We start from the raw sequence: 115,343 nt of genomic DNA, 5'->3' as shown, positions 1-115,343 counted from the left end.
CTAGCATTTGGTGCTAGCTTCCTACTTATCCGTCTCTTTCAAGTACAACGAAAATATACAACAGAAAACAGCCGCTAACGATAAAGCGGCTGTTTTCTTTATGCATATTTTTTCTTGTAACGTATAACATAATGAAAAAGAAAGGTGGATACATATGGACGAAAAAGACAAAAAGCAATCCTTTGACGAAGAATTCGCCCCTGAAATTTCACCTGGATATCGGCAAGATGTACATAAGCCGCCTAAATATAAAAACACTTCTTTTTTAATGGGTATAACCATTTTCGCTGCTGTATTACTTGTGCTTATCATTTTCGTTTATTTTTGATGGAAGGTGGTTTATTAATATGAAGAAACAAGATTCCAATCGTTCAAAAAGAACTGTGAAAACTGAAAAAGGATATGCAGGAGATTCTGTTCATACACTGAAACAAGTCGAGCAAGGGAATTTATACATTGCTCAAAAAGAACTTGGACAACAAAATGAAAATCTTTAAAATCCCTCAAAGAACTGAGGGATTTTTTATCCCACTATTTGCGAACAGTAAGAATCCCACTCATTAAAACTTCACTTTATTGTACATATTGTCTTTGTTCTAACACCATAAATATATTATTAACCTTTACAATATTCATATCATAATTTAATTTCACTTCTCTCACCTTCTTCAGTGCCAGCAACATACACTACAGCATGATAGCGAAAACTCTCACCTGTCTCTTCACGTATCTCCTCGCTTTTAAATTTATACTCTAAATCCCGAAAACGATTTGGGTAATAATTTTGTATTAATTGTTCATACCCTCTATTTACAAATAGTGCTTCACTCTTTTTCTTCACATCTTCTTTATTATTAAACTCAAACACTGACAGCTGGGCTGTCACAAAGTACTCTCCTACCTTTTTCATTTCCCTATGAGTTAAAGTTTCTATACTTTTGTTCTTTAATTCCTGATCTAACTGATAGTGATCTATCGGTTTAAAGGTAACAAAAACTATTTTTTTATATGACCAAAACAAACAAAAAATAATAAATAACGAAGTGATTACTATTCTTTTCCTCACAATACACCTCATCCCTATTCATAATAATAGTTATATCTTAACATTTAGAAAGAAAATTCTGATATTATTAAGTGGAATAATTTAACTTAGAAACGAGGTAAAATTATGGACTCTTACAAACAATATATAAAAGAAGCTTTGCCTAATCTTTCTATACATTCATATAAGCAAAATGAAGAAGGATGGGATAATATAGCAGTTATTATAAATGATGAACTACTGTTTCGTTTTCCGAGAAAGGTTGAATATGCAACGCGAATTCCGTTAGAAAAGGAACTATGCGCGCTTCTCTCTCATTCACTAAAAGAAATTGAGGTTCCACAGTATCACCTATTATATAGAAAGGATGCTGATGCGATTCCGCTTTGTAGTTACTATACTCTCATTCATGGTGAACCATTAAAAACAGAAACAGTTATCAAGCTTGACGATAAAGAACGGAAAGCAATTATTACACAATTAGCTACTTTCCTTGCAACCCTACATAGTATTCCTTTAAAACAAGGTACAACGTTAGGATTCCCTCTTGAAAAAACACTTACCTATTGGAAAGAGCTACAAACAAAATTAAATCAGTATGTTACTAACAACCTTACTTCATTACAGAAATTAGCCTTAAATCGTTTATTCGAAAATTTCTTTGCGTGCATTGCTACATCCGCATTTCAAAATACAATCATTCATGCTGACCTTACACACCATCACATTTTATTTAATAAGCAGCATACAACCATTTCAGGTGTTATCGATTTTGGCGATGCTCAAATTGGAGATCCTGCTTTTGATTTCGCTGGGCTATATCATGACTTCGGACATGAATTTACTACATCTGTATATGAGCAATACAGTACTCTTATTTCTCACCATGATCCATTACTCATTCACCGCGTCACGACCTTTTATCAATACAGCCCTTTATTACATAATATTATTTATAACTTTGAGACAGAGAATGAACTAGCATTCATTACGGGTACAGAACAGCTGAAAACGATATTACAGGGATGAGATTACATTCTCTCCCTACATTCTTTCTCCTCATACATCATTAACTTTTTATCCATTTCAACAATAACTTTATATAATTGAAACGCCTGTAAAATTTGTAGTTGCATTCCAAAAGGAGCATTTTGTTCTTTTAACCATTGAAATACTTTCGTTTCGTCTTTCATTGATTATTCCTCCTCGTATTAAAATCTGCTACAAATACACCGTAAATGATGAAAAGCTTTTCATGTCAATAACAAAAAAAGATGCAAATTTGCATCCTTTAATGTACGATATTTTTCCGCTGCTTCGCTTCTTCCTTTACTTCTTCCCCTTGGCATTCACTACGAAAAGCACAACTCATACACTCAGAACGAAAATGCCGCTCTGTGTAGTGCTCAGGTTGTTGCAACATTTCTTTCATTCTAGATAAATCAGCCATTCCAATTATAATATCTTCCTGTTTCGGAATGTACTCATACTTAGTTCCTTCTATTAAATTAATAACTTCAACTTTTCCTGGAAGAATACCGAAAGCTTTATAACTGAATACTGTCATTAACTTTTGACAAAGAGCAAGCATTTCCTCATCTGCATCGACAACATACTTTTTAATTACAAACGACCCAGTACGCCACTCACCAACTTCTAATGTCAATGACATGTGGACACCTAACTCTTCCATATATATTTGAAATTTTTCAAATAAAAATAACGGCGGCGTCTCGCTATCATCTCTTTCAACAAACTGTAATAAGTGATCCGTTAGCTTCGCTAACACAATATAGTACTCCGTCTTCGAAGCAAACATATTAATCCTTACTTTTTCCCAATACTTTTCTATTAATATTAAAAGTACAATTTTCGTTTGTTGACCCGCAGGTAGTGTGTAATACTCGTTAATAATTTGATTCACAATCATCTGTGCTATTTGTTGCCATTCAAAAGAAGAAGGTTCTCTTCTTTTTATATGACGAAAGTAAAATTTATGCGGACAACGCATAAAATCATACAAATGGTAATCTGTCATCGTTTTAATGGCGATTTTCTCATGCACTTGCTCTTCATCTCCCTTCTGCCATTAAGAAAGATGTTTTACAAATTCAGCTCCAAACTGTAAACATTTTTCTACATCTTCATCTTCTGGCGTTAATTCTACTTTTAGTCCTTCTAACATAACTGCTGCCCCACGTTCCTGCAGCTTTTCTATTAAAATGTCAACAGCCACGCCGTATTTCGGATAAGCCGAATCACATGACCCGAATACTGCCGCTTTTTTTCCAGATAAATCAATAGAATCCATTGCGTCATAAAAGTCTAAGAAATCATCAGGAAGGTCTCCGTCTCCCCAAGTGTAAGCGCCTAAAATAATCCCATCATACTGATCTAATATAGAAGCTTCTGGTGAATCCATAATATCAATAACTTCAATTTCATTTTCTGTTTCACGAATTGCCCCTGCAATATGATCGGCCATTTCCTCTGTATTTCCACTCATACTTGCAAAAATCATTACTAACTTACTCAACTTTATCTCTCCCTTTACTTTGTATCTCTTTTTCTGTTTGAATTGCACTCTTCTCTTCTACATATTCCGAACGAATTACATTTCGTTGCCATTCTATATGCTGATCAACATCTTTATTTTTATCTTTTAATCCCCTACGCAGAAGGTGATATTTTTTTCTCATTAACATGTCGCATCCATCCTATTGATAATAATTATCAATTCTAACTACACTTAGATTAATTGAAATTGATTATCAATGTCAATAACTATTTTTAAAAAAATAGTTAAAATGTACAAGCTTGTCCGTTAGCTATTCATATACTATAAATGAGCATAGTTCTTTCTCAGCCCTCTCTGACGGAAAGAAATAAAAGCAACTGCAATAGAGTGCAGTTGCCTTTTTTTATGCTTTTCTATGATTTCAGTAACCTCATCGTTGTTTCTAAAAATAATTCCACTCCATAAATTAAAGCGGATTCATCTACATCAAATCTTGGATGATGATGCGGGTAACATGTATCTATTTTTTCATTCCCCGTCCCCAACTTAATGAAGCAACCCGGTGCTTTTCTTAAATATGCTGAAAAATCTTCTCCTCCCATAGAAGGTTCCAGCTTCACAACACGCTCATGCCCGAATAAATATATCGCACTTTCTTCTACTACTTTCGTGATAGATTCATCATTAATAACTGGATCATATCCATATCGATACGTATATGTGTATGATCCTCCATGTGCTTTTGTAATTCCTTTCACGACTTGCTCAATTCTCTCTTCTGCTTCTTTCCTTAATGTTTGATTAAAAGAGCGAACCGTTCCCATTAAAGTTGCTACATTTGGAATAATATTATCCGCCATCCCCCCATGAAACTGCGTAACCGAAACTACCCTTTGCATAAAAGCGTTTGTATTTCTTGATACGATATGTTGTAAGTTTGTAATAATTTGTGCTCCGATAGCAATAGGATCTACCGTTTCTTCTGGCCGCGCCGCATGCCCTCCTTTTCCATGAATTTCAACTGTAAATACGTCTGGTGCTGCCATCATCGCCCCATACACAATCCCAATCTTCCCGCTTTCTAATCCAGACATAACATGTAAACCTATTACATAATCAACGCCATCCATAACACCTGCCGCAACCATTTCTTGTCCGCCGCCAGGATATACTTCTTCTGCATGCTGAAAGAATAGACGAATTTCACCTACAAACTCTTCCTTTATATTTGCTAGCGTCTCTGCAACACTTAACAAAATAGCAGCATGTGCATCATGTCCACATGCATGCATCATTCCTTTATTTACAGACGTATAAGATTTCCTTGTCTCCTCTTGAATTGGTAGAGCATCTATATCAGCTCGAATTGCAACTACTTTCCCTTGTTCCGTTCCTCTTTTAATTGCTAGTACACTATACTTCGTTGGCCTCGTTACTTCCAAAGTAGAAAATGAGCATAATGTATCATATATAAATTGAGAAGTTTCTTTTTCAGCAAACGATAGTTCTGGATATTTATGAAAATGCCGTCTCCATTTCATAATATTTTTTTCTGAAATAATATCCTTCCACACGCTCTTCATCAAAAATCCCTCCTGTTAAGAAACTTTAGCGATTCATAAATTAACTATGACAAACGCAAAGATACAAACAAATATTGCATTTCTACCCATTCTCTCAGTCCACTTTTATACATTCACACAATCCACTTTCTATTTGCATGTCAAACCCATTACAAATTCATGCTGAATGTAATATAATTGCTAAGTTAGGGATTTTCTTTTTTAGTATTTAGTGCTAATATCAGAAAAGAGCCTTTTGACTTATTTTTACCTAAAATGTGGGATTTTGTTTTTTTCACAATAATGTAGGACATGATACCTACAAAGAGCTATTATTTCATTAAGAGAGGGAAAGACATGGAAAGATTAAAAGAGATATGGTCTCGACCACTCACACAATGGGTTGCAAAGACGGTTTATTACCTTGCAATTTTATTTGCATTACTTTGGTTGTATGGATTCCATGATACAAACACAAGTACATTTATTTACAACGAATTTTAGGGTGGGAACGTTATGAAGTTATTAGAACAAATTGAAAAGTGGGCTGCAGAAACGCCTGATCAAACCGCTTTTGTTTGGCGAGATGCGAAAATTACGTACAAACAATTAAAGGAAGATTCTGATGCGTTAGCACATTGGATTTCTTCTGAGTATCCAGATGATCGTTCACCAATTATGGTGTATGGCCATATGCAACCTGAAATGATCATTAACTTTTTAGGTTGTGTAAAAGCTGGACATGCTTACATTCCTGTAGATTTATCTATCCCAGCTGATCGTGTACAACGTATCGCTGAAAATTCTGGTGCGAAATTACTTTTATCGGCAGCTGAAGTAACTGTAACTGATTTACCAGTTCGCATTGTAAGTGAAAACAACTTAAAAGATATTTTCTTTACTCATAAAGGGAACACTCCAAATCCTGAACATGCGGTAAAAGGTGATGAGAACTTCTACATTATTTACACATCAGGAAGTACAGGTAATCCGAAAGGGGTTCAGATTACTTATAACTGCCTTGTTAGCTTTACAAAATGGGCTGTAGAAGATTTCAACTTACAAGCAGGGCAAGTATTCTTAAACCAAGCACCTTTCTCATTCGATTTATCTGTAATGGATATTTACCCATCATTAGTAACAGGTGGTACACTTTGGGCAATCGATAAAGATATGATTGCACGTCCAAAAGACTTGTTTGCTTCTTTAGAGCAATCGGATATTCAAGTATGGACTTCAACACCATCTTTCGCTGAAATGTGTTTAATGGAAGCATCTTTCTCTGAGAGTATGCTACCGAACATGAAAACATTCTTATTCTGCGGTGAAGTGTTACCAAATGAAGTAGCCAGAAAATTAATTGAGCGGTTCCCGAAAGCCACAATTATGAATACGTACGGTCCAACAGAAGCTACAGTTGCTGTAACAGGTATTCACGTTACAACAGAAGTGCTGGATCAATATAAATCACTTCCAGTTGGCTACTGTAAATCAGATTGTCGCCTTCTTATTATGAAAGAAGATGGCACAATTGCACCTGATGGTGAAAAAGGTGAAATCGTAATTGTTGGTCCTAGCGTAAGCGTTGGGTATTTAGGAAGCCCTGAATTAACAGAAAAAGCATTTACTATAATTGACGGCGAGCGTGCCTATAAAACAGGCGATGCTGGCTATGTAGAAAATGGTCTTCTATTCTATAATGGTCGTCTTGATTTCCAAATTAAGCTTCATGGTTATCGAATGGAATTAGAAGAAATCGAACATCATCTTCGTGCGTGTTCTTACGTAGAAGGGGCAGTTATTGTTCCTATTAAAAAAGGTGAAAAATACGATTATTTATTAGCGGTTGTTGTTCCTGGAGAGCATTCGTTTGAAAAAGAATTCAAATTAACATCTGCAATCAAAAAAGAACTCAATGAGCGTTTACCAAACTACATGATTCCACGTAAATTCATGTATCAATCTTCTATTCCAATGACACCAAATGGAAAGGTAGATCGCAAAAAATTATTGAGTGAGGTTACAGCATGACCGCATATGGATCATTTTATTTTTTCGCTATAGTGGGCATTTTATTAATACCTACTATCATAGCTGGATTAAAAGGTAAAATGTTGCGTAAATATAATGCCGTTTTAACATTAGTCATGCTTGCTATTATATTCTCGGATAAACCGAAGCAAGCAATTATGTTAGCCGCATTTATTATTTGGCAATATGCCCTTATTAAAGGCTATTTACTTTTAAGAAAACAAAATAATAGTACATTCACATTTTGTATAGCTGTTATTTTATCAATTTTGCCACTTATTTTGGCAAAAATCGCACCGTTTGTACCTGAACTAAAGTTTGTTGTATTTTTAGGAATGTCTTATGTAACATTTAGAGCAGTACAAATGGTATTTGAAGTTCGTGATGGCTTAATTAAAGAACTTTCCTTCTTCAATTTTTGGGAATTCGTTTTATTCTTCCCAGCTATCTCAACGGGACCTATCGATCGTTACCGAAGATTCCAAAAAGATATTCAAAAGCCACCTAGTGCAGAAGAATATCAAAACTTACTATATATAGGACTAAACCGTATTTTCCAAGGTTTCTTATATAAATTTATTATCGCTTACTTAATAAAGCAATATTTTATGGATCCAGCATTCGCGCAACACGACACAATCCTTTCAAATATGATTTACATGTATAGCTATAGCTTATATTTATTCTTCGATTTTGCTGGTTATAGCTCATTTGTAATCGGTGTAAGTTATATGATGGGGATTAAAACGCCAGAAAACTTTAATAAACCATTCCTTAGTCGTAATATTAAAGACTTCTGGAACCGCTGGCACATGAGTTTATCATTCTGGTTCCGTGACTTTATTTACATGCGTTTCGTCTTTTTTGCAACGAAGAAAAAGTTAATTAAAAACCGCTACACAATTTCGTATATCGGTGCATTTTTAAACTTCTTCATCATGGGAATATGGCATATTACTGGTGAGCATGTGTATCAATACATTATTTATGGTCTTTATCACGCTGCTTTGTTCATCCTATTCGATATTTTCGAACGAAAAAACAAGAAGCATAAGTTTTGGCCAAATAATAAATTTACGCACGTCCTTGCGATTGTAATTACGTTCCACGTTGTATGTTTCGGTTTCCTAATTTTCTCTGGACACCTTAACAGATACTTTTAATGCACCCTTCTTATTCCAATAAGAAGTTGCACATATAATATATTCGGATATAAAGGAGATTTTAAAAATGGCAGAATTCAAAGAGCAAGTATTAGATATTTTAGAAGAAGTATGTGAAAACGATATTGTAAAAGAAAACTTAGATGTTCAATTATTTGAAGAAGGTATTCTTGATTCTTTCGCTGTAGTATCTTTATTAGTTGAATTCCAAGAGCGTTTAGATATTGAAGTTTCTATTTCTGATTTTGACCGTGACGAGTGGGCTACACCAAACATGGTTATTAAGAAGTTGGAAGAAATCCGATGAACAAAGCAAAATTTGGTCCGATGCTTTTAGCATTGGCCCTTTTTGCTGTATTCTTACTTATTCCAACGCGCTTCCTACTTCCACTTTTAAGTGATGAAAAAGTAGAACAAGCTGCCACTTCTTTAAAAGAAGAAAAGATTCAAAGTATGATTTTACAGCAAAAAATGTTAGCAGACCCGAAATACCTTCCGATGTACGGTTCATCGGAATTCGCACGTATGGATGCTTTCCATCCATCAAATTATTTCAAAGTAAAGCCTGAAGGATTTACACCATTCCTACTTGGACGCGGCGGAACACAAGACCTTGTACATGTATTAAACTTTGCATCTACAATGGACCAATTGAAAGATAAGAAGATGGTATTCGTTCTTTCTCCGCAATGGTTTGTACCACAAGGTATTGATGAAACACACTTTGCACCTAACTTTTCAAAACAACAAGGTTATCACTTCATTTTCAACGATGATTTAAAACCTGAAATGAAACAACAAATTGCAAAACGTTTATTAAACTTTGAGATTGTTAAGAAAGAAACTTTATTAAAAATTTCACTTGAAGGTATCGCTTATGATGATACGAAGCATAAAGTAAAAGCACTTGCTGCTAAACCTTTTGCTTATATTTATCGTAACATTTTAGATCGTAAAGATTTATTTACAGTAATGTTTGATATTAAACCGCATAAAGAAAACCTTGATCCTTCATTAAAACAAATGAACTGGGATGAAGCTCGTAAACATGCAGATCAAACAGGTGCAGCAGAATCAGGGTCTAACGAATACGGTATTGAAGATGATTACTTCAATAACAAAATTAAGAAGAAATTAAAACAGCGTGAAGGCTACTTAAAAAATGATTCTTATGACGAATCACCAGAATATGAAGACTTACAAATGGTACTTGATTTATTAAAACAATCTGGTGCAAAACCACTCTTCATTTCTGTTCCTGTGAAAGGTCCTTGGTACGATTACGCTGGATTCCCGAAAGAACGCCGCGAAGCGTACTATAAGAAAGTTCATGAGCAAATTACGAAAGCTGGCTATCCAATTGCTGACTTCTCAAATCATGAATATGATAAGTACTTCTTAAAAGATCATATGCATTTAGGTTGGAAGGGCTGGGTTTACATCGACGAAGCTATCCAACAATTTTATAAAGCAAACTAATGAAAAGACCGCTTGAATTATTCAAGTGGTCTTTTTCTATATACATTTTGTAATTGTTCGATTACGTTATCCGCTTCTTCCATGACACGCTTCACTACACGCTGCGCTGATTCTATTCGTGCCAATGATGACGCTTGTCCCGCCCAAAGTGACATGTATTCACCCTTATTTTGCTTTGCTGCTTCTTGCCGTATTTTAGAAGTTAATACGTTTTGCACTGGATACATCGGGAGCCTTTCTTCTTCTCCTTCATGTTTCTCTATAAATTCATTACGGATACCCCGCGCATATTTCCCGGAAAACGCACGAGTTACAGTTGTACTCGTATCTGTACTTTGTAATACGAGCTCTTTATATGTATCATGTGTAATACTTTCTTCACTCGTTAAAAAAGCTGATCCCATTTGAACTGCTTCTGCCCCTAACGCAAATGCCGCAACAAGCCCTTGTCCGTTCATTACACCACCAGCTGCAATAATCGGGATATGCGGTACTGCTGCTACTAACTGCGGAATTAATGCAAACGTACCAATCATGGCGTCTTTTTCTTTCCCGATAAAAGTTCCTCTATGCCCACCTGCCTCGCTACCTTGCCCGACAATAATATCTACCCCTAGCTCGGCAAGTACTTTCGCTTCTGCTACATGAGTTGCTGTTCCAATGACCTTTATTCCGCTTCTTTTTAATTCATCTATTTCTTCTTGTTCTAACGTTTGAAATGCAAAACTAACGACCGGTACCTTTTCTTCTAATAATACTTGTAATTGTTCTTTATAACTTTTTGGAAGCTGTAATACATCCTCTTCCTCTATTCCTAACTCTCTATTCACTCCACTAAGTAACTCTTTCGCCCCGTTTACCTTCTCTTCTTCTATCTGTACCTCTTTTGTTAAAAGTAAATTAACACCAAAAGGTTTATCGGTTAGTTTCCTTATTTTATAAATCGCTTCACGAATTTGTTTTGGGCTCATATATCCTGCTCCAAGCGTTCCTAACCCTCCGCTATTACTTACAGCTGCAACGAGTTCTGGCGTCGTAATCGCACCTGCCATACCAGCTTGAATGATGGGATACTTAATTTGCAATCTATCTATTACTCGACTTGTAAACATCATTTCCCTCCTATCCCCCTTATATCTTCTTTATGTGATAAGCTTTCCCCTTCTTTTACAAGGGGTGAACTTCATATGAAGCGAATATATTGAAAGAGAAGGAGGCTGAGAATAATGATTTATCCAAATGCGTTAAAACAAGGTGATACAGTAATGATTATTGCTCCGTCTGGGCCACCAACACTTGAAAACGTATTAAAAGGTGTGAAGGTATTACAAGAGATGGGGTTATCCGTACTAATTGGGAAGAGTGTTTATGAAAAGTATGGCTATTTGGCTGGAAGAGACCAAGTTCGTCTTGATGATATACATGAAGCTTTTACAAATACTGAAGTAAAAGCAATTTTCTGTGCACGAGGTGGTTATGGCAGCGCTCGTCTCCTCCCTTACATTCAATATGAAATCATTAGGCAAAACCCTAAAATCTTTTGGGGATATAGCGATATTACAGCTTTACATACCGCGTTTTCACGCTATGCAAAGCTTGTTACATTTCACGGTCCAATGATTGAAGAATTAGGAAAAGGTATAGATTCTCTCTCTTTATCTTCTTTCAATCAACTATTCCATCCGTGTTCAATCAATTTATCTGCATCAGAATGTATCTTATCCACCTCTGCATGTTCAGTTACAGGGACATTGGTTGGAGGGAATTTAACTGTTTTAACGAGTATAGTTGGCTCACCCTATGAAATAAATACGGCCAATACACTTTTATTACTTGAAGATATCGGGGAAGAACCGTATCGCATTGACCGCATGTTAAATCAACTACTTTTATCTGGACAGTTTAATGAATGCAGCGGTGTTATTTTTACAAGTTGTCACGACTGCACTCCTTCAAAACCATCCCAGTCATTGCAAACAATACTATCTGAATATTTCACGCCATATGATATACCTGTACTATTCGGTTTACCGATTGGACATATAAGCCCAAACGTCGGTATTCCGCTTGGAGCTACAGCGACAATCCATACAAACAATAAAACACTCTCTATTTCTTCCGGCGTGGCCACTCCATATTCAAACTAAAAAGGAAAAGCTATTAAGCTTTTCCTTTTACTTATAATAATTAAAAATTCGTCCAGATGCGATATCCGCAATTTCTTCTGGAACAAATGTTTTACTTATATCCGTACCAACATTTAATACCGCTGTTGCATCTTTCTCGATACTACCAAACAATTCTTTTCCACGTATCGTAACAAGGGGCGTACCTTCTGGCAACACATCTTTTACAAATTCCAATTGTGTAAAGAACGGCACGATCCATCTACCCTCTCCTTGGAAATGACGCAAACGAAGTGTTCCTTCTGTTGCTCCGTCTTCTGCTTCTAGTGAACCGGCAACATAAAACTCTGTTGATAAGAGCAATTCATAAAATTCTTTTTGCTTTTGTTTATTATCTCCTGCTAAAACAACTACTTCTTCTATTTTCTTTACTGGAATTTGCTTCATATGATGCCACCCCTATTTTCAAAATGATTATACTTAGATTATACGAAATATTCTTATTTTTTTCTACATAATTCCGCAATTATTTTCTCAAAATAATTTTAACACTTCTTTTGTCGTCATAATTGTTGCAAATTCATCATGCAAATTGACAAGTGTCATATTATGAATAGACTCTGCACTATACTCTATGCCGTCTGGGCCTATACGATTAAAAGTAGCTGTCGCATCATTCACTAAATACGTAGTAAATCCTAAATTACCTGCCATCCGTGTCGTAGTTTCCACGCAATGATTTGTCGTTAATCCCACAATTACTACCGTATCACATTGTTTCGATCTTAATTGTTCTTCTAAATTTGTCCCAATGAACGCACTATTAACAGACTTTTGAATAATTACTTCACCTGGCAGTGGTTTCACTTCTTCTTTAAAGTTTACTGTTTCCGCATGTTGATAAAACATCGACTGAACATTTTCTTTATTTACATGTTGAATATGAAAAACTGGTCGCTTCCTCTTTCTCCATTCTTCTACTAAACTTTTCATATTTTCTTCGGCAAAAAGATTATTTCTCTCGCCCCAGTATGGTAATTGGAACGCCTTTTGTACATCAATTATGATAAGTGCTGTTTGATTTGTCATCATTCTCCCCTTAATTAGGCTGTAATTGAAACAGAAAACCAAGTTGCTGCGACGCAGTAATAAAACAAATATAAGCACAAAGCTCTACAATTTCTTTTTCCGTCCAATATTGTTTTAATACACGAAACATATTATCATCGATCGCCTTTTTATCATGAACAAATGTATGCGCAAAAGTAACAGCTACACTAATTTCTTCTACCTTTTGCATATCATCTGGTCTTCCCTTTGCCATGCAGTACGAGCATTCATTCCCGTACGCCAATGTTCTTCTTACTTGTTCCTTCAACTCCGCTGAAAGAGTTCCTTTATTATACAGTGTATTTTCTAACGTACTCCACGAATGTAATATATCCCGATTATGGCCTAATAATTTTTGAAACTTTGTATCTCCTACATTTGATAATGAAATTCTCTCCATCATTTCCCCTCCTATTTCTTTCTGTTTTATTGTAAAATAAATAAAGTTCTCTTTACATTTCATATGAATCTTAATTTTTTTTTTCACTTTACAAAAATTATCATTTTACTGGAGGTATATTTACAAATGCAATTAGATCGTGTTGATCGTAAAATTTTAAATGAATTATATAATGATAGTCGCCTTTCGATGCGCGAATTAGCCAAACGAGTAAATTTATCTGCTCCGTCTACTGCAGAACGTGTTCGTAAACTTGAAAGTGAAGGAGTTATTCAAAAATACACAATCGATATTGATTATAAAAAAGCTGGACTTGTTTTAGATTGTATTTTAGAAATCACTTTAAAAAATGGTGACACAACACGTATGCAACAGTTTATTCAGTCTTATCCATCTGCAAGTTTTTGTTACCGAGTAACAGGAAGCTTATGCTACATTGTAAAAATTTCCGTCCCTTCACTCGTTGAACTTGAAGAATTTATCAATGATGTTTCTTCATATGCGACGACAGTTTCTCATATCGTATTATCAGAAGTATCTCTTACTCCGGACATTGAACATATCTTCCCAGAACACTAATTAATATTTATTCAAAAAAATATTAAAAACCCCTTACATTAAGAATAAAAATAATATATTATGTATTAAAATACATAAAGTTCGAGAAAGGGGCTTTACATTGAAAATCTGGTTTTATGAAAAAACGGCACAATTAGACGACTTGCTTGGTATTTGGGATAATGTTCCGACCATCCCTCGAATTGGTGAGAAAGTGGAGCTTTTAAAAACAGTCCGTACTGTTACAGATATTAAATATGTAAAGAACGGTAATAATTTTCGTGTAGAAATTATTACGAATTAAAAAACATCTCTCCTTTTATATATAGGAGAGATGTTTTTTAATTATTTATCATGTGCTTTCTTTATAACAATTGTATCTTCTTCTACGAATACTTTTACATAATCATTTTCTTCTAATCGAAGCTTATTTACAGCTTCATCTGGTAGTTCTACAGCCATCAATCTATCTGTTATAATGACTTGACTATACACTTCATTTTCTTGTGATACATTCACTACTTTTTCTTCATTTATAAAGCGGATCGGTGGCACACCAACTTCTTTTACTATACGCCATTGTTTCCATATGTAAGGAATTAACCAAAGTAATCCAACAGCCGCAAGACCAATGCCAATCCATAAATTACTTTGCGCTTGTAATTCAGGAATTGAGATTGCCCCACTCTCTTCTCCACCTACAAATTGCATACTTGTTGCAATCAAATTATTTAAAGCATGCACCGCAATATTCGTCCATATATTTTTCGTCTTTATGTATAAAAAGCACATAATGACACCAAACATGAAAGCACCGATCACGTCAAAATGTCCGAAACCAAAAATTAGTGAAGATATAATTACAGCTCGTTTAATCCCCCATTTATAAGCCATTCGCTGTAAAAAGAAACCCCTAAAAATAACTTCTTCCATAATAGGCGCTAATACACATGCTGAAATGAAAGTAAATATTGTCATATATATGTTACTCGTATTAATTACATTTCCGTCTTCTAACATACTCACTAAAAAATTAGGTAACGTGTGTGCCAATATGTAAAATTGAATATGAGATATACCGACTGAAAAAATCATTCCCATTATCGTCGCTAATAAAATTAATCCCCACGGTAAACGACTTGGCTTATCAAAAAAACTTTGAAACACAACATTGTTTTTATTTGTTTTTACGTATAACCAAAATAACGGAAATACAAAAAATATAGTTATTTGTGAAATAACCTCTAACGTATTATCTGAAACATTTGATAAACCTAATGGGATCATCGTAAGGAACAACCCTATAATCATCCATCCGAAAAAACTACGTAGCCTTATACGTGAAAATGCATATTGCATATCAATCACCTCCAAAGATAGTAAAAAGTAAAGCATTAATCAATGTTTTATGGGCAATCCATCTCCTACAAATGGTGGAATAACTAAATTATAATATGAATATAGTTGAAAATCTTCCTATTTCTCTCATATACTTTCAAACAGCATATCTCTTAACATATATAGTAATCATTTTATTTAATATACCGTATCACCGTTTTTCAAGTTAAAAGACAGAAGAAAGTTATGTAATAAAAATCCCCGTTTTTACAAGCTGGGATTTCTTTTATCCCGCTTTAATGGGCAGTAAGACCCCCACCTCAAAATTCAGCGAAAGCAAAGAATTCAGGTGGGGGTCGGGCTGCCCATTAAAGTCCGATTGGTGAGGGCTGATAATCAGTGGGGGATGAAGAAAACCCCCACTGATTAAAGTTTCACTTTATTATAATACGTCACGTTTTTGGAATAATGCACTTGATGCTGCAAGCCTGCAATCATTTTTAATAACGTCGTTTTCTCGCTCCCGTTATCTCCAACAAGCCCAACAAATTTCCCTTCTGTAATCTCTATGTTTAATTCACGGATTACTGCTTTTAACCCATATCTCTTCCATAAATTTTCTATTTTCAATAGCTCTGTCATTCTCTCGCTAATTCACGGACAGAGGGAATTTTATCGCCAGGTAATAAATGACCCGTTACGATTTCTTTTTTTATGTATTCCATTACCTGAATGTAAATTGGTGTATTTGGAGAAAAATATATTTTCATTTCTTCCCTCCTTTTGTATCGGTGTACTNNAGTACACCGATACAAAAGGATTGTAAATACCCATTTAATTACAAAAAAATTCTATCCATTAATGAGATAGAACTCTTTAAACAGCAATCACTATATAAAAATAATAGTGTTATGTAAACAAAATCATAAAGAAAAGCTGTCTNNAGACAGCTTTTCTTTATGATCGTATATTAAAAATTAAACACGAAGTCATCGTCAGATAACTTTTCAACGTTCGTTGCTTTTACGTAACCATTTCCTTTTACAGAGAAGAAATCATGGTTTTTCGTATCTGTACGTAAACCATTTAAAACGATTGGGTTAATTTCTTCTTCTTCAAACTTCGGCTCAAGTCCTAAGTTCATAAGTCCTTTATTCGCATTGTAACGAACGAAACGATTTACATCTTCTACAAGACCGATAGAAGTGTAAATTTCTTCTGTATATGCCATTTCAATTTCATATAGTTTCATTAATAACTCTTGCGTTTCTTTTTGCACTTCTTGTTGATCTTCTGCAGAAAGTTCCGCGAAGATTTGTTGTGCTAAAATACCGACGAATACGCCGTGAATTGACTCATCACGAATTATCAAGTTAATAATCTCACCACTTGCCGTCAGTTTACCTTGACCAGCTAAGTAAAGTGGGTAGAAGAATCCACTATAGAATAAGTAACTTTCTAAGAACACACTTGCGACCATTGCCATGTATAACTCTTTTTTCGTTACTTCAGGCTTTAATAAACGACGATAATAACTAGTAACAATACCAGCCTTTTTCTCAAGTAATGGATGGTTGTCTACCCATTCAAAAATATCATCAATTTCTTCTTCTGTAGCTAATGTTGTGAAGATATGACTGTAACTCTTCGCATGTACTTCTTCCATAGCTCCCATGAAAGCTAATACACTTTTCGCTTGTAAATTTTCAAGATGAACAAGTACAAGTGGCATCCCTTCGCCGCCTTGTTTCGTATCTAAAAGTGTTAAACCACCTAATACGCGCTTATAAGCAACCTGCTCTTCTTTTGATAATTGTGCCCAAGTATTTTTGTCAGACGAAACCGCAATTTCTTCTTCTGTCCAAAACTGAGCGATGTTTTGCTTCCAAAACATTAAACTAAAATCATCTTCTTTTTTGTTCCAGTTTACCGCACGCATTCAATCGCCCCTTCTCTAAATAAACATGAAAAATTGATAACTAAGCATGAGCAGGGTTCAGAAAACCCTGCTCATCATGTCTCACTTTTATATTAAACGGTACAAGCCACGCACTCTTCCACGCTTAATTTACGTGTTCTCGTATAATACAGACTCTTTAAGCCTTTTTTATGTGCATAGATGTAGTAACGTGCTAATTCACGTGTTGAAATATCACTATTAACGTAAAGAATTGTACTAATTCCTTGGTCAATATGTTCTTGAATTTCTGCGATTAAATCAATTAGTTTAAACTGATTCATATCGTAAGAAGATTTATAGTACCAGAACGTATCTTTTGATAAATACGGCATTGGATAATATGTTGTCGCATTCGCATACGTTCTTGATTCGATTTGACTTACGATCGGCATTACGCTTGAAGTTGCATTTTGAACGTAGCTGATTGATTGTGTAGGAGCGATTGCAAGACGATATGAGTTGTATAAACCATTCTTCTGCACTTGCTCTTTTAAACTTGTCCAATCTTCTTTTGTTGGAATATGAATTCCTTCAAATAGTTGTTGAACTTTTTCAGTTACTGGGCTGTAATCTGTCGTTTCATACTTTTCAAAGTATGTGCCGTTCGCATAATCAGATTTATCGAAGTCTTTAAATGTCTCGCCTTTTTCTTTAGCAATTTCCATACTTTTCTCAATAGAGTAGTAATTTAACATCATAAAGAATGTACGCGCGAACTCTTTCGCTTCTGCACTTTCATAAGCGATTTTATTTTTTGCTAAATATCCGTGTAAGTTCATTGCGCCAAGTCCAACTGAATGAAGCTCATCATTTGCTTTTTTCACAGTTGGTGCATTCGGAATGATTGTCATATCAGAAACAGCTGTTAAAGCTTCCATTCCTGCATGAACTGCTTCACGAATCTCTTTATTTTCCATTACGTTTACGATATTTAACGATCCTAAGTTACAGTTAATATCACGACGGATAATGTCATCTGTACCGTAATCATTTATTTCAGAAGTTTCTTGAAGCTGGAAGATTTCTGTACACAAGTTCGACATCTTCACAGTTCCAATATCCTTCAGTGGATGTTGGTTATTTGCATTTGATTTAAACATTAAGTATGGGTAACCAGATTCAAGCTGAATCATAGCAATTTTAATAAGCATATCACGTGCACTAATATCTAGCGGCTTCTTCTTCACTTTCGGATTGCTCATTAATTCATCATACATTTCATCGATATCAATATCATCTAAATGCTTTCCATATTCTTTATACACCGTATAAGGCGCGAAAACATGGAAAGGTTCGTTTTTCTCAGCAAGCTCAAAGAACTTACTTGGAACGATAATTCCGATTGATAGAGACTGAATACGGCTCTTCTCATCGGCATTTATTTTTTTTGTATCAAGGAATTCAATAATATCCCAATGGAAAATGTTTAAGTATACTGCGCCGGCACCTTTTCGTTGGCCAAGTTGATTCGCATATGAAAACGAATCTTCAAGCAATTTCATAACAGGTACTACACCACTTGCAGCGTTTTCGATACCTTTAATTTGCTCGCCACGTGCGCGTAGCTTAGATAAGTTTAAAGCTACTCCCCCGCCGATTTTCGATAATTGCATTGCAGTATTAATGTTAAAACCGATTGAATTTAAGCTGTCGTCCATCTCTAACAAGAAACAAGACACCATTTCTCCTCTTCTGCTTCTTCCCGCATTTAAAAAGGTTGGTGTCGCTGGTTGATAGTTTTGTTTGACGATCATGCTTGCGAATTGTTTTGCTTTCGCAACATCACCGCGTCCTAAGTATAATGAAACAATTGCTACACGATCTTCATAGCTTTCTAAGTATTGTTTTTGATCATTTGTTTTTAACGCATAATCTTTGTAGAACTTAGATGCTGCCATATAAGATTGGAACTCGAAGTTTTCACCATAAGCGATGTTATATACCTCTTCTACTTCCTCCAAGCTATACTCGTCCAGAACGTTGTAATAGTAATCATGTTCTTTCATATACTCCATTCGCTCTGCCACGCTATTAAAAGGAACGGTATTTTCTCTAGCTTCTTCCATAAAGACTTCTAATGCCTCTTTATCTTTATGAAGCTGATAAAAACCGTCCTGCATTTGCGTGATTTCGTTATTCAGTTCAATGTGTCGCAATCTCCCGCACCCTTTCCTTAAAATATTCTACATCGTTATTTGTTCCTGATAACTCAAATTTTGATACAATAGGCACTTCATATTTAGCAGAAATTTTGTCAGCACTTGCACCGAACATGTCTCCCCAGTTACGATTGCCGCTTGCAGATACGCCTTTTAATTTGTCATTATTGCGCTCTAAAAATTCTAAAACACGTTCTGGTACATTGCCAAAACCTGTTGTATACGTAATTAAAATAAAGTCTTCATCTATTACTAGATCTTCACCAATTTGAACGGCCGGCATATTTAATTTGTGAATGAAACGCTTCACGTTTCCTGTCATAGAATCATATGCAACTAACATTTCCGACCCTCCCTCTCCAATCTATACTCTCTGTATGTTGTTTCTTGATTTCTCTATATATTGTATTACGTTTCAAAATAAGACACAAGATATATGTATAAATTCTTTCTTTTTTTAACTTTTACTTTTCGACATGACAGTCGTTTTTTTTCAATACAATGACTATGAAACAACATTCTAAAACTCATGTCAATAAAGTGCTTTTCAAAAAAGTTGTCAACGAATTTAACCTTATTTTTAAAAAAGTTACCAATATATTTTGTCATAAAACGGCAAATGCTGGAGGAATATATTTCTCCAGCATCACGCAAAAAAGAACAGACATTAAACGATAATCTGCTCTAAAAAACGATTACATTTATCAATTTTACTTTATTAAATATTATACATATACTTTCAGTTCTCGTTACATACTAAAAGATAACTATTATAGAAAAAGATTATTATTATGGAATTTCAATTTATTTATGAAAAGATTATTCAGAGTGCTCAATACGCAAAATATCTTTTACAAAAATGTGATGTGGATTCTCATCTTTATCAATCATTGTACATACAGGAGCTTCTTCATCAAAGTATACAATCATTCCTTCTACGTACTGATATGTATGTTGAACTTGTACGGTTACCTTAATTTCTATCGCTTCTTCATATGCTCTTTTTATTTTCTGCAGCATTTTCGCTGAACATTTTCGTCTCTCTGGATACATAACCATTCCCATAAACCTATTTCCAGATCGATCTTTCCACATATAATCCCAATGCGGTAATATCCCTTGTTTAAAATCGCCCATAAGTCTCCTCCCCTATATCTTCTAGTTACGAACGTGGCGTTTCTGAATATGTATAAATGACCTGTCCGCCGCGCTGTGCATTCCCAATAATATGTTTAAAATCTTCCCGACTTACTACAACTTTCCTGAACGTATAAAATACATCTTTCGTTGCAACATACTCCTTTATCTCACCATTTTTCAGCTGATCCAAAATTGCATTTGCTAATTGTTCATCCATGTATTTCACCTCTATGCAATATTTTATTCTATCGTATATTCTATAGGTCAACAACTGTAAATTTATCCCGTTGCTATGTCGGCATTTTACTTTCATTATTTTTCAAAAGAGATCTCTTTATTGTATGTCCACTAAATATCATATACTAACATAGCCACTTCTCTATATCAAACATTTTGACATTCAATTATGCAAAGTTCCATACCATTATGCTACAATATATAAATAGAACTAGGAGGGATACTATGATTCGGAAAGCAAAAAAGACAGATGCAAAGGCTATAGCTCCTTTATTGTATAACGCTCTGCACGAAATTGCTGAAAAAATCACAGGTAGCACAGTTGAAACAGAAGTATTACTAGGACTAGAAACATGGTTCTCAAAAGAGAAAAATCGACTGAGCTATGAAAATTGTCTTGTATATGAACAAGACGGGACTGCAGTCGGAATTATCGTCGCTTATCACGGTAGTGAAGCAACAATAATTGACGCACCAATTGTACGTCAATTAAGAGAATTACATAAAGATAACTCTATTACGTTAGAAAAAGAAGCTGAGCTTGATGAGTATTACATTGATACGTTATCAGTTTCAAGTGCATACGGCGGAAAAGGCATAGGTTCTCAATTAATTAAAGCTGCTGAAATCCATGCAACTGAACAAGCGCATGAAAAAATCGCCTTACTTGTTAATTTAGAAAACACACGTGCTTTTTCATTATATGAAAAGCTAGGTTACAAAAAAGATCAAATCGTTATGCTTGTGGGTGAACCTTACGCCCATTTAGTAAAACCATTAAATACAAAGGTTTCTGTATCTTAAAAGGAAAGCACACGATTTATATAAATCGTGTGCTTTTATGTTAAATTCGTATTTAATACATTTCCATCCATCGCCTCGTGGAATGTATATGTTGTACATCCCCATGGCTTCCTATGAAAAATAGGCGAACCAGACCACCCCATTGCCCTCAGTTCAGTCCCAATCATCGTATTAAAATAACTATGACCTACAAGAGCAACACTTCCATAAACGAGAGCATAACGGTACAATAGATGAGCCGCTTGCCTTGCTCTCTCTCTTACTTCCTTATAAGACTCTACATCTTTATGGTAGCCAAGTATCCATAATGTTCGGCCGATAACCATCCATACCTTAGGTTTGCATTTCAACCATTTTGGAAAAAAAAAGCTTGAAGAAACCTCAGCCTCTCTAAAAAGAGAGTTTTGTATAAAAGATAAAGAATCCGTTAATTCAGCTGCTGACTGTACAGCACGCCTTTGATCACTCGTTACGACCAATTTTGCTGCTTCCATCACTTCAATTGTTTCCATTGGTATAGGAGCTTTTGTTGTTATAGTATGTAAGTCATATCGTTTCATCCACTCATGAAATGAAGTAACTGTCATTGGTTCCATAGTACGATTTAAGCGACCATGACGAATAAAAGAAATCCTCATTCTTTTCACTCCCCATTCATCACTTACGAACTCTATTATGCACTATTTCTTATTGCCATCATACCATGCGTAAAAAGAAAGTTATACATTATTACATATCCCCGCCACTATCATGTGTTATCGATGCATGCATACCATCCAATCCGTCAAAATATGCAGTTGTTTCATGGTGCCGAATTTTCTTTAGCTGTATATAAGAAAATAAAAATAATAAAATCGCTATAAAGCTCCCCACAATTTCAAACATCATTTTACCGCCCCTAGTTTCCCCCACTTTAGTAGGTCATTGTACCTTTTCATTATACTCTCATATAAAAATATTCGCATTTCTCTCATTTATCTCCTAACAACATGTTTTTTCATATATTTTCTTACAAAAAGTGAATATTTTTCGAATTTTTACTTTGAAAACATTTACAAAACAGGTAACATAGTTCAAAATAAAGGAAAATAAAAAATCCCAAATTATTCTTTTTTGGAAAAACTGTAACAAGGAGAGTTGCTTATGCAGATCGCAGAAACTGGAGATATCATCGAATTTAAAGGTGGCATGCAAGGCCGTGTTCAAAAAGTAAATCAAAACTCTGTTATTGTTGATATAACAATTATGGAGAATTTTAGAGAACTAGATATGGAACCTCTTACAGTTGTAAGTCATAAAAACTATACTGTCATTAACCAAAATGCATAATATAATAGAAAGAAAGGGCCTGTATAGTATACAGGCCCTTTCTTTCTATTAACGATTATCAATTGTTTCTGGATATAGATCGTGGTTCATCATGCGGTAGTCTGCCATTTGTTCATACTTCGTTCCTGGGCGACCATAGTTGCAGTACGGATCAATTGAAATGCCACCACGTGGTGTAAATTTCCCCCATACTTCAATGTAACGTGGATCCATTAATTTAATTAAATCATTCATAATTACGTTCATGCAATCTTCGTGGAAATCACCATGATTACGGAAACTAAATAAATATAACTTTAAAGATTTACTCTCTACCATTCTTTGCTCTGGAATGTAGCTAATATAAATTGTTGCAAAGTCTGGTTGTCCTGTTTTCGGACATAAGCTTGTAAATTCAGGACAGTTGAATTTTACAAAATAATCACGATTTGGATGATTATTATCAAATACCTCTAAAATTTCTGGGCTATATTCAAATAAATATTTTGTATTTTGATTTCCTAGTAATGTTACATCTTTTAAATCTTCATCTAATCTTCCTGCCATGTTAAACATCCCTTCTCGTTATACGCCGCGTTTATTTCCCCATACTAACGCATGAAGCTGCGGCAATACTTTTGCATCATTCATTGCTTTACAATTTACAGCTTTCTCAATCAACCACTCATACTTATCTAATAATTTTTTAATAAGCATTGCATCATCCACTGTTTTCGTATCATCGTTCCCTACTTGCAAGAAGAATGGTACGTCTGGATAACGTTCGTGCATCTTAACTGCATACTCAAAGTCATAATCATCAAATACGACTACTTTTAAGCTAATATCTTTTCCTGCCAGTTTCTGAATAACAGCATCTAACTTCTGAAAATCTGTTTGCATCGTCGAACTTGGTGGTTTGGGAGAAATCGTTACCTCATCAATTTGAAGTAACCAGTCTTGCCATTTACTCCCTTGCGTTTCGATTGCCGTTCGCATTCCATTCTCTTTTAGTATAGAAAGAAGAAACTTAATATTTTTCAGCAATACCGGATTTCCGCCTGAAATCGTAACATGAGAAAAATTTTCTCCTCCAATTGCAATAAGCTCATTCCAAATATCTTCCGCTGTCATCTGTTTAATTTGATCTTTAGCAGATCCATCCCACGTAAAAGCAGAATCACACCAAGCGCAGCTATAATCACAGCCAGCTGTACGGATAAACATTGTCTTTTGTCCTACAACCATTCCTTCACCTTGAATAGTTGGACCAAATATTTCTAAGACAGGGATTTTACTCATCGAGCATCCACTCCCGTCTTACTTCCGCATAACTAGTCGGCGTCTCAAATAGACGAACAAATTCAACACGAGCTCCTTTATATTCGTTCGCACGATTATCTTTTGTTAATGCTTCTGCCATCTTTTCATAAATCCAAACGACCATATTTTCAGCAGTCGTATTCATTGCAGGTAACGTTTCGTTTAAATAACGATGATCTAAATAAATTTCTATTTCATTTTTCCAAATCTCTTTTATATCTCCAAAGTCAATCGCAAGGCCTATTTCATTTACATATCCACTAATCCCAAATACAACTTTATATGTGTGACCATGTAAGTTTTTACATTTTCCTTCATAACAGTGTAAATGGTGTGCTGCATCAAATGTAAATTCCTTGCTGACCATTACTCTTTTATTATGATATTTAAGTTGTTTACGCTGAATATCCTTGTCCATTTTTTGCAAATTTTCTACGATGCGAAATCCAAAGAAATTATCCATTAATTGCTCGCTCCTTCGCGTTCTTGTAAGTACGTATCTAATCCTGCTTTACGAAGTTGACATGCTGGACATTCACCGCAACCATCACCAATGATTCCGTTATAACATGTTAATGTTTTTTCTCTAACAAACTCAAATGCACCAAGTTCATCAGATAATTTCCATGTCTCCGCTTTATCAATCCACATAAGTGGTGTATGAATGACAAACGGATAATCCATAGATAAATTTAATGTAACGTTTAATGATTTCACAAATACGTCACGACAATCTGGATACCCACTAAAATCAGTTTCACATACGCCTGTTACAATATGACGCGCTCCAACTTGTTTCGCTAATACAGCAGCGAATGATAAGAATAGTAAATTTCGTCCATCCACAAATGTTGATGGTAATTCACCTTCTTCATGTGTAATCTCCATATCCGTTCTCGTTAATGCATTTGGAGCAAGTTGATTTAATAGACTCATATCTAGTACTGTATGTTTAATTCCTAGCTCTTTCGCAATTTCCGCTGCACAATCAATTTCTAACTTATGACGCTGATTGTAATTAAACGTTACAGCTTCTACTTCTGCAAACTGCTCTATCGCCCAAAATAAACATGTTGTACTATCTTGTCCACCACTAAAAACAACAACCGCTTTTTCTTTTTTCATTTCACTCATTCTCCTTCTCTACTACGAATAAGAAGAAAGAACGTTCTTGAACTGTCGCAATAAAAAAACAAAACAATACCTAGAGATATTGTTGTTTCCATAGTTTTTTATAGAGGGAGTTCACGAACCTCTCCCGTGCAGTGCACGGAATTTCTTCTTTCATTGACAAAGCTTATTGTAACATATTGTATACTACCATAAAAAATTTCTGATTTTTCCGCTATTTTTATTTCATTTTTTTCATTTTATAGTATGATTAATCTAATATTAGAAGGGAGGGGGCATCCTACTGAAACTCTTTATTATTTACCTCTTTTTAAATATATTATCCATTCTCGTTACGATGCTTATCTATCACTTATTTTGGAATCAAAAAGGCAAACGATCTCCTAAATTAAATTCAGCTATATTTATTGTATTGTGTTGCCTCGCTACCATACTATGTATCACATTTGGTGCAAAAACAAATTATGGATTTCAATTTGATATGCGTCATATCGTATTAATTGTCGGCACATTAACAGGGGGGCCTATTGCTGGTGCTTCCATCTTAACTGTATTAAACATATACCGCTTTTTATTAGGAGGAGTTGGTGTTTTCCCATCCCTTATCGCTTCGGTTCTCTTGTTTATTGTTCTACTATTAACATACAAACTGTTTAACCGAAGTTCTAACCGTATAAAAATAGCACTTGCTGTCTTTTACAGTCTCATATTCGGATTTGGCTGGATACCATTTTTCCTTGCAGAGGTTACAAATAAGGCTGATTATATACCGCATATTATCGTATACGAAATATGTACAATGATTGGCACAATCCTTATTTTATATTTGCTACACATATTACAAACGCAAGTTCGACTTCAAAATGAACTTATGAATGCTGAAAAATTTCATTTAATCGGTGAAATGGCAGCTTCTATCTCTCATGAAATTCGTAATCCTTTAACTTCAACGAAAGGATTTTTGCAACTTTTACAGTCAGATACATGTTCTGAAAAGGAACGAAAATTATATATCGACATAGCCATTAATGGGATCGAACAAGCAAATCATGTTCTTACGGATTACTTAACTTTTGCAAAACCAAGTATTGAAAAAGAACAACAATTACAAGTAGAGGAAGAATTACTTCATGCGCTATCTTTAATTACACCTCTCGCCAATTTAACAAATGTTCGTATACACTATATAAAACAAAGTACATCTTTTTTTATAGCTGGTGAAAAGCAAAAACTGAACCAATGCTTATTAAATATTTTTAAAAACTGTATTGAGGCAATGCCTAACGGCGGTGACCTTATTCTTACATTAGTTCCAGACCATAAACATATACAACTGTATATAAAAGACACAGGAGTTGGTATGGATCAAGAACAAGTAAAGCGGCTCGGATCACCTTTCTACTCAACGAAAGAAAAAGGTACTGGACTCGGAATGATGGTCGTCTTTAGCGTCATCCAAGCAATGGATGGAAAAGTTGATATTATAAGCGAAAAAGGTACAGGTACAACCTTCTTGTTAACTTTCCCGCTCATAAAAAAAACGTGATGGAATTCATCACGTTTTTTCTGTTCCTTCCACTAATTCAGCAAAAGCTTTCACTTTTCCATGTGGTTTTTGATTCTCTTTACGAGCTTTCCAAGCACGCTCTTCTTCTCTCTTCTTCTTCGCCATACACTGTTCACTCCTTCTGACTCTTTCACAAAGTATTATTCCAAAGTGAGATAGGAAACTATGCATAGTTTTTTCTATCCCTTTTGATTATGTAACATACAGCCCCCAGCTTTTGAAGTGAGGCTATAACTACGCACAAAAAAAGAAACGGGCAGATCACCCGTCTCTCTCTTCTTACCGTTGTAGTATTGCATGTTTCGCCTCTTTTAACTGCGTAAGATGCCTTTGTTCATGCAAATCAAGAAATTGAACCCACTGATACAAATTTAAATCATTAAAAATAGGATGCTTTAATCCATTTTCAAATAATTCATTTTCATCTATAACACTATGAAGCGCATGTAATAGTTCTTGTCGTGAATGTTCTAGTAATTGAATTCCTTGTTGTTTTTTCATTAAAGTTTCTGTTGGTTTCATTTGCTGAGGAGCTTCTCGTTTATGTGTGCGATCAAGCGTAAGTTGGAGGTCTTTAAATGGAGCCAGTTTTCTTTCTTTTTTTTGTAAAGCATATACAAGGGCAGATGTGACAGATTGTTCAACTAAATGCAAGTGATGTAAAATTTGAATAATACTCCATTTATCACGACGTGGCTTTACATTCACTTCTGTATCATTTAACATTTCAATTTCTGATAATAGTGTGCCTCGGGTAGAGTGTAATGAGTTCACCAAACCTTCTAAACTTACATCCATATTAGAGTGGAGCATACTTCTTTCCCCCTTTTTGTTGGTGAAAAGAGGTGCTCCTTATCCGAAACACCCCTTTTAATAATTCTGAATTTTCTTTTATTATCTCATTATTTTCCCATTATGTCGATGTTAAACATGTGAAAAAAAGCGCATGTTTTTTACAATTTTGTGTCGTCAATCGCGTGTAGCCATGCTTCAATTTCTGTAATGACACTTTTCACACAGCCTTCAGCAAATGGCGATGTTAAATTCGCAACTTCCACTAATTCTAAGAATGATTTACTTCCACCTTGTTGGCACAGATTCACATAATCTTCCCACGCCTCTTGTCTATTATCTCTTGCACGTTTCCAAAATTGCAGCGCACAAATTTGCGCTAACGTGTAGTCAATATAGTAGAACGGCGAGCTATAAATATGTCCTTGACGTTGCCAGAAACCACCGCGCTCTAAATACTCATTATCTTCGTAGTCACGATGTGGCAAATACTTCTTCTCTATGTTACGCCATGCTGTCTTACGCTCCTCGGGTGATGCTTCTGGGTTTTCATACACAAAATGTTGATATTCATCAACAGATACACCATATGGTAAAAACAGAAGTGCTGAACTTAAGTGAGAGAAGTAATATTTATCTGCATCTTCTTCAAAGAATAGCTTCATCCATGGCCATGTAAAGAATTCCATACTCATAGAATGGATTTCACACGCTTCATATGTTGGCCAATTATATTCTGGAATTTCAAATTTACGGCTTTCATATACTTGGAAAGCATGACCAGCTTCATGCGTTAATACGTCAATGTCACCAGATGTTCCATTAAAGTTCGAGAAAATAAATGGCGCTTTATAATTCTCGATATATGTACAATATCCACCGCCAGCTTTTCCTTTTTTTGCAACTAAATCTAATAAATCATTATCTAACATGAAATTGAAAAATTCATCTGTTTCAGCCGATAACTCTTTATACATCGTTTTCCCATGATTAATAATCCAATCTGCATCTCCTTTTGGAGTCGGATTGCCTGTAGCAAACTCAAAGTTTTCATCATAATATGCTAACTTTTCTACACCAATACGCGCTTGTTGTCTCTTTCTTAATTCCGTTGTAACTGGAACGATATAATCAAGCACTTGCTGACGATAATTCGCCACCATCTCCGCATTATAATCTGTACGGTACATTCTTGCATATCCGAGTTCAACAAAGTTTTTGAAACCTAAAGATTTCGCGATTTTCGTTCTCACTTTAACAAGCTCATCATAAATACGATCTAGTTCTTCCTCATTCTCCGCTAAAAATCCGTAGTATGCTTCACTTGCTGCTTTACGTTCGCTTCTTTCTTTTCCTTGCATAAACGGAATCAGTTGTGATAACGTTCTTTCTTCTCCAGCAAAGTCAATTTTTGCAGATGCTAATAATTGTGTATATTGTGAAGACAGTTTATTCTCTACTTGTAAATCTTTCACGACTTCATCTGAATATGTTTTTAAATCGCATTCTGCTAGAGCAAATAATTGTTTTCCATAATACGCCTCTAATTCTTCACGGAATGGAGAATTGATTAATGCCTTATAATATTTTGTTCCATATCCTTGTACAACTGGAGAGTATTCATCAAAGAAATCTTGCTCTTCCTTATAAAAAGCATCTGTCGTATCAACAGAATGACGAATGTAACAAAGGTTCCCCATTGTACCAAAATCATTACGAATTTCATTAATCGAATTGATTACTTGTTTTTGTTCTTCAACCGTTTTTGTATTATCAAACTTTTCTAAAGCAACAGTAAACTTCTCTTTTAATTCTTCAATATTTGGCCGCTTATATTCATAGTCTTTAAATGACATGAACGAGCCTCCTCTCCGTTATATGCATCATTACTATAATTCAATGCCTACTTACATATTCCCTTTTATTCTTCAATAAAAAGCGGCAGTAGCTGTCATAATTACATATAAACAAAGAGGCTTTGGATTTATTTATCCAAAGCCTCTTTGGAACATATTATTATTTTTCATACTTTCCAATTTTTTTTAGTAGATCAAGTAATTCATCCTTTTCATCTTTCGTTAACATTTCAAAAGACTGATGTATAACTTGCTCATGACCTGGAAAAATAGAAGCAATAAAGGTTTCTCCAGACTCAGTTAATTGTGCATAAATAACACGTCTATCATTCGGACATGGAATTCTCTTTACTAGCCCTTTTTTTTCTAGCTTATCTACAACATATGTAATGCTGCCACTAGCTATTAAAATACGCTCACCAATTTGCTGCAGTGGTTGACCACCTTTATGATATAGCAGTTCTAACACAGCAAATTCAGTTGGATTTAACCCATTACTTTGTATGGACTTATTTGTAGTATCCATAACAGAACGATGTACACGAGATAATGCAATAAATACTTTTAAAGATTGAGAAATATTTTCTCGTTCATTATTTGATGTCATACAACTTTCAACCCTTCACTTAAATTCTCAGCAATAAAAAGAAAAACCAGCTTCATACTTCATGTAATTTCCGAATGAGTACTCACTCATTTCCTCTCCCCTAACGTACCCCGAATGATTCTTGAATAAAAACATGACAATTTTAACATAGTTTATATATAATGATAATAAAAAAAGGAGTACCAAATTTGAAATTCAAATTCCAAAGCATAATTTTATATATATTGCTTGTTATCCTACCAACAATAGGGATTGGTGCTACATTTTATTCGTATCATACGTATAAAATGGAACAGGAAAACAAACTAGCTGCTCACACTGTCCTCTTTTTATATAGAGACTATTTAGACCATCATCTTGGTGAAGCTATCTCAGCCTTAGAAATGCTCGCAAAGGTCGTAGGGACCGAAACCGGAAACACTAATGGGATTAAGCAGATTGTACATGATACGGATGGTAATGATGAACGTTTTTCTGGTATCTATTACACTACGACAGACGGCATGATTACAATCGCATCCGAAGGCGAACCAAGTCCTGTTGACGTCTCAGACCGCCAGTATATTCAAGACGCATTACAGACTAAGAAAACAACTGTATCATCAGTTATTACAGATCGCGTTCTTGGACATCAAGCTATTATGATTGCCTCTCCAATATTTAGTAAACAAAAGGAGCTCTCAGGCTTATTATTAGCTAGTTTACGCTTTGACTACATTTCCTCTTCTTTAAATGCTATTAAACCACAATACCATTTCGAAGTAACGGATAAACATGGTGTAGTGTTTCTAACTGATGATAATAATGACACAACTGATAAGCATTCTAATATGCTTATTACCCCACTACAAAAATTAAATTGGACGGTCTCTGTTTCTCCGTTACCTATTCACAAACAAACTTTACACCAGCTAGTTTCAATAGAGTGCGTGGCTACTTTATTTTTAATGTCTATTTTATTTTTACTTGCCCAATATATGTTATTAAAACGTCAAACAAAACTGGAAAGACAACAAAATGAACTGCAAAAAATTGAATTGGTTGGAACTTTTGCAGCTAGTACAGCGCATGAGATACGTAATCCTCTTACTGGAATTAAAGGACTCGTCGCTCTATTAAAAGAGAAATATAAAGGTGAACAGGATCAGTTCTACTTTTCCATAATCGAACAAGAAATAGAACGAATTAATGAAATTGTAAGCGAATTTCTTATTCTTGGAAAGCCAACTGCTATCATCGAACAAACATATGACGTAAGAACAATTCTAAATGAGGTAGCATTAATTATTCAATCTGAGGCGAATCTACATAACATTGTATTCCATTTACATTTGCCAGACCATCCTGTTTATATTCGGTGCTCAAAAGACCATATGAAACAAGTGGTTTTAAACATTACAAAAAATGCAATTGAAGCCATGACTTCTAGTGATACATTAACAATTATCGTAACAAACAATAAGACACACGCACAATTGCAAATTATAGATACCGGAAAAGGGATTCCGAAACATATTCAAAAACACCTCTTTCATCCGTTCTTTACTAATAAAGATACTGGAACAGGTCTTGGACTTGTCATATGTAAACGAATTGTAGAGATGTACAATGGGCATATTTTTATTGACAGTATAGAAAACGAAGGAACAACAGTTCATATCGAGATTCCGTTACACATAGTATAATTATCCTTATCCCGAAAGGATAATTATACTTATTTCATAAAACCAGCCACAAGCATTCGCCAAAAATTATTTGATTTCCCTTCATACCCAATTTGAAAAATAGGTACCTTTATAATTGAAAACCATTTCGGTGTTTGTTTTTCTTTATAACGCTGGTACTGTAAAATAAGCTTGTCCAACTCTTGACTAACTTGAATTGTCTCCATACTATTTAACCCACTTGTTAATCCTAATTGAATCATTTCTTCACGTTTCATATGAATATCACGTGAAAGCTTTTCTAATGTGTACTTCCTTTTTACAGTAAACATCCATATCCCCCTTAGTATACTTCCATGCTCTTCACTTCTCCATTGACCTTTTAGCCGCTTAACCATATGTAAATTTGAAGAATCAGAAAATTTAACATTTTCTCCCTTTAATTTACAAATCTTTACCCTCACTTTGAGAATTATTACAAATTATTCTATCTTTGTAAATACATTCGCAATAATAGACATTTTTTTCATCTTCTTTTTTTACAAATACCAATTAAATAGCTGATTCTTTATTTTCGCCACCCTTTTCTTCGACATTTTTTGTTTAATTTATATAAAAAAGCAAAACATAATGATGATTGATAAAGTGAAACTTTAATCAGTGAGGTTTTCTTCATCCCCCACTGATTATCAACCCACACCAATCGGGCGTTTGCGGGCAGTTTTCCTACCTAATGTCTTTGCTCCAGCAGAATTTTGAGGTAAGAACCTTACCGCCTGCAAATAGCGGAATAAAATAGAAAGGAAATATTTATATGCGCAAATATACGATTGCAGTACTCATTTTCACTATGTTCTTACCGTCCTTTTTGTTTCCGATTCAAGCAAATGCTCATACGAATAAAGTAGCCATTGTCATTGATGACTTCGGCAATAATATGAAGGGGACCGATAAAATGTTATCACTTCCCATCCCACTGACTGTTGCTGTTATGCCTTTTCTTCCTTCCACAAAAGAAGATGCGATAGCAGCCCATAAAAAAGGACACGAAGTTATTATACATATGCCAATGGAACCTATTAAAGGTAAGAAAGAATGGCTTGGACCAAAAGCAATTACAACTGATTTAAGTGATGAAGAAATAAATAATCGCCTCGAACAAGCGATTCAAGAAGTACCGCATGCAATTGGAATGAACAATCATATGGGGTCAAAAGTAACAGCAGACGAAAGAATTGTACGACTTATACTTGCAGCTTGTAAAAAGCACGGTTTATTTTATTTAGATAGCAAAACAAACCCTAATAGCGTCGTCCCAAAAATCGGAAAAGAATTAGGAGTGCCTATAATTGAAAACCAACTATTTTTTGATGATGTGTATACAGCAGGACATATTTCAAAACAAGCCCAATTACTCATCAAAAAAATTCAAGAAAAACCTATAATGGTAGCTATCGGACATGTTGGGCCTCCAGGTGAAATTACGTCACGCGTTATAGAAACTTCTATTCCTAAAATTCGTGAACATGCAGACTTTATTTTTTTATCTGATTTAGCATTATCTCCACCTCCTGTTTCAAAATAAAATTCATTCTCATACTAAAAAAGGTACCAATCGATATGTAGCAGATAGGTACCTTTTTTAACTTAAATATAATCTACATGACTCACCCTAAAACCTTTTTTCTCTATTTTTTCGATTAATAGCTTTAATCTTTTTTCATTTAACTCATCTGTTATATTTACAATAACACGACGAATATATTGATCACCGTTATCTAGCGTAAACAGTCCACCGATATTATATGCTTTTAACAACGTTCCAAGTTCTTTAATCGTTCCTTTACAATCTTGTGTTGCAATTGTTAATATATACCCACCTGTCTGCATACCGAATGAATCTTCAATAACATCAAATACATTGGAATGTGTTAAAATACCGACAAACTCATTATAATCATTTAAAACCGATAAAAATGGTAAACGACGAATAACATAAAATGCTCTGAAGAATGAATCCTTCTCGAAAATAAATGCAGAGGAGTCTTCCAGCATATCTCCTGTACTTAATTTCTCTAAACCGTTATTACACTTCTTTTCTAATAGATCTACTTTATAAATAATCCCCATGAATTTCTTCTCATCTTCTGCTAATACAGGGATTGCTCGAAATCCCGTTTCATTCATAATTTGCAAAGCCTCTTCACCGGAATCGTTTATTTTGCAAAAGGTTACTTGCTGTTTTGGCAGAAAATGATATTTAACTCGCAAAATATGTTCCTCCTTACATGTCAACATGTAATCTATATATAATAAGGAGACCTATATTTTATGAGTAAAATTATTTTTAAAACGCTTTCATTTGTTTGTTGACTTGTAACAACATTACAAACGTTCTTATATAACCGAACTTTTCGCACCTTTAATCATTAACAACTTTACGTGATAGTTCATTAAATACTCTATACCCTCTAGCCATTTTTTCGCTTCTTCTGGCGTTTTTCCCCACACGATCATACCATAATTATGAACAAGGACTACTCCGCCGCCTTCAATAAAATTTGGAACATTACTTTCTAATAAATCAGCGAATTTTTTTTCATCTTCTACAATCGGAATTGTCATTTCTGTTATGCCTTCTTTTCCGAAGACACGTTCCACACTACGTTTATCGAATGTTACTTCTCCTTCTTTTCCATACAACTCTGATATTAAATGACTATCTACAGTCTGTACTTGTAAAATGCATTCTGCACTACTTTTTTTATAAATATCCGCATGCATAAATGATTCGGCAGCTGGTTTCTCTTCATTTTCAAAGACTGGCTCACACATACAATTTACGACAATAAAATCTTCTTCTGAAAATAACCCTTTATCTCTTCCCTCGACATTCACTAAAAATGTTAATGGCTCTTTTGACGTACATAACGATAAACTAATTTTTGTGCCATAAAACCAATCACGAAGTGCCAATTCCGACTTTACACCTTTTAATTCATTCCATTTCTTCAGAAAAAATAACATCTCGTCACCCCCGGCGTAATATTCATATAAGGTTCGAATCCTTTTTATGTAAAAGGAATATTTTTTGATTATTCTAAAAATTTAATTGAATTATCACATGAGAATGCTTTTTTGTCAATATGGTTTCACGGCTCTTCTATAAAAAGGGCTATTCATATACTTATTATCCTCTTCATTTCGTACATGAAAAAATACGTTATTCTTCTTATTTAAAGAATAACGTATTTTTCTCTTTTTTATTTCATTATTGCGTTATATAAAAACTGCGCATACTCTTCGCGTGTTACGAAGTCATCACCTAAAAAGTTTCCTTTCCCATCACCTTTTGATATATTATTGTCCGCTAAAGCTTTCACATATCCTTCTGCCCAATGACCCTTTGGTACATCTTTAAAGCTCTCTACAATATTTCCATTTTCCTTCAACTTGAATACTTTTTGTAGTACTACTGACATTTCATATCGAGTTAATACTCCATCTGGACGGAACTTACCATTGCCATCGCCCGTCATAATTCCGGCTTGTGCAACTGTCTCAATAGCCCCTTCATACGCATTTCCTTTCGTATCTGTGAACTTCGTTTTCTGTTCTACATTTTGCTCCAACTTCAAGTACTTTTGTATTAAAACTGCTACTTGACCACGAGTAATGTTATCACTAAATCCAAATTGTCCATTTCCATAACCTACAAATATCTTTTCTTTCGCTAAATGATTAATTGCTTTCTCTGACCAATGGCCCTTTGGTACATCTTTAAATGCTATTACTTCTTCGGATACTTTTTCATTTACAACATTTTGAATCACAGAACCAGTGAAGAAAATGCCTGTGTCCGCAAATGGGTCCTTCACACCAAATTCATATACTTTCTCACCTGGTGTACTCCACTTCACCGCATCGTTACTATACGTACCCCCTTCACTCTTCAAACGAATTTTTGTAGAGATTTTACCATCTTTTTCGTATACAGGTACTTTCACTTCTTTATTTACTTCTGTTTCCTCTAAAAATACTTTTTGATTTTGAACATTAATGTAAGCTGTTTTACTTAGTTCTACAACTGGTCGAACATCACGGATTTCATTTGCAACAAAACTTAGAAATACTAACTTTTTCAAATTGCTAGCTGGTGTTAAGTCTGAAATATAATTTGCTTCTAAATCAAGTTTTTGCAAGTTTACTAGACTTGATAATGGAGTAATATCCTTTAACTCATTGTTAGGTAAGTTTAATACTTTCAGCTGTGTCATCTTACTTAGAGGGGTAACATCTTTTATTTCATTTTTCCCAATCCATAACTCTTGTAATTGATTCAATTGATCTATACCTGATAAATCTTTCACCTTATTACGTGTTAATACTAAATCTTTTAACGGCAACGTATAAAGCGGTGTAATATCTTCAATTTGATTTCCTGCTAAAGATAAGTATGTTACATTTTTCAACTTACTTAACGGAGCAACATTTGAAATTTTATTGTTTGCCACATTCAAGTAATCTAATTGTTCCATTTTCGCTAATGGTGCCACATCCTCAATTTGATTTCCTGCTAAATATAAACTTGTTACATTTTTCATTTCCGTTAGTGGTGCAACGTTCGTAATTTTATTATTACTTAAATCAAGAGATTCCAAATTATCCATCTTAACAAGTGGTGTTACATCTACAATTTCATTAGCGCGTAAAGCCAAATGTTTCAATTGCTTTAAGTTCGTAAAGAATGACGGATCTTTTATCTTTGCATTTGCAACTGTTAAAGATTTTAAATTTGGCATATATTTTAATGCACTATAATCAAGAATCTCATTCGTATTTAAAAACAAGTCTTTTACTTGTAATAATTCCTCTTTCGTAATTGGTGTATCTACATCTTTTCTATTAAATACCTTTTTATTAACAAGTTCTCTTAACTTTTTATCTGTTATCATATTTTGACTGTCGACTTGATCATCTGTTTCCGTATTACCTGAATTAGAATTATCATCTGGGTTTTCAGTTTCTTTGTTGCCTAAAGTCGGATCTACAATTTTAAACTGAACTTGATATTTATGGTCATATCCAATAGCCGGAATAAGTATATGCATTTGCATATTATGCTTCTTCTCAAACTCGCCAATTTCAAATTGAACTACTTTCGTTCCATTTTTCCTCTTATCTTCTGACAAAACTTTCACATCATGAAATACACCAGGTTGGTTTTTATCTTCTATTCTAAGATATTGAAAATAATCGCTATCTTGCATTGTTACAGTAACAATTTTTTTCCCGTCTTCAATCGCTACTTTAGGATTTTTTATGTATTGAGAAACCATAGATGGCTCGTCTTTTTGATCCTTATAAATTTTAATCTCAGTATCATACGTGCGATCACTCGCTGCTACCGACTGGTTTGCTTCAATTTTTATTGCTGCTAATGCTGGAGTAGAATACGCAGCAAATGGAATTGCTAATGTTGTTGCTACTACTAGTGCCTTAATATAATTTTTTTTCAAAATAATATCTCCTATCGTATATAATTATTTAATTGATAAAAATTATCAATTATCCACGAATAAATGATAATGAATCTCATTATCATTGTCAACGGTAATGTTACATTAAATTTATATTTATAAAGATAAAAATAAAAAACCCTTTATTCAAAGGGATTTTTTACTTAACGTATGAAGAATTTCACTTTTTTCCTTCTCATTAATTACACCGATTTTTTGTAAGATATTTGTATACAATACAAGTTTGTTATAAATTCGTTCTGACATATTACCCCTTCTTTCCTCCGACCAACTTTTTTTATATTGGTAAATTATATGAAGGAAATAAGAAAATGTGTCCATTTTTTTGCATAAATGCAAATCTTTTATTCCTTTATTTGTGGACAGTAAGACTCCCATCTAAAAATTAGGTAGGAGTCTTACTGTCACTTTATTTAGCAAACTATCCATTGAATATTATGCCTTTTGACTTCTTCTTCAAAACTATGTGGCATTTTTTTATCACAAATAACATGCTGAATACGAGAAAATGCTGCTATTCGATAATTCCCTTTTACGCCTACCTTTGTATGATCACATAGAATATATGTTTTTTCCGCTAATTTCATCATCGCTTCTGACAGTTTCGCCTTTTCTAATTCAAAGCTGGAAACTCCAAAACTAGGTAATAACCCATCCATCGAAACAAACGCTTTATGAAAATGAAATTGATGAATGACTTGCTGAGAGATAGATCCTGATACGCGCGAATGCTTTGGAGATACTTTTCCACCAATAAATAAAACTTCACCGTGAAACATCTTTTTATTAATGGAAGAGATTAATTGTGTTGCAACTGGAAAAGAGCTTGTCACAATCGTTAAATTTTTACGATGAACAAGATATGGTACCATTTGAAGTGGTGTACTCCCATCATCAATCGCAATAACATCTCCATCTTCCACAAACGTTGCTGCTTTATAACCAATTCTTTTCTTCTCTTCTATATGCAACATTTCTCTTTCTAACATCGGTGCCTCTATCCCAGCACCAGGCAGTTGAACAGCTCCACCATACACTTTCTTTAGCTTCTTTTCACGATCTAATTCTTCTAAATATCGACGAATTGTTTCTGTTGATACAGCAAATTCTCTCGCTAATTCTGAAACTTTCACTTTCCCTTTAAACTCTACCTTTTCAAGAATGGTACGCTTTCTTTCTTCTCCTACTACAGACATAGCTTCACCCCATTTATATCTACCTCATAAACTTCCTTGCCTATACAAAGTTATAATTTTCTTTGCAAGTAAAAACCTCTTCATGAATATGAATACCACGCTTTTCTAGCTCATCAAAAATCATTTGTGGATTTTCAAAAGCGAATTCAGGAGTAATAACACCAACTTTATTAACTACTCCTTTTGCAATTAACTCTGTAGCGATTCCAAATGGGATCCCAACATTTCTTGTATAAGCTCTTAACTTCTCCCAGCCTCCTACAGAACCATCAGATAACGGATGTGTATGATATAACACACGTCGCTGTTTTTGATTATTTTTCATACCTACTACTTCTACATGAAGAGCATAACCATAAAGCTCTGTTTCTTGTCCTTCTTTCGATTTTAGTAAATACTTCGAAATGCAATCCATAATCCCAATCTCTTTACCATTTATTTCAATCTGATCATTACGCAATATGCCGTAATCATATAAAGCGCGTACGAGCTGCATGTTTTGCTTTGGCCAAGTTCCTCTCGTCTCTATTAATTTGACACCTTTATTTTCTAACGCCTTTGCTAACGTAAACGTTTCAGAATGCGGGATTATATACTGCGTTGCCTTACCATAAGGCGCTGGCAATTCAATTTCTCTCGGGCGCGCAAACGGGGGTACCTGCTTAAACTCACCATCTTCATACACTGTACGCGATGGTAAATGTGGGTCATATTCATACGTCGTTGTTTCTGTAATGGATGCAGAAAAAGCAATTGGACGATACGAGCCGTGGCTTACACGAACAGACTCTACCGTATCTAACTGATTTGCTGCATGCATCGCCATCATTTGCGTTACACCTGGCGTCATACCAAACCCAGGTAAACACGTTTTGTCATTTTGAACAAATATAGAATGCGAGTCATTTTCTTCACCAAACCCATTCAAGTTCACACCATGACACCCAGCTTCCGCAATGGCGCGCGTAGACAATCCATTTAACTTAATCGTCGTACCGTCCATTACAATGTCATAACCTTTCATTTTTGCAACTGTATCCTCATGATTTGTAACATCTACTTTCACAAAATTAACACGAGGATCGTTGAGCCATTCTACTACTTCAAGTCCCTCTTCTTCGTTAAAATCTGCTACTGTAATCGTCTCAAAAGATGAAAATTGAACTAAATCCAAAATTGCTTCACGACAAATTTTACCTGCCCCACCTAAGCAAAATACTTTCACCCTATAACAGCCCCTTTAGCAATACTATCAACTAAACGATTTATGTCTTCCTCATGTACATCACCAATATTTCCAATGCGGAACGTATCTACCTTCGAAATTTTCCCAGGATAAATAACAAATCCATAACGTTTTAACTCGTTATATAACTGTTGAAACTCGAAGTCCTCTTCTGGATAAATGAAAGATGTAATGATAGGCGATTGATATTTTTCATCTACTATTGACTTAAAGCCGATTTCTTTCATTCTATTCACTAATAGTTTTTGATTGTTGTAATATCGATTGTAACGCGCTCTTACTCCGCCTTCTTTTTCTAGTTCAAGTAGCGCTTGGTAAAAAGCGTGTACAACATGTGTAGGTGAAGTAAAACGCCACTTCCCATTTTGCTCTTCCATCGTTTCCCATTGATCATATAAATCCAGAGATAAAGAACGAGCTTGTCCTTTACACTTCAGTAATTCAGCACGCTTTGCGATTACAAATCCGAATCCTGGAACACCTTGAATGCACTTATTCGCACTACTAATTAAAAAGTCAATTTGCAACTCAGCAATATCTATTTCAATACCACCAAAACTACTCATTGCATCAACGATTGTAACTTTCTCGTACTGTTTTCCTAATTTACATACATCTGCAATTGGATTTATAATGCCAGTCGTTGTTTCGCAATGAACGACTGCAACATGCGTAATCTCTTTATCTTCTTGCAATAAGTTTTCTACCTCTACAATATTAGTAGGTTCCCACTCTTCTGTTTGACTGACCACCACATCTATACGTAACATCTCTGCCATTTGCACAATGCGCTTACCGTAAGCACCATTTGTGCAAACAAGAAGCTTTCCGTCTGTAGGAATAACAGAACCCAACACTGCTTCAACTGAAAACGTACCGCTTCCTTGCATTAAAACCGTTGTATATTTCTCTTCTTCCTTCGTTGCTAATGATACAAGTTTAGCTCTTACATCTTGCACCATTGTGTTATATTCCGCATCCCACGTACACCAATCGTATAGCATAACTTCTTTTACTGTTTTTGTTGTCGTTAATGGTCCTGGCGTTAATAATAAGTAATGATTTTCATTCATGATCCTATGCCCCTTTTATGAAATAATAAGTTCTTGTTTCTCGATATGTTCAATTACGCTCTCGAGTTCTTGCATCGTTTCAATCGTAAAATGAGCCCCGTTTTCAACAAAACGATTACGAACTACTTCCATCTTTTCACGAAGTTCTACCGGGTCCATAGTTTCAACTTCCTCTTTCGTTAAACCAAGCTCACTACTGCCAAGGATTACACCGACTGTCCACATTCCAGCATTTCTGCCCTCTTTCATATCTGACACCGTGTCTCCCACTTTTACCATATGACTCATCGGATACACACCAAGTTCCATCGCATTTTTATAGCACATCCAAGGGTACGGACGGCCTGCTGGAACATCATCTGGCGTCACAAGAAAATCAGGTTTATATCCTTGTATTTCTGCTTCTTTTGCAACAATGTCCATCATTTCTCTCGTATAACCAGTTGTTGAGCCAATTTTAATGCCTCTTGCACGTAATGAAGCAACCACTTCTTTCACCTCATCAATTGGCGTGGCATATTGTGGCAAAATAGTAAAGAGAATTTCTTCAAATTCTTCATACATCTCATGAATGTCTGCTTCAGTTGGTAAATGTCCGAAAACACGCTCCCACTCATTCGCAATACGAGGCATCTCTGTTAGTGCCCTTACATGATCTATTTTCAATAATCCCATTGGCTTACGTGCTTCTTCTGCTGTAATTTCAACTCCACGTTTATAGAAAATCTTCATGAATACTTCGAGTGGTGCAAAACATCCATAATCAACTGTCGTACCTGCCCAATCAAAAATAACTGCTTCCATTTTCATTCACTCCATCACCCTTCTTATTTATCTTTTTTGCCATTGTGACGTTCGGTTACGAAGTGCTTTCGTTCCCCATTCATATACAACTCTTACTACAATATTGGTAACGACAATGAGTACACTCATCGCAGCTGCTGGTGCTACATTTCCTGCATCATCCATATTTACAATTGATACAGCAGCTAGTTTAAAATCTGCCGCATACAAGAACACGACTGCTGAGACAGTTACCATTGAATTCACGAAGTAGTACATAACCATTTCTAAAATGGCTGGTAAACACATTGGTACGGTTACTCGAAAGAATGTTTTATAAAATGGAATACCCATTGACTGTGAAACGAGTTCAAACTCTCGATCTAGTTTCTTTAAAGCAGTCGTTGCGGTAACAAACGTTACAGAGTAAAAATGAATGATATTTACTAACACTAAAACAGCAATTGTGCCATATAAGGAATGAAACGGATTCGTTACTGAAAATCCTAGTATTTGTATTGTTGGTTGGCTGAAGAAAAAGACATATCCTAATCCAAGTACTAATCCAGGAATCGCTAACGGTACGATAGAGAAAAAATAACCTACTTTTCTGAAAAAATGTAACTGTTCTATTTTTTCAATCGCATAAGCAAACACAAATGTTAAAATCGCTCCAATCACCGCTGTAACGGCTGAAACAATTACGCTATTTTTAAACGCTTCAAGTCCATCTCCTGTTAAACTCGAAAAGTTAAAATGCTCAAATGTAAAACTCATATTATATGGCCACACTTTCACACTTGCAGCAATACCAACTGCCACGAATAAAAGAATGATCATAAGCGTTATTACGCTACAATACATAAACGAAATAACATCTCTTTTCTTATTATTTTTGATTCTGTAAGGTACTGCTTTTGAAGATAAAAGATTCGCCTGTTTCCTTTGCGTAATACGATCAACTGCAAAAGCAAAGATAGCTGGGATTAATAAAATCATTCCGACAGTTGCACCCATGGACATGTTTTGCTGTCCAATTACTTGCTTATATACGTCGGTAGCAAGTACATTGTATTGTCCACCAACAATTTTTGGGGCTCCAAAATCAGTGAAACTAAGCGTAAATACAACGAACATCGCGCTAATTAATCCGTACTTTACACTAGGTAAAGTAACCGTGAAAAATTGCTTTGTCTTACTCGCTCCTAACATATTAGAAGCTTCATATAAACGATAATCGGAACCTTGGAAAGCAATTAATAATATAAGAAATGCTTGTGGAAATGTATACATAACTTCAGCCATTACAATTCCTACCGGTCCGTATAACGGTATTTGTATTCCTTCAAATAACCCGAACATCCCTTTCGTTATTAACCCTTGATTACCAAATAAATATGTAAGCGCAATACCATGCATCATCGTCGGTGCGAATAATGGTAATAACGCTACGTATTGAAATACGCGCTTTCCAAAAACATTTGTACGAGCAATCGCATAGGCGTAAGCGAATGCGAGTGTAACTGAAATAATTGTTGTAGCGCCCGAAATCCATATCGTATTTTGTAATGATTGTACTAGCGTTGGTGTTGTAAAATATTTACTGAAATTCGCAATACCAACGAAAGCTCCATCTTTATCGTAAAAGGCTTGTGTAAACAGTTGTAATAGAGGCAATACAAGCATGATAAAAAATGAAAGAAGCATACCAATAATTAATAGTCTCTGTATCCACTCTTCTTTACCGATACGTCTCTTAATCTTTTTTTTTGTACTTTCTACCTTAAAATTTTCTAACATCTCCATCTATACAATGACCTTCTTTCCATATGACAACACATGATTTTCTGAGAAAGAGATTTGAATTGGCTTTCCTTTTCTAATAGTATTTGCCTCTACTTCTGATGCCAATATATCCACTACAATTCTTTCATTATATAGGTTTGTCTTCTCTTCTACGATTCGTACTTCCGTCCGGTATACAGATCCTCGAAATTCCATGCTCTCTACAACTGTTTTCATACCATTATTTTGTACAACTGCTACATGTTCAGGACGAATTGCATGTTCCTCGTTATTTTTCGAAAAGAAATTAATAGAACCAATAAAATCTGCCACAAACGGATTGGCTGGTCTTTGATAAATCTCCTCTGGTGTTCCAATCTGCATAATTTCCGCATGATTCATTACAACAATTTTATCAGCCATCGTTAATGCCTCTTCTTGATCATGCGTGACCATAATAGTTGTTACTCCCACTTTTTCTTGCAAATCACGCAGTTCTCTACGCAACTTTCCACGCACTTTTGCATCTAAAGCAGATAATGGCTCATCAAGTAACAAAATATCAGGAGACAGAGCGAGCGCACGTGCAAGTGCTACTCGCTGCTGTTGTCCACCAGACATTTGAGCAGGATATTTATCTTTTACATTCATCAAATCTACAAGTTCTAACGCATCCAGCGCTTTCTCTTTTACTTCTGCTTTTCCATATTTTTTTGTCTTTAAGCCGTATTCAATGTTTTCAAGTGCAGTTAAATTCGGAAATAATGCGTACGATTGAAAAACCATTCCGAAGTTCCTCTTTCCAGGTGGTAAAGCTGTAATATCATTTCCATTCACAGCAATACTACCTGTTGTTGCCTCTTCTAGCCCCGCTAAAATTCGGAGCAACGTCGTTTTCCCACAACCACTTGGGCCTAATAAACAAACAAACTCATTTTTTTTCACAGTAAAAGAAATATCTTTTAGCGCTGTAAATGCATCAAACTGTTTTTGAATGTGTTGAATTGATAAATATTCGCTCATTTTTCTCTCTCCCACTCACTTACTTTTTCGGTTCTGCTTTTTGACCAAACTCTTTTTCCCATTTTTCTAAAATTTTGTCACGATTTTCTGCTGCCCATTTAAAGTCATTCTGTTTGTATAACTTTTCTGTCACATCTTTCGGGAATCCATCTGGAAGTTTATAATCATTTTTAATTGTCGCAAATCCGTTTTTCTCGAAGTATAACTTCATTACATCATCTGTAATGGCCCAATCTAAAAATGCTTGTGCTAATTTATCATTCTTTGCATTATCTTTCTTAATAAGTGCGTTCGCTTCTACTTCCCAACCTAATCCTTCTTTCGGCAGTACAACTTCAACCGGTGCACCTTTTTGTTTCTCTTTTAAAGCGCTATAAACCATTGATACACCAACTGGATATTCACCTGCTCCCGCTAATTTCGCTGGTTTTGAACCTGAATGCGTATAAGATGCCATATTATCATGAAGTTTCTTCATGTAATCCCAGCCTTTATCTTCACCCATAATTTGTAGCCATGCAGAAACTGTTAAAAATCCCGTTCCAGAAGAAGCTGGATGTGGCATAACAAGCGTTCCTTTATATTCTGGTTTCGTTAAATCTTCATATGATTCTGGCATCGGTAAGTTTTTCTTTTTTAATTCTTCTTTATTCACAGCAATTCCCGTCATAAATGCCGTATTGCCTACCCATTTTTCAGGTTTCTTATCATCTTTAAATTGCGGAAGAACGCGATCTGCTCCTTTTGGAGAGTATTCTTTTAACATATCTTTTTTCTCTAAAGCTAATAGACTAGACGCCGCAGTTCCCCATACAACATCTGCTTGTGTATTTTTTCCTTCAGCTAGTAATTTCGCTGTAATAACCCCTGTTGAATCACGAACAATGTTCAACTTCACATCTGGGTACTTCTTTTTGAAAGAATCAAGATAAATTGGTACAAGCTCTTCTTCAATCGCTGTGTACACAGTTAATGATCCAGATAATTTATCATCTTTCACTTTTGCTCCAGCACTTTCTTCTTTCTTTGCACCACACCCCATTAATAACGAAAATACCATTCCAGTTGCTACAGCTTTAAAGATTGTTTTTTTCACTGTTTCTCTCTCCTTTTACAAATCTTATGTACTACTCAAATATAAACAACTAGTGTAAAAGCAGTATTAAACCAACATTAATCTTTCGTTTGTTGGTTGTTTTTGTGTAATACGTTGCTACTTCTATGTTTTTTTGCATTTTTCTGCTAATAATAAACGCTAAATTTACAAATAATTAAAAAAACCTTTATAATCCCACAAAAAAATGAGGCGTTTGTAAAAAACGCCTCATTTTTGTTTACCTTTTTTTGAATTACGATTTGCATACTTCGCACTATTTTCTCCTTCATACTCTAATGCAAATTCTGCATCTGGTAAGCTTTCTTTCGGAGTTTTATTATTGTTGATTGCCGCATTTTGTTTCACTTTTCTTTTTACCAATACATTCACCTGCTCTCAAGAAATCACTTTCTACTCTAGTTTGGAGCAACCTGAAATAATTATTACTGGCAAGTGTTAACAAGTACATAAGAGCCGCTAGATGGAAATACTACATATGAACAAATGATTAAAAAGGAGCGATAATTTTGAAGAAGAAAGAAAAGATTCAGTCACCAATCTTAGACGAAACGCTCCCACATCAAATGAACTTTCCTTCTTTTAAAGGTACAGGAAAACAAATGCAACAACCTTTTATAAATCAATATGATGTTGTAATCGGAGACAGTAAATATGATTCCGAAAACAGTCCGCTTAACAATTGGAGTGATGAAGTAGATCCTGCCATCATGGCTGGAGAAGAATGGATTCATCCTACAAATGATATTGGGTGGATCTCAGAAGAAAATCAAGAGTTGCTAAAAAAAGAAGTGGACAATAAGAATGAGGCTTTTATGCACCCTCAATTTGGCATTAACGACTAAAAAACCATTCTACCTAAGTTAGGTAGAATGGTTTCATATGCTATCCAATAATAATTCGCTCTTTCGGATATTTATAGCGAGGCGGCTGTTCCCTTCCACCACTAGCTAAAATAAATGTTAAAATACCGACACGTCCAATAAACATAAGTACAATGAGTACAAGTTTACCGACAGTTGTTAAATCTGGCGTAATCCCCGTTGATAGCCCTGTCGTTCCGAAGGCAGAACAAACTTCAACGATTAAACTCATAAGTGGCACATTTTCCGTAATAGATAAAATGAATAACGCTGTGGCACATAATAAAATCCCCATCGTCATAACGACTGATGCTTTCAGTACATCTTCTTCATGTATCTGACGTTTGAAGACTCGGACTGTTCTCCCGCCCCTTGCAAATGTATATAAAGATAATATATTAACAGCAAATGTTGTTGTACGGATCCCGCCCCCAACCGAACTTGGTGATGCCCCGATAAACATTAATATACTCATAAACAAAAGCGTTGGTTGTGACAGTTCACGTATATCCATTGTAGCGAGTCCACCACTTCGCGTCGTCACAGATTGGAATAATGTATAAAATACTGTTTCATGCCATGACTTTCCTACTAAAAAATGATTTCGTTCTAGTAAAAAAATCATAATAGTTCCAACAACAACGAGTGCAAAAAATGTTGTTGTCGTCAATTTTGTAAATAATGAAAAACGAAATAGTTGCTGTCGCCTTTTACTAAAGAATTGCTTTACTTCCATTAATACAGGGAAACCGATAGCTCCTAAAATAATAAGTAACATATGAATCATTTGAACAATATAATCTTTTTTGTACGGAATTAATGATTGCCCGGTTAAATCAAATCCTCCGTTCGTCGTTGCACTAACAGCCGCAAAGAAACCGTGAAAATAAGCTTCTTGCCAAGTCGGAAAGTAAAGTAGAAATCTAGTCCCTAACAGTATTGCTCCAATGAGCTCTATCGAAATAATTACAATTAAAATAGAACGCATCAATTCTACAAGACCTGATAGATTTCCTTGATTATGGTCTGCCATAATTAATCTTCTTCGCTGTAAACCAATCTTTTTCCCCGTTATGATCCAAACGAACGTACCAAGCGCCATAATCCCTAAGCCGCCTAATTGTAAAATTAGGGCAAGAACAATAATTCCTGCCGTAGTAAATGTATCTGAAATCGTAACAACAGACAATCCCGTCACACTTACCGCACTAACAGATGTAAATAAGGCGTCGATAAACGTCCATTTCACACCATCCTTCGTAACAAACGGTAAACTAAGTAATATCACTGATACAACTACTGCTAATAAATAAAACAAAACAATAAGTTGTACAGGACGTAATTTTTGTAAAAACTTTTTTATATCTCTCATTCCATCACTTCGCTACCTTTTTTCTATCGATTAAATAAAGAAAAATCTTCACTTTCTTTATTTGTAAATAACTGCTCAAATAATTTGGCAAACACCATTCCATATACAGTTCCATTACCTCCATACGGCAATGCATAAAACAAATTATGTATCTGTTTATCCTCTTTTAAAATAGGAAGACCATCGTGACTACCACCAAATGCTGCTGCCCAATAGTACTCTGCCTGTATATTTTTATATTGTGGGAACATTTCTTTTACAAGATTAATAAGGATATTACGCTTATGCAATAATTTCGTATCACCGATTGCTTGAATTTGCATCGCCTCATCTAATCCACCTATAATAATGCGATTTTGATACGTTCGAAAATATAAATAAGGTCTTGCTGTTTCCCAAATTAAGGATTGCTCATACCATCCCTCAAAATGATCTACCTCATTTGTCACAACTGCATAAGATGTCTCTACTGTTGTATTTTTTTCTTTCTTTCCAAAAAGTGCTTCATAACCTGTAGCCATAATAATATTCTTTGCTACAATTTGATTTCCCATTTTCGTATAACATATCAAATCATCTTGAAGTTTTTTTATATGTATTGCCTCTGTATGTTCATGTATAGTGGCTCCCATTTGGCTTGCTTTATGCAAGAGACTATGCGCTAATAAATATGGATTCACCTCAGCATCGCCATGCGTATATAGCGCCGCTTTTTTTATAAAAGAATAACGCTTTTTAATATCAGATTCTGCAAAGTATTCAACTGGAAACCCATACTCATGTAACGTATTATATTCCTCTTGTAAAAATGAAACATCTTCACTTTTACTTGCATAATATAAACTATTTCGAGGAATAAAATGGGGATTCATATCAAGAGTCGGCACAACTTCCTCCATTGTTCTTAACGCTTCATAACAGAGTCTATATGCTCGTACCCCTTTTTCTCTACCAAATGTATGAATTAGGGAGGTTAATGATTTATCATGAAGAAATTGCAATAAACCTGTATTGGCAGCTGTGCTACCACATGCGATTGCCCTTTTTTCAATGAGCGTAACACTCATTCCAATTTTCGCTAACGAATACGCTATATGAGCACCTGCTTCTCCACTTCCAACTACGAGCACATCACATATCATATCACTTTCTAACGGTGGATAACAAGGTACAGAAACACCTGTATTCCAAAACAACTTACCGGTCATAAGCTTCATAATTATACTCCTATAATGTAAATTTCTCCTTTCTATGTTTTGTTATTTCCCATAAAAAAATCCAACTAACGTGCGCTAGTTGGATTTTTTTATTTTTAATTAGAACGCTCTTCAAGCCAATTTCCAATCGTCGGATATGTTTGTTTTACAGCTGTTCCACCGTAAACGATAGACATATGTCCTGTTGGTAAACATACATATTGTTTATCTGTACTAGAAATATGATCAAGTAACGCTTCTACTTGACATGGCAGAGCAATATGATCACGTTTTGCGGAAATATTTAAGACATTCGCCTTAATATTTGCAAGGTCTACCTTTTGTCCGCGAATAACGAGTTCACCCTTAACCAATTTATTATTTTGATAAAAATCACGAATCCACTGTCTATATGATTCACCTGGGAACGGAATACCATCGCCAACCCACTTTTGAACTAATTTCCAACTTTCGACGAAGCGCTCATTTTCTGAGCGATCGACTAAAGCAACGTACGGACCAACAAAGTTTGTAATTGGCTTTAACATCTTGTTTCCGAAATCAATCATTTCTGGTGGAATGTTTCCGAATGTATCAACCGCTTTATCTAAATTGAAATATTTTTCATCTAGTAAAGGACCATATAATCCTGTTTCAGAAAAGTCAAAAGGACTTGTCATGAAAATTAAATTACGAATTGGCATGTGCGGATGAAGTGCTGCATAAATGGATGTTAATGTTCCACCCATGCAATAACCAAGTAAAGAAATCTCGTCCGATTTTGCAGTTCTCATTACTTTTTTGACTGCTTTCGCAATATAATCGAACACGAAATCATCAAATTTCAAATGACTATCTTCTAAACCAAATGTGCCCCAATCAAGCATATATACATCAAAACCACGATCTACTAAATATTCCACTAAACTATTTCCTGGAGTTAAATCCATAATATATGGCTTATTAATAAGAGCATATATTAATAAGATTGGTACTCTCTGTGTTTTTTCTTGTTTTGGAATGTAACGATAAAGCTTCGTTTTATTCTTCGTCCAAATAACCTCTTTCGGTGTTAAACCAACTTGTGGTTCTGGTTCGCGTAATAAAATTTCACTCGCTCTTTTCACACGACGATATGCTTTGCGATATTCTTCTGGGTACAACTCTAATTGCTTTTCCCATTCTGTTACGAATGTAGTCATTTTTCTATCTCCTTTTCGGTCGATTTCTTTCTAAAAAAAGAAGTGCATTCCTGATATGGATATGCACTTTTTTCTTACTTCATTACATGTATAATCCGCCGTTAATATTTAATTGCTGACCTGTGATATACGCACCGTCACGGCATAGATATACTACACCTTTTGCAATTTCATCAGCTTGACCAAAACGTTTTTTCGGGATTTTCGCAACGATTTTTTGACGTACTTCTTCCGGTACTTCTGCTACCATTTCAGTATCAATAAATCCTGGGCAAATTGCGTTTACAGTTACATTTGTTTTTGCAAGTTCTAACGCTAATGATTTTGTGAATCCTAGCATACCTGCTTTCGCTGCTGAATAGTTTGTTTGTCCAAATCCACCAGCTTGACCGATAATAGAAGAAATACTAATAATTCTTCCTTCTTCTGCTTCCGTTATGTATGGAAGTACCGCACTTGTTGTATTAAATACACTGCTTAAGTTCACGTCAATTACGCGCTCCCAATCTTCACGATTTAACTTTTTGAATGTACGATCTCTTGTAATACCGGCATTGTTAACAAGAATATCAACTTTACCAAAATGATTCACAGCTTCTTCTACAAGACGATTTGCATCTTCTACTTTAGAAACATCCGCTTGCACTGCATAAACGTCATGTCCTTCTTTTCCTAATTCATTTACTAAATTTTCAGCTGCTTCTTTACTGCTGTTATAATTAATAACAACTTTAGCGCCCTCTTGTGCTAATGCTACTGTAATTGCTTTTCCAATTCCTTTTGCCCCACCTGTTACGATTGCTACTTTGCCATTTAATTGAACCATTTCTTTTCCCCCTTAAATGAATTTGTGAACGAATGTTATGAATCATTTTGGTACTCATACTATTGAGTCCCTATATAATTATGTTTCACTGTTTATACACGAAAAGAGATTCTCCCTCTCTCTTTTACCTGTTATAAACAAGCGCTTTTATCATTTTTTATTTTCCGGCTTATTCGTAGGTTTTACTTCTTCTTTTACAGGTTCTTGTAGTTTCGCTAGCACTGCATTTTGCTTTTCTAGCAATTCTAAAATTTGATCAACTTTCGTTTCTAACGTCCGAATATCTTGTTTTACTTTCGTAACATCACGCTTTAATGTAGGAGCTTGTCCTAAAGAATCTACTTTCTCCTCTAGAAACTCCTCGATGTTATCTACTTTATTTTCCAAGTTAATAACAAGCGTAGCCACTCTTGCAATATCCTCTTTTGTCGGTACGTTTACTTGTTCTAAATAGCTTTTTGTCGTATCATTTAATGCTTTTTGATAAAACAAATTCAAATCTAGAACGCTACCCATCCAAGCAGAATATTCTTCTGTTTTAATTGTTTCATTGAGCGCTTTTCCCCAAAATGTTTCGGTTTGTTCATAAGCATTTTTCCATGCTTGTAGTGGATCGAATTTTTGATCAATCACTTTACCTACACTCCCTTTTTCGTTTTTGAAACAATTCAACCTATTCACTATTTTCTAATATTCTGAATAAAACTTCAACCCTATATTTTATTTTTCTTTATTTTCCAACAAATGTATTGACATTAAAAACAGATAGGTGTAAATTGCACTTATAAGCAAAAAATTCCATCTAACTGATTCATGAGGTGATGCACAATCATGCTACATAATGAACCAGAACACCCAGAAAGTTTGGAAAAAAACCAAGCGAAACAACCAAACTCCATGCCAAAAAACTTCTTAGTTCCTTTCTTACTTCTCTGTCTAAAAGACTGGAGTCTTCACGGTTACAAACTTATTCAAATGCTAATGGATATCGGCTTTTCTTCTGTTGACCAAGGTAATGTGTATCGAACACTACGCAAATTAGAAAAAGAAAACCTTATTTCTTCTACTTGGGATACAAGCGACGGAGGGCCAGCAAAAAGAATTTATTCTTTAACTGAATATGGAGAGCAATATTTAACAACATGTGCGACTTCTTTTGAACATTATCAAAATATGTTGCGAACGTTTTTCACGTTATACACCAATGCATTCTTTCCATTTTCTACTTCTCCAGAAAAGGATGAAAAGGATTCTTCATCTTCACCTGGTGGTACAGCAGAGTAATCTGCGTTCACAATATGCAAAAAAACATTTGGGGGTCAAACAATGGAAACTAAGCCATACGAATTAGTCGATGCATTTTGGAAAAACTGGTCTCAATCTCTTTCCCTTTTCTCTTCAGCTGGGAAACAATTAGAGCAACTTACTTTAGAAACGTTAAAACAACAACAAGACGCTTTGCATAAATTAACATCAGGAGTAGATGAACTAGAAAAAGAACTACAACAATTTACTGCTCAGTTCAATAACCAATACACGGATTACGTGAAGCAATTAACTGGAAACTCCTTAAACGATCAAATTAACGAGTGGCAAGAAAAATGGAATGAGCTTTCTACTCAAATGCACCAACTTACTGTTTCTCCTACGAAAACATCTTTGTCTATTCTTACTCAAACTAGCGGTCAATTTGAAGAAACAACAAAGCACTTTATCGAACAACAACAAACGCAACGTGAAGAGGTTCAAAAACAGTTAGAAGTTTTTTTGGGAGAGTTCAAGTCCAAACAACTAGAACTCGCAAAGCAGTTCGAGGAAAACTCAAAAAATCTATTTACTTCCATCAAGTAAGAAAAATGTGGCAACTAACCGCAGCACAAACAAAACTCTTTCTTCCTCCTACTACATCAAGATGGCTGGCATTTTTCGATATGGAAAAGAAGGAGGACAAAATGAATCCATTTCAAGAAGCACAAACTGTTCCGGAGCTTCGTTATGATGAGATTCAAGTCGGTGATCAAGCATCTTTAACAAAACAAATTACGGATGAGGACGTTATCAATTTTGCAAAATTGACTGGAGATGTCAATCCCATTCATATTTTAGATTCGTTTGCAAAAACGACAATGTTTAAAGAACGTATTGCTCATGGCATGCTCGTTTCCAGTTTTATTTCCACCATTCTTGGAACGAAACTTCCGGGCAAAAATACGATTTATTTGTCTCAAAACGTTTCATTCCGCGCTCCTGTCAAAATCGGCGATACACTTCGTGTAGTGGCAGAAGTTATTAAAAAACGGGATGATAAAAAAATCATTACATTACAAACAAACATCTATAATCAATCGGGTGATATTGTCGTGGAAGGTACAGCGACAATACTGAAAAAAGAGTAGCAAATTTGCTACTCTTTTTTCTATCCAAGAACTTCTAATCACACCGATTACTTCCGGGTATGAGTACATCGTTTCCACATAAAATAACGGTACCAGTTTAGATAGTACTTAACTAAACTGGACTACTCATAAGGATGTGTATCAACATGGTGAAAACAAACAAATTACTAGTTCCAGGTGCAGAACAAGCGCTTGAACAATTTAAATATGAAATTGCACAAGAATTCGGTGTTAGCTTAGGGTCTAATACAGCTTCTCGCTCTAACGGTTCAGTTGGCGGTGAAGTAACAAAACGTCTTGTCGCTTTAGCTCAACAACAATTACGTGGATAATACTATAACATATGGCTTAGAGGCAGATATTCTCTGCCTCTTTCTATTTTTAACATACATAATCGTGCTTTTTCACATACTAGTAAAAGCAAAACGAAAGGAGTGATATGTGACATGAAACGGATTAATATTAGCATGAGTCCTCCCCGCGTTCTTACTTTATCTTTTATTGTGTTATCAATTGTTGGCACATGCTTATTAAAATTACCAATTGCTACAACAACGTCTATTTCATGGCTCGATGCCTTATTTACAACCGTTTCTGCTTGTACTGTTACTGGGCTTGGTGTTGTGGATACTGGAAAAGTATTTACTTTATTTGGACAGTGTGTCATTTTAACGCTTATACAAGTGGGTGGGCTTGGCATTATGAGCTTTGCTGTTTTAATTGCGATTATGCTCGGTAGAAAAATCGGGCTTCAAAACCGAATTTTACTGCAACAAGCATTAAATCAAACGAATATCGGCGGGGTCATTCGTCTTGCCAAATCATTATTTTTATTCTCTTTTACAGTTGAATGTATCGCTACTTTGTTTCTCTCTTTTGAATGGGTACCCAAATACGGGATTGCGAAAGGGATATATTATAGTTTTTTTCATTCGATCTCAGCCTTTAATAACGCTGGTTTTTCTGTGTGGAGTGATAATTTAATGTCCCATTCCCATAGCATTCTTGTCAATCTTGTTATTTCCTCCCTCATCATTTTAGGTGGGATTGGTTTTACAGTCATCATAGATATCAAAAGAAAGAAAAATTTTAAAAACCTTACTTTACACTCAAAACTTATGCTCTCTTCTACTCTAATCGTAAATATTATTGCTACCGTTTTAATTTTTATATTCGAGTTCCATAACTCCCTTTCTATGAGAGGATTTACCCCTTTTGAAGAAGGAATGGCCGCTTATTTCCAAGCAATTTCAACGCGAACTGCCGGGTTTAATACAGTTGATATTTCTGCATTATCCAAACCTTCCCTACTATTAATGATGCTCCTTATGTTTATTGGCGCTGGTAGTGCTTCAACTGGTGGTGGAATTAAGTTAACAACCTTTTTAATTATGCTTTTTGGCGTATTTAAATTTTTACAAGAACAAGATGATATTGTCGTGTTTAAAAAATCCATTAAAGATACTCTCATTGTCAAATCATTAACCATTACTATTATTTCCATTTCATTTATCTTTTTTGCTATTTTAATTTTGAGTATTACTGAGCGTGTTCCTCTATTGATGAGTGCTTTCGAAGTATTTTCAGCATTCGGTACTGTCGGCCTCAGCATGAATTTAACACCCCACTTAACTATGATCGGAAAAACTATTATTATCTTTATGATGTTCTTTGGCAAAATGGGACCTTTAACATTGGCCTTTTCATTTGCACGTAAAAAGAACCGAAAAATAAAATATCCGAATGAAGATATTTTAACAGGTTGACAACCGTATAAATTATCCATATAATGAGAATACAATAGCATATCTCCAAAGGGGAGTAGCGTCCAAGAATTATTTCTTGGAAACAAAGTCGTCATTACGTAGAACTTAGTTCTTCCGGCTTTGTTGGCATTTTCATTACATATGTCTAGCAAGACCTTTGCCTATTAACGGCAGAGGTCTTTTTTGTATTCATTACCAAATTATTCCAAAGTTAATAGGCAGGAGTATGGGGAAACTAAATAGTGGGGAAATTCTTCACTTATTTAGTACTTATAGAAATGAGAGGAGAATGTACATGGATGTATCATTATTATTGGAGTATGGTTGGGTATTACTCATCCTAATTGCACTAGAGGGGATTTTAGCGGCTGATAACGCTCTCGTTCTGGCAATTATGGTAAAACATTTACCAGAAGAAAAACGAAAGAAAGCACTATTTTATGGATTAGCAGGGGCATTTGTTTTCCGCTTCGGATCACTATTTATGATTTCATTTCTAGTCGATGTATGGCAAGTGCAAGCAATTGGTGCCATTTATCTTATGTTTATCGCTGGTAATCACTTATTTAAAACGTATGTTAAAAAGAACGCACCTGAAGAAACAGAAGAAAAAGAAACAGAGAAAAAGCAAGAGAACTTTTGGTGGACTGTCTTTAAAGTCGAAGTTGCAGATATTGCCTTCGCAGTTGATTCTATTTTAGCTGCCGTTGCATTAGCAATGACTTTACCAAAAACAGGGTTAGGTACGATTGGTAGTCTTGATACAGGGCAATTTATCGTTATCTTTACAGGTGGACTTATCGGATTAGTTATTATGCGATTTGCAGCATCTGCTTTCGTACAAATATTAAAACGTAAACCAGGACTTGAAACTGCAGCATTTTTAATTGTAGGTTGGGTTGGTGTGAAATTAGCAGTGTATACGTTAGCACACCCTGCTTTAGGTGTCCTTCCACACTCATTCCCAGAATCTACTCCGTGGAAGCTTACATTCTGGGGTGTATTAGTTGGAATCGCAGTTTGTGGTTGGTTCTTCTCAAAAGAAGTAGAAGTAAAAGTAGAAAAGAATTTAGACGAAAAAGCGCTGTAATTACAGCGCTTTTTCTTTTCCCTTTCTATTTTCAGAAAAAATTCCATTATACTACCTTTTGTAAACGCTTCCCTTCTGTATGTATGTCCTTTTTGTGAAATATTGAACAAACTTATTGAAAACGAGAACAAATCCATGTACTTTATTCATATAAAGAGTATTTAGAGACGATGTATTAAAGGAGCGTATTATTCATGCTAGAACAAGGATTAGATTATGTTGTCAAACTGGCTAAGAGCAAGAAGCAGATGCTAGATACAAATCCAATGCAATATTTCATCCGTGCTGCACTTGCTGGCGTTTATATCGGTTTTGTTATTGTACTATGTTTTAAATTAGGTAACTTTTTTCACATTGCAGATTCACCAGCAACCTATTTAGCTGAGTCCATGTTTTTCGGAATTGCTCTCGTACTTATTATATATGGCGGTGCTGAATTATTTACTGGAAATACAATGTATTTCACAGTGGCAACTTTACGAAAAGAAACAACGATTTCTGATACACTTCGTAACTGGGGTGCTTGTTATGCAGGTAACTTAGCTGGCGCTTTATTCTTTGCCTTACTATTTTACGCAACTGGCATTTTTGGAGCAATCGATCACGGTCATTTAATGAATACAGTCGTTGAAGGAAAAATGAACACACCTACAATGCAATTATTCTTTAAAGCGATTTTATGTAACTGGCTCGTATGTCTTGCCTGCTTCTTACCTTCTCAAGTAAAAGGCGATACAGCAAAAATATTGATGATAATGATGCTCGTTTTCACATTCTTCTTGTCTGGCTATGAGCATAGCATTGCAAACTTATCTCTGTTTGCCTTATCTTTAGTTTCACCACATCCTGATACAATTACTTTTGCGGGTGCTATTCATAACTTAATTCCAGTTACAATCGGTAACATTATTGGCGGATCCGTATTTGTCGGTATGGTTTATCATTACTTAACAAAGAAAGCACCTACTGTTAAACAGGAAGAAACTGAATTAGCAGTAGCTCAAACAGAGGAAATCATTCCTTTACAAGCACATATGAAACATTAAAAACTCCAAAGTATCACTTTGGAGTTTTTAGCTCCCTACATATTTAACGACAATATGAGGATCAATCTCTCCTTGCTCTTTCCCTCTTTCTATTCTTCGCTTCATTTTATGCATACCAATGACATCATTTGTATGCAAGTGAATTTCCTTAACATATAATCGCTCTTCACAAAAAGCATCTACGAAATCAAGCCCATTACTTTGTCTCCATCCCATATTAAAATCAAGAGAAAGAATATTCACATCATAATCCCGAACCATTTGCAAGGCACATTCTACTGTAGTTGCTAGCACATATCCGAACAGACAAATTCTTTGATCATCCATATACACATTCATTTTCTATTTCCTCTCTACTTTGAATATGCGATCAATACATAACATATTGCCCCAAGGCTAATAAAAGGTCCAAATGGAATTTGGGTTCTTATTTTAATACGTTTTAATGCTATACCAATCCCGAAAAAACAAAGACTAAAGCAAGATGATAAAAGTAAAATCATAAAACTCCCTTTCACTCCTACTACAAACCCAAGTAACGAAAGTAATTTCACATCCCCTCCGCCAAGACCCTTTGGATAAATCCTTCGCACACAATATAACAGAATAAAAATAATCCCACTGCCTGCTATACTATCTATCCAAGTAACTAACGGTACAAAAATACATTCTAAAGTAAGCAAAAAGGCAAACCAAATTAAAATACGATTAGGTATTAACATATATACTGCATCTGTAACCGTAATAATGAGAAGTAAAGAAAAGAGCGATAAAATAGGAATAAGCTCTCGTTCTATTCCAATTACATATACAGTAAGAACAAACAAACTCCCTGTAATAAATTCAAATGCTATGTACAAACTTGAGATTTTTCTTTTACAATTCGTACAACGCCCTTTCTGCATACAAAATGAAATGATTGGAATCAATTCTTTTGGCTGTAACGTATACTTGCAGTAGTGACAATGCGAACGCGGTGTAATAATAGATTCCCCTACAGGAATCCTCATTGCGATTACCATAAAAAAAGAACCAAACACCATACCCACTAACAATGCATATACATAAGTGAACATCCCTTCCTCTCCTTTCCAAAAGAACATAGCAAAAAAAGGAGAGAACTTCTACTTCATATTATCCTTTATTCTACTAAAAAAGCAGGCCATTTTCTGGCCTGCTTTCCCCTATTTTATACGATGAAATATACTGCTTTTAATGGTCCGTGTACTCCGACAACAAGATTCATTTCAATATCAGCCGAGTTACTAGGTCCCGTAATAAAGTTAATACAAGATGCTACCTCTTCGCCCTTTTCTACACGGGCGTTCATATGCTGAACTGCTTGCGTAATACGAGGCACAAGTGTTTCACGTGGAATAATAGCAAAATATACAGTCGGTAAAAAGTGTAAAGAACGTCCTTGCCCTTTATGACTTTGTACAACAATTGTACCGGATTCAGCTAATGTATAATCACTAAATGCAATACCAATATTCGCCCGTTCAGCTAAACGCATATTTTCTTCTTTTCTCTCTGGATCCCATACATTTACTTCAATATCATGCTTTGGCAGTTCTTCTTTAAATAAAGATGTTAAACCATATGCATCAAAACGGTCATCGGCTGATAGCATAATAGGTCCGCCGCCGTTTTCCATGATTACTTTTTGAATTTCTTCACGTAAACGATCATTTGTCGTTTCCACTACAGTTGTATGAATGTTTGTACATTGCTTTTTAAATACTTCTAACAATTCTTCTTGTGAATAATCTTTTAACGTTTCTACATTCACATTATTTTTCCATACTGGACGCTCAACACCTTCTGTCTTACGTTCTCGCCCAAGTTCTTTTGCAATGTTATCTAGAAAGGAATCACGGTTTTGAATTAATCCTGTCATTATTGATCGCCGCCTTTCTTATGATCTTTATACCAATCACGGAACCGTTCTTTACTTGGCGCTGGGAATTCACGAATATCCGTCCAGTTTTTAAGTGGTCCAACACCTTTTGATACACGGTTACCAGATGTAAATGGACTCATTGCTGCCGGAGCTATTTTCGATCCCATTTTATATAAGGCAGCTGAAGAAGCACCCATACTAAACATTTTCATTGCTAATTTCTCTGCTAGTGGCGCACGTCCTTCTTGTTCAACGATTACTTGACGATGTTTTAACAATAAATCATGTAACGGAATCTTTACTGGACAAGCTTCTGTACATGCTCCGCATAAACTAGATGCATAAGGAAGCTCTTTGTAATCATCATATCCACCTAAAAGTGGTGTTAATACCGCACCGATCGGTCCTGAATAAATCGAACCATATGAATGTCCACCAACGTGACGATATACAGGACATACGTTAACACAAGCTGCACAACGAATACATTGCAATACTGAACGGAACTCCGATCCAAGAATTTGAGAACGGCCATTATCAACAACAACTAAATGGAATTCTTCTGGTCCGTCAACTTCCTCTTCTTGAATTGGTCCTGCTACTGTTACATAACTAGTTAACTTTTGCCCTACCGCACTACGGCATAGTAAACCAACTAAAACATCTAGTTCTTCCATTGTTGGAACCATACGTTCCATACCCATTACTGCAATTTGCGTTTTTGGAATCGACATAACAAGATCCGCATTCCCTTCATTCGTTACTAAACAAAGAGAACCAGTATTTGCAACAGCGAAGTTACAACCTGTTACACCAATTTCTGCATCCATAAATTTTTCACGAAGTTGTTTACGAACAAACTTTGTCATTTCGTATGGATCATCAGAATTTTCATAGCCAAGCTTTTCTTTAAATACATCACGAATTTGCGTTCTATTTTTATGAAGTGCAGGCGCAATAATATGTGAAGGTGGATCGTTATCTACTTGCAGAATATACTCTCCTAAGTCACTTTCTAACACTTCACAACCAACCTCTTCAAGTGCGTGGTTCATACTAATTTCTTCAGTTACCATCGACTTTGATTTCACTACTTTTTTCGCTTGCTTCTTTTTCGCAACGTCTTGAATATACTTTGCTGCTTCCTCTTTCGTTTTCGCAAAGTACACGTGTCCGCCTCTTTTTGCTACATTATCACTTAACTGCGTTAAGTAATAATCAAGATTTTCTAACGTGTGTTGACGAATTTGTTCACCTAGTTCACGCCACTCTTCCCAGTTTCCTAATTCGTCCGCTGCTTTTAATCGATTCGTATATAAACGTGTTTGTGCAGACGATACCGCACCGCGCATAAACGAATCTTGAATTCCATCGCCTACGCGATCATTAAATTTTTTCTCACTGATTTTCATAGACATAGCTTATGTTCCCCCTTCATGAGCGACTATTCAGTACCTCAGCAATATGCATTACTTTTACTTCTTTTCCTAAACGTTCAATACGTCCGCCAATGTTTAACAAACACCCACAATCTGCACCGATTAAATAATCAGCACCTGTTTCCATTACGCTATCTACTTTTTCATCTACCATTTGCTCAGAAATTGGAGTCATTTTAACTGAAAACGTTCCCCCAAACCCACAACAATTTTGTACGTTTGGCAGATCTCTCACAGTTAATCCTTTTACGTTTGATAATAAAATTCCTGGCGCTTCTTTTACTCCAAGCATACGTGTCATATGACAAGATTTATGAATAGTAGCTATTCCTGGTAAACTTGCACCAACATCTGTAACTTTTAAAACATCTACAATAAATTGTGTAAATTCATATGTTTTATCAGCAACTTTTTGTGCACGTTTAGCCCACTTCGGATCATCTTTAAAAACATGCGGATACTCATGAAACATTGTCGCACAAGAACCAGATGGCGTAACGATATATTCCGCGTTTTCAAAAGTTTCAATCATATGCTTCATCGCTTCTTTTGCTGCTTCTATATGGCCGCTATTATAAGCAGGCTGACCACAACAAACTTGTGCTTCTGGAAATTCAATTTCACAACCTAAACGCTCCAACACTTCAACTGTTGCTTTGCCGACGTTTGTTTCAAACATATCGACTAAACAAGTAACAAATAAAGTAACTTTCATAATTCTTACTCCCCCTTTTTACAACTCCACCAACAAACGTATGGTCATCAGATGACTAAGAAAGAAGAAATAGGCTCAACCATGGCCTATCCCCTCCCTCTTCTAAAGAAAACGCTTACTTAATCTCTCTCTATTTTATCAGAAAATTAGATTTTTAAAAGATTAAATTACGAATTTTTATCTGTTTTACCTGTGACAATATGTTCTACATTTGTTAAATGATCTAGCATTGCTTGCTGCGCTAATTCTACATCTTGCTTTAACACCGCATCATATATAACTTGATGCTCTTCTATAAGTCGTTCTGATGTTGTTTGTTCACCATATAAAATAATGCGTCTTGATTCACCAATCGTTTCAGCAATCATCTCTGAAACATGATTCATGAGTTCAAGCAAAATGTTATTATGCGAAGACTCCGCAATTCCCATATGGAACTGAAAATCTGCTTTTTCACCAGCCTTTTCATCTCCAATGCTCTTTGCCATTTCATCTAACCAATGCTTCATATTTTTCAAGTTATCTTCCGTACGTTTTGCCGCCGCTGCTCGAACTGCCCCCACTTCAAGCACCTTTCGTACTTCTAATAAATTCAAAATATCTTCTTTCTTCATTAATAATCTATTGTTTAATGATTTTGTTAATGAAGAAGAATCGAAATTCTTCACATATGTACCTTCTCCTTGTTTCATTTCAATTAAGCCCATCGCTCTTAGCGCACTTAGCGCTTCACGAACAGCAGATCTGCCAACTTGAAACTGCTCAGCTAATTGATGCACAGGAAGTAGTTTGTCACCAGGTTTTAATGTACCATTTTTAATCATTGTTAAAATAGCTTCAGATACTTCTTCGTAAATTTTTTTCGGTTTAATAGATTTGTACTCCAGTTAAATCACCTCAGTATCTTCCAAACAACAATTGAAACGATTTATAAAAACTTTGCATCATAACTATTTTAGAACGAATTGGTAAGAAGTACAAATGTTTTGTTCATAAAATAGTCAAATTTTTAATATTTATTTAATATTAATTTATATTTATTAAAAAGCATGTCCTTTTACATTAGAACATGCCTCCCTCATCTTGTGTCTTTAATTTTATACTAACTGTCGTTCCATTCCCTTTTTCACTTTCAATGCTCCACTGTCCATCATGTATATGAACAATTTGCCTTACAATAGCAAGTCCTAAACCAGTTCCGCCATGTTGGCGACTTCTCGCTTTATCAACTCGGTAAAAACGTTCACCAAGATTTTCTAAATGTTCTATATCAATACCTATTCCTGTATCTTTTATTTTCAATTCACAATAACCGTCTATTTTCTCTAAAGTTATTATAATATCCCCGTTTTGATCGGTATACCGTATCGCATTATCTAACACGTTATGAAGTACTTGTTGCATACGATCCTCATCAATCATTACAATGATCTCTGGATTTAAATTTGTTGAAATACGAATTTCCTTTTCTATAAACTTAATCTCATACGTATCTAATACATCCTCAATAAGTTGTGAAAAAACGATAGGTTGCTTCTTTAACGGAAAATGTTCACCTTCTAGCTGCGCTAAATCTAATAAATCATGAACGAGGCGCTGCATGCGATCTGCTTCTTTATGGATGAGTTGCGTTACTTTTTCCTGCTGCGGCCCCTTTGCTACACCGTCTAAAATAGCTTCACTATATCCTTTAATATAACTAAGTGGCGTTCTAAGTTCATGCGAAACATTCGCTAAAAATTCCTTACGCTTTACGTCTTCTGTTTCCAAAGAATTCGCCATTTTATTAAACGCTTTTCCCAATCGTCCAATTTCATCTTCTGAAGAAATTGTAATTCGCTCTGAGAAATCTCCTGTAGCCAGATGATTTGCAACTCGTTCCATTTGCGAAAGCGGTCTTGTAATAGCAATAATAATTTTTCTACCAATCCATATTGTAATTAAAATCATAGCAAGTGCTAACGGCGCTAAAATAAGACCCATATCAAATATTAAATCTTTTATACTTTTTAAAGGAATATAAGAGTATACAATACCAACTAATTTTTTATTATCTAAAACCGGAATGACAACACCCATAATATTGCGATCAAAATGTTCTTCATACCCTATCTTTGTCACAGTTTTTCCATCTAATAGCGACTGTCTATCCCCTTCACTTATAAGAGAATGATGGTGAACATCAAAAGGCAAACATGCGCTTAAATCACGCGGATTGTACACGAAAAGAACATCTGAACTAGATATTTGATCGTATGCTCTTACTTTCTCTTCGAAAGTGGCTACTCCTTCATGTTTATCATATTGCGTAGCAAGACGCTTCCCTTCCACTACTAATGAATCTTTTAAATTGTCCACGTATAGCTTTTCATATGAGTATAAAGATACAAAATAAAGAAAGGAAACTGTTACACATACTGCACATACTACTGTAAGCCAAAGCTTTTGTACCATCGTAAACATACGTTACACCTCAAATTTATAACCTACACCCCAAACAGTTTGAATGTAGTTTCCACTTTCTCCGAGCTTTAGACGCATCGTTTTCACATGCGTATCTACCGTTCTTGTACTTCCTGCATAATCATATCCCCACACCTTTTCAAGCAATTGTTCCCGACTAAATACTTGTCCATTATGTTGGCAAAGGAAATATAGTAAATCAAACTCTTTAACCGTAAGTGATACTACTTGTCCATCCGTCTCAATTCGTCTACTTTTTTCATTAATAAAGATTGGTCCAAACTGAATCTCCTCTTGCTGTTCTTGCTTTGTATATCGTCTTAACACAGCTTCCATACGAGCAATCAACTCACCAGGACTAAACGGCTTTACAATATAATCATCTGCTCCCATACGTAAACCGTTCACCCTATTCCACTCTTCACCTTTTGCCGTTAAAAATATAATCGGCACATCTGACGTTTTTCTAATTTCTTTACAAACTGACAGTCCATCCATTTCAGGCATCATAATATCTAGCACAACGAAATCATAGTGATCCGACTCTAATTTTTTCAGAGCCTCTTTTCCATTTTCGGCTTCTCCCCATTCGTATCCGAAGTTATCTAAGTACATTCCTACAAGTTGTCTCATATCACTTTCATCATCTACAACTAGCACTCTATATTTACTCATTACCCTTCCCCTTCTCTCTCTATGAGTTGAAACGGTCCTTTTCCGACTTTAATTGTTTGTTTTATTTTTAAATTCTTCATATCGATGACGCACACTTCATCACTATCATAACTTGCTACGTATCCTTCTGCCCCGCTTTTTAAAAATGCAAATGGGTTCGATCCTACTTCTACAGAAGCTACCTCTTTATACGTGCTAACATCAAACTTTCGAAGTGTATTCGAACCGTGACTTAATGCATAGACGTACTTATTATCATTCGTTATGTTCACGGGCATAAATGGAGCGTGTAAAGAACGTACCATTTCTCCGCTCTGTAATGAATACACTAATACTTTCTCATTCACTTGATTTCCATCACCATGTCCGCCAATCCATATTTCTTTCCCATCAGGACTAACCGTCGCTCCTGTTGATGCTGGTGGAATCATAAAGGATTGTATAACCTCTTTTGTCTTTGTATCAATTGTCGTTAATTTCGTATCATAAAAGTTTAATACAGATAACTGGTTATGATGCTCTACCATCGTTATTGGCCCTTTTCCAGTTGACACGCTCCCTGTCTCTTTCCCTTTTATCGTAAAGAACCTTACCTTTTGAGCAGTTTGATCGGCAGCGAATAATTGCTTTTTATCTTCTGATACGACTACATTTACAATGCCTTTTCCAGTTTTATATTTTTCCACTTGCCTTCCTTCCGTTAGTGAATATACATACATGTACTCTAATTGCTTGCCGTATACAAGTATGTCCTCACCGTTTGGAAGTAGTGCAATTCCTGCCATCGGCTCATTTAGTTCCCATGTCGTAATTAGTTTTTTAGTTTGTTTATCAATAAAACTAATACTACCTTCTTTTATATTCGTAGTTATAATAACATTTTTATCATTAGCAATCGGTGTATATGGACTTCCTTGACACCCTACTAATAGAAATAAAAAACAGAGAAGAAAAACATACTTTCTCAAAAGATTCCCTCCATCTTCAGATGATTTCGTTATAATTGTAAAATACCAAATAAATGTGTGGAAAGTGTGAAATTTCCCTTTCTTACTCCATTTACATATATAATGTACAACAAATAAAATTTGAGGTGTGTCAATTATGCTTTTTCCTGATTTAGCGAATAAAATTGTACGAGAAGTACGCAGACTAATTACAGAAAATATTATTATCATTAATATACAAGGTGTTATTATCGCAAGTACAGATGCAGAAAGAATTGGTCAATTTCATGAAGGTGCACTCCGCTGCGCGAAACAAAAAAAAACTGTCATCATTACAAAAGAAGATGAACGGCGACTGCAAGGTGTAAAAGCTGGGATGAATCTTCCGCTACTATTCCATGACGAAGTAATTGGTGTCATCGGCATTACAGGAGAACCTGAAAACATTTCACAGTACGGCGAAATATTACGTAAGATGACCGAACTATTAATTCACGAAAACTACTTTTTAGAACAGCTGGAACTTGAGCACCGTTCGTATGAAGCATTTGTCTTTGATTGGCTTCAAAATACAGACTGGTCTCCTAGTTTTCTCGATCGTGCAAAAACACTTGGCATTGATTTATATAAGAAGAAACAGCTTATTTTGTTCTCTATCGATCAAAATGACACGATGCTTTAGCGTAAAATTTGGCAGCATATACGCAATATATTAACAACGGAACATCTATTTGTTCGCTGGGGAAATGATCGATTCATTTTATTCACAGCAATGCGTTCCAAAGAGCAAACTTACCAATTTTTAAAACGGTTAAAACAGGATTGTGAAACTTTATTTTCTATTCCTTTATATATCGGGATTGGACAAACCGTTACTCCAAGCAGTATGAACATATCATACGAACAAGCATTGCGAGCTCTTTCTGTATCACTTGAAACGAAAAAAATTGTATTTAATGAAGATTTACGTTTAGAAATGTGCTTACAAGATATTTCTACTGAAACGCGGGAACAGTTTCTAGAGCGTACCATTGAAAACTTAGTATCATCTCTTGAGCTTATGCAAACTTTACGTTTATTTATCGATTATAACCAATCTTATAAACAGACAGCTAAGCAATTACATATACACATTAACACATTGCATTACAGACTAAAAAAGATTGAGGAATATACAGGACTTGATCCAAAACAATTCAAAGATTTAAATGTTTTATACTTCGCACTCCTCTTGTTAGATAATCATACAAAAAAGAACGACAAAACAGATTAATCTTTAGATGATTACACATAGAAAGAATCCCCCGATTTTTTTATCATTATAATGAAAGCACTGTTACAACGTTTTTTATTATAACTAAACACGTTAACAGTTTGAGGGGGATTTCCAATGTTAGAAAAGCAAATTATTGATTCATTCGTATCCATTGTTGGCGAAGATAATGTAGATACATCCAATATGGGGCGTTTAACTTATAGTTATGATGCCACTCCAAACTTCCAAGCAATGCCTGATGCAGTCATTGCTCCTCGTAATACAAATGAAGTAGCTGAAGTGTTAAAAGTGTGTAACACTCACAAAATTCCTGTATATGTTCGCGGGTCTGGAACAAACCTTTGCGCAGGAACATGTCCACTTGAAGGCGGTATCGTCCTTATTTTCCGCCATATGAACAACATTTTAGAAATTGATGAAGAAAATTTAACAATTACTGTACAAGCGGGTGTTATTACACTTGATATTATTAAAGCAGTTGAGAAAAAAGGGTTATTTTATCCGCCAGATCCAAGTTCGATGAAGATTTCTACAATCGGCGGTAATATTAATGAAAACTCAGGTGGATTGCGCGGATTAAAATATGGCGTAACACGTGATTATGTAATGGGACTTGAACTTGTCTTACCAAATGGAGATATTATCCGTACTGGCGGTAAATTAGCAAAAGATGTAGCTGGTTACGATTTAACTCGTTTATTTATCGGTTCTGAAGGAACACTTGGTGTAGTAACAGAAGCGATATTAAAACTTGTTCCTATGCCTGAAACGAAGAAAACAATGCTTGCACTATATGAAGATATTAATGAAGCTGCACGTGCTGTTTCTTCTATTATTGCAAATAAAATCATTCCAGCGACACTGGAATTTTTAGATCAACCGACAATTGAAGTAGTAGAAGAGTTTGCGCAAATCGGTTTACCTACCGATGTAAAAGCAATTTTATTAATCGAACAAGACGGTCCACCCGAAGTAGTCAATCGAGATATCGAAAACATGGCTAACGTTTGCCGCTCTATGAACGCAGTTGATGTTCGCGTTGCAAAAGATGAAGCGGAAGCAGATGCGCTTCGTACTGCTCGCCGTAGTGCTTTATCTGCGCTTGCTAGATTAAAACCTACTACAATATTAGAAGACGCAACTGTACCACGTTCACAAATCGCTCCGATGGTTGAAGCTATTAATGCCATTGCAAAAAAATATAATATTCCTATTTGTACGTTTGGACACGCTGGTGATGGTAATTTACATCCAACTTGTATGACAGATGCTCGTAATGAAGAAGAAATGCACCGAGCTGAACAAGCTTTTGCTGAAATATTTGCGAAAGCAATTGAACTTGGCGGCACGATTACTGGTGAACATGGTGTTGGTGCAATGAAAGCTCCCTATTTAGAAATGAAACTAGGTAAAGAAGGTATTGCAGCTATGCAAGGTATAAAGCAAGCTTTCGATCCAAACAACATTATGAATCCAGGAAAAATGTTCGCGAAAGACTCTCGTAAAAGAGTGGTGGTTGAGCGATGACCACATTAAATAAAGAAAACATTCAAAAGGAATTTAAAGAACGATTAAGCGAAGATGAACTACTAAATTGTATGCGATGTGGTTTCTGTTTACCGACTTGCCCTACTTACATTCAATCAGGTTATAAAGAATCACATTCACCACGCGGACGTATCGCACTAATGAAAGCAGTCGTTGATGGTTTAATCGAGCCAGATGAAGATGTTGAAAATACATTAAACGTCTGCCTCGGCTGTCGTGCTTGCGAACCTGTTTGTCCATCTGGTGTGAACTATGGACATTTATTAGAAGAAGCTCGTGATATTATTAATCAAAATAAAAAGTTCTCGGTGCCAGTAAGAGCTGTACGTAAAGTCGTGTTTGAAGGACTATTCCCGCATCAAAATCGAATGAGAACATTAACAGGATTAATTGGATTTTACCAGCGTTCTGGTTTACAAACGCTAACACATAAAACAGGTATTATGAAGTTATTCCCTGAAACACTTGCAACGATGGATTTAGTTTTACCAAAAGTCCCTAAAATGAAAGCAATGAAAGACCGCCCTACATTTTTACCTGCTGAAAGCACAAAGAAAAAACAAGTTGCATTCTTCACAGGCTGTTTAATGGATACAATGTTTTTAGAAACAAATAACGCAACGATGAAACTTCTTCAGTTAGCTGGTTGTGATGTCGTTATTCCGAAAACACAAAACTGCTGCGGAGCATTACATGGGCATGCTGGTGAAAAGAGTGGAGCGAAAGAATTAGCGAAACGAAATATAAAAGCATTCGAAGATTTAAAAATCGACTATATTATTACGAATGCTGGTGGTTGCGGAGCTTACCTCGTAGACTATGACTATCTTTTAAAAGACGATCCTAAGTGGGCTGAACGTGCAAAGCAGTTTGTTTCTAAAATTAAAGATATTACTGCTATACTAGTAGAATTAGATTTCCATAAACGCAATGACTTACGACTCACGCCGCAAATTATTACGTATCAAGACTCTTGTCACTTACGCAATGTTATGCGAACATCTTCTGCACCTCGTATATTACTAGAAGCCATCCAAGGTGCAACATACCGTGAAATGAAAGATGCGGATCGCTGCTGTGGTTCTGCTGGTATTTACAATATTGTTCATTCAGAGTTATCAATGGAATTTCTAGATTACAAAATGGACCGTGTGCATGAAACAGACGCAGCAACCATTGTTACTGCAAATCCAGGTTGTTTATTACAAATGAAATTAGGTATTGAGCGCGAAGGGCTTTCTCATAAAATGAGAGGAATTCACATTGTAGATCTATTATTAGAAGCAATTGAAACCAACTCGTAATAACTCGTAACATACGTAATAATAAGAAAACGGCTATCTCCTTCGTCTATGTAAAGAGATAGCCGCTTTTTTGTCCGCTACAACATTAAAAATATGTTACTTTATTATAAAAAAGAACAACAGAAACATTACAGTTTTGTAAAAATCAATCCATTATATTCCTCAGAAAACCGCTCAAACCATTGATACAATAGGATTCTTCATTTTCTATTTAGGTAACTTTATCCAAAAACCCCCTCTTAAAACAACGTATACAGATGCTGAAAATTCCTTTTATACTCTACGTTTCTCTTATTTCTTTCCTTTTCTTCACTTAGGATAAATTAGGTAATTTTTAAGTCTATGAATTTTTTTCCATCTTTTTTCTCGCAAATTGTATGCTACGATGAATTTGTCAGTCAGACAGGCTGTCAAAACAAATCGTGTGAAAACAAATTAAAACTTTATATAGGGGGACACACATCATGAAAAAGCGTGTTTTATTATCTGTAGCTGCTGCAACAGCTCTTACTCTAGGAGTATCATCTTTAGATGCACAAGCTGCAACAGTACAACCATCTAACATAAATGTTCAAAATATTCAGCATTCAAAAGTGATGATGAAGCAAATGAGCCAACAAGAATTACAAGCATTCTTACAATCTATGGGAGTTGAATCATTAGCACAATGGCAACAAGCTAACTTCCAACCAAACTGCTTCGTTCCTGGTCAACAACCTACTGAAAATGTTGTAACTGAGCAACCAACAGCTAAGCCAGAAACTCAAAAGCCTGTTGAGCAAAAACCTGCTGAACAAAAGCCTGCTGAAGAAGTTCAAAAACCAGAAGCTTCAAAACCAGCTGAAAATAATAACACTCAAAACGAAACACAAAAACCTGCTGAAAAGCCTGCTGAAGAAGCAAAATCTTTAAGTGAGTTCGAACAACGCGTTGTTGAATTAACAAACGCTGAGCGTACAAAACAAGGCTTACCAGCACTAAAAATCGATACTGAATTAAGCAAAGTAGCACGTATTAAATCTGAAGATATGCAAAAGAATAACTACTTTGATCATAACAGCCCTACATACGGGTCTCCGTTTGACATGATGAAGAAATTTGGTATTTCTTATACATCTGCAGGTGAAAACATCGCTCAAGGTCAACGTACACCTGAAGAAGTAGTACAAGCTTGGATGAACAGCGCTGGACACCGTGCAAACATCTTAAATAGTGGCTTCACTCACATTGGTGTTGGCTATGTAGAAAATGGAAACTACTGGACACAACAATTTATTACGAAATAAATAGATTAAAAGAGTCTTCTCATAACAAGAAGACTCTTTTTTAAGTTTCGTAACTTTCTATTATGTAGGAATATAAAATGTAGAACATAAACAAAATAGAACCACAGCTTATTACACTAAGTAACACATAAAATCCCCACTTCAAGTTCAAAAACAATGAAAATAATATACCACATGCCATCACTTGAAAAATCCGCCTACTCACTAAACGAATCTTTTGTAATTTGATTGGATCTTTCTCCGTACTCTTAACCTTTTTAAACTCTTTACTAAGCATAAAAAGAAACATACTAATCCCAATCGTTAATCCTGTCTGAAAAGATATAATGCTTCCAAAATTAATAAAGAGAATGAGCATATGGATAAACAACATAAATAAAGTAATCGTCTTTATAAACCCACTTATAATAAAATGCTCTCTTTCATTAAACTTATATATATTATGTGAAATAATATACACGAATCCATGTAAGAAAATAATAAGACAAGGAATAAATAATACTACAACTTGTTTACTCATAAACTCGTTCGGCCCGCCATTTTCATTCCAATGCACTGCCATCCGGTTTGGTAAATATGGATAGAGACATAGAGTAACTAAGAGACAAGCGAAACATATTCCTAGTATATATTTATATTTGACCAAGTGATTCTCACCTCTCTTTTCTCTTAACGGCTTCGCTTCTTTTAGAGAAATTCCTGCAAAAATCTACTTTTCTCAAATTGATATTTACATTTTACGCATTCACTCTTTGAAATTCTTTCAGAGTATTGTTTAATTTTGTAGGAAATGGTACATCAACTTCTATCTCTTCTTTCGTAATTGGATGTAGGAAATTAATTTTCATTGCATGTAACGCTTGCGCTGACATATATTTTGTTTGTCCACCATATAATACATCCCCTACTAACGGATTACCATTATAGCTCATATGAACACGAATTTGATGCGTTCTACCTGTTTCTAATTGTAACGTGATGAATGTTGCATCTTGCTTCTTAAAGTATTTTTCTACTTTATAGTAAGTTATAGCTTCATCCCCTTTTGGAGAAATTCGACGTCTCGTAGCATGATGTCGATCCCTTCCAATAGCTACATCAATTGTTCCCTGCTTCTTTTTTACTTTCCCTTCAACAAGCGCCGCATACGTTCTCTTAATTTTTCGTTCCATTAATAAACGATCCATAATCGCACCAGCAATTCTATGCTTAGCAAACACAACACCACCTGTTGTATCTTTATCTAAGCGATGAATATGACGAACTTTCGTCTCTAAACCTTGCATTTGAAAATGAAACGCAACAAGGTTTGCAAGTGTTCCCTTTCCACCTTTTTCAGCAGGATGCGTATCCATTTGCTCTGGTTTATTTACGATGAGTACGTGATCGTCTTCAAATATTACATGTAACTCACCATATTCCGGTTCTACACCGTACTCCTCCTCCATAAACATATGAACTTGCAATTTATCGCCCTCTTTTAAAGGTTCATTCCATCTTCTCTGTTCCCCGTTAACAGTAACTCCTTTTTCCATACGAAGCTGATGTAATAATTTTTTCGGTATTTCCCATTCTACTTTTAATAACGATTCGATACTTATACCATTCCATGTAGCTGGAACAGTCATTTCGCACCATTCGCCCTTCTTCTTTGTTTCCATATTGTATCACCTTATTTCTATTGATTCTCTCATTGTAACGGAAAACACACTTTGATGCACCGCTAAAAACAGAGGACAGTCTTATAGTAGACTGTCCCTCATGCTCTAAGCTTTTTCATTTCCTGCAACAATTCTTCAGCTTTTTGTTCATACGATAAATCTTTAAAGAAATCCGCCAATCGTTTATAGTCGTTATACGTATCTAATAAATCGTCAATCTTTTCTACTTTCATCACTTGGTGTTTTTGCTTCATTTTTACTGGATAACGATAGCCTGATACTTCTTGTATTTTATAATACTCATCCTCTACTTGAATGACCTTTACAAGCTCCTCTTCTTCTGCATCCATCGTGTACCCGTCAAATTCTCTAAGCAGTTCATAAATGATATGAGTCCATTCATCTTTTGGATAAAATCCTTTTTCTAACCGATAACCGACAATGCGATACATATGCCCATCGTTCTCAGCAAACTGTACTGTATCATTTAATTTAAACTTAAAATAACGAAACATTGCCTTCACCTACTTATTATGTAATGTTCTTATCACATACTATTTGCAAAATGTAGGCTTTGCTATTCATAAAAAAACGCTCATCAATATGATGAGCATTTTTCAAGATGATTTTTCTCGTTTTTTTCGAAATGGTAGCCACCAGTTCCAGTCTCCAAACAACTTCATCAAGCTTGGTACGAGCATAAGTCGAATAATTGTTGCATCAAGAAATATCGCTAATGCCACCCCAAGCCCCATCTGCCTCACTGGTAAAATATCAGTAAATGCAAACGCACCAGTTACAACGATCATAATTAAAGCAGCTGATGTTATAATTCTACTCGTTGAAACGAGCCCTTCTAACGTTGCTTGATCATTATCTCCTGTTTCTTCATAGATCTCATGAATACGTGAAATAAGAAATACTTCATAATCCATACTAAGCCCAAATACGAGACCGAAAATGAAGATTGGTAATACAAATAGAACAGGACTCGCTTCTAAACCAAAATGCCCACCTTCAAATAACCAAACAACAATTCCAATTGTTGCGCTTAAACTAAGTATATTCATAATAATAGCCTTAACTGGAATGAGTATAGAGCGAAATGCAAATAATAATATAACAAAGGTCGATCCAAATATAACAGACATACCAATTACCACATTATCTTTAATTTCATCTTCCAACTCTTGTTGGAACGTCGTCATTCCGCCTAGATAGTACGTAACATCTGTTTCTTTATAATTCTTTTTAAAATCACGAACCCACTGTTTAGCAGTTTCCGTACGTGGTTTTGTTTTCAAAAAGACTTCTATCGTTGTCTTATTTCCTTTCGTGTACACTTCAAATACAGGAGCTAGTTTCGCGGCTTCTGGCGACTGTAATATTCCAGCAACTTGCTCTGCTTTCATTCCAGGTAATCCGTCGTATAAACTTCTTACTTCATGTACTTTCTTATCATCTTTTAACTTTTGAACGACTTCTTCTATCTTTTGTAAACTTTCTTTTTCTTTCATATCTTTTTTTGTCTCTACCACTAACGTAACATCCGCATGTGTTTTGACAATTTTATTAAATGCTTCTTCATACTTTTCATATGCAATCCTTGTATCACTCTGTTTAGGTAGAGCTTCCACATCAGGGAACTGCAAATTCGCAGTACGTAACGGCAATAAACAAATCACAATAAATGTTGTAACAACAATAATCATTGCGATTGGATGTTTCATTACAAATTGTGCAAATGTACGCCACGCCTTTGCCGGCGTATGCGCTACTTGATTCTTTTTTAATATTCGTTTACCAATTAACGATAATAGCGCCGGAAGAAGTGTGAGTGAAAATAAAATACTCATAATCACAACAATCATTCCGCTAATAGCAACAGACTGAATATAATCTATCTTAAAGAAAAACAAACCAGATAATCCGACAAATACACATAATCCCGAAAATACGATAGCGCGACCTGCTGTCTGATATGTAATTGCTATCGCTTCTTTTACTGTTCGTTTTGCAACTTCCTCTCGAAAGCGATTCACAAATAATAGCGCAAAATCAATAGATAGCGCAAGTCCGATCATCGGTGCAACATTTAACACAAAGATAGATAGTTCTTTATCGCTACCTATAAAGTATAATATGCCCATCGTACTAATAACACTAAGTGCCCCATTTACAATTGGTAAAATAGATGCCAAAAGGCTACCAAATGAAAATAGTAATACAAGAAACGCAATTGGTAAGCCAATCATCTCTGCTACCTTTAAATCATTTTGCGTTCTTTCATTAATCTCTTGATTAATTTTAGGGAACCCTGTAGGTGTTACTTTTAGCACTCTATTACTTTCCTTCTCAATTTTGTCAGCGAATTGTAATGTCTGTTCCATTCGTTCTTTATTTGTTTTCCCGGAAAATAAAATTGTCGCATAACCGATATCATCTTGTAACATTTCTTTATTTTGCACTGGGTGATGGAAAGATTCATACGTCTCTTTCTCTTGAATATTCTTTACAATTTTCTCTATTTGCTTTTGGAATTCCTCATGTGAAGCATCCTTATTTTTTTCAAAAACGAGTAGGAGTGTATCTTGGGACCTCTTAAAATCTTTATCTAAAATTTCTTTCGTTTTTTGATAGTCCCCTTCTGTTTGGAAACCATCACCGCCCAACACTCCTGGAAGCTTTGGAGCGAAAATACCGAGTGCTACTGCGAGTAATAATAACGCTACAATTACCGTATAACGAAACTGGTATAAAAAAGAGCCTAACTTCCCCCACCTATCAACTTTATGTACATTCGTCTTCACACATTTTCACCTACTTTAAAAAATTCAATTGTCATTTATACTGTATCACATCTTCACATAAACAAAAAACGTCTAAAAAAACTANNTAGTTTTTTTAGACGTTTTTCTATCTCTCGTTATTAAGCCCAAGCCTTTCGGTAAGCAAGCGATGAAAATAAATTGCTATAATTAATAAAATGCCACCGAAACAGTAACCAGCTAAAATATCAGTTGGATAATGTACATTTAAAATAATTCGACTTAATCCAATCAATATGATTAATATACTTAGCAAAATCGTTATGACATATTTCCCCGTTACACTCTTCAAATTTGCAGCAATGATATAAGCAAGAAATCCGAATGTCATAATGGATAGCATTGCATGCCCACTAGGGAAACTATATCCAAGTGCATCTAGCGCTTCATTTAATGACGGACGGTCCCTTTTCACAATTTCTTTAATCCCTTTATTCACAAGATGCGTTACTAAAATACCTACTGGATACACAATCATCGCAGCATAATAACGCTTCTTCCAAAAAACGAGCAAACTTATAACGAGCGTAGTTATGATCCCAATCTCAGATCCCATCTTTGTAAAATATGAGAAAAATGTAAGTGAGCCTTCTGTCTGTAACCCTTTTACCAATCCATGGACATATGTATCCATCACTGTAACGCCACCTGCATGTACGCGCCAAGCAATAATACTAAATACAGCAAGTAATAAACCGATACACATTATCTCATATTGATGTAACTTCTTCTTCAAACGAGTTCCTCCTACTATGAAAAAATGCGATTTCTACTTTAGAAACCGCATTTCCTTACTTATTTACCTTTTGTTTTTAACTCTGTCCAGTAACGATCGTAGTCTTTTAACTTATCGTCTACATCAACAAGCCATTCTGTACGATCTAATTCTTCTTTCGTTAAGAAAATCATGTGATTCTCACGATATTCTTTACTGTGAAGAGGATAAGCTTTTTCATTCGGATTACTGTACCCAATTGACTCGTAGTTTTTCACACTTACTTTTTCATCTAATAAGTAGTTCATAAACTTCTCTGCAAGTTCTTTATGTTTCGCACCTTTTGGAATTGCTAACGTATCAGCCCAAATTGTGCCGCCTTCTTTTGGTACAACGTATCCTACATCTTTATTGTCTTTCGCGATAAATGCTGCATCTCCAGACCATACAGTTCCAATCCAAGCATCTTCTGTAATGAATTTTTGTTTAATATTATCTGTATCGAATGCTAATAAGTTTGGAAGTAGCTTCTGTAAATCATTTGACGCTGTCTTTAACTCTGCATCAACTTTCGTGCTATTTGAGAATCCATTCTTTTTAAGTCCCATTCCTAGCACTTCACGAGAATCGTTTAATAAAGTAACATGCCCTTTATATTTCTCGTCCCATAAATCTGCCCAGCTTGTAGGTGTTTCTTTCACATACTTTTTATTGTATGCAATGCCTGTTACACCCCAAGTATATACTAGAGAATACTTATTTTCTGGATCAAACGCAGGTGTTTTAAAGTTAGAAACAAGGTTCTCAATGTTCGGGATGTTCTTCTTGTCTAACGGCTCTAATAAGTCCATCTTCGCCATTGTTTTTACCATGTAATCAGATGGCTGAATTAAATCATACGTCGCGCCACCAGCTTGTAATTTTGCAAGCATTTCTTCATTACTTGCATATTTATCATAATTGATTTTCACGTTATACTTCTTTTCAAAATCTTTTAAAACTTGCTCATCAAAGTTATCAGCCCAACTATAAATGTTTAGTTCTTCTTTCTTCTCACCACAGCCCGCAAGTACACCTGCAACAAGACCAAAGCTAATAGCTGCGCCAGCTAATGTCTTCACTAATTTCATCGGTTTATTACCTCCTCGTACTTTCTATATCATTCGTATTATAAAGGAAGGTGTCCTCCAGAGTTTTCTTCACCATCTGCACCTTTATTACGGAAGATTTCAGATAGAACCATTAATCCTACGATAACGACAATTAAAATTGTAGAAAGGGCATTAATTTCAGGTGATACTCCGCGCTTAACCATACTGTAAATGTATAATGGCAATGTTGTTGATCCTGGTCCTGATACGAAGAAACTAATTACAAAATCATCAATTGATAATGTGAATGTTAATAATGCTGCCGAAACAACTCCCGGCGCAATTGCTGGAAATGTTACATAGCGAAACGTTTGCCACGGTGTTGCTCCTAAATCATTTGCAGCCTCTTCTAAATCACGTCCCATACTAGAAAGACGCGCTGCTAAAATAACAACCACAAATGAAATACTAAATGTAATGTGCGCAATAATAATCGTTACTTGTCCAAGTTCCATACCTAATTGACTAAATAAGATTAGTAAAGATAATCCCATTAAAATATCAGGAATTAAAATGGGTAAGTATACAAGACCATTAATTGCCCCTTCAAAACGATATTTATAACGATGTAAGGCAATCGCAAAAAACACACCAAGAATTGTCGTTACAACCGTTGTTATAACTGCAATCGTCATACTATTTATAAACGCATCAATAACATCTTGTTTTTGAAATAAATCTGTATACCAATGGAATGTAAAGCCTTCCCATTCCGCATTAATGCGCGAATCGTTGAAGGAATATACCATTAAAACCAGCATTGGAAAATACAAAAACAATAAAATTAACCAAGAATAAGAAACTAAAAACTTCTTCATCTTTGCCTATTCCCCTCCGTTTCCATCATATTTATATATTTTCGTTGCACGATAATATAAGTAAATTAACAGAACAGAGAATAGAACAACAATCAGAGATAACGCGGAACCAAACGGCCAGTCACGCGAGCCTAAGAATTGATTTTGAATTACGTTTCCGATTAACGCTACTTTCGATCCACCCATAACGTCTGATACAACAAACATTCCGATAGAAGAGACGAATACTAAAATAGAACCAGTAACAATCCCTGACATCGTCATCGGTACTGTTACATTCCAAAATGCCTTTGCTGGTGTTGCTCCTAAATCATAAGCTGCCTCTAGCTTACGCTTATCCAGCTGCTCAATTGCCGCATACACTGGTAAAATCATAAATGGTAATAAAGAATATACCATTCCGAGTATTACAGAAGGTGTATTATATAATAAATTTAAAGGTTCACTAATAATGCCTAATTTCAATAACAATGTATTTACAAGACCTTGTGAACGTAAAATGACAATCCATGCGTATGAACGAACAAGGAAGTTAATCCAGAACGGGATCGTTGCCAATAATAAAAGGATAGAACGATATTTACGATCAACAATTGTAATTGTATAGGCAAATGGATAACCAATTACTAAACAAAGTACTGTCGTAATAACCGCAATTTTCACCGTTTCCCATAACGTCCCCATATATAACGGATCAAACACGCGCACGATGTTATCTAATGTAAACTTCATTTCCACTGTCCCGTATGCTCCGCGCTGCATGAAGGCAAATGCAAGTACGAACAGAAGTGGAATTAGGAAGAAGAGTAACAGCCATACGACTGTAGGTAATGCGAGTAATTTCCCTTTTTTCAATTTAAGGTCACCTCGTCCTCTTGCTCCCAGCCTACATATACATTATCTCCAATGCTCCACTGTGCTACTTCTTCAGCAGTTTGATACGCCATTAGTAATTCTGATGTTCTCTCATCACGTACATAAAGCTTTTCCATATTTCCAACAAACTCAATGTCTTCAATATGTCCAAGATGGTATTCTTTTAAAATTGGCTCTTCAACCGAACGAACCTTTACATTCTCAGGGCGAATTGCTACGTAGCTTTCCCCATTTTTCACGATATTATTTTCACCGATGAACGTCGCAACGAACAATGTTTTCGGTTGATTATAAATTTCTTTCGGCGTACCGACTTGTTCAATATGTCCTTTATTCATAACGACAATACGATCACTCATACTCATCGCTTCTTCTTGATCGTGCGTTACGTATATGAACGTAATTCCTAAATTACGCTGCAAGTTCTTCAATTCACGTTGCAAATCTTTTCGTAACTTAAAGTCAAGTGCTCCAAGTGGCTCATCTAATAATAATACGCGTGGGTTATTAACAATCGCTCTCGCAATTGCTACACGCTGCTGCTGTCCACCAGAAAGCTTTGAAGGTTTACGATTACGAAACTCAAGTAACTGCGTTAAACGCATTGCCTCTTCAGCACGCTCTTTCTGCTCTGCTGCTGGTACTTTCTGCATTTTCATACCGAAACAAATATTTTTCTCCACACTCATATGCGGGAATAATGCATAATGTTGGAACACTAGGTTCATATGACGCTTATATGGCGGCAAATCGTTAATTTTTTCATCATCTAATAAAAGATTCCCTTTAGTTGGCGTTTCAAAACCCGCGATCATACGAAGTAACGTCGTTTTCCCGCAACCACTCGGTCCTAAAATTGTTAAAAATTCTCCTTCTTTAATATCTAAAGAAAGAGGTGGGATAATCACTTGATTTCCAAAATGTTTTTCTACTGCTTCAACTTTAATAATCTTTTTCATTTTCCCGTCCTATCTACCTTAAATTTTAATTTTTATATTTATGAATAAATATTTATATTCTATAGACTATGTTTTGTTTTGTTTTGTTTTGTTTCGATCCAAACAAAAATGATTATTTAACAAGCGTTCGCTTCTATTCTTTATGTAGTATGTTTGATTCATTTTCGCACGATACATAACGTCGAACAGAAAAACCCCTTCCATTGCGAAGGGGCTATTATCATACGGCTACGCCTACTGATAAACACCATCATCATTTTAACAACTTTCGTATGAATTTTAAAGCACTTTTTGTAGAAGAGTAACGAATTTTCATGTCGAATGCTGTAGATTGGACTAAAATGCTTTTATAATGTGAAAAAGTCCGAAAACTTTCTTCACCATGATAACTACCTAATCCACTACTTCCGACGCCTCCAAAAGGTAAATATGGCGTTGCTAGATGATAGACAACATCATTAATACAGCCTCCACCATATGAAATATTACTAGTCACTTTCTTTTGTACTTCTTTATCTTCAGAAAATACATATAAAGCTAACGGCTTCGGATGTTGCTGAATTGTGTCAATGACATCTTCTATTTTGTCATATTCTATAATTGGTAAGATCGGTCCAAAAATTTCATCTTCCATAACAGTACTTTGCCATGTAACATTTGTTACTACTGTTGGTTCAATATGTAATGTTTCTTTTTTATAATTTCCGCCAATTTCAGTTTTACCATCTTTCAAAAATGTACATAATCGTTCAAAATGACGCTCGCTCACAATTCGTACGTAGTTATCATTATTAAGTGGCTCTTTTCCATACTGCTCTGTAATTTCATGTCTCAGTGCCTCAATTAACTGTTCTTTCACGGAAGAATGAACATACATATAATCAGGCGCTACACACGTCTGTCCAGCATTTAAAAACTTGCCCCAAACAATTCGTCTTGCGGTTACATCTACTTTTGCATCTTTATGTACAATACATGGGCTTTTTCCGCCAAGTTCTAACGTAAGCGGCGTTAACTGTTTCGCTGCTGCTTCCATTACAACTTTCCCAACGCCAACACTACCTGTAAAGAAAATATAATCAAATGGTTCCTTCAGCAAAGCTGTACTCTCTTCAACGCCACCTTCTACTACTGCTACAAGCTCTTCTGGGAATAATTCCTCTACTATTCTCGCAAGTACTTTTGAAACGTTTGGCGTTAACTCTGATGGCTTTAAAACAACTGTATTGCCAGCTGCCAGAGCTCCTACAAGTGGTGCAATTGCTAATTGAAATGGATAGTTCCACGGTGCAATAATCAGTGTCACACCGTACGGTTCTGGTACTACTTTCCCCTTTGATCCGAAATGAGTAAGTGCTGTTCGAACACGCTTCGGTTTACTCCACGATGAAATATGTTTTAATTGAAAAGAAATTTCTTTTAATACGTATCCTATTTCTGTTGTAAACGATTCGTGAACTGACTTATTTAAATCTAATTTCAATGCTTGAAATATCTCATCTTCATAACGCTGAATGCCACCATAAAGCTTCTTCAAATTAATTTTTCTTGTTTCTATACTTCTTGTATGTCCATTATAAAAATATTTCTTTTGTTTATTTACAATAGAAGAAATGCTCATCCATTCACCTTCTCCCACTAGTTTTATCCCGCTATTAACGGGCAGTAAGACTCTCACTTCAAACTCCAGCGAACGCAAGGAAGTTAGACGAGAGCCGAACGAATAATCAATCGGGATAACCCCTGATTAAAATTTCACTTTATCCAATTCTTTCATTATTTATATAGAACTTTTTTATTCGTAAAGTTACATTATATATAATTTTTTCTTTTTAATAAAATTCATTGCTCACAAAAAACTACCGAAAGAAAATCTTCCGGTAGTTTTGCAGTATTAACGGTATAAACGAACAGCACCTGCAGAATTATCATCAGCTTGTCCTACTACTTCAAACTTCAGACCAAGCTTCGGTAAAATACGTCCTGCATCTGGAATTTGTTCATTAATATACTTTTTAGAATCATCAAACTTCGGTACACCTGCTAAGCCATTATACGTAAACGTTCCACGCGTTGGAGATACAACTTTCCAAGCTGGCGTTTTATCGAATGAGAACGCCGCATCAGCGATTTGGAATCGTGTACTACTCTTAACTGTCGGTTTACCATTTAAAGTTCCTACAATAGCTTCTGGATGAGAATCAACTACACCAAGGAAACCGTGTCCTGGATGTACGCCAACCCAGTTATCTGTATACTCTGAATCCGCATACCATACAACCATACCAGTGTTATATTGTGGACCACGAGCAAATTTCAATGCGTTGTCTGAACCAGCATAGTTTCTCCACTCTACATAGTAATTATGTTCTTTCTTCTCTGTTCCGTTAGAAACAGCGAAACCATCTAATTTGAATTGTGGTGCACCTTCTGCATCATCAGAGAATGCAACTTTACCATCTACTGTTAATGACGCATTATCAAGAGCGAATCCGTTTAACGCTAAACCACCATCAGTAATGTAATCAAATGTTAATTTTACTTTCTTACCTTTGAATTGGCTTAAATCATATGATTTATCAATCCATTTTCCATTTGTCGTAGCTGCATTTCCACTATTTGCTTTCTCACCAAGTCTTTCAATTAACGTTTGTGTACCGTCTTCTGTTACAGCGTGTACTTCAAGGAAGTCATACTCTGCTTCAATTTCATATAATGATTTGAAATCAAATTTTGCAGTCGTTGCATTTGTTAAATCAAACAGTGGTGTTTCCATCTTCGTATGAAGATCGTCACCTTTTGTACTGTAATAGTATTGTTTACCAAATGCTGGTGCAATTGTTTTTACATCTTTATCTGGTAAGTTTACACGAATCAAACCTGGTCGGTTAGATTTCGTAACACTCTGGTCTAAATATGTTGCTAGACCGATACCTTTATTTAATTTCTCGTAATCTACTTCTACGATATTTGCCCAGTTACCACCGATTGTTTTTTGGAAAAATTCTTTATTTTGTGGTGATAAACTCGTTGGCGTTGTTCCTGCGATTTTACCAGCCCAGCTTCCGCCACTCATAATAGACCAAGCTTCAACTGGCTCACCGTTACCGGTATATTGTGTATCATACTCATCTGGAAGACCTAAATCATGACCGTATTCATGTGCGAATACACCAACCGCGCCATCTTCTGGTTCAATTGTGTAGTCGAACGCTGCCATCTTTCCGCCCCAATATGGAACTTTCGCTTGTGTACCTTCAATTTGGAATGGTTTTGGTCCAACAGTCCAGCGATGTGACCAAATTGCGTCATCACCTAATTTACCGCCGCCAGCTTCTTGTCCAACACCCGCATGAATAATCATTAAGTGGTCAATTAAACCATCGGGTTGATTTTGATTTCCATCGCCATTTACATCATATTGATCAAATTGATCAAACTGTGATAAATCAAGACCGCTATCTACAGCTGCTTTTAATGCATCTTTTACTAGATCACGTGGTCCTTTTGGTCCTTTATTATCATGGCCTGTAGCAGCATCTGCACCGTAATCAGCAGCTTTACCAGGAACTGTTAACCATTTTGTAACTGTCCCATCTACAGTGTAACTACCACCAGATTGCTCTTCATAATATTGTTTAAACGTTTCGATTTTACTTCCATCATCTAATGTGAATGGCTCGTTACCGAATAACATTTTTTCATAGTGTTCTTGATTAAAATCGTTAGAATACATATAACCAGGCTCTTTATCGATATTGTTATGTTTGAAATCAGCGTACTCTACAAGTAAAACGAGTACTTTATCTTTACGAACTTCACCGTTATATGCTTTTTGCTTTGCTGGAGAAGTTGGTACTTTACCATCTAGTCCGCCTCTAACTGGGCCTGTTGCTGCAGGTGTCCCTGTTGCAGGTTTGTCTAACTTCTCTTTCGTATCTGCTTTCGCATCTTTCACTTTCTTTAAAAAGTCTGATGCATCTTTCGTAAGTGGGTCCCCATTTATTACTTCTTTCCCAGGATTTTCACCCTTTTTGTTCTCAACGTATTTTTCGACGGCTTTCTTTGTTTCTGTCTCTGAAGCCTTCGAATCAATTACCCCACGTTCCTTTAGTGCATTTGCTAAACGCTCCTCTGGAATTAAATGATCATCAACTGGGCTCGTAGCCGTCTTATTCACAGGCGTTTCAGCATATGCTGATTGGGTACCAGCGCTGAATGAAATACCTAAAACAGCTGTTAAAGCAATTGATGATAACACTTTAAATGGTTTCTTTTTCATCCCTTATTTCCTCCCCTAATAAATAATATGTATTACAAATTGAATTTTATTAAAAATTCAATATTTTTTCAATATTTAGTTATATTATGTAATTTTTTTAATATATTTGTAAAAATTTCATAGTTAATATACGAATATATCACAATTCAACAATATTTTCTGAAAATATTGAAAATATTTATCGAACAATTTATAATAATTACCATTGAGGGAGTTTAATGGGGAGTTTATCTTTGTTTTATCTACACAATATTTGATAATCCGATACATAAAATACAAAATTCGATTCATTATCATTTATTCTGTAGCAACAATTATGACCGATAATTAGGGAGGTATTTCACTTGTACAAAGATAAGACAGACGCACTGGACCAAGAGTGGATTGATCTAATACTTGAAGCTCTAGATGCTGGTATCGCCCTGCAAGATATTGAACACTTTTTCCAACGTATGAAGCCATCAAGTCAGGCTCAATAGCTTTGTTCTTTTTAACGAAGTTTATGCTATAATAATGTTATAATAATGACACCCTAAGACGACTACATATTGATAGAAAGGTGCGCAAATATGATTGGAGAACGTATAAAACGCCTTCGTTTACAAAAAGGTATTTCATTAACTGAACTTGCCGAAAAAGCTGGTGTTGCTAAATCTTACATTAGTTCTATAGAACGAAATTTGCAAAAAAACCCTTCCATTCAGTTTCTTGAAAAAATCGCAGCAGTTCTACAAATTCCAATTGATACTTTACTTCACGATGAAACAACAAAGGAAACCAACCTAGACTCCGAATGGACACAGCTCGTTAAAGATGCGATGAACTCCGGTGTCTCCAAAGAACAATTTCGCGAATTTCTTGAATTTACAAAATGGAAGCAAGATCACAAATAATACATAGAAAGAAGTGCTTACAACTGGCACTTCTTTTTCTTTATACAAAAAAGCGGGGGGTACCCGCTTTTTGATTTATTATCTTTCTTCGCCATCTGTTTGGCTTGCGTTGAATGTCCATTCTAAGTTCAATGAATCGCCTTGGAATTTGTTTTGGTCTTGATCATTCTCTTCGAATACAAATTGTACCCATAGGTAGTCTTCTGAATTCGGTGCTAGACCACCATTCTCTGCCCACTCTGGAGCAAAGATGTCTTTAGCTAAAACATCTGGATCCACATTTTGTAAATCTGCTAAAGTTGTTTCATATACAGGCTCACTTTGTTTATCCCAGTTCCAAAGGAATTTCACTTTAATGTGCTTACCAAAGTCTTCACCAGCATTATCGCCCTTTGCATCTGTAACCTTGTACTTTGTCGCTAATTTAACGTCTTTAATCGCTAACGTACCGTCGTTCTTTAATAAGAACTCTTTCTTAACAGAATCCCCTGGTTTTAAATCTTTAATATCTACAAGCGTTTTAGGGTTTAATGTAAGGTCTAACGTCCCAGCTGCAAATGTATTGTTTGATACTTCTTTATCGCTAAAGAATGCAAATGTTCCTCCACCAATTAAAGATAACCCCAGTGCCGCTGATGCAACTCCCATACCTAATTTCTTTTTCAGACTCACAATCAATTCCCCCTAGCTGTTTTTTGTATTTTTATATTGCTATCTCTTATATAAATAAGAGGTGTAACTAAAACTATATTAGCTAAGCTAACATTTGTTCTTTTTTAAAAACCTTAAGTTCATTATAACGAACAAAACTATATAAATACAACACATATTTATTAATATTTTCAGTTATTTTTATTTCTCAATATTATTCTGACTTTTCTGTTTATACTCACACATAAACAATAAGTGCGAGGGCAAATACTCCCTCACACTCCTATATAGTATTCTTTTTCATGACGATCACCAAGTTGTTCTAATGCGTTCTCTGACACCACAACCCTATCCTTCAATTGTTTCTCTTGATTAGTTGATAGTAATCTTTTCATTGGTTCCTTGCTCAGGCTTTTTAGCTGTTTCTACTTGTTTCTGCTCTTCTACGTGTTTCTGTTCCTCTGCTTGTTTTTGCTCTTCTGCTTGTTTTTGCTCTTCTGCTTTTTTCTGCTCTTCTGCTTTTTTCTGCTCTTCTGCTTTTTTCTGTTCTTCTGCTTTTTTCTGCTCTTCTGCTTTCTTCTGCTCTTCTGCTTGTTTCTGTTCTTCTGCTTGCTTCTCTGCTTCTATCGCATCATTTAATTGTTGGTGCAGAGCCTGAATTTGTTCATCAATAGCTTGCAAACTAATTTCTTTCTCAATATAATCACGCTTATCTTTTATACTATGAAAGCCTTCATTCACATATAAAGCTACTTGCTGAATCGACTCATCTTTATTCACTTTTAATTCTTCCTGTATTTGATTGTAAGGAGCTTCTATTTCAGTATATACATTTTGCAGTGCTTCCTTCTCAGAAACAATTTTCTCACGTCCTTGTTGCCATACAGTAATTGCCTGTTCTATTTCTTCAATAGAAGTCACTGCTAATTTCTCCTTCATCGCCCCATACTCATGTTCAATAAACTGTTTATGTTGCTCAGCCTGTTCTTTAAACGTATTTACTGTTTTCGGAAATATAATTGCTGTAGAAAGGGTCGCTTCTACTTTCGTTTCATGAATGAACGCCGCTTCCGTATGCGTCATGATTTGAGATCCTAAATAAAACGTAATAGAGCACATACACGGCAATATAAGCATCTTTTTTAAATTACGCGGTCTTTTCAGCATCTTAATCTCTCCCATCGAACGTTACGTTCTTTATACAGAACATTATCTTTATTATAATAAAGAACGTTACAAAATGATAGCTATATACTAGAAAAATAGAAAAAGGACTATCCATTTGATAGCCCTTTTTTATTATTATCTTTCTTCACCTGCTGTTTGTTGTGCATCAAACGTCCAATCCAATTTTAATTTATCGCCTTGGAATTCATTTTGATCTTTTTTATTATCAACAAACTCGAATTTTACTGTAAAGTTATCAGATTTACCTGCAGAAATACCTTTTTCATCCCAGAACCAAGCTGCTAAATCATTATCAACCGCTGTAAGCGTGTCACCCTTCAACTTATCTAGTGTTGTTTCTTTTACAATTGTTTCATGCTTATCTACATTTTTTAAGAATGTTACTTTAATATGTTTACCAAAATCTTCTTTATTGTCGCCTTTTGCATCTACTACACTATAATCCGTTTTTAGTAAAACTTTTTTAATATCTAAAGAACCTTTATTTTCTAGTTTAAAATCTCTTTTGATTGTATCCCCAGGTTTTAAATTTGATACATTAACAACTGTTGATGGATTTAATGATAAATCAAGCGTACCAGCCGCAAATGTATTGTTTGACACTTCTTTATCGCTGAAAAATGCAAATGTTCCTCCACCAACTAACGCTGCTCCTAGTACTGCTGATGTGATACCCATTCCTAATTTTTTCTTTAAAGTCATGTCCATATCCCCTTAATTTATATATTTGTCAACTTCCTAAACGGAAAGTATAACCAAACACACTAGACGGATTGTTCTACTTTTTTCTCTTTCTTTTCTCCGTCGATGCTACGAATTGCACTAAAAATAGAAATCGCAGAATAGCCTAGTAAAAAGACTCCTGGAATAATAAGAAGCAATGCAGCCCCAGCCTTTGAACTAGCATAATTTAATGCATACCCTACATAAGGAACTGTAATATCCGCATATTTCCCAATTACATTCTCCGCAAGCACTGGCTCTAAATCTGGCCCGTTGTTGTTATCCCCTTTTGTTTCATACATTACTTTTCCATTTGTATCTTTCACACCGATAATACGGTGAGTGATAATTTTTCCATCTTTCTCTTTAAAGGTAATCACATCACCTTTTTGATATTTAGAACCATCTTTCGTTGGCTCTATCGCGATGATTGACCCTGTTAAAAATGTTGGTTCCATCGAGCCTGATAGCACGGATTTAAATTGATATCCCATCACTGTCGGATCCCCACCACTCGCCTTTGACGAAATAACTATAAAAGCTAAAAAAACCATCAATGCAAATAAAACAAATGAGATAACGTTGCTAATAATCTTCCAAACGAATTTCATCGTCTCTCTTCCTCTCCGTTGTTTTATATTATTTAAAATATGTAACACCTTTCGTTCTTTAACAAGAACACAAGTAAATGATATAATGAACTTTATATAATTGCAATAAGAAAATTTACAATTATTAGTTAACTCTCTTTTTAATCATAAAAAAAAGACTGTGACGAAATCTCTTCACAGTCCTCATACTTTTTTACTTTTCTTCTAATTTTATCCCTTGCCTATTTCGGCGCAACACAACATATAAAATCGCTCCAAATAATACAATCGCGCCTATCCCAACACTTATCACTTTCACATTTGATTCCTTTGCTTCCGGCGCAACTGTATCTTTTTGAGGCATCGCAAAAGTAACATCTTCCTTTGAAAGAACATTTATCGTCGCAATTGTTTGATTATTTTTCGTAATATCAACTGCACCAACTACCTCACCACGATGGATCCCCTTATGATACAAAGAATCTTTGTCTAATGAAGCTGCCCGGAAAATAGTTCTCACATTTTTCCCTTCATCTTTCTTAAGCATAAGCTCTGCACTTTTTTCAAGTTCGCTATCAATATCCTTATTTAAATACGTTGTCTTTTGATGCCAACTCTGTTTATCTAGCACCGTTTGCTTCACAAATTGCCCGAAAGAATATTCTGCCATCTGCTTTAAATCTTCATAAATTTCAGGTCTTTGAGAAGCCATTACTACATTTATAATACGATTTCCATCTCTCTCATTTAATAAAACGAGTGTATTACGTGCTTCATTCGTAAAACCCGTCTTACCACCAATACTATATGGATTTTCAAAATAAGTAGATTTATTAAAAATAGAAACCGTCTGCCTAGATGTCGTAACGCTTGTTCTTTTCGTATTCATCGCTTGCAAAATTTCAGGATACTGTTGCACACCTCTCGTAATCATAGCCATATCATATGGCGTCGTATAATGATTTGGATCATGCAAACCATTTGGTGTTACAAAATGACTATCTGTAGCCCCTAATTGCTTCGCTTTTTCATTCATCATATTAGCGAAATTCTCAACACTCCCGCCAATACGCTCCGCAATCGCATATGACACATCATTCGCACTCAGCACCATTAAAATCATCAGCGCCGTATTGCGGTCAATCGTCTCACCAGGTTGAAACTCAATTTGATAATTACTCTTCTCCTGATCTAATGCTAATTGTGAAAACGTAAATTGATCCTCAGGCTTCGTATGCTCCATAAGTAAAATCGCTGTTAACACTTTCGTCATACTAGCAGGAAATGCACGATGACGTGCGTTTTTGTCATACAACATATCTCCCGTTTTCGCATCAATCGTAGCTGCAAACTGACTAAAAACATTTGGCCCTTCCGCAGGTGGTGGTGCCACTTGTTCTGGATTCACTCCAATATTCGTCTCAGCGTATAATGTCATAGGTGTCAAAAAAAATAAACAAATAACTGTAATAAAAGCCAAAATCTTCTTAAAATTTACCATATGACTCTCCCTTTTCAATTTACTCCCCTAACAAAAATATGAATCCACCAATCTTTATGTAATTTGTATTAAATTGGAAGAATATTCACTATTTTTTACTATATCATACTTTTACGATAAAGGACATAAATATACAATAAAAATAAGAAGGAATTACTCTTTCTTATCCTTCTCATCAATCAACGAATCTATTAAATTTTGACTAGCTTCCTCAAGCGTAATCTCATCCGTCATCCCCATAAACGACCAACCTTTAGAATCCACCCACTCAACAAACTCTTGCAAAAACTCATCATGTGTAACATCCACATCAAGAATCGAACCATTAATCGAAATCGTTCTATTTCTAGACACACGCATCTTGAACGTTTTTCTCACCATTACAACTTTTCTCCCTCTACTCCTGAATATTTATAAAATAATCTTGTATCTCTGTTATACATGATTTTAAGTAAATTGTAAAAAGGATATATTGGCCAATTTGGATATTGAAAGTGGAAATCTCTTATCCTACATAACTGTCATACGGCATACAATCGGCCATAAATCACCAAATAGATCCATATAAAACAAAACAACTTACATTTTATCACACCAAATATACTTGACTTTAGCACAACAAGATGGAATATATTAGAAAACAACTTAAAATGAGGAGGAACTCCATGGCTATCTGTACGTATTGTAAAACGAAGTGAAAAGTAAAAGAAGTATGGTCAATACTCGTAACATTTGAAAAGATTGTCCATATTGTTTTGGAAGACAATATTTATCAAAGAAAACATTGAACGCTATGCCAGAGTTTATAAGCTTACCTCTACACTTCTTATTCCCTTTTCTAGTTGATTTGAGTGATGAAGGGCCTTTGGATTGGTATCGGAAATCATAGCACTCCAGCATCTTCTACTTATTAAATATAAAAACATACATACTAATATCCCTCTGAAATAAAACCTATTTTCTATTACACTCCCTCTTTAAAAACTTACTACACAAAAATATTGTAAATTTTCAGTTAATTATATATAATTGCTTTAACATAGTGATTAAAAGTGCAAATACATAATCATTTTTGAAGATCCCGTAGCTCAGCAGGGAGAGCGCCACCTTGACAGGGTGGAGGTCGTGAGTTCGAGCCTCTCCGGGGTCATATCGTAAAAATGGGGGTCTATCAACTGATTGATCGCTATTTTTACGATGATTTAACCGTCAGAACTGGCAGTACATTACAATAACTTCCTTATTACTACGTTCTTTTCCATTTAAATAGCTTTAATTCTTCTGAGTATGTATTATTAGACACGAAAAATCCCCTCCAAGTAATAGTGTAGTTCTTTTAAACTTCCTACTTAAAGGGGACACTATCAAATTTCTATATTATTATTAGTAGTTACTTGCTTTTCCTTAATAGCCTTAATGATCGATCCGGTAGCGATTAAAAGAGTCCCTGCGATAAAGAATGCTGCGCTAAGTACAAAGAACGCTGTAAGTAGATTCGAGTTAATAATGTAGTTGTACGCGTCTCCTCCCACATAAACGTGTTTATTTAACTCACTATATTCACTAGCCATATAATACCCTTCAATTTTGTCAATTCCCTTATATAGCAGTACCGCTGAATGTACGTAAAAAATTACCGCTCAGATTATCCAATTTTTCATGATTATATTTACACCTGTTGTCTATCTTATTATTTATTACTCTTATAAAGCCTACGATACTCACAAATATGACTGCATTTGTGATCGATTTTCTTAGCTTTAGCTTCTTGTAATTGCTTTAGAAGGCTTTCTAAATCTTTCTTTCCAGTATTTCTCTAAACTTATTCAACTGGAATAAGTTTAACTTGCTCTGCTGTCTTGATAATATCACCAGTGCCAGTAAAGAAAGTATAATCTCCACGACCTACCGAACTATTGCCCAGAATTGTATTTACTGCTGCTGAACCACTCTTGCTATCGTATACAACAAAGTTACTACCACGACCTACTGCCGTAGCCTTATATCGACCAGCAGGAACATCTTTACCCACGATATATTCACCTGCACCTAGCATTCTAGGTTCTTCTTGCTTAGCCTTAACGCCTTCTGTAAGTTTCTGTAGTTCGCTCGTCTTAGCTTGGATATCCCCGTCCAACTTTCCTACTTCTCCCTTTTTAGCCTCTACATCTTTACCTAGTTTATCAACTTCTGATGTTAGTTGATTCTTATTAGCCACTAGAGCCAAAGTCTCTTCTACTTCAACTTTTTTGTCAGCAAGCTTCTTTTGCTCTGCATCAATACCTTCTTTGACTTTGCTCTTCGTGTAACTTAATTCATTCTCTTTTTCTTCTGCTTTCGCTTTCGCCTCTTCATATGTAACCTTTTCTTTCTCGATAGCAACCTTGGCTCCACTAGCGCCAATTGAATATGAAATTACTAATCCAACGATTACTGCTAAAGTAATCCATAACTTCTTTGACTTTACAATTTTCATAATTTATTCCTCCAATTAAATTCATCATATTAATATATCATATTTCCGAAGCATTTATAACTTGAAAAATGTAAGATTCTCGATATGATATCTCACTAATTTCTCTCCCGTCTTGAATGGATTTTATGACCACACTTACTACTATCCATATCGCAAGCACACCTCCTTATATACAAATTTTTTCTTTTCCGATTACTAACATTCTATAGTTAATATAAATAAGTAATGTTATTATATTTTAACGGATAAGATTCCAAAACTTTCCATTACAATCACAGCATAGAACTACACATAAGGAGCAACGGAACATGAAACATAAAAAACATTTATCTATCGCATTAATCGCACTTACTATTACTTCAGGAATAGCCGGATGTAGTAATGGAGCATCATCGACACATTCCACCACGGTAAAAGCAACAAACACTGAAACAGAGACACAAAATACAAAGGATATTAAAGCAGCTCTTATTGCGAAAGCTGATGCTGTCTCTAAAAAAATCGATGAAGCATCACAAAAATCAGGATGGATAGAAGCTACAGATTTCCCTGACATTGCATCTGACCTTCAACTTTTAGCAATCACAGTAGGAATGGAACATGAAAAACTAGTAAATGATAATGAATCATTACGAAATAAAATTATGGATATAAAAAAGAAAGTTTCTTCCTTTTCAAATGAAGAAGCAACCGGAGCGAATAAAAACCTTACAAGCGGAAACGTTATTTATCAGGCTATACTAATGGACGATTTCCACAATATTTTAGATGAAGTGAACTTAAGCCACAGCAATAACGATTTGGCAACACTCGTTTCTATAGATAAATCCTCGCCTGAAGCCGAGATTATTAAGCAAGCTCGAGAGGGTATTGAAAGTATTGAGAAGTATACGTATCCAACTATACAAAGAATAGAAAAAAACTTTAGTAAATATCCCAATTCCTTTTCTGATAAAGAATTTAAATTAATCGGTGAATCTATCAATAATTTAAAATCGTCTCTTGAGAAGCAACTTAAAATGATGAAACAATTTGACGGAAATACTGAGAACAGTGAACTGGATTATGAATATCTCTTAAAATCAGCTACAGAAGATTATCAAAAAGCTGAAACAAACATCGAAAATCTTGAATATTCTTGGAACATAGTATATACAAGCAAATAAAGTGAAACTTTAATCACTCTTTATAACCACATTTTTATAAATTACATAAAAAAGATGCCAGCAAATGCTGACATCTTTTTTACTACTTTCAAATTCTCACTCTAACGTTGTATAACTATCACTCTTTTACAAGAACTCAATCACTTCCCACCAAACATCTTCTCCAAAGATTTCGCATTAGCAAACAACACTTCTTGTAAGTTATCATCACCAACGATTTTGTAGTCACCATCTTTATCTTTCTTTAAATTCAATGTAACTTCGCGAGTTGCCATTATTGCATCTTTATCTGATAAGTGTTTGATGATAGCTGATGTCATTGCTTTTTCAGATTGCTCTTTATCTTCGCTAAAGGCACTAGCGAAGGCCATTGGCATAACTTCTCCCATTGCTTTTGTTACGGCAACGGATAGATCGGCAGATGTTACTTTTACTTTCACTTCTGCTTTATCATCGTTTTTTGATACTTCTTCTAGCTTTTCAAATTTAAAGTTCTTCGTAATTGCGCTTAGCATTGCTTTTGTTTCAGCGTCTTCTGTTTTTTCATTTAGTTTACTGAACTCTTTTTCACTTACAACAAATGTACGAGCCTTGTCTATATCACCTTTTTGTAACGCTGTTAAAAATTCTTCAACAGTAGCTTTCGGCTTTGCGCATCCTGCTAGAACACCGACTGTTAATCCTACTACCATCATTAGCAGCAATAATTTCTTTATCTTTTTCACGTTCATTCTCCTCTTATCTTTTCTAGTAATCCAGCACTATACAATAGTATAAAACTTACATTAAAAACATTTTTCGACATATCATTTATATGATTTGTTTTCTATTCCTTCAAAAAATAAAAAGAGCCTTGCAGCATTCCTACAAGGCTCCTCTTCTATCAATCCGTATCCGTAGCACAAATTAACCACAATTTACGCTCCTTACTATCTAAAACCATCCAAGTAACATCCCACGCAACATCGTAAAACCAATCTGTCCAAGGGCGGTAGCTTTCGAACACTTTAATATTTTCGTATCGATCTTGGAACATGTATTGGCATACATTAACTGCTAATTGCTTTGCGATAACTGGTCTTCCCTTAAATTCTTCGTACGCTCCGCCCCATAAAATTTGAGCGGCAATGCTACCATCAAGCATGACTGCCAGCTGCTCTTTAAAACGAAACTTATATTTGTCTGATGTATGTATTTGTAACTCTTCTAAGTTATGTATTATATCTAAAGAGTTGAAGATTCTTCTGAAAAAGTGCTCGTGTCCATCTTCTCCATGTGGTATTTCTTTGAAAAAATTTTCGTTATGCACTTTAAAACAGCTTATTACCGCTCCACCATTTAAATTTTGTTTCTTAAATGTGTTTATAAGCTGCTCAATAGATAATTCATTTGTTTCTATTTTTTCAAAAGTTCCCTCTTTCCATCTCATACCGCTCACTACTCTCTATGAAAAATTTATTTCTTCATTATAAATAGCAAAATAAAACCCAGCAACTTTAAGATTACTGGGTTATCTCTTATTCATATTCGAAAAAATAATAACAATTAAGCTAAGTAGATCATGCCCCGCTACCTATAAAATGAAGTCTCTCTTTTGCAGCGCCTCTCTATTCATCAAAATGTAAATAGCACCGATAGGAGGAATGATAAAGCACAGGAAAAAGACAAATATTTCCCTTAACGACCACGGATATGAAATTACTGCCTGCATATAAGTCTCCTTTTCATTATAATACTTGCTTTAGCATCGGCCTTGCTACTCTATATTCTTCACTATTAGGCTCTTTTACGATTATGGGTGGTCTTTTCTCCTCTTTTTCTACAATCATTTCAAATACTTCTGTTTTTTCTTGTAATATGTTGGACTCACTGTCTTTAGTAGGCTGTTTGCTCGTTTCAATTTTCTTTGTTACCTCGCCAAGTTTTTGTCCGACTTCTTCTGCTTCGGCAGGTTCATCCGTAACGTAGTATTCTTGTTCGTTCCATACTAATATAGGTGGTACTTGTTCTCGTTTGTTACATATTATATAAGTGATACTAGCTATAAGTAGTAGACCTATTCCTATAAAGAAGATAGCTTTTTTATTCATATACTATTCTCCTTATCTATCATTTTATTGGATTATATAATATAGGATATAGATAGTAAATTGTTTTTATGGTAATTTTTGTTTTGTTTTCAAAAAGAAAAACCTTACATAAGTAAGGTTCCATTTTTCAATGTTACAGTGACTGATTTATTAAAACGATCATTACGATAATCGCTATAAACATAACAACTAAACAGCCAATCATTTTATAAAATCCTCTTTTCGTTAACGTCCCGCCTTGAACGTCTTTACGAATAAATAAGAATACGGCTAAAAATAATACAAGCCCAATGCCAAAAGCATACATCATTTGCATATGTTAATCTTCCTTTCTCTTTTCCATCTTAATATCTTTTTGCCAAAACAACAAATGAGATAAAGACGGTACTCATTGTGAGTGCCATAAATATAGAAGAAACTTTTCATTTTCAGCATGTCTATTTTGAAACGAAACATGGAACAATGTATATATCCGTTACTATATCCCCTCCCCACTTTTGTGAAAATTTAATATCTCCATATTTGTTTTATCCTTTTAAAGTATTCCATTCTCCTCTTTATTTCATAAAATGCGTTATTGGTTTTACGTTGTTTTTCGGCATATTGATAGAAACTAACGGGTTATGGAGCATTTTTTATGTTTAGCCACTTTTTTTGTAGAAATCCTTCGTTTTCCTTTCGATATTTAACACTATCGAAATAAAGTTTACGATAAATTCATAATTTTTTATTTTTTATACTATATTCCGTTATATTGTTGTATAATATCAATGAAAGCGCTTATTATTTCAATATACATAATTCGAACTACATTTTATCGAAACATTCTAACTATTATACCTATATTTAAATGCAACAATTATAGTTATTAGTATAGGTATACCAAATATATCCACCCCATTTTTCTGTAAAATTACTTTATAACATGAAAGATTAACTTGGGTGATAAGTTATTGTGAATGTTTTTTTACAAAACAGATAAGTAATAGTGTTTGGTATTATGTAAATTATTGTAATAACATAAGAGTAAAGAAAACAATTACATTATTTATTAGTTAATCAATTATTGAAAAAGAGCAAAATGCACCTTTGTATGGAAAAGGATTATATGCATTGGGAGGTTTAAACAAATGACGAGGAAGAATACAACGACAAACCCTTGGGCCAAGTTCCACGGTCCGAACCTTGGTTATGTTATTGAGCAGTATGATCTTTACGTAACTGGAGCAGGTTCTGTTGATCCGGAATTACAAGAGCTTTTTGAAATTTTTGGAGCTCCTTCGTTTCAAGATGATGTCGTAACAGGGGACAACACAGCAACACATTTTTCTCCTCAAAACACAGGGAACATTGAAAAAATTCTTAAAGTCGTTCAACTTGTTGAGCAGATTCGTTCTTTCGGGCATACGTTGGCTCACATCAACCCGATGGAAGATGCTGCAAATGGACAATCTCTTCTTGAGAAAGCAATGAACGAACTTAGCGATGCTGATTTGAAAGCGATTCCAGCAAAAACAGTATGGCAAGATGCACCAGAAGGTATTCACACTGCACTTGATGTAATTCATAGATTAAAAGACGTTTATACAAAATCTTTAGCTTATGAATTTTCTCATATACAAGATAGTGAAGAACGCGCGTGGTTGCATCAAATGGTGGAATCAAATTCATTGCGTCAACCACTATCAAATAAAAAACGAACTGCTCTTTTAAAACGTTTAACAGCGGTTGAAGGTTTCGAGCAATTCTTGCATAAAACATTCGTTGGGCAAAAGCGTTTCTCTATCGAGGGCGTTGATATGCTTGTACCTGTTCTAGATGAGATTGTTCTAGAAGGTGCTAAGAGCGGCGTAGAAGATGTCATGATTGGTATGGCTCACCGCGGTCGTCTAAGCGTACTTGCACACGTATTAGAAAAACCATATAGTCACATGTTTGCTGAGTTCAAACATGCAAAAATAGAAGGCGCAGTAGCAAATTCTGGCTGGACTGGCGACGTGAAATACCATTTAGGTAGAGAACAAGTCGTTAGTAAAGAAGAAGTTAGTACTCGCGTTACATTAGCAAATAACCCAAGTCATCTTGAGTTCGTGAATCCTGTAGTAGAAGGTTTCGCACGTGCAGCTCAAGAAAACCGTAAAAAATCTGGTCTTCCAGAACAAGATACTTCAAAGTCATTCGTAATTTTAGTTCATGGTGATGCTGCATTCCCTGGTCAAGGTATTGTATCTGAAACGTTGAACTTAAGCAGATTGAACGCGTATCAAACGGGCGGAACAATTCATGTTATCGCAAACAATGCAGTTGGTTTTACGACTGATAGCTATGATTCTCGTTCTACGAAATATTCAAGTGACCTTGCAAAAGGTTTCGATATTCCGATTGTTCACGTGAACGCTGATGATCCAGAAGCTTGTCTTGCTGCTGCTAACCTTGCGATCCAATATCGCATGTTGTTCAAAAAAGACTTCTTGATCGATTTAATTGGTTATCGCCGCTACGGTCATAACGAAATGGATGACCCAGCAGTTACGCAACCACAAGTATACAAAAAAATTAAAAACCATCCTACTGTAAGAGCAATTTATGCAGATCAATTACAAGCTGCTGGTGTTCTAAATGCAGATGAGGTTGAAACGATTACACAGTTTATACAAGAACAATTAAAATCTGACTATGCACAAGTACCACCAGCTGATACGAGCGATGCAACGATTCACGTTAAAGTACCAGATGTTGTTGCAAAAGGCATTCAGCCAATCGATACTGGTGTTGAGCTTGATTCACTTCGTGCAATTAATGAAGGTTTATTATCTTGGCCAGAAGGATTTAACGTATATCCGAAGGTGAAGAAAATTCTAGAGCGCCGTAAAGATGCTCTAGAAGAGAACGGTAAAATTGAATGGGCACTTGCTGAGTCATTAGCATTCGCTTCTATTTTACAAGAAGGTACGCCAATTCGTTTAACTGGTCAAGATTCACAGCGTGGTACATTCGCGCACCGTCATATCGTATTACATGATACGGATACAAATGAAACATATTCACCATTACATCGCTTACCAAACATTAACGCTTCATTCTCTGTTCATAACAGTCCGTTATCAGAAGCTGCTGTTGTTGGTTACGAGTACGGTTATAACGTATTCGCTCCAGAAACGCTTGTTATGTGGGAAGCACAGTACGGTGACTTCTCAAATACTGCGCAAGCATTATTTGATCAATATGTTTCAGCTGGAAGAGCAAAATGGGGTCAAAAATCTGGTTTAGTTCTTCTATTACCACACGGTTATGAAGGTCAAGGACCAGAGCACTCTAGCGCACGTCCAGAGCGTTTCTTACAGTTAGCTGCTGAGAACAACTGGACAGTTGCAAACTTAACGAGCGCGGCACAGTACTTCCATATCTTACGTCGTCAAGCATCTATCTTAGGAACAGAAGCTGTTCGACCATTAGTACTTATGACGCCGAAGAGTTTATTACGTCACCCACTTACGCTTTCAACTGCTAGTCAGTTAAGCGAAGGACGTTTCCAACCTGCTTTAGAACAAGAAAACCTTGGCATGAAACCAAACAAAGTAAAACGTCTTGTTTTAAGTACAGGTAAAATGGCGATTGACTTAGCAGCAGAAATCGAGTCTGGTAAACATGAATACAACTTAGATGAAGTTCATGTTGTTCGTATTGAACAATTGTACCCATTCCCTGCTGAGAAAGTTCAATCTATTATTAAACGCTTTAAAAACTTAGAAGAAATCATTTGGGTTCAAGAAGAACCTCGTAATATGGGCGCTTGGCATTACATGGCTCCAATTCTGTTCGAACTAGCTGGAGATACAGTGAAAACAGGTTACATTGGACGCCCAGACCGTTCTAGCCCATCTGGTGGCGATCCATTCGCTCATAAAGCTGAGCAAGAACTAATTGTTGCACATGCTTTAGATGTGAAGTATAACTTCCGTCAAGATAAACAAGAAATTGAAGTTTACAGCAACTAAAAGTAAGAATGAAGGTTTCTAGCTTGCCTTGGGCAGAATATCTGCCCAGGGTCAGGCTAACAAATGGAGATTACCGAAGACAAAAGAAGAAAAAACACACCGTTAGGCAAATAAGGGGAGGACATTTAAAATGATCGAAATTAAAGTACCTGAGCTTGCAGAATCTATTACAGAAGGAACTATCTCACAATGGCTTATCAACGTAGGCGACAAAGTTGAGAAAGGTGGCAGCGTTGTTGAGCTTGAAACTGATAAAGTCAATGTAGAAATCATTGCAGAAGATTCAGGTATTGTATCGAAATTACTAGGCGAACCTGGGGATACAGTTGAAGTTGGCGCAACTATCGCAATTTTAGATGCAAACGGAGCACCAGTTGCAGTAAGTACACCTGCAGCACCTGCTGAGCAACCAAAACAAGAAACAGCTGAAGCACCGAAAGCAGCAGCTCCAAGTGCTGAACAAACTGCAACTCTACAAGGTTTACCAAATACAAACCGTCCTATCGCATCACCAGCTGCTAGAAAAATGGCTCGTGAATTAGGAATCGACTTAAACGACGTACGTAGCACAGATCCACTTGGACGTGTGAGACCACACGATGTACAAGCTCATGCTGCAGCACCAAAAGAAGCACCAGCTGCTCCAAAAAGTCCAGCTCCTGCTTCAGTTGCAAAAACTGAATTCGAAAAACCAGTTGAGCGCGTGAAAATGTCCCGCCGCCGTCAAACAATTGCAAAACGTCTTGTAGAAGTTCAACAAACATCTGCAATGTTAACAACATTTAACGAAGTTGATATGAGTGCGATCATGGAATTACGTAAAGAGCGCAAAGATGCTTTCGAGAAAAAACATGATGTACGTCTTGGTTTCATGTCATTCTTCACAAAAGCAGTTGTTGCAGCATTAAAACAATTCCCATTATTAAATGCTGAAATTCAAGGTGACGAGCTTATCATTAAAAAATTCTATGATATCGGTATTGCAGTAGCAGCTCCAGATGGATTAGTTGTTCCAGTTGTACGCGATGCTAACCAATTAAACTTCGCTGAAATCGAAAGCGAAATTCGTAATTTAGGTATGAAAGCACGCGATAACAAACTTTCATTAAAAGAACTACAAGGTGGTACATTTACAATTACAAACGGTGGTGTGTTCGGTTCTCTAATGTCAACACCAATCCTAAATAGCCCACAAGTAGGTATTTTAGGAATGCATAAAATCCAAGTACGCCCAGTTGCAATCGATAATGAGCGTATGGAAAACCGCCCAATGATGTACCTTGCTTTATCTTACGATCACCGTATTGTTGATGGTAAAGAAGCGGTTAGCTTCCTTGTTGCTGTTAAAGATATGCTTGAAGATCCAAAATCATTATTATTAGAAGGTTGATAGACTAAAAGTCTATTCAAGGCTGTAGAATGAATCATTCTACAGCCTTTTTTATTGCGTTCATACTGGACAAATCACATGACATACGTTAATAATGTATGCCTAAAACGTAAGGAGGATTAAAATGAGTAACCTTCCAACTCATGCAAAACTTAAAGTAAATAAGGATACTTTCTTTCTCCCTGACTCAAGCGGGGGTGTCTATTTTCGAAATAACGCCAGTTCATTTCGCATGGACGGTGATGGAATTTATAACTGGATTGAAAAATTAATGCCGATGTTTAACGGGCATTATTCTTTAGATGAAATAACAGACGGACTCCCTCTCCCTTATCAAAATCGTGTATTTGAAATCGGAGAGATTTTATATGAAAATGGTTTCGTTCGTGATGTAAGTCAAGATGCGCCTCATGAATTAAACAGTGCATTACTTGATAGATACGCTTCGCAAATTGAATTTCTAGAAGCTGATTCTCATTCAGGTGCTTTAAAATTCGAAACGTACCGCGCAGCAAATGTCCTTATAGTTGGTTCCGGATATATGCTTACTTCCTTAGTTTCTTCTTTACTTGAATCTGGTTTACCTACATTTCATTACCTCGTTACAGATCGTGCTGAAACAAATTATGACAGAATTCATGAGCTAATAGAACGTGCATATGAAGTTGATGATTGTGTACTGATTCAAGAAATAGATACGACAATTGATCGTCCCCTGCATGAAGTATTCGAACCTTTCGACTGGATTTTGTACGTTTCTCAAGATGGAGATATTGAAGGTTTAAGAGCCGTTCACACTATTTGCAAGGAACTAGGAAAAAACTTCATACCAGCCATTTGTTTAGCAAATTTCGGTTTGGCCGGCCCTGTCGTAACGGCAAATCATGAAGAGTGCTGGGAATCAGCATGGCATCGGCTACATGAAACGACTTTGCAAAATGAACATTCACCAGATTCCTTCTCTTCTATTCCATATGCAATGTTAGCAAATATAATCGTTTTTGAGTTATTTAAACACGTCGCGAATGATTCTTACCGAGAAAAGGAACCACAATTCTTTTTATTAAACTATGAAACACTCGAAGGAACATGGCATCCTTTTATAAAACACCCTCTTGCTACTGATGAAAGTTTTACAATCGATACGATAGAAAATCTTTCCGAAAAACTTGAGCATCGGTCCAACCAACATGCTTCAACTAATTTATTTCGTTTTTTCGACTCGTTAACTTCTAAAGAAGCTGGTATATTCCATGTGTGGGATGAACAAGATTTATATCAATTACCGTTATCACAATGCAATATTCAAATAGCTACGCCACTATCAAATGGCCCGGCTACCCTCCTCCCTCTTATGACTTGTGGAGGATTGACCCATAATGAAGCGCGCCGAGAAGCTGGTTTAACAGGAATTGAAACATATATAGCAGAAATCATTCATCGCCTTATTCCTGAACATAACGATATCGGTATCGGCGCTGGGGAAACGATGACAGAAGGTGTATACCGGGCTCTACAACAACATGTAAACAATAAACTGTATGAACGGCAGTCACATATGCTAGAAGAGATTACAACAATCAACGTAGCGGAAATTCATGATAAGCATTGTAAGTTTTATTACGATGCCCTTTCTACAATCCACGAAACACCTAAAATAGCAATGAGTGACGAGATTCTCAGTTTTCCTGTCGTTTGGGTCGGTGTAAATGAGAGATGGTATGGTGCATCGAATATTAATATGACGTTAGCATTACGAAATGCACTACAACTATCACTTCTCCATATTCAAAATGAAAAGACTCCTTACAGAGCTAATATTTTGCCTGACTCATCTATTATTTTATATGAAACGGACCCTTTTAGAGTGGAAATACAAGCAGAAGAAGACATTCCAAGTGTGCAATCTTTACAGCTTGCCTTACAGCATTTATCGGAACATAATTTTTATCCATTCGTATTTGATTTAGCAATTGAATCATTTTTGAAAGAAAATTTAGATGGTGTGTACGGGGTATTAATTGCAAAGGAGGATAGTCTATGACTCAAAATATATTGCTTATAGGAGATGGCCTACTTGCAGACTACGTACATGATCAATTATGCAAACAATACGCTATCATTCGCCAACATACTATCACAGAAGAACTTCCTGAAAATATTCAACTCGCTCTCATATTACATGACGGCTCCCCTTCTACTATTCATCATGATGCTGAGTTGATTTTTCGTTCCAACCACATTCCGTGGCTACGTGCATTTACTTCATTTGGTGAGGGTATTATCGGTCCTTACATTCATCCTCCTGCAACTGGATGTACCCATTGTGCCGATGGACGACGCTTTATCGCTGGATTTGATCAAAAAGAAATGTGGGAATTACAGCAAAAATATGCGCTAAAAGCAGCGAACGTGACGAGACGTGATGTACGTGCCACCCAAAACGGTATTCTACAAATGTGCCAGCTCATTCATGCTGAAACGGAGAATATATTAGCTAACGGACATTCTTCTTTAGAAAATGAACTCATTTTACTAAACTTACAAACATTGCAATGTACGCGGCATTCTTTTCTTCCTGATCCTCTCTGCCCTGTATGTAGTGATTTACCTAATGATACGGCGGATGCAGCAGAGATTTCTTTACAACCGAGCTTAAAAACAAGTACTGAAACGTATCGCTGCCGTTCCATTCATGAGCTAAACACATTTTTAACGAGAGATTATTTAGATTACCGGGTTGGTATATTGAACGGAAAAATGCAACATTCTTTATTACCCTTTGCTGACGTTATTATAAACATGCCTTTAATATTTGGAAATGAAGGTGTTGCAGGTCGAACTCATTCATTTGCAATAAGTGAAGCAACTGCGATTTTAGAAGGATTAGAACGATATTGCGGTATGTCGCCCCGCGGGAAAAAGACAAATGTGCATAGTAGTTTTCATGATTTAGAAGGTTATGCACTGAATCCTCTCACCCTCGGTGTACATACAAATGAACACTATAATCGTGATAGTTTCCCGTTTAAACCATTCGATCCTGATTATGAGCAAAACTGGGTATGGGGCTATTCTTTATTACAAAACAGGCCACTTTTAGTTCCTGAATCCATTGCTTATTATAGCCTCGGTCATCGAGATGCTTTCGTGTATGAAACATCGAATGGATGTGCAATTGGTGGTAGTTTAGAAGAAGCTATTTTTCACGGCATTTTAGAAATTGTAGAGCGTGACGCCTTCCTGCTCACTTGGTATGCTGAATTACCTCTTCCCCGCCTTGATCTTAGTTCAGCAAATGATACAGAACTACAATTAATGATCCAGCGGTTACACACGATTACTGGATATGAACTACATGCTTTTAACGCGACGATGGAACACGGCATCCCGAGCTTATGGGTAATTGCGAAAAATACTCGTGAAAATGGGATGAACGTTGTTTGTGCAGGAGGCTCTCATTTAGATCCAATCCGTGCTCTAAAGAGTGCCATTCACGAAATAGCAGGCATGTTACTAATAACAGACGATGAACTCGAGCAAAAAAGGGAGCACTACGAAAACTGCTTACAAGATCCTTATCTCGTTAATAAAATGGAAGACCATAGTATGCTTTACGGATTGAAAGAAGCGGAAGAACGCCTTCACTTTCTTTTACGTGAAGATGCGCCATTGCAGACGTTCCAAGAGATGAATGCATTACAATCATTTCATATGGATTTAACGTCCGATCTTCATCAACTTTTAAATCGAATACATCAATCTGGACTTGAGGTGATCGTTGTAAATCAAACGGTACCGCTTATAGAGAAAAATGGATTACATTGTGTAAAAGTAATAATTCCAGGCATGTTACCGATGACGTTCGGGCATCACCTTACTCGTGTTACAGGATTAGATCGAGTGTATACCGTACCGGTGACACTTGGATATAGAGCTGAACCGTTAACAAATGAACAATTAAATCCACATCCGCATCCGTTTCCATAATAGAGGAGGGGATTTCATGCATCTGGATACTTTTTTACATCATCTCCATTTCTCTATCGATGAAATTATGCCGAATCATGAAGTCGATTGGCAAGACGCGCCGCTTCCTTATAAATTATATCGAAATTTACCTGTCATCCCTCTCTCTTTAGAAATTCCGTTGTCTTTGCCGAGCTCTTCTACTGCACCTACTTTGGATAAGATTGGTCATTATCTTTGGCACTCATTTGGTTTAACACAATTATGCCAGCTAAACAGCGAGAGGAATGTATTCCGAAGATCTATCCCTTCAGGCGGCGCTTTATATCCGAATGAATTGTATATATACTTAAAGATTGACGATTATCCAGACGGCATTTACCATTACGATGCCGCTCATCATCGACTTATCTTACTTCGCGAAGGAAATTTCGATTCATACCTTACAGACGCACTCGGCAATCGTTGCAATATACATTCTTGTTTTGGTGCTGCATTTGTATCCACTATGTTTTGGAAAAACTTCTTTAAATACAATAACTTTTCTTATCGTCTGCAAGGATTAGATAGTGGTGTTCTCATCGGTCAATTGCTTGAATGCGCAAAACAATTCGGTTACACGAATGGCGTATATTTTCAATTTCTAGACCGGGCAATGAATCATTTACTCGGACTGTCTGAAGACGAAGAAAGTGTGTATGCAGTTATTCCTTTAAGTACAGAACCAAATATAGCTTGGTTTCATGACAATCATCGTGAAAATAAAACTGTTACTTCTCATGAATTACTACAGCAAATTCCGCCGTTAGCACATGAACATTTCGTTCGCTCAAAGCATGTGAATAAATATCCGATGATAACAAAAATAAACGCGGCTTCTATGATCGAATCGACAGAACACTTCCAAGCATTCGCTCATGAAGAATACTATCAACATAGTGCTCACGCCATACAGCTACCAAAAGTAGAACGGTTATCGTATGATTTCTTACACCTTTGCAAAAAACGATATTCCCCTGATGCTGACTTTACTTTAACGAAATGGGATGCAGCCGAGCTCGCTACTTTACTACAAGAAGCGAGTCTCTCTTTTCCTTATTACAACGACGTTGATGGCAATTCTTTAAATAAAAATGCGCGAGTCTCATTATATGGATGTTTTTATAACGTAAAAGATATAGAAAACGGTGCTTACACTTATAACAGTAAAACCCATTCCATACAGCCACTTCGATACGGAGATCTTCGTTATCCCCTTCAATCTAGTATGACGATGGATAACGTGAACCTTTTTCAAGTACCACTTTGCTTACATGTAGTCGGAAAGAAAGATTACTATACAAATGCACTAGGCTATAGAGGATACCGTATTCACCAAATGGAAGCTGGTATACTCGTCCATAAACTCGTTTTCACTGCAACCGCTATGGGGATGGGTGGGCATCCGTTACTAAGCTTTGATACAAATTCATGTGATCAACTGTACGGGATTGATGCTGGAAATGAAACGTCTCTCATTCAAATTCCTGTTGGGGCGTATCGGGCGCGGAATTGGTTAAAAGGAGCTTTGCATAATTAGAAGCACGCCGATTGATGGCGTGCTTTTTCTAAAGGACTTAATTTATAAAAAGCGAAATAAATATATATTCTTATATAAAAGGAGAGTTTAACTTGAGCATTTTACAACGGTTAATTCAGCAAGCGAAAAATCCTCGCGGGACAATTGGTTCTTCCATGCTTTGTATTATGAACGCTGCACATACGAGATTAACACATTGGGGATTACAAAAAATACATATACGTAAAGATGCGATTACTTTAGATATTGGTTGTGGGGGCGGTAAGACAATACATACTCTTTCAAAACGGATTCCACTTGGGAAAATATATGGAATTGATTATTCAAATCAAGCTGTTGAAAACTCAAAGAAAGCCAATATACAGGACGTAAAAAAAGGAAAAGTAATCATTCATCAGGCAAGTGTCTCCTCTATTCCTTACAATACAAACTTCTTCGATCTCATTACCGCTTTTCAAACTCATTACTTTTGGCCTGATGTTGAACAAGATATAAAAGAAGTATTTCGCGTCTTACAACCGAATGGATCTTTTTTATTAGTAGCTGAAACTTTTAAAATTCAATATCATATGGAGAATTTTAAAACGAATGAAGAGTTAGTAAACCTTTTTTATAAGACTGGATTTACAAGGGTACAATGTTATGAAGAAAAAGGATGCCTTTGTGTAATAGGAAGTAAATAAAAAGCAGACCTTAAAAGGTCTGCTCTTTTTACTAGATTAACTTAAAAATACTCTTAATTTGTCTCGCAAATAACCAGTTTTTCGTACCGTAGTTATCATTTAAGCTATCTAAATCAATAGATTTACCATTAGCAAACTTTAATGCTAACGTTGTATTTTTGTCGTTTGTTTTTAAATTACTATTTGTAATGTCATCATACTTTAATTTCTCAATTTCAACATATTCATCTGTTTCTTGTCCAATTACGACATGGTCTTGGAAGAAGAACAATACTTCTACTTTTTTGCCGAAACAAAATACATTTTTCGCATAAATTAATGTCGCATTATCAAGTCCGACGCAAACTTCTTTCATCTCTTCAACAACACGTCCAAAGTCTTCTTCCTGTCTTGCGTTTGATTCAGCAATCCATTCTTCGATTGTTTTTATGTTAATTGCCATACTGTGCCCCCTGGTTCGTTCATTGCTTTCTTTTAAAATAAATACTATATGAAAATATAAGCGATACGTACTATGTTTTCAAGGGTGAACGATACATTCGAAATAAAGTGAAGTTTCAAATTAATATACAAGTAGAATCCATTTCATTATATTTTAAACGTTTGAAAGAGACATTCTTCATCATCGATTAACTGTTTTTTCTAATCAAATTCGATGTTTACCTCCCTTTGCACAAAAAAATAGCACTTAAAAAGTGCTATTCTGCTCTTCTTGCCGCTTGTTGAATTGGATCCCAAACGCTGTTATATGGTGGTGCGTAACTTAAGTCGACATCTTCTAAATCGTGAATACTCATTTTATTGAAAAGTGCCATTGCGATCACATCAATACGTTTATCTACGCCTTCTTCTCCCATTACTTGTCCGCCTAATAATTGTTTCGTGTCAGTGCGATATAATAATTTCAAGTGAAGTGGTTTGGCACTTGGGTAATAGCCCGCCATATTTGTAGAATCTACTTTGACTGTTTTATACGGAATGTTTAGTCCTTTCGCTTCTTTTTCATTTAAGCCTGTCCTTGCGAGCGTCAAATCCATAAATTTAATAATGCCTGTACCTAACGTACCTTTAAATGCTCTTCGCTTATCAACCATATTGAGTCCAGCAAGTCGCCCTTGTTTATTTGCAGTCGTTCCGAGCGGGATATGATCATGAATTTCCTTTATAACATGGTAATGTGTGGCGCAATCACCAGCTGCATATACGTCTTTTACATTCGTTTGCATATATGCATTTACCTCGATTGCCCCTTTATAATTTGTACGTATACCCGTTCCTTCAAGAAAATCACTATTTGGTTTTACTCCGACAGATACTAAAACAAGATCCGCTTTGTACGTGCCTTTATCCGTTTCAATTTGTTCTACTCGCTCTTTTCCGATAAACGCTTTTACATTTTCATTCGTTAAAATTTCAATATGATGTTTATCTGCTTCTTTATGTATATACTCTGCCATATCTGCATCATAAATCGTACCGACATAATCGTTTCGCTCAATCATTCTTACTTTCTTACCAAGCTCTACGAATGTTTCTGCCATCTCAAGTCCAATGGCACCGCCGCCAATAATCGTTACATTCTCAATTTCATTCGTTTCTAGCGTTTTTACTATACGCTCAGCATCCGGGATTGTTTTTAAAAGATGCACACCTTGTAACTCTCGTCCTTCCCACTCTGGCATAACAGGACGCACTCCAGTTGCAATTAATAAGCGATCATACGGAAATTCAAAAACATCTCTCGTCTTCGTATGCTCTGCGTACACAATCTTCTTTTCCGTATCTACTTTTGTAACTTCATGACACACTTTCGCATCAATTCCATATTTATCACGAAATGTCTTCACATTGCGCGCTATTAATTTTTCAGCTGAAGCGATAGCACCGCTAATTACATAAGGCAAACCGCACTGAGCGTATGAATAGATTTCACCTTTTTCTAACGTCACAACATTTGCCGATTTATCGTTTCTAACAATTTGCATTGCTGCGCTCATACCAGCTGCATCTCCGCCAATAATGACATAGTTCACTTTACCACTCCTTCTATTTTACATACTCTTTACGATTTCCATATTCTATAAAAATAACACCTCTCCCTATTGTAAAGAAAGAATATTTCATCTACAAATTTGGTGTACAAAACTATGCGTAAATAGGTAACCGTCGTGTCTTATAAACAACATGTTTAATATGCTATAACAGTAACTATTGAAAGTAGGTGAAACATACATGTGCGCCAGCCTTCTCGTCCAGCTTCCAGAGGAACCGATAGAACCGAGACCCGCCCTCCCGCTTGAACAAGAATTTTCCGTTAATGCAACTATTTATAGTGCTCGTGCTTGGTTATCTAATGATGAGACTTTTGCACAAACGATTTGGAAAGCCTCTCGCTTCGCTTCTGCATCACACGCTCGCAAGTCCATCTTCCCAGTTGGTACTGTTAAAATTGTAAATTTTTCTGATGATACAATAACAGTTACTATATCATCAGAATCAGAAGATGCACTCAAAATAATCGTCCCCCCTCATTCTGAAGCTGCTTTAACGTCTAGTGCTTTGTCTGATGTGCAAGCAAGTACATCAGGAAAAGCAAGTAAAGTCACATTCCTCTTCCACATCTTTTTCTCTAGGGATCCTGGTTCAGATAAAAAACCATAAAAAAGGTACAGTTATGCACTGTACCTTTTCACGTATTCTATTCTCTTGATTTGATTAATTCAACATTATAAGACTCAATATTAGTCAACACTCCTGTAAAATATGGATTTTCTCTATACCAAGATTGTTTTGAAAAGTACGCTTGCATATCTTTCGTTTGAAACATATGTCCATGCCTTGCGTATATTTCATTTCTAGCAATTTTTAACTGTTCTTTCGATAAGTATCTTAAATCTGAACTCGTTAATTTTCGAATATCACTATCTGGAAAGATGAAACCATTATATACATACCCAGTCGTGGGCGTCGGAGCAACATTATAAACAACTGTTTTTTCTTCACTTTTCTTTTGAAATGGAAGATTATAAGACGAAAGTGCCGTTACCGTTTCTACTTTCGTCGTTTCCCGTCCACTTTCTCCATTTCGTTCTAAATAAATCGTCGCGCTTCCATCAGTCGCTATCGGTCCCCACGTAATTTCTTCTCCAGCCAGCGCTGTAACTGGTTTTTGATTCACGTACAATGTCGCGCCTGGCATATTCGTTTGAACTGTAATATATTTTCCTTGTAACGTTAAATCGATCGTTACATTATTTTGGCTTTGTTTCATAAGTACGACCTTTTCCTCGCGTAATAGTTTTACATATTCATTTTTATATTCTGATTGAAATACTTGCGTTCCTGGAAGAAACGGTCCATATTGCTTCTCAAACTTTTTGTCATCTGTCTTATCAATTTCTTTTCCGTTCATTTTTAAGGATGTGCCTTTTTCATTTGAAAGCAAAGTTGTATAGTACGTCTTCGCTTTCAATCTATACCGATCAAATATAACGAAATACTTCCCGTCTTTCGTTAAAGAAAAATCTGCTCTTTCAATTCCGTCCCCTTGTTTTTCACCTTGTATCAAATATGCTTTCAATTCATTCACATAGGATGGATTCTCTTTTATATACGAAAATAGAGGCATTACACTCTCTCTCGTTACAACAACTGATGGATCATCTGCCGTGATGATCTCAGCTAATTTCTCCCCGTCCCTCTCTTGTAAAATCGTAATCATCCGGTCTACTTGTGCCCCCTGCGCATAATACGATGATCCGTACAAATACAATCCAACAATCGCTATAATAAATAGCGCTAACAGTGTAATACCAACTTTTGTACCACCGTTCATATTCTTCTTTACTACAGGATTTCCCCTCTTCGTCCCGCAGTTTTGACAAAATTGCACACCATCTTCAAACTGAATTCCGCACTTTGTACAGACATTCATCCATTCACCCACCTTTTCTTTAGAAGCCAGTTAATCCTCCAGTAAATGTTTGAATTATCATGTTAAAGTAAGACCAAAATATAATCCATACTACGATTCCGTTTAAAACATTTGCGATAAGAAGAGTGTAAACAAGATCTAGTCCACCGTTATCTAATTTTGCTATAGCTACAACTATACTAATTCCCATATACGTTGTAGCCAGCCCTAATAATAACGGTAAAAAAAGGATTAATAAGAAACTAAACAGAAAAGAAAGTACTAATATAGCAATAGCTGGAGTCGCTATCGTTCCCCATATACCGAATACTTCAAGAAACGAAAAAGAAGATTTCATCATCTTACCACTTACAAAAATAATAAATCCGACAAATAAAGTTAAAATTAGTAAAAATAAAAAGACCTTTATAGACTCTCCAAAGAAAGAAGGCGTAGATAAATCTGGCGCTAATGTTCTCGTAAGTGCTGCCCCAGCGCTCATTATTCTATAAAAAATACATGCTCCTAAAAAACAAATAAGTAAAAGGCTTGTAATTCCATTTCGCACTTCAATATTGCCACTTTTCATAATTGCTGTCGGTGCTTTTAAAGCATGTTTAAAAAACTGGAAATAGCCACTTGCAAATCGCTTCGCTTGCTCTACTGTTTCATTTGGACGTGTTTCCTTCACTTGTGCTGCCGATGGTTGATGCCCCCCTTCTGGGACACCACTCGCTACTACTTCTTCCGTTAACGAATGTCCACAATTCCCGCAAAACTTTGCCTCTGCTGCATTCTCTGTATGACACGCTGAACATTTCATGCTCTCATCCCTCCTTATGCATATACCTGATAGGGTGTTACAAATTCAATATATGACTTTGTACATAAAACATGACTACAAGAAGAAGATTATGAACTCCTCCTTTTGAAGAAAAATATATAGACTAGCAATCTAGAAAAATAATGCTATTATGAAACAGAGCAAATAACATTTTAAACAGATTGGATGAAAGACAATGGAATTTGTAAACTCTATTTTTCAAATACTCCTTACAAGTGTAATCCAACTATTTTCTTTAATTGGAGTCATCATTGTAATCGGATTTCTATTAGGTTATTTAGAATCACTAACAAGAACGTATTGGTCGAGAGCTTTCGGAAGAAAAGGATTCCTTTTGACTGCATGGATTGGTGTTCCTATTCACGAACTCGGACATGCCATTATGTGCATACTATTCCGTCATAAAATTGTAGCAACGCAGTTCTTCCCAACAGATACAAGTCAAGGAGCTTTAGGTTACGTACAACACCAATACAATCAAAAAAGCATATATCAACGAATCGGGAATTTCTTCATTGGAATTGGCCCTATTATTTCTGGTATTACTGCATTAATCCTTTTAATGCGCTATTTCGTACCCGAATCTTATTCTTTATTTAATATAACTCTCGAAACAACCGTTTCCTCTACTTCTATTAATTTAGAAATGGTTCAGAATATGTTCTTGTCGACGTTTGTGTTATTAAAAAGCTTATTTACAATAAGCAATTTATTGAATCCTTCCTTTTGGTTATTTTTATTTATCGCCATTTGTATTTCTGCTCATATCGCTTTAAGTAAACCAGACATTAAAGGATCGATAGACGGTGTTATCGTCATGTTTATCGTGTTATTTTTATTCAATATAATAGCAGGTCTTTTCCAATACGACAGTAATCTGCTAATTGGACAGGTTATGAAATATAATATGTATCTCATTGCATTTTCTAGTGTGGCACTGCTGTTCTCTTGTATTTCTACACTTGTTAGTTTTGTGTTTTATAAAATAAGAGGAGGGCGTTCGTTTTGACGTCCCTCTTCTATCTTTAAATAATTATTTATCAGATTTAATAAGTTATTGAATGGGAATAGATGGTCCAATCACTTCGTTTTCTTTCCCCGAATACGGTACAAGTGAATATTTTCCCGCCGCTACATTAATTCCATCAAATCTACTAAAAGAAATGTCTCCGCCTTTATTCGATACAAATGAAAAACAATAACCCTATCACTGTTTTTCATATTGCAAACACAATTTCACCATTAAACAACATATATCTTGCTCATAATGAGAAGAGCTAGTTCATTGCGAACTAGCTCTTCCCTTTAATTACTTCTCTTATAATCACAATGCTCAACCGGAACACGAGCATGCCCTTCTTCATCGGTACACCATGACTGTGACTGGAAGGCAAGGAAGATACCGATCCATTCTTCTTCCTTTTCAAAGTGAATGAGTATTCCTCCGTCTTGCCATATACCATTATCACCTTTCCATTTCTCTACATTTCCTTGATTCATGTGAATATCGTGTATACCGTTTCCTGGTTCGAAATGAAAGTAAGAATCAGGTGTATTTTCTTCTGGTCCCCATCTTTCACCAAACGCGTAAATAATTGCTTTTTCTTCTATTGCTCGTTTTATATAACGTTCTATTTTTTCGTTTAAATCATTATCTACTCCTGCTTTTTCAGCAGGTAAAGGAATCATTTGTTTTGAATCAAATAAATTACCTCTTACGTAGTCTAAAGCTACTTTCGGTTCATTGTTTTTTATTTGTGTAAAACCAAATGGTAACGTCGGTAAAATATGAATCGCCTCTGACCGAATATTGTCGCTTGCAAAATATAAAACTTCTGACGGATAACTTTGCGACTTTACGTTAATTGCAATACGATAGTCTACTCCTGCCTCGCCCTGTAAATGAACTTGATAATGAGGTGTTTTCCCTTTTCCAATCTTTGATTGTATAACTGTACCTTTTAACACACCATAATTTTTTAAGGGCATACATTTCATCTCCTATTCATTGAGTAGAAGCTTTTCATACTTTAGGCATTATCCATATAAAAAGAAAATCCTCCTTTCTCAGGAGGATTTCTTATTTTCTCAACATATACCAAATAACAACCTCTACCACTACAAGCAACACCGCACCAGAAATCATTAACGTCGTTTTCTTTAATAGTTCATTTTCACGATGCGGTATATTACATAAATAAGCACCTAGTGTAATCCGTGATGGGCAAGCGATTGTCGCTACTGATGATGCGGTGTTTTGAAGTGTTGTGACGTATTGCCACGGGAGTGCTACGTTTTGTGCTGTTTGCATTTGTAATTTTATAAACATTGCATTTGATCCTGCGTTACTACCTGTTAAAAAACCGCCAATACCTCCAATGAACGGAGCAACGAAAACGAAAAATGTACCAAATGTTTCACCAGCTGTTTTTGCAAGTAATGAATGCATGCCAGATGCCCCCATGAGTTCTGCAATCGCAATAAACATTGTCGTTGTAATAGCGAAAGGAATCCATTGTTTAATCGTTTGCGAGAGTGATTGTTTAATAATGTGAGACGGAATACGGAAGAAAATAATCGTAAATAAACAAGTCATACCGAGCCAAAATCCCGGTGAATATAGCATTTCTAGTTTGTACGAATATGATTTCAAATCGAGAACTGCATACGATTTTAGCAAATCATGTAATGCTGGAACGAGGCGAGAAAGCAAAATACAAACGGTTAAGAATATATAAGGGCTAATAATTTTTATAATAGATACTTCTCTCTCCGTTGCCGCAGCATGTTCTGTTATTAAATTTTGTTCACTTTTTCCTTTTAGTTTAATGATAAGAAAGCCAAATGTAATCGTAACGATAGAGCTTAATATACCTGCTAGTTCAACACTTACGTATGCGTTAGAAAGATAGATTCCGAGAGAAAATAATAGAAAGAATCCTACTCCTTCTTTCCACTTTTCAATAACAGCCTTCCAGCCACCAACAACGTGTAAAGAAAGAATGACGAAGTACGCAAACATCGGGATACTTAATAGTGCTGTATTTGTGCCAAGTGTCGTGAGTGGCATATTTATAAGCTGCGAACCGATAATCGTACCTGTTGCCATCGCTCCCCATGAACTAGCTAGTAACCCGATAAATGAGAGCAGTACAGCTTGAAACGGTTTATATCCTAATGAAAGAAAAATAGGTGCCGCGACCATGAAGCCAATACCGAATCCACTTACTGATTCAATAAGCGGGCAAATGCCAAAACACATAAGCAGCATTTGTAATAAGCGATCGTGAGTAACTTCTTCTAGAAAACGTGCTACTTGATCGATGTATCCCATTTTGTTCATGAGGTGAAATAAAAAAATACCGAAAAATAAAACGTATCCAACAATAAAACAAATTAACGAACCTTTAATCGTTGCGTGCACAGTTTCACTTATCCCTAACCGAAA

119 protein-coding genes, 1 tRNA gene, 7 pseudogenes and 2 riboswitches (2 of these 129 running past the window's edge) are annotated in these 115,343 nt (G+C 35.6%); of the genes and pseudogenes, 41 read left to right on the top strand and 86 right to left on the bottom strand.

Annotated elements, in window-relative coordinates:
• The 3 genes from COE49_RS14585 to COE49_RS27675 form a co-directional block, all read left to right on the top strand.
• Positions 1 to 78, top strand: the 3' end of a protein-coding gene (locus tag COE49_RS14585; protein WP_088231302.1) for an MATE family efflux transporter. 1,281 nt of this gene lie to the left of the window's left edge; 78 of the gene's 1,359 nt are visible here — the last part of the coding sequence; its start codon lies off the left edge, out of view; its stop codon occupies positions 76 to 78.
• A 76-nt stretch (positions 79 to 154) separates the two neighbouring features.
• Positions 155 to 328 carry a hypothetical protein gene (locus tag COE49_RS14575; RefSeq protein WP_000343545.1) on the top strand — a complete coding sequence of 58 codons (174 nt, stop codon included), beginning with the start codon at positions 155 to 157 and terminating at the stop codon, positions 326 to 328.
• A gap of 19 nt (positions 329 to 347) precedes the next feature.
• Complete coding sequence (locus COE49_RS27675) at positions 348 to 497, top strand: hypothetical protein (protein WP_000743737.1); 150 nt, start codon at positions 348 to 350, stop codon at positions 495 to 497.
• Between the two features lie 76 nt (positions 498 to 573).
• Here the strand turns inward: COE49_RS27675 and COE49_RS14565 are convergent.
• A pseudogene (locus COE49_RS14565) lies at positions 574 to 1,078 on the bottom strand (biotin transporter BioY).
• A gap of 93 nt (positions 1,079 to 1,171) precedes the next feature.
• On the opposite strand from COE49_RS14565, the gene COE49_RS14560 reads away from it, so the two are divergent.
• Entirely contained in the window at positions 1,172 to 2,074 is a 903-nt protein-coding gene (locus tag COE49_RS14560) for an aminoglycoside phosphotransferase family protein (protein WP_088231304.1), read from the top strand.
• 2 nt (positions 2,075 to 2,076) lie between these two features.
• Here COE49_RS14560 and COE49_RS27670 read toward each other — a convergent pair whose 3' ends face one another.
• The 5 genes from COE49_RS27670 to COE49_RS14535 form a co-directional block, all read right to left on the bottom strand.
• Positions 2,077 to 2,238 (bottom strand): hypothetical protein, encoded by a 162-nt coding sequence (locus COE49_RS27670; protein ID WP_088231305.1) that lies wholly within the window; start codon positions 2,236 to 2,238, stop codon positions 2,077 to 2,079.
• 98 nt (positions 2,239 to 2,336) lie between these two features.
• The gene (locus tag COE49_RS14550) at positions 2,337 to 3,110 is read right to left on the bottom strand and encodes a hypothetical protein (RefSeq protein WP_088231306.1); all 774 of its coding nucleotides are present in this window, start codon (positions 3,108 to 3,110) and stop codon (positions 2,337 to 2,339) included.
• Between the two features lie 24 nt (positions 3,111 to 3,134).
• On the bottom strand, positions 3,135 to 3,581 hold the full coding sequence (locus COE49_RS14545) for a flavodoxin (RefSeq protein WP_088231307.1): 447 nt from the start codon (positions 3,579 to 3,581) through the stop codon (positions 3,135 to 3,137).
• The gene (locus tag COE49_RS27665) at positions 3,574 to 3,750 is read right to left on the bottom strand and encodes a hypothetical protein (RefSeq protein WP_088231308.1); all 177 of its coding nucleotides are present in this window, start codon (positions 3,748 to 3,750) and stop codon (positions 3,574 to 3,576) included. Before COE49_RS27665 ends, COE49_RS14545 begins: the two co-directional genes overlap by 8 nt.
• Before the next feature lie 226 nt (positions 3,751 to 3,976).
• Entirely contained in the window at positions 3,977 to 5,146 is a 1,170-nt protein-coding gene (locus tag COE49_RS14535; protein WP_088231309.1) for an amidohydrolase, read from the bottom strand.
• A gap of 336 nt (positions 5,147 to 5,482) precedes the next feature.
• On the opposite strand from COE49_RS14535, the gene COE49_RS14530 reads away from it, so the two are divergent.
• From COE49_RS14530 to dltD, 5 genes are all read left to right on the top strand, one after another.
• A complete protein-coding gene (locus COE49_RS14530) occupies positions 5,483 to 5,629 on the top strand; it encodes a teichoic acid D-Ala incorporation-associated protein DltX (RefSeq protein WP_000440293.1) in 147 nt (48 codons plus the stop codon).
• Positions 5,630 to 5,641: 12 nt separating this feature from the next.
• Entirely contained in the window at positions 5,642 to 7,156 is a 1,515-nt protein-coding gene (gene dltA, locus COE49_RS14525; protein WP_088231310.1) for a D-alanine--poly(phosphoribitol) ligase subunit DltA, read from the top strand.
• Positions 7,153 to 8,319 carry a D-alanyl-lipoteichoic acid biosynthesis protein DltB gene (dltB, locus tag COE49_RS14520; protein ID WP_088231311.1) on the top strand — a complete coding sequence of 389 codons (1,167 nt, stop codon included), beginning with the start codon at positions 7,153 to 7,155 and terminating at the stop codon, positions 8,317 to 8,319. Before dltA ends, dltB begins: the two co-directional genes overlap by 4 nt.
• 67 nt (positions 8,320 to 8,386) lie before the next feature.
• Positions 8,387 to 8,626, top strand: coding sequence for a D-alanine--poly(phosphoribitol) ligase subunit DltC (gene dltC, locus COE49_RS14515; RefSeq protein WP_000807310.1), 240 nt, complete (start codon positions 8,387 to 8,389; stop codon positions 8,624 to 8,626).
• Positions 8,623 to 9,798, top strand: a complete 1,176-nt coding sequence (gene dltD / locus COE49_RS14510) for a D-alanyl-lipoteichoic acid biosynthesis protein DltD (protein WP_088231312.1) — start codon at positions 8,623 to 8,625, stop codon at positions 9,796 to 9,798. Before dltC ends, dltD begins: the two co-directional genes overlap by 4 nt.
• 17 nt (positions 9,799 to 9,815) lie before the next feature.
• On the opposite strand, the gene COE49_RS14505 is transcribed toward dltD, so the two are convergent.
• Entirely contained in the window at positions 9,816 to 10,910 is a 1,095-nt protein-coding gene (locus tag COE49_RS14505; protein ID WP_098356918.1) for an NAD(P)H-dependent flavin oxidoreductase, read from the bottom strand.
• Positions 10,911 to 11,024: 114 nt separating this feature from the next.
• Between COE49_RS14505 and COE49_RS14500 the strand changes: the two genes are divergently transcribed.
• Positions 11,025 to 11,945 (top strand): S66 peptidase family protein, encoded by a 921-nt coding sequence (locus COE49_RS14500; protein ID WP_098252402.1) that lies wholly within the window; start codon positions 11,025 to 11,027, stop codon positions 11,943 to 11,945.
• A gap of 27 nt (positions 11,946 to 11,972) precedes the next feature.
• Here the strand turns inward: COE49_RS14500 and COE49_RS14495 are convergent, their stop codons facing one another.
• The 3 genes from COE49_RS14495 to COE49_RS14485 all read right to left on the bottom strand — a co-directional run bounded on the left by COE49_RS14495 (position 11,973) and on the right by COE49_RS14485 (position 13,497).
• A complete protein-coding gene (locus COE49_RS14495) occupies positions 11,973 to 12,371 on the bottom strand; it encodes an SseB family protein (RefSeq protein WP_088231315.1) in 399 nt (132 codons plus the stop codon).
• Positions 12,372 to 12,458: 87 nt separating this feature from the next.
• Positions 12,459 to 13,013, bottom strand: a complete 555-nt coding sequence (locus COE49_RS14490) for a cysteine hydrolase family protein (protein ID WP_088231316.1) — start codon at positions 13,011 to 13,013, stop codon at positions 12,459 to 12,461.
• Between the two features lie 10 nt (positions 13,014 to 13,023).
• Positions 13,024 to 13,497 carry a carboxymuconolactone decarboxylase family protein gene (locus tag COE49_RS14485; RefSeq protein ID WP_140417408.1) on the bottom strand — a complete coding sequence of 158 codons (474 nt, stop codon included), beginning with the start codon at positions 13,495 to 13,497 and terminating at the stop codon, positions 13,024 to 13,026.
• A gap of 63 nt (positions 13,498 to 13,560) precedes the next feature.
• Here COE49_RS14485 and COE49_RS14480 point away from each other — a divergent pair, with 63 nt between their 5' ends.
• Both COE49_RS14480 and COE49_RS14475 read left to right on the top strand, forming a co-directional pair.
• Positions 13,561 to 14,013 (top strand): Lrp/AsnC family transcriptional regulator, encoded by a 453-nt coding sequence (locus tag COE49_RS14480; protein ID WP_088231318.1) that lies wholly within the window; start codon positions 13,561 to 13,563, stop codon positions 14,011 to 14,013.
• Between the two features lie 100 nt (positions 14,014 to 14,113).
• Positions 14,114 to 14,296, top strand: a complete 183-nt coding sequence (locus tag COE49_RS14475; RefSeq protein WP_000707110.1) for a DUF3913 family protein — start codon at positions 14,114 to 14,116, stop codon at positions 14,294 to 14,296.
• A gap of 41 nt (positions 14,297 to 14,337) precedes the next feature.
• Here the strand turns inward: COE49_RS14475 and COE49_RS14470 are convergent, their stop codons facing one another.
• From COE49_RS14470 to COE49_RS14430, 8 genes and pseudogenes are all read right to left on the bottom strand, one after another.
• Positions 14,338 to 15,351, bottom strand: a complete 1,014-nt coding sequence (locus COE49_RS14470; RefSeq protein WP_098252404.1) for a CPBP family intramembrane glutamic endopeptidase — start codon at positions 15,349 to 15,351, stop codon at positions 14,338 to 14,340.
• 456 nt (positions 15,352 to 15,807) lie between these two features.
• Positions 15,808 to 15,972: pseudogene (locus tag COE49_RS14465) on the bottom strand (ATP-binding cassette domain-containing protein); the annotation flags it as partial.
• A pseudogene (locus COE49_RS14460) lies at positions 15,972 to 16,100 on the bottom strand (GntR family transcriptional regulator); the annotation flags it as partial. The pseudogenes COE49_RS14465 and COE49_RS14460, both read right to left, overlap by 1 nt.
• A 200-nt stretch (positions 16,101 to 16,300) precedes the next feature.
• Complete coding sequence (gene nrdF / locus COE49_RS14455) at positions 16,301 to 17,269, bottom strand: class 1b ribonucleoside-diphosphate reductase subunit beta (RefSeq protein ID WP_088231320.1); 969 nt, start codon at positions 17,267 to 17,269, stop codon at positions 16,301 to 16,303.
• 92 nt (positions 17,270 to 17,361) lie between these two features.
• Entirely contained in the window at positions 17,362 to 19,446 is a 2,085-nt protein-coding gene (gene nrdE, locus COE49_RS14450; protein WP_088231321.1) for a class 1b ribonucleoside-diphosphate reductase subunit alpha, read from the bottom strand.
• Positions 19,433 to 19,792 (bottom strand): class Ib ribonucleoside-diphosphate reductase assembly flavoprotein NrdI, encoded by a 360-nt coding sequence (gene nrdI / locus COE49_RS14445; RefSeq protein WP_000959449.1) that lies wholly within the window; start codon positions 19,790 to 19,792, stop codon positions 19,433 to 19,435. Before nrdI ends, nrdE begins: the two co-directional genes overlap by 14 nt.
• A 476-nt stretch (positions 19,793 to 20,268) precedes the next feature.
• Complete coding sequence (locus COE49_RS14435) at positions 20,269 to 20,586, bottom strand: hypothetical protein (protein WP_088231323.1); 318 nt, start codon at positions 20,584 to 20,586, stop codon at positions 20,269 to 20,271.
• A 25-nt stretch (positions 20,587 to 20,611) separates the two neighbouring features.
• Positions 20,612 to 20,806 (bottom strand): hypothetical protein, encoded by a 195-nt coding sequence (locus COE49_RS14430; protein WP_000344282.1) that lies wholly within the window; start codon positions 20,804 to 20,806, stop codon positions 20,612 to 20,614.
• Between the two features lie 245 nt (positions 20,807 to 21,051).
• Here COE49_RS14430 and COE49_RS14425 point away from each other — a divergent pair, with 245 nt between their 5' ends.
• A complete protein-coding gene (locus COE49_RS14425; protein WP_088231324.1) occupies positions 21,052 to 21,630 on the top strand; it encodes a GNAT family N-acetyltransferase in 579 nt (192 codons plus the stop codon).
• Positions 21,631 to 21,665: 35 nt separating this feature from the next.
• Here the strand turns inward: COE49_RS14425 and COE49_RS14420 are convergent, their stop codons facing one another.
• Both COE49_RS14420 and COE49_RS27660 read right to left on the bottom strand, forming a co-directional pair.
• Positions 21,666 to 22,268, bottom strand: coding sequence for a histidine phosphatase family protein (locus tag COE49_RS14420; protein ID WP_098945936.1), 603 nt, complete (start codon positions 22,266 to 22,268; stop codon positions 21,666 to 21,668).
• Positions 22,269 to 22,359: 91 nt separating this feature from the next.
• Positions 22,360 to 22,515: a hypothetical protein gene (locus tag COE49_RS27660; protein WP_170952756.1), complete on the bottom strand. Its 156-nt coding sequence runs from the start codon at positions 22,513 to 22,515 to the stop codon at positions 22,360 to 22,362.
• A gap of 258 nt (positions 22,516 to 22,773) precedes the next feature.
• Between COE49_RS27660 and COE49_RS14410 the strand changes: the two genes are divergently transcribed.
• On the top strand, positions 22,774 to 22,959 hold the full coding sequence (locus COE49_RS14410; RefSeq protein ID WP_001165081.1) for a YkvS family protein: 186 nt from the start codon (positions 22,774 to 22,776) through the stop codon (positions 22,957 to 22,959).
• A gap of 48 nt (positions 22,960 to 23,007) precedes the next feature.
• Here COE49_RS14410 and queF read toward each other — a convergent pair whose 3' ends face one another.
• From queF to queC, 4 genes are read right to left on the bottom strand one after another with little or no spacing between them, the layout of a single operon-like run.
• Complete coding sequence (queF, locus tag COE49_RS14405) at positions 23,008 to 23,505, bottom strand: preQ(1) synthase (protein ID WP_000918895.1); 498 nt, start codon at positions 23,503 to 23,505, stop codon at positions 23,008 to 23,010.
• Between the two features lie 18 nt (positions 23,506 to 23,523).
• A complete protein-coding gene (queE, locus tag COE49_RS14400; protein ID WP_088231327.1) occupies positions 23,524 to 24,240 on the bottom strand; it encodes a 7-carboxy-7-deazaguanine synthase QueE in 717 nt (238 codons plus the stop codon).
• Positions 24,233 to 24,724 carry a 6-carboxytetrahydropterin synthase QueD gene (gene queD, locus COE49_RS14395; protein WP_000368412.1) on the bottom strand — a complete coding sequence of 164 codons (492 nt, stop codon included), beginning with the start codon at positions 24,722 to 24,724 and terminating at the stop codon, positions 24,233 to 24,235. Before queD ends, queE begins: the two co-directional genes overlap by 8 nt.
• Positions 24,724 to 25,386 carry a 7-cyano-7-deazaguanine synthase QueC gene (queC, locus tag COE49_RS14390; protein ID WP_000711596.1) on the bottom strand — a complete coding sequence of 221 codons (663 nt, stop codon included), beginning with the start codon at positions 25,384 to 25,386 and terminating at the stop codon, positions 24,724 to 24,726. The genes queD and queC overlap by 1 nt, the downstream gene beginning before the upstream one ends.
• A 93-nt stretch (positions 25,387 to 25,479) precedes the next feature.
• Positions 25,480 to 25,523, bottom strand: a riboswitch (PreQ1 riboswitch).
• A gap of 206 nt (positions 25,524 to 25,729) precedes the next feature.
• Here queC and COE49_RS14385 point away from each other — a divergent pair.
• The gene (locus COE49_RS14385) at positions 25,730 to 26,938 is read left to right on the top strand and encodes an ATP-binding protein (protein WP_088231328.1); all 1,209 of its coding nucleotides are present in this window, start codon (positions 25,730 to 25,732) and stop codon (positions 26,936 to 26,938) included.
• Between the two features lie 9 nt (positions 26,939 to 26,947).
• Here the strand turns inward: COE49_RS14385 and COE49_RS28040 are convergent, their stop codons facing one another.
• The 4 genes from COE49_RS28040 to COE49_RS14365 all read right to left on the bottom strand — a co-directional run bounded on the left by COE49_RS28040 (position 26,948) and on the right by COE49_RS14365 (position 30,214).
• Entirely contained in the window at positions 26,948 to 27,064 is a 117-nt protein-coding gene (locus COE49_RS28040) for a DUF6254 family protein (protein ID WP_001085166.1), read from the bottom strand.
• Positions 27,065 to 27,238: 174 nt separating this feature from the next.
• Positions 27,239 to 27,772: a DinB family protein gene (locus tag COE49_RS14375; protein ID WP_088231329.1), complete on the bottom strand. Its 534-nt coding sequence runs from the start codon at positions 27,770 to 27,772 to the stop codon at positions 27,239 to 27,241.
• 140 nt (positions 27,773 to 27,912) lie between these two features.
• Positions 27,913 to 29,607 carry a M3 family oligoendopeptidase gene (locus COE49_RS14370; RefSeq protein WP_088231330.1) on the bottom strand — a complete coding sequence of 565 codons (1,695 nt, stop codon included), beginning with the start codon at positions 29,605 to 29,607 and terminating at the stop codon, positions 27,913 to 27,915.
• Positions 29,608 to 29,767: 160 nt separating this feature from the next.
• The gene (locus tag COE49_RS14365; RefSeq protein WP_088231331.1) at positions 29,768 to 30,214 is read right to left on the bottom strand and encodes a MarR family winged helix-turn-helix transcriptional regulator; all 447 of its coding nucleotides are present in this window, start codon (positions 30,212 to 30,214) and stop codon (positions 29,768 to 29,770) included.
• A 188-nt stretch (positions 30,215 to 30,402) separates the two neighbouring features.
• Between COE49_RS14365 and COE49_RS14360 the strand changes: the two genes are divergently transcribed.
• Positions 30,403 to 31,899 carry a DUF3149 domain-containing protein gene (locus COE49_RS14360; protein ID WP_088231332.1) on the top strand — a complete coding sequence of 499 codons (1,497 nt, stop codon included), beginning with the start codon at positions 30,403 to 30,405 and terminating at the stop codon, positions 31,897 to 31,899.
• A gap of 29 nt (positions 31,900 to 31,928) precedes the next feature.
• Here the strand turns inward: COE49_RS14360 and COE49_RS14355 are convergent, their stop codons facing one another.
• Positions 31,929 to 32,210 (bottom strand): aspartyl-phosphate phosphatase Spo0E family protein, encoded by a 282-nt coding sequence (locus COE49_RS14355; protein WP_088231333.1) that lies wholly within the window; start codon positions 32,208 to 32,210, stop codon positions 31,929 to 31,931.
• A gap of 482 nt (positions 32,211 to 32,692) precedes the next feature.
• On the opposite strand from COE49_RS14355, the gene COE49_RS14350 reads away from it, so the two are divergent.
• Complete coding sequence (locus tag COE49_RS14350; RefSeq protein ID WP_088231334.1) at positions 32,693 to 33,463, top strand: divergent polysaccharide deacetylase family protein; 771 nt, start codon at positions 32,693 to 32,695, stop codon at positions 33,461 to 33,463.
• 62 nt (positions 33,464 to 33,525) lie between these two features.
• Here COE49_RS14350 and cbpA read toward each other — a convergent pair whose 3' ends face one another.
• The 11 genes from cbpA to COE49_RS27655 all read right to left on the bottom strand — a co-directional run bounded on the left by cbpA (position 33,526) and on the right by COE49_RS27655 (position 46,001).
• Complete coding sequence (gene cbpA, locus COE49_RS14345; RefSeq protein WP_088231335.1) at positions 33,526 to 34,149, bottom strand: cyclic di-AMP binding protein CbpA; 624 nt, start codon at positions 34,147 to 34,149, stop codon at positions 33,526 to 33,528.
• Between the two features lie 126 nt (positions 34,150 to 34,275).
• Positions 34,276 to 34,905, bottom strand: coding sequence for a class II aldolase/adducin family protein (locus tag COE49_RS14340; protein ID WP_098945935.1), 630 nt, complete (start codon positions 34,903 to 34,905; stop codon positions 34,276 to 34,278).
• A gap of 236 nt (positions 34,906 to 35,141) precedes the next feature.
• Positions 35,142 to 37,397: an NEAT domain-containing leucine-rich repeat protein gene (locus COE49_RS14335; RefSeq protein ID WP_088231336.1), complete on the bottom strand. Its 2,256-nt coding sequence runs from the start codon at positions 37,395 to 37,397 to the stop codon at positions 35,142 to 35,144.
• A 434-nt stretch (positions 37,398 to 37,831) separates the two neighbouring features.
• Complete coding sequence (locus COE49_RS14325; protein ID WP_088231337.1) at positions 37,832 to 38,614, bottom strand: DeoR/GlpR family DNA-binding transcription regulator; 783 nt, start codon at positions 38,612 to 38,614, stop codon at positions 37,832 to 37,834.
• Positions 38,615 to 38,654: 40 nt separating this feature from the next.
• Positions 38,655 to 39,839 carry a saccharopine dehydrogenase family protein gene (locus COE49_RS14320; protein WP_098945934.1) on the bottom strand — a complete coding sequence of 395 codons (1,185 nt, stop codon included), beginning with the start codon at positions 39,837 to 39,839 and terminating at the stop codon, positions 38,655 to 38,657.
• Positions 39,836 to 40,933 (bottom strand): 2-aminoethylphosphonate--pyruvate transaminase, encoded by a 1,098-nt coding sequence (gene phnW, locus COE49_RS14315; protein ID WP_088231339.1) that lies wholly within the window; start codon positions 40,931 to 40,933, stop codon positions 39,836 to 39,838. Before phnW ends, COE49_RS14320 begins: the two co-directional genes overlap by 4 nt.
• Positions 40,934 to 40,948: 15 nt before the next feature.
• Positions 40,949 to 41,743: a phosphonoacetaldehyde hydrolase gene (gene phnX / locus COE49_RS14310; protein WP_098252409.1), complete on the bottom strand. Its 795-nt coding sequence runs from the start codon at positions 41,741 to 41,743 to the stop codon at positions 40,949 to 40,951.
• Between the two features lie 21 nt (positions 41,744 to 41,764).
• On the bottom strand, positions 41,765 to 43,522 hold the full coding sequence (locus tag COE49_RS14305) for a putative 2-aminoethylphosphonate ABC transporter permease subunit (protein ID WP_141524742.1): 1,758 nt from the start codon (positions 43,520 to 43,522) through the stop codon (positions 41,765 to 41,767).
• The gene (locus tag COE49_RS14300) at positions 43,523 to 44,524 is read right to left on the bottom strand and encodes a putative 2-aminoethylphosphonate ABC transporter ATP-binding protein (protein WP_088231341.1); all 1,002 of its coding nucleotides are present in this window, start codon (positions 44,522 to 44,524) and stop codon (positions 43,523 to 43,525) included.
• 19 nt (positions 44,525 to 44,543) lie between these two features.
• Positions 44,544 to 45,620 (bottom strand): putative 2-aminoethylphosphonate ABC transporter substrate-binding protein, encoded by a 1,077-nt coding sequence (locus COE49_RS14295; protein ID WP_088231342.1) that lies wholly within the window; start codon positions 45,618 to 45,620, stop codon positions 44,544 to 44,546.
• A 228-nt stretch (positions 45,621 to 45,848) separates the two neighbouring features.
• Positions 45,849 to 46,001, bottom strand: coding sequence for a hypothetical protein (locus COE49_RS27655; RefSeq protein WP_000240799.1), 153 nt, complete (start codon positions 45,999 to 46,001; stop codon positions 45,849 to 45,851).
• A gap of 146 nt (positions 46,002 to 46,147) precedes the next feature.
• Between COE49_RS27655 and COE49_RS14280 the strand changes: the two genes are divergently transcribed.
• Positions 46,148 to 46,483, top strand: a complete 336-nt coding sequence (locus COE49_RS14280; protein ID WP_140417397.1) for a DUF3905 domain-containing protein — start codon at positions 46,148 to 46,150, stop codon at positions 46,481 to 46,483.
• A gap of 40 nt (positions 46,484 to 46,523) precedes the next feature.
• On the opposite strand, the gene COE49_RS14275 is transcribed toward COE49_RS14280, so the two are convergent.
• The 5 genes from COE49_RS14275 to phaR all read right to left on the bottom strand — a co-directional run bounded on the left by COE49_RS14275 (position 46,524) and on the right by phaR (position 51,730).
• Positions 46,524 to 47,873 carry a TrkH family potassium uptake protein gene (locus tag COE49_RS14275; protein ID WP_098252411.1) on the bottom strand — a complete coding sequence of 450 codons (1,350 nt, stop codon included), beginning with the start codon at positions 47,871 to 47,873 and terminating at the stop codon, positions 46,524 to 46,526.
• A 23-nt stretch (positions 47,874 to 47,896) separates the two neighbouring features.
• On the bottom strand, positions 47,897 to 49,090 hold the full coding sequence (locus COE49_RS14270) for an NAD(P)/FAD-dependent oxidoreductase (RefSeq protein ID WP_088231345.1): 1,194 nt from the start codon (positions 49,088 to 49,090) through the stop codon (positions 47,897 to 47,899).
• 95 nt (positions 49,091 to 49,185) lie between these two features.
• The gene (phaC, locus tag COE49_RS14265) at positions 49,186 to 50,271 is read right to left on the bottom strand and encodes a class III poly(R)-hydroxyalkanoic acid synthase subunit PhaC (RefSeq protein WP_000206837.1); all 1,086 of its coding nucleotides are present in this window, start codon (positions 50,269 to 50,271) and stop codon (positions 49,186 to 49,188) included.
• Positions 50,272 to 50,353: 82 nt separating this feature from the next.
• Positions 50,354 to 51,097, bottom strand: a complete 744-nt coding sequence (locus tag COE49_RS14260) for an acetoacetyl-CoA reductase (protein ID WP_000250412.1) — start codon at positions 51,095 to 51,097, stop codon at positions 50,354 to 50,356.
• Between the two features lie 150 nt (positions 51,098 to 51,247).
• Complete coding sequence (gene phaR / locus COE49_RS14255; RefSeq protein WP_088231346.1) at positions 51,248 to 51,730, bottom strand: polyhydroxyalkanoic acid synthase subunit PhaR; 483 nt, start codon at positions 51,728 to 51,730, stop codon at positions 51,248 to 51,250.
• Positions 51,731 to 51,928: 198 nt separating this feature from the next.
• Between phaR and phaQ the strand changes: the two genes are divergently transcribed.
• The 7 genes from phaQ (at position 51,929) to COE49_RS14220 (ending at position 57,395) form a co-directional block, all read left to right on the top strand.
• Positions 51,929 to 52,381, top strand: a complete 453-nt coding sequence (gene phaQ / locus COE49_RS14250) for a poly-beta-hydroxybutyrate-responsive repressor (RefSeq protein WP_000903017.1) — start codon at positions 51,929 to 51,931, stop codon at positions 52,379 to 52,381.
• Between the two features lie 42 nt (positions 52,382 to 52,423).
• The gene (gene phaP, locus COE49_RS14245; RefSeq protein ID WP_000448582.1) at positions 52,424 to 52,948 is read left to right on the top strand and encodes a polyhydroxyalkanoic acid inclusion protein PhaP; all 525 of its coding nucleotides are present in this window, start codon (positions 52,424 to 52,426) and stop codon (positions 52,946 to 52,948) included.
• A 101-nt stretch (positions 52,949 to 53,049) separates the two neighbouring features.
• On the top strand, positions 53,050 to 53,493 hold the full coding sequence (locus COE49_RS14240) for a MaoC family dehydratase (RefSeq protein WP_071709900.1): 444 nt from the start codon (positions 53,050 to 53,052) through the stop codon (positions 53,491 to 53,493).
• A gap of 146 nt (positions 53,494 to 53,639) precedes the next feature.
• Positions 53,640 to 53,825 carry an alpha/beta-type small acid-soluble spore protein gene (locus COE49_RS14235; protein WP_000241212.1) on the top strand — a complete coding sequence of 62 codons (186 nt, stop codon included), beginning with the start codon at positions 53,640 to 53,642 and terminating at the stop codon, positions 53,823 to 53,825.
• Positions 53,826 to 53,939: 114 nt separating this feature from the next.
• Complete coding sequence (locus COE49_RS14230) at positions 53,940 to 55,259, top strand: TrkH family potassium uptake protein (protein WP_088231347.1); 1,320 nt, start codon at positions 53,940 to 53,942, stop codon at positions 55,257 to 55,259.
• A gap of 38 nt (positions 55,260 to 55,297) precedes the next feature.
• Positions 55,298 to 55,464: riboswitch (yybP-ykoY riboswitch) on the top strand.
• Between the two features lie 90 nt (positions 55,465 to 55,554).
• Positions 55,555 to 56,349 carry a TerC family protein gene (locus COE49_RS14225; protein ID WP_088231348.1) on the top strand — a complete coding sequence of 265 codons (795 nt, stop codon included), beginning with the start codon at positions 55,555 to 55,557 and terminating at the stop codon, positions 56,347 to 56,349.
• A 194-nt stretch (positions 56,350 to 56,543) separates the two neighbouring features.
• A complete protein-coding gene (locus COE49_RS14220; RefSeq protein WP_088231349.1) occupies positions 56,544 to 57,395 on the top strand; it encodes a formate/nitrite transporter family protein in 852 nt (283 codons plus the stop codon).
• Between the two features lie 27 nt (positions 57,396 to 57,422).
• Here the strand turns inward: COE49_RS14220 and COE49_RS14215 are convergent, their stop codons facing one another.
• The 9 genes from COE49_RS14215 to COE49_RS14175 form a co-directional block, all read right to left on the bottom strand.
• The gene (locus COE49_RS14215; protein ID WP_088231350.1) at positions 57,423 to 57,734 is read right to left on the bottom strand and encodes a cyclic-phosphate processing receiver domain-containing protein; all 312 of its coding nucleotides are present in this window, start codon (positions 57,732 to 57,734) and stop codon (positions 57,423 to 57,425) included.
• A gap of 14 nt (positions 57,735 to 57,748) precedes the next feature.
• A complete protein-coding gene (locus COE49_RS14210) occupies positions 57,749 to 58,471 on the bottom strand; it encodes a prepilin peptidase (RefSeq protein ID WP_088231351.1) in 723 nt (240 codons plus the stop codon).
• A gap of 113 nt (positions 58,472 to 58,584) precedes the next feature.
• Positions 58,585 to 59,295, bottom strand: coding sequence for a LutC/YkgG family protein (locus COE49_RS14205; RefSeq protein WP_088231352.1), 711 nt, complete (start codon positions 59,293 to 59,295; stop codon positions 58,585 to 58,587).
• On the bottom strand, positions 59,295 to 60,716 hold the full coding sequence (locus tag COE49_RS14200) for a LutB/LldF family L-lactate oxidation iron-sulfur protein (protein WP_088231353.1): 1,422 nt from the start codon (positions 60,714 to 60,716) through the stop codon (positions 59,295 to 59,297). Before COE49_RS14200 ends, COE49_RS14205 begins: the two co-directional genes overlap by 1 nt.
• 16 nt (positions 60,717 to 60,732) lie before the next feature.
• A complete protein-coding gene (locus tag COE49_RS14195) occupies positions 60,733 to 61,452 on the bottom strand; it encodes a (Fe-S)-binding protein (RefSeq protein WP_088231354.1) in 720 nt (239 codons plus the stop codon).
• 167 nt (positions 61,453 to 61,619) lie between these two features.
• The gene (locus tag COE49_RS14190) at positions 61,620 to 62,309 is read right to left on the bottom strand and encodes a FadR/GntR family transcriptional regulator (protein WP_255294748.1); all 690 of its coding nucleotides are present in this window, start codon (positions 62,307 to 62,309) and stop codon (positions 61,620 to 61,622) included.
• A 205-nt stretch (positions 62,310 to 62,514) separates the two neighbouring features.
• The gene (locus tag COE49_RS14185) at positions 62,515 to 63,915 is read right to left on the bottom strand and encodes a sensor histidine kinase (RefSeq protein WP_088231356.1); all 1,401 of its coding nucleotides are present in this window, start codon (positions 63,913 to 63,915) and stop codon (positions 62,515 to 62,517) included.
• A 3-nt stretch (positions 63,916 to 63,918) separates the two neighbouring features.
• Positions 63,919 to 64,590, bottom strand: a complete 672-nt coding sequence (locus COE49_RS14180) for a response regulator transcription factor (RefSeq protein WP_088231357.1) — start codon at positions 64,588 to 64,590, stop codon at positions 63,919 to 63,921.
• Positions 64,590 to 65,558, bottom strand: coding sequence for a YncE family protein (locus COE49_RS14175; protein WP_088231358.1), 969 nt, complete (start codon positions 65,556 to 65,558; stop codon positions 64,590 to 64,592). The genes COE49_RS14180 and COE49_RS14175 overlap by 1 nt, the downstream gene beginning before the upstream one ends.
• 136 nt (positions 65,559 to 65,694) lie before the next feature.
• Here COE49_RS14175 and COE49_RS14170 point away from each other — a divergent pair.
• The 4 genes and pseudogenes from COE49_RS14170 to COE49_RS14155 all read left to right on the top strand — a co-directional run bounded on the left by COE49_RS14170 (position 65,695) and on the right by COE49_RS14155 (position 70,951).
• Positions 65,695 to 66,810, top strand: a pseudogene (locus COE49_RS14170) (CdaR family transcriptional regulator).
• 117 nt (positions 66,811 to 66,927) lie between these two features.
• Positions 66,928 to 68,340 carry a glycolate oxidase subunit GlcD gene (glcD, locus tag COE49_RS14165; protein WP_088231360.1) on the top strand — a complete coding sequence of 471 codons (1,413 nt, stop codon included), beginning with the start codon at positions 66,928 to 66,930 and terminating at the stop codon, positions 68,338 to 68,340.
• Positions 68,337 to 69,665 carry a (Fe-S)-binding protein gene (locus COE49_RS14160; protein ID WP_088231361.1) on the top strand — a complete coding sequence of 443 codons (1,329 nt, stop codon included), beginning with the start codon at positions 68,337 to 68,339 and terminating at the stop codon, positions 69,663 to 69,665. The genes glcD and COE49_RS14160 overlap by 4 nt, the downstream gene beginning before the upstream one ends.
• A 464-nt stretch (positions 69,666 to 70,129) precedes the next feature.
• Entirely contained in the window at positions 70,130 to 70,951 is an 822-nt protein-coding gene (locus COE49_RS14155; protein WP_088231362.1) for a CAP domain-containing protein, read from the top strand.
• 40 nt (positions 70,952 to 70,991) lie between these two features.
• Here COE49_RS14155 and COE49_RS14150 read toward each other — a convergent pair whose 3' ends face one another.
• The 11 genes from COE49_RS14150 to inhA1 all read right to left on the bottom strand — a co-directional run bounded on the left by COE49_RS14150 (position 70,992) and on the right by inhA1 (position 84,241).
• Positions 70,992 to 71,597, bottom strand: coding sequence for a DUF1648 domain-containing protein (locus COE49_RS14150; protein WP_098252417.1), 606 nt, complete (start codon positions 71,595 to 71,597; stop codon positions 70,992 to 70,994).
• Between the two features lie 91 nt (positions 71,598 to 71,688).
• Complete coding sequence (locus tag COE49_RS14145) at positions 71,689 to 72,612, bottom strand: RluA family pseudouridine synthase (RefSeq protein WP_088231364.1); 924 nt, start codon at positions 72,610 to 72,612, stop codon at positions 71,689 to 71,691.
• A 98-nt stretch (positions 72,613 to 72,710) separates the two neighbouring features.
• A complete protein-coding gene (locus COE49_RS14140; protein WP_088231365.1) occupies positions 72,711 to 73,127 on the bottom strand; it encodes a histidinol dehydrogenase in 417 nt (138 codons plus the stop codon).
• A 102-nt stretch (positions 73,128 to 73,229) separates the two neighbouring features.
• Positions 73,230 to 75,422 (bottom strand): MMPL family transporter, encoded by a 2,193-nt coding sequence (locus COE49_RS14135; protein WP_088231366.1) that lies wholly within the window; start codon positions 75,420 to 75,422, stop codon positions 73,230 to 73,232.
• A gap of 106 nt (positions 75,423 to 75,528) precedes the next feature.
• Positions 75,529 to 76,176, bottom strand: coding sequence for a phosphatase PAP2 family protein (locus COE49_RS14130; protein ID WP_140417398.1), 648 nt, complete (start codon positions 76,174 to 76,176; stop codon positions 75,529 to 75,531).
• Between the two features lie 59 nt (positions 76,177 to 76,235).
• Entirely contained in the window at positions 76,236 to 77,285 is a 1,050-nt protein-coding gene (locus tag COE49_RS14125) for a polyamine ABC transporter substrate-binding protein (protein ID WP_088231367.1), read from the bottom strand.
• A gap of 38 nt (positions 77,286 to 77,323) precedes the next feature.
• A complete protein-coding gene (potC, locus tag COE49_RS14120; protein WP_088231368.1) occupies positions 77,324 to 78,124 on the bottom strand; it encodes a spermidine/putrescine ABC transporter permease PotC in 801 nt (266 codons plus the stop codon).
• 6 nt (positions 78,125 to 78,130) lie between these two features.
• Complete coding sequence (gene potB / locus COE49_RS14115; protein ID WP_088231369.1) at positions 78,131 to 78,979, bottom strand: spermidine/putrescine ABC transporter permease PotB; 849 nt, start codon at positions 78,977 to 78,979, stop codon at positions 78,131 to 78,133.
• Positions 78,976 to 79,959 carry a spermidine/putrescine ABC transporter ATP-binding protein PotA gene (gene potA / locus COE49_RS14110; protein ID WP_088231370.1) on the bottom strand — a complete coding sequence of 328 codons (984 nt, stop codon included), beginning with the start codon at positions 79,957 to 79,959 and terminating at the stop codon, positions 78,976 to 78,978. The genes potB and potA overlap by 4 nt, the downstream gene beginning before the upstream one ends.
• Positions 79,960 to 80,212: 253 nt before the next feature.
• A complete protein-coding gene (locus COE49_RS14105) occupies positions 80,213 to 81,580 on the bottom strand; it encodes an aldehyde dehydrogenase (RefSeq protein ID WP_088231371.1) in 1,368 nt (455 codons plus the stop codon).
• A 273-nt stretch (positions 81,581 to 81,853) separates the two neighbouring features.
• The gene (gene inhA1, locus COE49_RS14100; RefSeq protein WP_098945933.1) at positions 81,854 to 84,241 is read right to left on the bottom strand and encodes a M6 family metalloprotease immune inhibitor InhA1; all 2,388 of its coding nucleotides are present in this window, start codon (positions 84,239 to 84,241) and stop codon (positions 81,854 to 81,856) included.
• A 344-nt stretch (positions 84,242 to 84,585) separates the two neighbouring features.
• On the opposite strand from inhA1, the gene COE49_RS14095 reads away from it, so the two are divergent.
• Together COE49_RS14095 and COE49_RS14090 are read left to right on the top strand one after the other, a co-directional pair.
• Positions 84,586 to 84,720: an anti-repressor SinI family protein gene (locus tag COE49_RS14095; protein ID WP_000276217.1), complete on the top strand. Its 135-nt coding sequence runs from the start codon at positions 84,586 to 84,588 to the stop codon at positions 84,718 to 84,720.
• A gap of 90 nt (positions 84,721 to 84,810) precedes the next feature.
• Positions 84,811 to 85,134: a helix-turn-helix domain-containing protein gene (locus COE49_RS14090; RefSeq protein WP_088231373.1), complete on the top strand. Its 324-nt coding sequence runs from the start codon at positions 84,811 to 84,813 to the stop codon at positions 85,132 to 85,134.
• A 78-nt stretch (positions 85,135 to 85,212) separates the two neighbouring features.
• Here the strand turns inward: COE49_RS14090 and calY are convergent, their stop codons facing one another.
• The 6 genes from calY to COE49_RS14060 form a co-directional block, all read right to left on the bottom strand.
• The gene (gene calY, locus COE49_RS14085) at positions 85,213 to 85,806 is read right to left on the bottom strand and encodes a biofilm matrix protein CalY (RefSeq protein WP_088231374.1); all 594 of its coding nucleotides are present in this window, start codon (positions 85,804 to 85,806) and stop codon (positions 85,213 to 85,215) included.
• A 351-nt stretch (positions 85,807 to 86,157) separates the two neighbouring features.
• A complete protein-coding gene (locus COE49_RS14080; protein ID WP_098840818.1) occupies positions 86,158 to 86,967 on the bottom strand; it encodes a DUF4047 domain-containing protein in 810 nt (269 codons plus the stop codon).
• 120 nt (positions 86,968 to 87,087) lie between these two features.
• Complete coding sequence (locus COE49_RS14075; RefSeq protein WP_098840817.1) at positions 87,088 to 87,675, bottom strand: CalY family protein; 588 nt, start codon at positions 87,673 to 87,675, stop codon at positions 87,088 to 87,090.
• Positions 87,676 to 87,737: 62 nt separating this feature from the next.
• Entirely contained in the window at positions 87,738 to 88,307 is a 570-nt protein-coding gene (gene sipW / locus COE49_RS14070; RefSeq protein WP_088231377.1) for a signal peptidase I SipW, read from the bottom strand.
• Positions 88,308 to 88,500: 193 nt separating this feature from the next.
• A complete protein-coding gene (locus COE49_RS14065; RefSeq protein WP_088231378.1) occupies positions 88,501 to 89,787 on the bottom strand; it encodes a D-alanyl-D-alanine carboxypeptidase family protein in 1,287 nt (428 codons plus the stop codon).
• A 153-nt stretch (positions 89,788 to 89,940) separates the two neighbouring features.
• The gene (locus tag COE49_RS14060) at positions 89,941 to 90,168 is read right to left on the bottom strand and encodes a hypothetical protein (RefSeq protein WP_071679315.1); all 228 of its coding nucleotides are present in this window, start codon (positions 90,166 to 90,168) and stop codon (positions 89,941 to 89,943) included.
• A gap of 696 nt (positions 90,169 to 90,864) precedes the next feature.
• Between COE49_RS14060 and COE49_RS14050 the strand changes: the two genes are divergently transcribed.
• A tRNA-Val gene (locus COE49_RS14050) sits at positions 90,865 to 90,937 on the top strand.
• Between the two features lie 214 nt (positions 90,938 to 91,151).
• On the opposite strand, the gene COE49_RS14045 is transcribed toward COE49_RS14050, so the two are convergent.
• Together COE49_RS14045 and COE49_RS14040 are read right to left on the bottom strand one after the other, a co-directional pair.
• Entirely contained in the window at positions 91,152 to 91,358 is a 207-nt protein-coding gene (locus COE49_RS14045) for a hypothetical protein (protein WP_249278327.1), read from the bottom strand.
• Positions 91,359 to 91,609: 251 nt separating this feature from the next.
• Entirely contained in the window at positions 91,610 to 92,263 is a 654-nt protein-coding gene (locus tag COE49_RS14040; RefSeq protein WP_098252421.1) for a hypothetical protein, read from the bottom strand.
• Positions 92,264 to 92,571: 308 nt separating this feature from the next.
• On the opposite strand from COE49_RS14040, the gene COE49_RS14035 reads away from it, so the two are divergent.
• The gene (locus tag COE49_RS14035; protein ID WP_098357501.1) at positions 92,572 to 93,429 is read left to right on the top strand and encodes a hypothetical protein; all 858 of its coding nucleotides are present in this window, start codon (positions 92,572 to 92,574) and stop codon (positions 93,427 to 93,429) included.
• Positions 93,430 to 93,569: 140 nt separating this feature from the next.
• On the opposite strand, the gene COE49_RS14030 is transcribed toward COE49_RS14035, so the two are convergent.
• The 6 genes and pseudogenes from COE49_RS14030 to COE49_RS28490 form a co-directional block, all read right to left on the bottom strand.
• Entirely contained in the window at positions 93,570 to 94,154 is a 585-nt protein-coding gene (locus COE49_RS14030) for a DUF4878 domain-containing protein (RefSeq protein WP_140417399.1), read from the bottom strand.
• A gap of 158 nt (positions 94,155 to 94,312) precedes the next feature.
• Positions 94,313 to 94,858 carry a hypothetical protein gene (locus COE49_RS14025; protein WP_140417400.1) on the bottom strand — a complete coding sequence of 182 codons (546 nt, stop codon included), beginning with the start codon at positions 94,856 to 94,858 and terminating at the stop codon, positions 94,313 to 94,315.
• A gap of 81 nt (positions 94,859 to 94,939) precedes the next feature.
• Positions 94,940 to 95,140, bottom strand: a pseudogene (locus COE49_RS28495) (hypothetical protein).
• A 16-nt stretch (positions 95,141 to 95,156) separates the two neighbouring features.
• Positions 95,157 to 95,519, bottom strand: a complete 363-nt coding sequence (locus COE49_RS14015; RefSeq protein WP_098357502.1) for a hypothetical protein — start codon at positions 95,517 to 95,519, stop codon at positions 95,157 to 95,159.
• 133 nt (positions 95,520 to 95,652) lie between these two features.
• Positions 95,653 to 95,835: a DUF3976 domain-containing protein gene (locus COE49_RS14010; RefSeq protein ID WP_001178300.1), complete on the bottom strand. Its 183-nt coding sequence runs from the start codon at positions 95,833 to 95,835 to the stop codon at positions 95,653 to 95,655.
• Positions 95,836 to 95,863: 28 nt separating this feature from the next.
• A pseudogene (locus COE49_RS28490) lies at positions 95,864 to 95,932 on the bottom strand (permease); the annotation flags it as partial.
• Positions 95,933 to 96,649: 717 nt separating this feature from the next.
• Between COE49_RS28490 and odhA the strand changes: the two are divergent.
• From odhA to COE49_RS13980, 6 genes are all read left to right on the top strand, one after another.
• Complete coding sequence (odhA, locus tag COE49_RS14005; RefSeq protein ID WP_098252423.1) at positions 96,650 to 99,517, top strand: 2-oxoglutarate dehydrogenase E1 component; 2,868 nt, start codon at positions 96,650 to 96,652, stop codon at positions 99,515 to 99,517.
• A 130-nt stretch (positions 99,518 to 99,647) separates the two neighbouring features.
• Positions 99,648 to 100,907 carry a 2-oxoglutarate dehydrogenase complex dihydrolipoyllysine-residue succinyltransferase gene (odhB, locus tag COE49_RS14000; protein ID WP_098945932.1) on the top strand — a complete coding sequence of 420 codons (1,260 nt, stop codon included), beginning with the start codon at positions 99,648 to 99,650 and terminating at the stop codon, positions 100,905 to 100,907.
• A 124-nt stretch (positions 100,908 to 101,031) separates the two neighbouring features.
• Positions 101,032 to 102,951, top strand: coding sequence for a putative thiazole-containing bacteriocin maturation protein (locus tag COE49_RS13995; RefSeq protein ID WP_098945931.1), 1,920 nt, complete (start codon positions 101,032 to 101,034; stop codon positions 102,949 to 102,951).
• On the top strand, positions 102,948 to 104,897 hold the full coding sequence (locus tag COE49_RS13990; RefSeq protein ID WP_098252425.1) for a TOMM precursor leader peptide-binding protein: 1,950 nt from the start codon (positions 102,948 to 102,950) through the stop codon (positions 104,895 to 104,897). Before COE49_RS13995 ends, COE49_RS13990 begins: the two co-directional genes overlap by 4 nt.
• A gap of 16 nt (positions 104,898 to 104,913) precedes the next feature.
• On the top strand, positions 104,914 to 106,455 hold the full coding sequence (locus COE49_RS13985; protein ID WP_098945930.1) for a SagB family peptide dehydrogenase: 1,542 nt from the start codon (positions 104,914 to 104,916) through the stop codon (positions 106,453 to 106,455).
• A 92-nt stretch (positions 106,456 to 106,547) separates the two neighbouring features.
• The gene (locus COE49_RS13980; RefSeq protein ID WP_088231389.1) at positions 106,548 to 107,138 is read left to right on the top strand and encodes a class I SAM-dependent methyltransferase; all 591 of its coding nucleotides are present in this window, start codon (positions 106,548 to 106,550) and stop codon (positions 107,136 to 107,138) included.
• 31 nt (positions 107,139 to 107,169) lie between these two features.
• On the opposite strand, the gene COE49_RS13975 is transcribed toward COE49_RS13980, so the two are convergent.
• The 3 genes and pseudogenes from COE49_RS13975 to COE49_RS13970 all read right to left on the bottom strand — a co-directional run bounded on the left by COE49_RS13975 (position 107,170) and on the right by COE49_RS13970 (position 109,171).
• Entirely contained in the window at positions 107,170 to 107,580 is a 411-nt protein-coding gene (locus COE49_RS13975) for a DUF3908 family protein (protein WP_088231390.1), read from the bottom strand.
• Positions 107,581 to 107,726: 146 nt separating this feature from the next.
• A pseudogene (locus COE49_RS28350) lies at positions 107,727 to 107,813 on the bottom strand (GNAT family N-acetyltransferase); the annotation flags it as partial.
• A 23-nt stretch (positions 107,814 to 107,836) separates the two neighbouring features.
• Positions 107,837 to 109,171 (bottom strand): FAD-dependent oxidoreductase, encoded by a 1,335-nt coding sequence (locus COE49_RS13970; protein ID WP_088231391.1) that lies wholly within the window; start codon positions 109,169 to 109,171, stop codon positions 107,837 to 107,839.
• A 199-nt stretch (positions 109,172 to 109,370) separates the two neighbouring features.
• On the opposite strand from COE49_RS13970, the gene COE49_RS13965 reads away from it, so the two are divergent.
• Positions 109,371 to 109,799 (top strand): hypothetical protein, encoded by a 429-nt coding sequence (locus COE49_RS13965; protein ID WP_088231392.1) that lies wholly within the window; start codon positions 109,371 to 109,373, stop codon positions 109,797 to 109,799.
• A 37-nt stretch (positions 109,800 to 109,836) separates the two neighbouring features.
• On the opposite strand, the gene COE49_RS13960 is transcribed toward COE49_RS13965, so the two are convergent.
• Both COE49_RS13960 and COE49_RS13955 read right to left on the bottom strand, forming a co-directional pair.
• Positions 109,837 to 111,072, bottom strand: coding sequence for a TcaA 3rd/4th domain-containing protein (locus COE49_RS13960; RefSeq protein ID WP_088231393.1), 1,236 nt, complete (start codon positions 111,070 to 111,072; stop codon positions 109,837 to 109,839).
• 19 nt (positions 111,073 to 111,091) lie between these two features.
• The gene (locus COE49_RS13955; RefSeq protein WP_088231394.1) at positions 111,092 to 111,874 is read right to left on the bottom strand and encodes a zinc ribbon domain-containing protein; all 783 of its coding nucleotides are present in this window, start codon (positions 111,872 to 111,874) and stop codon (positions 111,092 to 111,094) included.
• A gap of 196 nt (positions 111,875 to 112,070) precedes the next feature.
• Here COE49_RS13955 and COE49_RS13950 point away from each other — a divergent pair, with 196 nt between their 5' ends.
• Positions 112,071 to 112,904, top strand: coding sequence for a hypothetical protein (locus COE49_RS13950; RefSeq protein WP_098945929.1), 834 nt, complete (start codon positions 112,071 to 112,073; stop codon positions 112,902 to 112,904).
• A gap of 296 nt (positions 112,905 to 113,200) precedes the next feature.
• On the opposite strand, the gene COE49_RS13945 is transcribed toward COE49_RS13950, so the two are convergent.
• Positions 113,201 to 113,884 carry a DUF2278 family protein gene (locus COE49_RS13945; RefSeq protein ID WP_088231396.1) on the bottom strand — a complete coding sequence of 228 codons (684 nt, stop codon included), beginning with the start codon at positions 113,882 to 113,884 and terminating at the stop codon, positions 113,201 to 113,203.
• Between the two features lie 91 nt (positions 113,885 to 113,975).
• A protein-coding gene (locus tag COE49_RS13940) for an L-lactate permease (protein ID WP_098252428.1) crosses the window boundary here: on the bottom strand, positions 113,976 to 115,343 show its 3' portion. 132 nt of this gene lie beyond the right edge of the window; only the last 1,368 of its 1,500 coding nucleotides appear in the window; its start codon lies off the right edge, out of view; its stop codon occupies positions 113,976 to 113,978.

It is taken from the genome of Bacillus sp. AFS029637 (assembly GCF_002584985.1).
Lineage (GTDB): Bacteria > Bacillota > Bacilli > Bacillales > Bacillaceae_G > Bacillus_A.
This window is presented reverse-complemented; position numbering and strand designations above follow the sequence as displayed.

Excerpts from the sequence above, each read along its gene's own strand:
- COE49_RS14575 (WP_000343545.1), top strand. The coding sequence starts at position 155 with ATGGACGAAAAAGACAAAAAGCAATCCTTTGACGAAGAATTCGCCCCT.
- COE49_RS27675 (WP_000743737.1), top strand. The coding sequence starts at position 348 with ATGAAGAAACAAGATTCCAATCGTTCAAAAAGAACTGTGAAAACTGAA.
- COE49_RS14560 (WP_088231304.1), top strand. The coding sequence starts at position 1,172 with ATGGACTCTTACAAACAATATATAAAAGAAGCTTTGCCTAATCTTTCT.
- COE49_RS27670 (WP_088231305.1), bottom strand. The coding sequence starts at position 2,238 with ATGAAAGACGAAACGAAAGTATTTCAATGGTTAAAAGAACAAAATGCT.
- COE49_RS27665 (WP_088231308.1), bottom strand. The coding sequence starts at position 3,750 with ATGTTAATGAGAAAAAAATATCACCTTCTGCGTAGGGGATTAAAAGAT.
- COE49_RS14535 (WP_088231309.1), bottom strand. The coding sequence starts at position 5,146 with ATGAAGAGCGTGTGGAAGGATATTATTTCAGAAAAAAATATTATGAAA.
- COE49_RS14530 (WP_000440293.1), top strand. The coding sequence starts at position 5,483 with ATGGAAAGATTAAAAGAGATATGGTCTCGACCACTCACACAATGGGTT.
- dltA (WP_088231310.1), top strand. The coding sequence starts at position 5,642 with ATGAAGTTATTAGAACAAATTGAAAAGTGGGCTGCAGAAACGCCTGAT.
- dltB (WP_088231311.1), top strand. The coding sequence starts at position 7,153 with ATGACCGCATATGGATCATTTTATTTTTTCGCTATAGTGGGCATTTTA.
- dltC (WP_000807310.1), top strand. The coding sequence starts at position 8,387 with ATGGCAGAATTCAAAGAGCAAGTATTAGATATTTTAGAAGAAGTATGT.
- dltD (WP_088231312.1), top strand. The coding sequence starts at position 8,623 with ATGAACAAAGCAAAATTTGGTCCGATGCTTTTAGCATTGGCCCTTTTT.
- COE49_RS14505 (WP_098356918.1), bottom strand. The coding sequence starts at position 10,910 with ATGTTTACAAGTCGAGTAATAGATAGATTGCAAATTAAGTATCCCATC.
- COE49_RS14500 (WP_098252402.1), top strand. The coding sequence starts at position 11,025 with ATGATTTATCCAAATGCGTTAAAACAAGGTGATACAGTAATGATTATT.
- COE49_RS14495 (WP_088231315.1), bottom strand. The coding sequence starts at position 12,371 with ATGAAGCAAATTCCAGTAAAGAAAATAGAAGAAGTAGTTGTTTTAGCA.
- COE49_RS14490 (WP_088231316.1), bottom strand. The coding sequence starts at position 13,013 with ATGACAAATCAAACAGCACTTATCATAATTGATGTACAAAAGGCGTTC.
- COE49_RS14485 (WP_140417408.1), bottom strand. The coding sequence starts at position 13,497 with ATGAAATGTAAAGAGAACTTTATTTATTTTACAATAAAACAGAAAGAA.
- COE49_RS14480 (WP_088231318.1), top strand. The coding sequence starts at position 13,561 with ATGCAATTAGATCGTGTTGATCGTAAAATTTTAAATGAATTATATAAT.
- COE49_RS14470 (WP_098252404.1), bottom strand. The coding sequence starts at position 15,351 with ATGCAATATGCATTTTCACGTATAAGGCTACGTAGTTTTTTCGGATGG.
- nrdF (WP_088231320.1), bottom strand. The coding sequence starts at position 17,269 with ATGCGTGCGGTAAACTGGAACAAAAAAGAAGATGATTTTAGTTTAATG.
- nrdI (WP_000959449.1), bottom strand. The coding sequence starts at position 19,792 with ATGTTAGTTGCATATGATTCTATGACAGGAAACGTGAAGCGTTTCATT.
- COE49_RS14435 (WP_088231323.1), bottom strand. The coding sequence starts at position 20,586 with ATGGGCGATTTTAAACAAGGGATATTACCGCATTGGGATTATATGTGG.
- COE49_RS14430 (WP_000344282.1), bottom strand. The coding sequence starts at position 20,806 with ATGGATGAACAATTAGCAAATGCAATTTTGGATCAGCTGAAAAATGGT.
- COE49_RS14425 (WP_088231324.1), top strand. The coding sequence starts at position 21,052 with ATGATTCGGAAAGCAAAAAAGACAGATGCAAAGGCTATAGCTCCTTTA.
- COE49_RS14420 (WP_098945936.1), bottom strand. The coding sequence starts at position 22,268 with ATGAGGATTTCTTTTATTCGTCATGGTCGCTTAAATCGTACTATGGAA.
- COE49_RS27660 (WP_170952756.1), bottom strand. The coding sequence starts at position 22,515 with ATGTTTGAAATTGTGGGGAGCTTTATAGCGATTTTATTATTTTTATTT.
- COE49_RS14410 (WP_001165081.1), top strand. The coding sequence starts at position 22,774 with ATGCAGATCGCAGAAACTGGAGATATCATCGAATTTAAAGGTGGCATG.
- queF (WP_000918895.1), bottom strand. The coding sequence starts at position 23,505 with ATGGCAGGAAGATTAGATGAAGATTTAAAAGATGTAACATTACTAGGA.
- queE (WP_088231327.1), bottom strand. The coding sequence starts at position 24,240 with ATGAGTAAAATCCCTGTCTTAGAAATATTTGGTCCAACTATTCAAGGT.
- queD (WP_000368412.1), bottom strand. The coding sequence starts at position 24,724 with ATGGATAATTTCTTTGGATTTCGCATCGTAGAAAATTTGCAAAAAATG.
- queC (WP_000711596.1), bottom strand. The coding sequence starts at position 25,386 with ATGAAAAAAGAAAAAGCGGTTGTTGTTTTTAGTGGTGGACAAGATAGT.
- COE49_RS14385 (WP_088231328.1), top strand. The coding sequence starts at position 25,730 with ATGCTTATCTATCACTTATTTTGGAATCAAAAAGGCAAACGATCTCCT.
- COE49_RS28040 (WP_001085166.1), bottom strand. The coding sequence starts at position 27,064 with ATGGCGAAGAAGAAGAGAGAAGAAGAGCGTGCTTGGAAAGCTCGTAAA.
- COE49_RS14375 (WP_088231329.1), bottom strand. The coding sequence starts at position 27,772 with ATGCTCCACTCTAATATGGATGTAAGTTTAGAAGGTTTGGTGAACTCA.
- COE49_RS14370 (WP_088231330.1), bottom strand. The coding sequence starts at position 29,607 with ATGTCATTTAAAGACTATGAATATAAGCGGCCAAATATTGAAGAATTA.
- COE49_RS14365 (WP_088231331.1), bottom strand. The coding sequence starts at position 30,214 with ATGACATCAAATAATGAACGAGAAAATATTTCTCAATCTTTAAAAGTA.
- COE49_RS14355 (WP_088231333.1), bottom strand. The coding sequence starts at position 32,210 with ATGTTTACTGTAAAAAGGAAGTACACATTAGAAAAGCTTTCACGTGAT.
- COE49_RS14350 (WP_088231334.1), top strand. The coding sequence starts at position 32,693 with ATGCGCAAATATACGATTGCAGTACTCATTTTCACTATGTTCTTACCG.
- COE49_RS14340 (WP_098945935.1), bottom strand. The coding sequence starts at position 34,905 with ATGTTATTTTTTCTGAAGAAATGGAATGAATTAAAAGGTGTAAAGTCG.
- COE49_RS14325 (WP_088231337.1), bottom strand. The coding sequence starts at position 38,614 with ATGTCTGTAGTAGGAGAAGAAAGAAAGCGTACCATTCTTGAAAAGGTA.
- phnW (WP_088231339.1), bottom strand. The coding sequence starts at position 40,933 with ATGAATGAAAATCATTACTTATTATTAACGCCAGGACCATTAACGACA.
- phnX (WP_098252409.1), bottom strand. The coding sequence starts at position 41,743 with ATGAAAATGGAAGCAGTTATTTTTGATTGGGCAGGTACGACAGTTGAT.
- COE49_RS14305 (WP_141524742.1), bottom strand. The coding sequence starts at position 43,522 with ATGGAGATGTTAGAAAATTTTAAGGTAGAAAGTACAAAAAAAAAGATT.
- COE49_RS14300 (WP_088231341.1), bottom strand. The coding sequence starts at position 44,524 with ATGAGCGAATATTTATCAATTCAACACATTCAAAAACAGTTTGATGCA.
- COE49_RS14275 (WP_098252411.1), bottom strand. The coding sequence starts at position 47,873 with ATGAGAGATATAAAAAAGTTTTTACAAAAATTACGTCCTGTACAACTT.
- COE49_RS14270 (WP_088231345.1), bottom strand. The coding sequence starts at position 49,090 with ATGAAGCTTATGACCGGTAAGTTGTTTTGGAATACAGGTGTTTCTGTA.
- phaC (WP_000206837.1), bottom strand. The coding sequence starts at position 50,271 with ATGACTACATTCGTAACAGAATGGGAAAAGCAATTAGAGTTGTACCCA.
- COE49_RS14260 (WP_000250412.1), bottom strand. The coding sequence starts at position 51,097 with ATGGTTCAATTAAATGGCAAAGTAGCAATCGTAACAGGTGGGGCAAAA.
- phaQ (WP_000903017.1), top strand. The coding sequence starts at position 51,929 with ATGCTACATAATGAACCAGAACACCCAGAAAGTTTGGAAAAAAACCAA.
- phaP (WP_000448582.1), top strand. The coding sequence starts at position 52,424 with ATGGAAACTAAGCCATACGAATTAGTCGATGCATTTTGGAAAAACTGG.
- COE49_RS14240 (WP_071709900.1), top strand. The coding sequence starts at position 53,050 with ATGAATCCATTTCAAGAAGCACAAACTGTTCCGGAGCTTCGTTATGAT.
- COE49_RS14235 (WP_000241212.1), top strand. The coding sequence starts at position 53,640 with ATGGTGAAAACAAACAAATTACTAGTTCCAGGTGCAGAACAAGCGCTT.
- COE49_RS14230 (WP_088231347.1), top strand. The coding sequence starts at position 53,940 with ATGAAACGGATTAATATTAGCATGAGTCCTCCCCGCGTTCTTACTTTA.
- COE49_RS14225 (WP_088231348.1), top strand. The coding sequence starts at position 55,555 with ATGGATGTATCATTATTATTGGAGTATGGTTGGGTATTACTCATCCTA.
- COE49_RS14220 (WP_088231349.1), top strand. The coding sequence starts at position 56,544 with ATGCTAGAACAAGGATTAGATTATGTTGTCAAACTGGCTAAGAGCAAG.
- COE49_RS14215 (WP_088231350.1), bottom strand. The coding sequence starts at position 57,734 with ATGAATGTGTATATGGATGATCAAAGAATTTGTCTGTTCGGATATGTG.
- COE49_RS14210 (WP_088231351.1), bottom strand. The coding sequence starts at position 58,471 with ATGTTCACTTATGTATATGCATTGTTAGTGGGTATGGTGTTTGGTTCT.
- COE49_RS14205 (WP_088231352.1), bottom strand. The coding sequence starts at position 59,295 with ATGACAGGATTAATTCAAAACCGTGATTCCTTTCTAGATAACATTGCA.
- COE49_RS14200 (WP_088231353.1), bottom strand. The coding sequence starts at position 60,716 with ATGTCTATGAAAATCAGTGAGAAAAAATTTAATGATCGCGTAGGCGAT.
- COE49_RS14195 (WP_088231354.1), bottom strand. The coding sequence starts at position 61,452 with ATGAAAGTTACTTTATTTGTTACTTGTTTAGTCGATATGTTTGAAACA.
- COE49_RS14185 (WP_088231356.1), bottom strand. The coding sequence starts at position 63,915 with ATGTTTACGATGGTACAAAAGCTTTGGCTTACAGTAGTATGTGCAGTA.
- COE49_RS14180 (WP_088231357.1), bottom strand. The coding sequence starts at position 64,590 with ATGAGTAAATATAGAGTGCTAGTTGTAGATGATGAAAGTGATATGAGA.
- glcD (WP_088231360.1), top strand. The coding sequence starts at position 66,928 with ATGTTAGAAAAGCAAATTATTGATTCATTCGTATCCATTGTTGGCGAA.
- COE49_RS14160 (WP_088231361.1), top strand. The coding sequence starts at position 68,337 with ATGACCACATTAAATAAAGAAAACATTCAAAAGGAATTTAAAGAACGA.
- COE49_RS14155 (WP_088231362.1), top strand. The coding sequence starts at position 70,130 with ATGAAAAAGCGTGTTTTATTATCTGTAGCTGCTGCAACAGCTCTTACT.
- COE49_RS14145 (WP_088231364.1), bottom strand. The coding sequence starts at position 72,612 with ATGGAAACAAAGAAGAAGGGCGAATGGTGCGAAATGACTGTTCCAGCT.
- COE49_RS14140 (WP_088231365.1), bottom strand. The coding sequence starts at position 73,127 with ATGTTTCGTTATTTTAAGTTTAAATTAAATGATACAGTACAGTTTGCT.
- COE49_RS14125 (WP_088231367.1), bottom strand. The coding sequence starts at position 77,285 with ATGAAATTAGTGAAGACATTAGCTGGCGCAGCTATTAGCTTTGGTCTT.
- potC (WP_088231368.1), bottom strand. The coding sequence starts at position 78,124 with ATGAAGAAGTTTTTAGTTTCTTATTCTTGGTTAATTTTATTGTTTTTG.
- potA (WP_088231370.1), bottom strand. The coding sequence starts at position 79,959 with ATGAAAAAGATTATTAAAGTTGAAGCAGTAGAAAAACATTTTGGAAAT.
- COE49_RS14105 (WP_088231371.1), bottom strand. The coding sequence starts at position 81,580 with ATGAGCATTTCTTCTATTGTAAATAAACAAAAGAAATATTTTTATAAT.
- inhA1 (WP_098945933.1), bottom strand. The coding sequence starts at position 84,241 with ATGAAAAAGAAACCATTTAAAGTGTTATCATCAATTGCTTTAACAGCT.
- COE49_RS14090 (WP_088231373.1), top strand. The coding sequence starts at position 84,811 with ATGATTGGAGAACGTATAAAACGCCTTCGTTTACAAAAAGGTATTTCA.
- COE49_RS14080 (WP_098840818.1), bottom strand. The coding sequence starts at position 86,967 with ATGGGAGAGATTAAGATGCTGAAAAGACCGCGTAATTTAAAAAAGATG.
- COE49_RS14075 (WP_098840817.1), bottom strand. The coding sequence starts at position 87,675 with ATGACTTTAAAGAAAAAATTAGGAATGGGTATCACATCAGCAGTACTA.
- sipW (WP_088231377.1), bottom strand. The coding sequence starts at position 88,307 with ATGAAATTCGTTTGGAAGATTATTAGCAACGTTATCTCATTTGTTTTA.
- COE49_RS14065 (WP_088231378.1), bottom strand. The coding sequence starts at position 89,787 with ATGGTAAATTTTAAGAAGATTTTGGCTTTTATTACAGTTATTTGTTTA.
- COE49_RS14060 (WP_071679315.1), bottom strand. The coding sequence starts at position 90,168 with ATGGTGAGAAAAACGTTCAAGATGCGTGTGTCTAGAAATAGAACGATT.
- COE49_RS14045 (WP_249278327.1), bottom strand. The coding sequence starts at position 91,358 with ATGGCTAGTGAATATAGTGAGTTAAATAAACACGTTTATGTGGGAGGA.
- COE49_RS14040 (WP_098252421.1), bottom strand. The coding sequence starts at position 92,263 with ATGAAAATTGTAAAGTCAAAGAAGTTATGGATTACTTTAGCAGTAATC.
- COE49_RS14035 (WP_098357501.1), top strand. The coding sequence starts at position 92,572 with ATGAAACATAAAAAACATTTATCTATCGCATTAATCGCACTTACTATT.
- COE49_RS14025 (WP_140417400.1), bottom strand. The coding sequence starts at position 94,858 with ATGAGATGGAAAGAGGGAACTTTTGAAAAAATAGAAACAAATGAATTA.
- COE49_RS14015 (WP_098357502.1), bottom strand. The coding sequence starts at position 95,519 with ATGAATAAAAAAGCTATCTTCTTTATAGGAATAGGTCTACTACTTATA.
- COE49_RS14010 (WP_001178300.1), bottom strand. The coding sequence starts at position 95,835 with ATGCAAATGATGTATGCTTTTGGCATTGGGCTTGTATTATTTTTAGCC.
- odhA (WP_098252423.1), top strand. The coding sequence starts at position 96,650 with ATGACGAGGAAGAATACAACGACAAACCCTTGGGCCAAGTTCCACGGT.
- odhB (WP_098945932.1), top strand. The coding sequence starts at position 99,648 with ATGATCGAAATTAAAGTACCTGAGCTTGCAGAATCTATTACAGAAGGA.
- COE49_RS13995 (WP_098945931.1), top strand. The coding sequence starts at position 101,032 with ATGAGTAACCTTCCAACTCATGCAAAACTTAAAGTAAATAAGGATACT.
- COE49_RS13990 (WP_098252425.1), top strand. The coding sequence starts at position 102,948 with ATGACTCAAAATATATTGCTTATAGGAGATGGCCTACTTGCAGACTAC.
- COE49_RS13985 (WP_098945930.1), top strand. The coding sequence starts at position 104,914 with ATGCATCTGGATACTTTTTTACATCATCTCCATTTCTCTATCGATGAA.
- COE49_RS13975 (WP_088231390.1), bottom strand. The coding sequence starts at position 107,580 with ATGGCAATTAACATAAAAACAATCGAAGAATGGATTGCTGAATCAAAC.
- COE49_RS13965 (WP_088231392.1), top strand. The coding sequence starts at position 109,371 with ATGTGCGCCAGCCTTCTCGTCCAGCTTCCAGAGGAACCGATAGAACCG.
- COE49_RS13960 (WP_088231393.1), bottom strand. The coding sequence starts at position 111,072 with ATGAATGTCTGTACAAAGTGCGGAATTCAGTTTGAAGATGGTGTGCAA.
- COE49_RS13955 (WP_088231394.1), bottom strand. The coding sequence starts at position 111,874 with ATGAAATGTTCAGCGTGTCATACAGAGAATGCAGCAGAGGCAAAGTTT.
- COE49_RS13950 (WP_098945929.1), top strand. The coding sequence starts at position 112,071 with ATGGAATTTGTAAACTCTATTTTTCAAATACTCCTTACAAGTGTAATC.
- COE49_RS13945 (WP_088231396.1), bottom strand. The coding sequence starts at position 113,884 with ATGCCCTTAAAAAATTATGGTGTGTTAAAAGGTACAGTTATACAATCA.